Annotated in this window: 104 protein-coding genes and 1 pseudogene (2 of these 105 only partly in view); 51 read left to right on the top strand and 54 right to left on the bottom strand. The window is 59.8% G+C overall.

Annotation, left to right across the window (positions count from 1 at the left end; genetic code table 11):
• From GLX_RS01790 to GLX_RS01780, 4 genes are all read left to right on the top strand, one after another.
• Window positions 1-800 carry the 3' portion of an ABC transporter ATP-binding protein gene (locus tag GLX_RS01790; RefSeq protein ID WP_014104338.1) on the top strand. 202 nt of this gene lie to the left of the window's left edge, so the window shows 800 of its 1,002 coding nt (coding positions 203-1,002); its start codon lies beyond the left edge, outside the window; it ends in the stop codon at window positions 798-800.
• Window positions 801-873: 73 nt separating this feature from the next.
• Window positions 874-1,335, top strand: coding sequence for an NAD(P)-dependent oxidoreductase (locus GLX_RS01785; RefSeq protein ID WP_014104337.1), 462 nt, complete (start codon window positions 874-876; stop codon window positions 1,333-1,335).
• Between the two features lie 29 nt (window positions 1,336-1,364).
• Window positions 1,365-1,499 carry a hypothetical protein gene (locus GLX_RS19160; protein WP_269448785.1) on the top strand — a complete coding sequence of 45 codons (135 nt, stop codon included), beginning with the start codon at window positions 1,365-1,367 and terminating at the stop codon, window positions 1,497-1,499.
• 24 nt (window positions 1,500-1,523) lie between these two features.
• The gene (locus GLX_RS01780; protein WP_041247068.1) at window positions 1,524-1,748 is read left to right on the top strand and encodes a hypothetical protein; all 225 of its coding nucleotides are present in this window, start codon (window positions 1,524-1,526) and stop codon (window positions 1,746-1,748) included.
• A gap of 887 nt (window positions 1,749-2,635) precedes the next feature.
• Here GLX_RS01780 and GLX_RS01775 read toward each other — a convergent pair.
• Window positions 2,636-3,169, bottom strand: coding sequence for a DUF4142 domain-containing protein (locus tag GLX_RS01775; protein ID WP_014104336.1), 534 nt, complete (start codon window positions 3,167-3,169; stop codon window positions 2,636-2,638).
• A 119-nt stretch (window positions 3,170-3,288) separates the two neighbouring features.
• Window positions 3,289-3,555: a con-10 family general stress protein gene (locus tag GLX_RS01770; protein WP_014104335.1), complete on the bottom strand. Its 267-nt coding sequence runs from the start codon at window positions 3,553-3,555 to the stop codon at window positions 3,289-3,291.
• Between the two features lie 434 nt (window positions 3,556-3,989).
• Between GLX_RS01770 and GLX_RS01765 the strand changes: the two genes are divergently transcribed.
• Complete coding sequence (locus GLX_RS01765; protein WP_014104334.1) at window positions 3,990-4,268, top strand: hypothetical protein; 279 nt, start codon at window positions 3,990-3,992, stop codon at window positions 4,266-4,268.
• Window positions 4,269-4,328: 60 nt separating this feature from the next.
• Here GLX_RS01765 and GLX_RS01760 read toward each other — a convergent pair whose 3' ends face one another.
• Window positions 4,329-5,018 (bottom strand): YfdX family protein, encoded by a 690-nt coding sequence (locus tag GLX_RS01760; RefSeq protein ID WP_041247544.1) that lies wholly within the window; start codon window positions 5,016-5,018, stop codon window positions 4,329-4,331.
• A gap of 183 nt (window positions 5,019-5,201) precedes the next feature.
• Here GLX_RS01760 and GLX_RS01755 point away from each other — a divergent pair, with 183 nt between their 5' ends.
• From GLX_RS01755 to GLX_RS01745, 3 genes are all read left to right on the top strand, one after another.
• Window positions 5,202-5,585 (top strand): VOC family protein, encoded by a 384-nt coding sequence (locus GLX_RS01755; protein ID WP_041247543.1) that lies wholly within the window; start codon window positions 5,202-5,204, stop codon window positions 5,583-5,585.
• Window positions 5,558-5,818: an oxidoreductase C-terminal domain-containing protein gene (locus GLX_RS01750; protein WP_041247067.1), complete on the top strand. Its 261-nt coding sequence runs from the start codon at window positions 5,558-5,560 to the stop codon at window positions 5,816-5,818. The genes GLX_RS01755 and GLX_RS01750 overlap by 28 nt, the downstream gene beginning before the upstream one ends.
• Window positions 5,819-5,899: 81 nt before the next feature.
• The gene (locus GLX_RS01745) at window positions 5,900-6,391 is read left to right on the top strand and encodes a DUF3574 domain-containing protein (protein WP_014104331.1); all 492 of its coding nucleotides are present in this window, start codon (window positions 5,900-5,902) and stop codon (window positions 6,389-6,391) included.
• Between the two features lie 264 nt (window positions 6,392-6,655).
• Here GLX_RS01745 and GLX_RS01740 read toward each other — a convergent pair whose 3' ends face one another.
• The 3 genes from GLX_RS01740 to GLX_RS01725 form a co-directional block, all read right to left on the bottom strand.
• On the bottom strand, window positions 6,656-7,456 hold the full coding sequence (locus tag GLX_RS01740) for an SDR family NAD(P)-dependent oxidoreductase (protein ID WP_014104330.1): 801 nt from the start codon (window positions 7,454-7,456) through the stop codon (window positions 6,656-6,658).
• 316 nt (window positions 7,457-7,772) lie between these two features.
• Window positions 7,773-9,293, bottom strand: coding sequence for a peptide MFS transporter (locus GLX_RS01730; protein WP_014104329.1), 1,521 nt, complete (start codon window positions 9,291-9,293; stop codon window positions 7,773-7,775).
• An 8-nt stretch (window positions 9,294-9,301) separates the two neighbouring features.
• On the bottom strand, window positions 9,302-11,233 hold the full coding sequence (locus tag GLX_RS01725; RefSeq protein WP_014104328.1) for a CocE/NonD family hydrolase: 1,932 nt from the start codon (window positions 11,231-11,233) through the stop codon (window positions 9,302-9,304).
• 1,059 nt (window positions 11,234-12,292) lie between these two features.
• On the opposite strand from GLX_RS01725, the gene GLX_RS01720 reads away from it, so the two are divergent.
• Window positions 12,293-14,743: a TonB-dependent receptor domain-containing protein gene (locus GLX_RS01720; protein WP_148268613.1), complete on the top strand. Its 2,451-nt coding sequence runs from the start codon at window positions 12,293-12,295 to the stop codon at window positions 14,741-14,743.
• Between the two features lie 216 nt (window positions 14,744-14,959).
• Here GLX_RS01720 and GLX_RS01715 read toward each other — a convergent pair whose 3' ends face one another.
• Complete coding sequence (locus GLX_RS01715; protein ID WP_014104326.1) at window positions 14,960-16,246, bottom strand: Hsp70 family protein; 1,287 nt, start codon at window positions 16,244-16,246, stop codon at window positions 14,960-14,962.
• Window positions 16,247-16,460: 214 nt separating this feature from the next.
• Between GLX_RS01715 and GLX_RS01710 the strand changes: the two genes are divergently transcribed.
• Window positions 16,461-17,006, top strand: a complete 546-nt coding sequence (locus GLX_RS01710) for a thioredoxin family protein (RefSeq protein WP_228391518.1) — start codon at window positions 16,461-16,463, stop codon at window positions 17,004-17,006.
• Between the two features lie 15 nt (window positions 17,007-17,021).
• Here GLX_RS01710 and GLX_RS01705 read toward each other — a convergent pair whose 3' ends face one another.
• Together GLX_RS01705 and GLX_RS01700 are read right to left on the bottom strand one after the other, a co-directional pair.
• Window positions 17,022-17,249: a hypothetical protein gene (locus tag GLX_RS01705; RefSeq protein WP_014104324.1), complete on the bottom strand. Its 228-nt coding sequence runs from the start codon at window positions 17,247-17,249 to the stop codon at window positions 17,022-17,024.
• A 296-nt stretch (window positions 17,250-17,545) separates the two neighbouring features.
• Window positions 17,546-18,808 carry a cytochrome-c peroxidase gene (locus GLX_RS01700; protein WP_231850376.1) on the bottom strand — a complete coding sequence of 421 codons (1,263 nt, stop codon included), beginning with the start codon at window positions 18,806-18,808 and terminating at the stop codon, window positions 17,546-17,548.
• Between the two features lie 452 nt (window positions 18,809-19,260).
• Here GLX_RS01700 and GLX_RS01695 point away from each other — a divergent pair, with 452 nt between their 5' ends.
• Both GLX_RS01695 and GLX_RS01690 read left to right on the top strand, forming a co-directional pair.
• The gene (locus tag GLX_RS01695; protein ID WP_041247064.1) at window positions 19,261-20,046 is read left to right on the top strand and encodes a sulfite exporter TauE/SafE family protein; all 786 of its coding nucleotides are present in this window, start codon (window positions 19,261-19,263) and stop codon (window positions 20,044-20,046) included.
• A gap of 93 nt (window positions 20,047-20,139) precedes the next feature.
• Window positions 20,140-22,137, top strand: a complete 1,998-nt coding sequence (locus GLX_RS01690; RefSeq protein ID WP_014104321.1) for a M1 family metallopeptidase — start codon at window positions 20,140-20,142, stop codon at window positions 22,135-22,137.
• Window positions 22,138-22,328: 191 nt separating this feature from the next.
• Here GLX_RS01690 and GLX_RS01685 read toward each other — a convergent pair whose 3' ends face one another.
• From GLX_RS01685 to GLX_RS01665, 6 genes are all read right to left on the bottom strand, one after another.
• Complete coding sequence (locus GLX_RS01685) at window positions 22,329-22,832, bottom strand: Ros/MucR family transcriptional regulator (RefSeq protein WP_014104320.1); 504 nt, start codon at window positions 22,830-22,832, stop codon at window positions 22,329-22,331.
• Between the two features lie 40 nt (window positions 22,833-22,872).
• On the bottom strand, window positions 22,873-24,483 hold the full coding sequence (tnpC, locus tag GLX_RS01680; protein WP_007397838.1) for an IS66 family transposase: 1,611 nt from the start codon (window positions 24,481-24,483) through the stop codon (window positions 22,873-22,875).
• Window positions 24,484-24,546: 63 nt separating this feature from the next.
• Window positions 24,547-24,894 carry an IS66 family insertion sequence element accessory protein TnpB gene (tnpB, locus tag GLX_RS01675; RefSeq protein ID WP_010510701.1) on the bottom strand — a complete coding sequence of 116 codons (348 nt, stop codon included), beginning with the start codon at window positions 24,892-24,894 and terminating at the stop codon, window positions 24,547-24,549.
• A complete protein-coding gene (gene tnpA / locus GLX_RS01670; RefSeq protein ID WP_007400224.1) occupies window positions 24,891-25,250 on the bottom strand; it encodes an IS66-like element accessory protein TnpA in 360 nt (119 codons plus the stop codon). The genes tnpB and tnpA overlap by 4 nt, the downstream gene beginning before the upstream one ends.
• A gap of 1,130 nt (window positions 25,251-26,380) precedes the next feature.
• Window positions 26,381-26,512, bottom strand: a complete 132-nt coding sequence (locus tag GLX_RS19155) for a hypothetical protein (protein WP_269448784.1) — start codon at window positions 26,510-26,512, stop codon at window positions 26,381-26,383.
• 979 nt (window positions 26,513-27,491) lie between these two features.
• Window positions 27,492-28,034 carry an iron transporter gene (locus GLX_RS01665; RefSeq protein ID WP_041247539.1) on the bottom strand — a complete coding sequence of 181 codons (543 nt, stop codon included), beginning with the start codon at window positions 28,032-28,034 and terminating at the stop codon, window positions 27,492-27,494.
• A gap of 169 nt (window positions 28,035-28,203) precedes the next feature.
• Here GLX_RS01665 and GLX_RS01660 point away from each other — a divergent pair, with 169 nt between their 5' ends.
• Together GLX_RS01660 and GLX_RS01655 are read left to right on the top strand one after the other, a co-directional pair.
• Window positions 28,204-28,722 carry a hypothetical protein gene (locus GLX_RS01660; RefSeq protein WP_014104318.1) on the top strand — a complete coding sequence of 173 codons (519 nt, stop codon included), beginning with the start codon at window positions 28,204-28,206 and terminating at the stop codon, window positions 28,720-28,722.
• 379 nt (window positions 28,723-29,101) lie between these two features.
• Window positions 29,102-30,664 (top strand): carbohydrate porin, encoded by a 1,563-nt coding sequence (locus tag GLX_RS01655; protein ID WP_231850375.1) that lies wholly within the window; start codon window positions 29,102-29,104, stop codon window positions 30,662-30,664.
• 217 nt (window positions 30,665-30,881) lie between these two features.
• Here GLX_RS01655 and GLX_RS01650 read toward each other — a convergent pair whose 3' ends face one another.
• On the bottom strand, window positions 30,882-31,154 hold the full coding sequence (locus GLX_RS01650) for a hypothetical protein (protein WP_014104316.1): 273 nt from the start codon (window positions 31,152-31,154) through the stop codon (window positions 30,882-30,884).
• Window positions 31,155-31,524: 370 nt separating this feature from the next.
• Entirely contained in the window at window positions 31,525-31,821 is a 297-nt protein-coding gene (locus GLX_RS01645; RefSeq protein ID WP_041247062.1) for a hypothetical protein, read from the bottom strand.
• A 117-nt stretch (window positions 31,822-31,938) separates the two neighbouring features.
• Here GLX_RS01645 and GLX_RS01640 point away from each other — a divergent pair, with 117 nt between their 5' ends.
• From GLX_RS01640 to GLX_RS01625, 4 genes are all read left to right on the top strand, one after another.
• Window positions 31,939-33,939 (top strand): FUSC family protein, encoded by a 2,001-nt coding sequence (locus tag GLX_RS01640; protein ID WP_014104315.1) that lies wholly within the window; start codon window positions 31,939-31,941, stop codon window positions 33,937-33,939.
• 65 nt (window positions 33,940-34,004) lie between these two features.
• A complete protein-coding gene (locus GLX_RS01635; RefSeq protein ID WP_014104314.1) occupies window positions 34,005-34,361 on the top strand; it encodes a hypothetical protein in 357 nt (118 codons plus the stop codon).
• A gap of 176 nt (window positions 34,362-34,537) precedes the next feature.
• Window positions 34,538-34,774, top strand: a complete 237-nt coding sequence (locus GLX_RS01630) for a hypothetical protein (RefSeq protein WP_231850428.1) — start codon at window positions 34,538-34,540, stop codon at window positions 34,772-34,774.
• Window positions 34,775-35,176: 402 nt separating this feature from the next.
• Window positions 35,177-35,635 (top strand): c-type cytochrome, encoded by a 459-nt coding sequence (locus tag GLX_RS01625; RefSeq protein ID WP_014104312.1) that lies wholly within the window; start codon window positions 35,177-35,179, stop codon window positions 35,633-35,635.
• Between the two features lie 85 nt (window positions 35,636-35,720).
• Here GLX_RS01625 and GLX_RS19315 read toward each other — a convergent pair whose 3' ends face one another.
• Together GLX_RS19315 and GLX_RS16455 are read right to left on the bottom strand one after the other, a co-directional pair.
• On the bottom strand, window positions 35,721-35,849 hold the full coding sequence (locus GLX_RS19315; RefSeq protein WP_407927249.1) for a RidA family protein: 129 nt from the start codon (window positions 35,847-35,849) through the stop codon (window positions 35,721-35,723).
• A 27-nt stretch (window positions 35,850-35,876) separates the two neighbouring features.
• A pseudogene (locus tag GLX_RS16455) lies at window positions 35,877-36,281 on the bottom strand (NAD(P)-binding protein); the annotation flags it as partial.
• A 336-nt stretch (window positions 36,282-36,617) separates the two neighbouring features.
• On the opposite strand from GLX_RS16455, the gene GLX_RS01615 reads away from it, so the two are divergent.
• Window positions 36,618-37,247, top strand: a complete 630-nt coding sequence (locus tag GLX_RS01615) for an acetate uptake transporter (protein WP_014104310.1) — start codon at window positions 36,618-36,620, stop codon at window positions 37,245-37,247.
• Between the two features lie 54 nt (window positions 37,248-37,301).
• On the opposite strand, the gene GLX_RS01610 is transcribed toward GLX_RS01615, so the two are convergent.
• The 3 genes from GLX_RS01610 to GLX_RS01600 form a co-directional block, all read right to left on the bottom strand.
• Complete coding sequence (locus tag GLX_RS01610) at window positions 37,302-37,859, bottom strand: methylated-DNA--[protein]-cysteine S-methyltransferase (RefSeq protein ID WP_014104309.1); 558 nt, start codon at window positions 37,857-37,859, stop codon at window positions 37,302-37,304.
• A gap of 128 nt (window positions 37,860-37,987) precedes the next feature.
• Window positions 37,988-39,142 (bottom strand): YVTN family beta-propeller repeat protein, encoded by a 1,155-nt coding sequence (locus GLX_RS01605; protein ID WP_041247061.1) that lies wholly within the window; start codon window positions 39,140-39,142, stop codon window positions 37,988-37,990.
• 52 nt (window positions 39,143-39,194) lie between these two features.
• Entirely contained in the window at window positions 39,195-40,022 is an 828-nt protein-coding gene (locus tag GLX_RS01600; protein ID WP_041247534.1) for a creatininase family protein, read from the bottom strand.
• Window positions 40,023-40,210: 188 nt separating this feature from the next.
• Here GLX_RS01600 and GLX_RS01595 point away from each other — a divergent pair, with 188 nt between their 5' ends.
• The 4 genes from GLX_RS01595 to GLX_RS01580 all read left to right on the top strand — a co-directional run bounded on the left by GLX_RS01595 (window position 40,211) and on the right by GLX_RS01580 (window position 45,002).
• Entirely contained in the window at window positions 40,211-42,313 is a 2,103-nt protein-coding gene (locus tag GLX_RS01595) for a catalase (protein WP_041247060.1), read from the top strand.
• Between the two features lie 84 nt (window positions 42,314-42,397).
• On the top strand, window positions 42,398-42,712 hold the full coding sequence (locus GLX_RS01590) for an Rdx family protein (RefSeq protein WP_014104305.1): 315 nt from the start codon (window positions 42,398-42,400) through the stop codon (window positions 42,710-42,712).
• 64 nt (window positions 42,713-42,776) lie between these two features.
• Complete coding sequence (locus tag GLX_RS01585; RefSeq protein ID WP_070097771.1) at window positions 42,777-43,166, top strand: DUF4112 domain-containing protein; 390 nt, start codon at window positions 42,777-42,779, stop codon at window positions 43,164-43,166.
• Between the two features lie 231 nt (window positions 43,167-43,397).
• Window positions 43,398-45,002 (top strand): tetratricopeptide repeat protein, encoded by a 1,605-nt coding sequence (locus GLX_RS01580; RefSeq protein ID WP_014104303.1) that lies wholly within the window; start codon window positions 43,398-43,400, stop codon window positions 45,000-45,002.
• Between the two features lie 207 nt (window positions 45,003-45,209).
• On the opposite strand, the gene GLX_RS01575 is transcribed toward GLX_RS01580, so the two are convergent.
• The 6 genes from GLX_RS01575 to pstC all read right to left on the bottom strand — a co-directional run bounded on the left by GLX_RS01575 (window position 45,210) and on the right by pstC (window position 50,971).
• On the bottom strand, window positions 45,210-45,824 hold the full coding sequence (locus GLX_RS01575; RefSeq protein WP_041247059.1) for a nitroreductase family protein: 615 nt from the start codon (window positions 45,822-45,824) through the stop codon (window positions 45,210-45,212).
• 107 nt (window positions 45,825-45,931) lie between these two features.
• Window positions 45,932-47,353, bottom strand: coding sequence for an FAD-binding oxidoreductase (locus GLX_RS01570; RefSeq protein ID WP_041247532.1), 1,422 nt, complete (start codon window positions 47,351-47,353; stop codon window positions 45,932-45,934).
• 224 nt (window positions 47,354-47,577) lie between these two features.
• Window positions 47,578-48,273 (bottom strand): phosphate signaling complex protein PhoU, encoded by a 696-nt coding sequence (gene phoU, locus GLX_RS01565; RefSeq protein WP_193360665.1) that lies wholly within the window; start codon window positions 48,271-48,273, stop codon window positions 47,578-47,580.
• Window positions 48,274-48,290: 17 nt separating this feature from the next.
• Complete coding sequence (gene pstB / locus GLX_RS01560; protein WP_014104299.1) at window positions 48,291-49,088, bottom strand: phosphate ABC transporter ATP-binding protein PstB; 798 nt, start codon at window positions 49,086-49,088, stop codon at window positions 48,291-48,293.
• Window positions 49,085-49,981 (bottom strand): phosphate ABC transporter permease PstA, encoded by an 897-nt coding sequence (pstA, locus tag GLX_RS01555; RefSeq protein WP_014104298.1) that lies wholly within the window; start codon window positions 49,979-49,981, stop codon window positions 49,085-49,087. Before pstA ends, pstB begins: the two co-directional genes overlap by 4 nt.
• A gap of 12 nt (window positions 49,982-49,993) precedes the next feature.
• A complete protein-coding gene (gene pstC, locus GLX_RS01550) occupies window positions 49,994-50,971 on the bottom strand; it encodes a phosphate ABC transporter permease subunit PstC (RefSeq protein WP_014104297.1) in 978 nt (325 codons plus the stop codon).
• A gap of 261 nt (window positions 50,972-51,232) precedes the next feature.
• Between pstC and GLX_RS01545 the strand changes: the two genes are divergently transcribed.
• Together GLX_RS01545 and GLX_RS01540 are read left to right on the top strand one after the other, a co-directional pair.
• Complete coding sequence (locus GLX_RS01545) at window positions 51,233-51,460, top strand: hypothetical protein (protein WP_041247058.1); 228 nt, start codon at window positions 51,233-51,235, stop codon at window positions 51,458-51,460.
• A 127-nt stretch (window positions 51,461-51,587) separates the two neighbouring features.
• Window positions 51,588-52,943 (top strand): inorganic phosphate transporter, encoded by a 1,356-nt coding sequence (locus tag GLX_RS01540; RefSeq protein ID WP_014104295.1) that lies wholly within the window; start codon window positions 51,588-51,590, stop codon window positions 52,941-52,943.
• A 342-nt stretch (window positions 52,944-53,285) separates the two neighbouring features.
• On the opposite strand, the gene ppk2 is transcribed toward GLX_RS01540, so the two are convergent.
• The 3 genes from ppk2 to GLX_RS01530 all read right to left on the bottom strand — a co-directional run bounded on the left by ppk2 (window position 53,286) and on the right by GLX_RS01530 (window position 55,551).
• Window positions 53,286-54,197, bottom strand: a complete 912-nt coding sequence (gene ppk2 / locus GLX_RS01535) for a polyphosphate kinase 2 (RefSeq protein ID WP_050856079.1) — start codon at window positions 54,195-54,197, stop codon at window positions 53,286-53,288.
• Between the two features lie 49 nt (window positions 54,198-54,246).
• Window positions 54,247-54,411, bottom strand: a complete 165-nt coding sequence (locus GLX_RS18560) for a hypothetical protein (protein ID WP_167537191.1) — start codon at window positions 54,409-54,411, stop codon at window positions 54,247-54,249.
• Between the two features lie 201 nt (window positions 54,412-54,612).
• The gene (locus tag GLX_RS01530) at window positions 54,613-55,551 is read right to left on the bottom strand and encodes an AEC family transporter (RefSeq protein ID WP_014104293.1); all 939 of its coding nucleotides are present in this window, start codon (window positions 55,549-55,551) and stop codon (window positions 54,613-54,615) included.
• Between the two features lie 384 nt (window positions 55,552-55,935).
• Here GLX_RS01530 and bfr point away from each other — a divergent pair, with 384 nt between their 5' ends.
• From bfr to GLX_RS01515, 3 genes are all read left to right on the top strand, one after another.
• Window positions 55,936-56,424 carry a bacterioferritin gene (gene bfr, locus GLX_RS01525; protein WP_041247530.1) on the top strand — a complete coding sequence of 163 codons (489 nt, stop codon included), beginning with the start codon at window positions 55,936-55,938 and terminating at the stop codon, window positions 56,422-56,424.
• A gap of 215 nt (window positions 56,425-56,639) precedes the next feature.
• Window positions 56,640-57,065 carry a Fur family transcriptional regulator gene (locus tag GLX_RS01520; protein WP_014104291.1) on the top strand — a complete coding sequence of 142 codons (426 nt, stop codon included), beginning with the start codon at window positions 56,640-56,642 and terminating at the stop codon, window positions 57,063-57,065.
• Between the two features lie 314 nt (window positions 57,066-57,379).
• Window positions 57,380-58,027 (top strand): TetR/AcrR family transcriptional regulator, encoded by a 648-nt coding sequence (locus tag GLX_RS01515; protein ID WP_014104290.1) that lies wholly within the window; start codon window positions 57,380-57,382, stop codon window positions 58,025-58,027.
• A gap of 43 nt (window positions 58,028-58,070) precedes the next feature.
• Here the strand turns inward: GLX_RS01515 and GLX_RS01510 are convergent, their stop codons facing one another.
• Both GLX_RS01510 and GLX_RS01505 read right to left on the bottom strand, forming a co-directional pair.
• Window positions 58,071-58,265 carry a hypothetical protein gene (locus GLX_RS01510; RefSeq protein ID WP_041247057.1) on the bottom strand — a complete coding sequence of 65 codons (195 nt, stop codon included), beginning with the start codon at window positions 58,263-58,265 and terminating at the stop codon, window positions 58,071-58,073.
• A 16-nt stretch (window positions 58,266-58,281) separates the two neighbouring features.
• Entirely contained in the window at window positions 58,282-60,063 is a 1,782-nt protein-coding gene (locus GLX_RS01505) for an alginate export family protein (protein ID WP_014104289.1), read from the bottom strand.
• A gap of 414 nt (window positions 60,064-60,477) precedes the next feature.
• Between GLX_RS01505 and GLX_RS01500 the strand changes: the two genes are divergently transcribed.
• Genes GLX_RS01500 through GLX_RS01480 form a run of 5 tightly spaced genes read left to right on the top strand, consistent with a single transcriptional unit; the run spans window position 60,478 to window position 64,677 of the window.
• A complete protein-coding gene (locus GLX_RS01500) occupies window positions 60,478-61,503 on the top strand; it encodes a sulfate ABC transporter substrate-binding protein (RefSeq protein WP_014104288.1) in 1,026 nt (341 codons plus the stop codon).
• Window positions 61,500-62,366, top strand: coding sequence for a sulfate ABC transporter permease subunit CysT (gene cysT / locus GLX_RS01495; protein ID WP_014104287.1), 867 nt, complete (start codon window positions 61,500-61,502; stop codon window positions 62,364-62,366). Before GLX_RS01500 ends, cysT begins: the two co-directional genes overlap by 4 nt.
• 13 nt (window positions 62,367-62,379) lie before the next feature.
• Window positions 62,380-63,183, top strand: a complete 804-nt coding sequence (locus GLX_RS01490; RefSeq protein ID WP_014104286.1) for a sulfate ABC transporter permease — start codon at window positions 62,380-62,382, stop codon at window positions 63,181-63,183.
• The gene (locus GLX_RS01485) at window positions 63,180-64,262 is read left to right on the top strand and encodes a sulfate/molybdate ABC transporter ATP-binding protein (protein ID WP_014104285.1); all 1,083 of its coding nucleotides are present in this window, start codon (window positions 63,180-63,182) and stop codon (window positions 64,260-64,262) included. The genes GLX_RS01490 and GLX_RS01485 overlap by 4 nt, the downstream gene beginning before the upstream one ends.
• Window positions 64,255-64,677, top strand: a complete 423-nt coding sequence (locus GLX_RS01480) for an RrF2 family transcriptional regulator (RefSeq protein ID WP_014104284.1) — start codon at window positions 64,255-64,257, stop codon at window positions 64,675-64,677. The genes GLX_RS01485 and GLX_RS01480 overlap by 8 nt, the downstream gene beginning before the upstream one ends.
• Before the next feature lie 44 nt (window positions 64,678-64,721).
• Here the strand turns inward: GLX_RS01480 and GLX_RS01475 are convergent, their stop codons facing one another.
• Window positions 64,722-66,008, bottom strand: a complete 1,287-nt coding sequence (locus GLX_RS01475; protein WP_041247056.1) for an NAD(P)/FAD-dependent oxidoreductase — start codon at window positions 66,006-66,008, stop codon at window positions 64,722-64,724.
• Between the two features lie 388 nt (window positions 66,009-66,396).
• Between GLX_RS01475 and GLX_RS01470 the strand changes: the two genes are divergently transcribed.
• On the top strand, window positions 66,397-67,158 hold the full coding sequence (locus tag GLX_RS01470) for an SDR family NAD(P)-dependent oxidoreductase (protein WP_014104282.1): 762 nt from the start codon (window positions 66,397-66,399) through the stop codon (window positions 67,156-67,158).
• Between the two features lie 21 nt (window positions 67,159-67,179).
• Here the strand turns inward: GLX_RS01470 and GLX_RS01465 are convergent, their stop codons facing one another.
• From GLX_RS01465 to glpD, 5 genes are all read right to left on the bottom strand, one after another.
• Complete coding sequence (locus GLX_RS01465) at window positions 67,180-67,938, bottom strand: DeoR/GlpR family DNA-binding transcription regulator (protein ID WP_014104281.1); 759 nt, start codon at window positions 67,936-67,938, stop codon at window positions 67,180-67,182.
• Window positions 67,939-67,970: 32 nt separating this feature from the next.
• A complete protein-coding gene (gene fbaA, locus GLX_RS01460; protein WP_014104280.1) occupies window positions 67,971-69,077 on the bottom strand; it encodes a class II fructose-bisphosphate aldolase in 1,107 nt (368 codons plus the stop codon).
• A 48-nt stretch (window positions 69,078-69,125) separates the two neighbouring features.
• Window positions 69,126-70,112, bottom strand: a complete 987-nt coding sequence (glpX, locus tag GLX_RS01455) for a class II fructose-bisphosphatase (protein ID WP_014104279.1) — start codon at window positions 70,110-70,112, stop codon at window positions 69,126-69,128.
• 35 nt (window positions 70,113-70,147) lie between these two features.
• Window positions 70,148-71,647: a glycerol kinase GlpK gene (glpK, locus tag GLX_RS01450; RefSeq protein WP_014104278.1), complete on the bottom strand. Its 1,500-nt coding sequence runs from the start codon at window positions 71,645-71,647 to the stop codon at window positions 70,148-70,150.
• 89 nt (window positions 71,648-71,736) lie between these two features.
• A complete protein-coding gene (gene glpD / locus GLX_RS01445; RefSeq protein ID WP_014104277.1) occupies window positions 71,737-73,299 on the bottom strand; it encodes a glycerol-3-phosphate dehydrogenase in 1,563 nt (520 codons plus the stop codon).
• 444 nt (window positions 73,300-73,743) lie between these two features.
• On the opposite strand from glpD, the gene GLX_RS01440 reads away from it, so the two are divergent.
• Window positions 73,744-74,556 (top strand): MIP/aquaporin family protein, encoded by an 813-nt coding sequence (locus GLX_RS01440; protein ID WP_041247055.1) that lies wholly within the window; start codon window positions 73,744-73,746, stop codon window positions 74,554-74,556.
• A 108-nt stretch (window positions 74,557-74,664) separates the two neighbouring features.
• Here GLX_RS01440 and GLX_RS01435 read toward each other — a convergent pair whose 3' ends face one another.
• Entirely contained in the window at window positions 74,665-75,108 is a 444-nt protein-coding gene (locus GLX_RS01435) for an Lrp/AsnC family transcriptional regulator (protein ID WP_041247054.1), read from the bottom strand.
• Between the two features lie 142 nt (window positions 75,109-75,250).
• On the opposite strand from GLX_RS01435, the gene alr reads away from it, so the two are divergent.
• Both alr and GLX_RS01425 read left to right on the top strand, forming a co-directional pair.
• Window positions 75,251-76,396 carry an alanine racemase gene (alr, locus tag GLX_RS01430; protein ID WP_014104274.1) on the top strand — a complete coding sequence of 382 codons (1,146 nt, stop codon included), beginning with the start codon at window positions 75,251-75,253 and terminating at the stop codon, window positions 76,394-76,396.
• A gap of 34 nt (window positions 76,397-76,430) precedes the next feature.
• A complete protein-coding gene (locus GLX_RS01425; protein ID WP_014104273.1) occupies window positions 76,431-77,687 on the top strand; it encodes a D-amino acid dehydrogenase in 1,257 nt (418 codons plus the stop codon).
• Between the two features lie 199 nt (window positions 77,688-77,886).
• On the opposite strand, the gene GLX_RS01420 is transcribed toward GLX_RS01425, so the two are convergent.
• The 4 genes from GLX_RS01420 to GLX_RS01400 all read right to left on the bottom strand — a co-directional run bounded on the left by GLX_RS01420 (window position 77,887) and on the right by GLX_RS01400 (window position 82,414).
• Window positions 77,887-78,840 carry a LysR family transcriptional regulator gene (locus tag GLX_RS01420; protein ID WP_041247053.1) on the bottom strand — a complete coding sequence of 318 codons (954 nt, stop codon included), beginning with the start codon at window positions 78,838-78,840 and terminating at the stop codon, window positions 77,887-77,889.
• Window positions 78,841-78,945: 105 nt separating this feature from the next.
• Window positions 78,946-79,374: a hypothetical protein gene (locus tag GLX_RS18850; RefSeq protein ID WP_231850373.1), complete on the bottom strand. Its 429-nt coding sequence runs from the start codon at window positions 79,372-79,374 to the stop codon at window positions 78,946-78,948.
• A 503-nt stretch (window positions 79,375-79,877) separates the two neighbouring features.
• A complete protein-coding gene (locus tag GLX_RS01405; protein WP_041247050.1) occupies window positions 79,878-80,873 on the bottom strand; it encodes an isopenicillin N synthase family dioxygenase in 996 nt (331 codons plus the stop codon).
• A gap of 308 nt (window positions 80,874-81,181) precedes the next feature.
• Window positions 81,182-82,414: a sensor histidine kinase gene (locus GLX_RS01400; RefSeq protein ID WP_050856078.1), complete on the bottom strand. Its 1,233-nt coding sequence runs from the start codon at window positions 82,412-82,414 to the stop codon at window positions 81,182-81,184.
• Between the two features lie 317 nt (window positions 82,415-82,731).
• Here GLX_RS01400 and GLX_RS01395 point away from each other — a divergent pair, with 317 nt between their 5' ends.
• The 4 genes from GLX_RS01395 to GLX_RS01380 all read left to right on the top strand — a co-directional run bounded on the left by GLX_RS01395 (window position 82,732) and on the right by GLX_RS01380 (window position 88,306).
• Complete coding sequence (locus GLX_RS01395) at window positions 82,732-84,453, top strand: carbohydrate porin (RefSeq protein ID WP_014104268.1); 1,722 nt, start codon at window positions 82,732-82,734, stop codon at window positions 84,451-84,453.
• A gap of 211 nt (window positions 84,454-84,664) precedes the next feature.
• Window positions 84,665-87,091, top strand: a complete 2,427-nt coding sequence (locus GLX_RS01390; protein WP_014104267.1) for a TonB-dependent receptor — start codon at window positions 84,665-84,667, stop codon at window positions 87,089-87,091.
• 25 nt (window positions 87,092-87,116) lie between these two features.
• The gene (locus GLX_RS01385) at window positions 87,117-87,806 is read left to right on the top strand and encodes a Fe2+-dependent dioxygenase (RefSeq protein ID WP_014104266.1); all 690 of its coding nucleotides are present in this window, start codon (window positions 87,117-87,119) and stop codon (window positions 87,804-87,806) included.
• A gap of 293 nt (window positions 87,807-88,099) precedes the next feature.
• On the top strand, window positions 88,100-88,306 hold the full coding sequence (locus GLX_RS01380) for a cold-shock protein (protein ID WP_007398099.1): 207 nt from the start codon (window positions 88,100-88,102) through the stop codon (window positions 88,304-88,306).
• 108 nt (window positions 88,307-88,414) lie between these two features.
• Here the strand turns inward: GLX_RS01380 and GLX_RS01375 are convergent, their stop codons facing one another.
• The gene (locus GLX_RS01375) at window positions 88,415-89,317 is read right to left on the bottom strand and encodes a LysR family transcriptional regulator (RefSeq protein WP_014104264.1); all 903 of its coding nucleotides are present in this window, start codon (window positions 89,315-89,317) and stop codon (window positions 88,415-88,417) included.
• A 300-nt stretch (window positions 89,318-89,617) separates the two neighbouring features.
• Between GLX_RS01375 and GLX_RS01370 the strand changes: the two genes are divergently transcribed.
• From GLX_RS01370 to GLX_RS01360, 3 genes are read left to right on the top strand one after another with little or no spacing between them, the layout of a single operon-like run.
• Entirely contained in the window at window positions 89,618-91,087 is a 1,470-nt protein-coding gene (locus tag GLX_RS01370) for an NAD-dependent succinate-semialdehyde dehydrogenase (RefSeq protein ID WP_014104263.1), read from the top strand.
• 46 nt (window positions 91,088-91,133) lie between these two features.
• On the top strand, window positions 91,134-92,396 hold the full coding sequence (locus GLX_RS01365; RefSeq protein WP_081477914.1) for a metallophosphoesterase family protein: 1,263 nt from the start codon (window positions 91,134-91,136) through the stop codon (window positions 92,394-92,396).
• Window positions 92,383-95,889: a YhaN family protein gene (locus GLX_RS01360; protein WP_014104261.1), complete on the top strand. Its 3,507-nt coding sequence runs from the start codon at window positions 92,383-92,385 to the stop codon at window positions 95,887-95,889. Before GLX_RS01365 ends, GLX_RS01360 begins: the two co-directional genes overlap by 14 nt.
• A 69-nt stretch (window positions 95,890-95,958) precedes the next feature.
• Here GLX_RS01360 and GLX_RS16920 read toward each other — a convergent pair whose 3' ends face one another.
• The 7 genes from GLX_RS16920 to arsC form a co-directional block, all read right to left on the bottom strand.
• Window positions 95,959-96,423, bottom strand: a complete 465-nt coding sequence (locus GLX_RS16920; RefSeq protein WP_014104260.1) for a hypothetical protein — start codon at window positions 96,421-96,423, stop codon at window positions 95,959-95,961.
• A 39-nt stretch (window positions 96,424-96,462) separates the two neighbouring features.
• Complete coding sequence (gene nadC, locus GLX_RS01350) at window positions 96,463-97,317, bottom strand: carboxylating nicotinate-nucleotide diphosphorylase (RefSeq protein ID WP_014104259.1); 855 nt, start codon at window positions 97,315-97,317, stop codon at window positions 96,463-96,465.
• Window positions 97,314-98,882 (bottom strand): L-aspartate oxidase, encoded by a 1,569-nt coding sequence (locus GLX_RS01345; RefSeq protein ID WP_014104258.1) that lies wholly within the window; start codon window positions 98,880-98,882, stop codon window positions 97,314-97,316. Before GLX_RS01345 ends, nadC begins: the two co-directional genes overlap by 4 nt.
• Window positions 98,879-99,859, bottom strand: a complete 981-nt coding sequence (nadA, locus tag GLX_RS01340; protein WP_014104257.1) for a quinolinate synthase NadA — start codon at window positions 99,857-99,859, stop codon at window positions 98,879-98,881. The genes GLX_RS01345 and nadA overlap by 4 nt, the downstream gene beginning before the upstream one ends.
• A 143-nt stretch (window positions 99,860-100,002) precedes the next feature.
• Complete coding sequence (locus tag GLX_RS01335) at window positions 100,003-100,893, bottom strand: NUDIX hydrolase (RefSeq protein ID WP_041247049.1); 891 nt, start codon at window positions 100,891-100,893, stop codon at window positions 100,003-100,005.
• Between the two features lie 39 nt (window positions 100,894-100,932).
• A complete protein-coding gene (locus GLX_RS01330; protein WP_014104255.1) occupies window positions 100,933-101,874 on the bottom strand; it encodes a diacylglycerol/lipid kinase family protein in 942 nt (313 codons plus the stop codon).
• Window positions 101,875-101,876: 2 nt separating this feature from the next.
• Window positions 101,877-102,248 carry an arsenate reductase (glutaredoxin) gene (gene arsC / locus GLX_RS01325; RefSeq protein ID WP_014104254.1) on the bottom strand — a complete coding sequence of 124 codons (372 nt, stop codon included), beginning with the start codon at window positions 102,246-102,248 and terminating at the stop codon, window positions 101,877-101,879.
• 219 nt (window positions 102,249-102,467) lie between these two features.
• Here arsC and trhO point away from each other — a divergent pair, with 219 nt between their 5' ends.
• The 5 genes from trhO to GLX_RS01305 all read left to right on the top strand — a co-directional run bounded on the left by trhO (window position 102,468) and on the right by GLX_RS01305 (window position 106,226).
• The gene (gene trhO / locus GLX_RS01320; protein ID WP_014104253.1) at window positions 102,468-103,487 is read left to right on the top strand and encodes an oxygen-dependent tRNA uridine(34) hydroxylase TrhO; all 1,020 of its coding nucleotides are present in this window, start codon (window positions 102,468-102,470) and stop codon (window positions 103,485-103,487) included.
• 103 nt (window positions 103,488-103,590) lie between these two features.
• On the top strand, window positions 103,591-103,785 hold the full coding sequence (locus tag GLX_RS17955) for a hypothetical protein (RefSeq protein ID WP_014104252.1): 195 nt from the start codon (window positions 103,591-103,593) through the stop codon (window positions 103,783-103,785).
• 12 nt (window positions 103,786-103,797) lie between these two features.
• The gene (locus GLX_RS17950) at window positions 103,798-103,986 is read left to right on the top strand and encodes an autoinducer binding domain-containing protein (protein WP_158309209.1); all 189 of its coding nucleotides are present in this window, start codon (window positions 103,798-103,800) and stop codon (window positions 103,984-103,986) included.
• On the top strand, window positions 103,956-104,312 hold the full coding sequence (locus tag GLX_RS17945) for a response regulator transcription factor (RefSeq protein WP_014104251.1): 357 nt from the start codon (window positions 103,956-103,958) through the stop codon (window positions 104,310-104,312). Before GLX_RS17950 ends, GLX_RS17945 begins: the two co-directional genes overlap by 31 nt.
• Window positions 104,313-104,351: 39 nt before the next feature.
• The gene (locus GLX_RS01305; RefSeq protein ID WP_014104250.1) at window positions 104,352-106,226 is read left to right on the top strand and encodes an ABC transporter ATP-binding protein; all 1,875 of its coding nucleotides are present in this window, start codon (window positions 104,352-104,354) and stop codon (window positions 106,224-106,226) included.
• Between the two features lie 26 nt (window positions 106,227-106,252).
• Here GLX_RS01305 and GLX_RS01300 read toward each other — a convergent pair whose 3' ends face one another.
• A complete protein-coding gene (locus GLX_RS01300; RefSeq protein ID WP_014104249.1) occupies window positions 106,253-107,026 on the bottom strand; it encodes an SDR family oxidoreductase in 774 nt (257 codons plus the stop codon).
• A 143-nt stretch (window positions 107,027-107,169) separates the two neighbouring features.
• Between GLX_RS01300 and GLX_RS01295 the strand changes: the two genes are divergently transcribed.
• Window positions 107,170-108,069: a LysR family transcriptional regulator gene (locus GLX_RS01295; RefSeq protein ID WP_041247527.1), complete on the top strand. Its 900-nt coding sequence runs from the start codon at window positions 107,170-107,172 to the stop codon at window positions 108,067-108,069.
• Window positions 108,070-108,110: 41 nt separating this feature from the next.
• On the opposite strand, the gene GLX_RS01290 is transcribed toward GLX_RS01295, so the two are convergent.
• Entirely contained in the window at window positions 108,111-109,697 is a 1,587-nt protein-coding gene (locus tag GLX_RS01290; protein WP_014104247.1) for a cation:proton antiporter, read from the bottom strand.
• A 607-nt stretch (window positions 109,698-110,304) separates the two neighbouring features.
• On the opposite strand from GLX_RS01290, the gene GLX_RS01285 reads away from it, so the two are divergent.
• Window positions 110,305-115,343, top strand: partial view of a GH36-type glycosyl hydrolase domain-containing protein gene (locus GLX_RS01285; RefSeq protein ID WP_014104246.1) — the 5' portion only. 3,508 nt of this gene lie beyond the right edge of the window; only the first 5,039 of its 8,547 coding nucleotides appear in the window; its start codon is at window positions 110,305-110,307; the stop codon falls past the right edge of the window.

The raw sequence follows: 115,343 nt of genomic DNA, 5'->3' as shown, positions 1-115,343 counted from the left end.
CGGGGCGGATATTGTTTGAGGGGCGTGATATCACCACCCTGCCCGAACGCAGGCTGCGCGCGCTGCGGCCGCGCATGCAGATGGTGTTCCAGGACTCCAGTGCCGCGCTCAACCCCCGCCGCCGGATCGATGACCTGCTGGCCGAACCATTGCGGGTCCATCCCGGCGCGGACGGGCGCAAGCGCTCCACCGCCACGATTGCCGCCCGGCTGCATGAACTCATGGACCTGGTTGGCCTGCCCGCGCAAGCCCTGACGCGCTATCCGCACGAATTTTCGGGCGGGCAGCGCCAGCGCATCAACATAGCCCGCGCACTCGCGCTCTCGCCCCGACTGGTGGTGGCGGATGAACCGGTCTCGGCACTGGATGTGTCGGTACAGGCGCAGATCGTCAACCTGTTTGCCGACCTGCAACGCGAACTGGGGCTGACCTATGTATTCATCGCTCACGACCTGGCGGTGGTGCGGCAGATCTCCAACCGGGTGGCGGTCATGTACCTGGGTGCCATTGTGGAACTGGGGGAGACGGACGCTGTGCTACACCATCCCGCCCATCCCTATACCGCAGCCCTGACGGCCGCCGTGCCACAGGCTGTGGTGGGGAATACATACGCGCTGGCGCTGCGGGGCGATGCGCCAAGCCCCACCGCTCCGCGCATCGGCTGCCGCTTTCACGCGCGCTGCCCCCATGCACAGGCACGCTGCGCGCATGAAGACCCGGTGCTGCGCCCCTTGCATCCTGACCACGCGGTTGCCTGCCACTTCCCGCTCCCGCCTGGCCCGCAGCCCACACAGGGGTAACTGCGCCCGCATGGCTTCATCGTGCAAGCCATGACAACGTGCATGCCTTACTCCAAGCGGGAAACACTGCGTCATGCCCATGCCATCCAGCACCACCCTGACCGATTGCCGTTTCGTGCCTGATTTGGTGACGCTTGCGCGGGACAGTGACATTCTGGTTGTAGCCGCATCCGACGGGACGGGATCGCTGCATCTGGTCAATGCAGCGGTACTGGCTGCGCTGGGGCCGGATGGTTTCCTGGTCAATGTCGCACGTGGTTCGGTGGTGGATGAGGACGCGCTGGTCACGACACTGCAACAGGGCACGCTGGAGGGAGTGGGGCTGGATGTGTTCACCCATGAACCCGACGTGCTGCAGGCGCTGCGCGAGTCACCGCGCATGGTAATGCAGCCTCACCGGGCTAGCCCATGGGAGAGATACGGCTGGCCATGGGTAATCTGGTGGTGGACAACCTTGTCGCCCATTTTGCGGGCCGGCCCCTGCTCACCCCCGTTACCTGATACGCTGGCGCAGCATCGGAGAAGGAGCACATGACAACATAGGCTCCCATCCGCGCCGATGCGGTGGATACGATCATCCTGACACGCCACCAATACACCATCGTGATAGATTTCAAGGAAATTGGTGGCCTGAGCGGGATATGGGAGCATATGGACCGCGTGCGCGCCAACCCTGTCGCAACCCAGCCCGACCTATAGCTGGAGATTGAAACATACGAATATATGATGGCGGGACTGCTGCTGTACTACCGCACCACAACCGGGCCGGATGGCATGGCCACCTTTGACCTTGATAGTGTGCTACTTGTAATGGGCAGGTATGATGAAATCAGTACCATACCCGACTGGCTTGCACCCAAGCACACATTACCGCGCATCAATACTACAGCATGCGCAGGGAAGATGAAACGCATGCTGAACCCGTCACGTATGATTAAGGTCTGTTAGATATTGAAATTCTTCCCATATTGTAAAAATGGAAGAAAAAGACGGAACAGGTACCTTTACGGACGAGACATAGGCGATCTGGAAACCTATGATTGAGGCGTTTCGCCCAAAGGGCAAGACACCGCTCCATGATCTGCGGCACACGATAGCAGCGATTTTCTGGCTTCATGAGAATGGTGCGTAATGGCGGAGCATTCTCACTGAACTGGGTCCTGGTGATGGGCGCCGCAGCTTTTCATCCACTGGGCGAAACCGGGCGTGTGGGAACGACTGCTCGCACTGGTTCAGGATGCATGGGGCGACCTGCGCAGGTACGCCGGTCCTTATCATAACAGATGGTGGCACAGGGCAGGAGTGGCGCACCCATAGGGCCTGATCCACGCAGCCAAAACCATGCTCGCCATTGCGTGTGATGTATTGCACGATCCAAACCCCGTTAGAATGCGCCAGGACAGGCCATGCAGGCCAGTTGAGACGCGGGATCTATGTTCGGCGCCCATCCCCTGCATTTCCCTGCGCAACAGATGACCTGTCTGCACGGGCCTGCCCGTGTTGCATGACAGCGATCATCTGCCCGCAGGCGCATCATCTCAGAACCGCGGAAGTGGAATACGTGGGAAGTACAAACAGGCCATAACAATGAGCGTGACAAAGAACACGATCATGCCACCTACAATAACCACATGTCTTTTCTGCTGGTGTGTTGTAAGCGGGGGCGCACGCTCTGGTCTGAAGGAGGATGACGACGGATCCGTTTCAACTGGCCAGGATTTCATTGGAATGTTCCCTTCGTGTATTCAGCCGACCTGTGAGAAAGTACCCCTCATGGAACCTGCATCCGGTTATGGCGCAGGCCGGCCGCCTTATGATGAAAACACGTCATGCCTTCACTGTGGCAGTGCACGGGCCGCCTGCAGATGGCTTTCAAGCGTGGGCACGGTATTGCTGGCCCAGGTTTTCAGGCCCGCATTCTCCCCCCCTTCCCCATAGCGGCGGAACAGGGATACGGCATCCTGGTGGACCTCGATCTGATCACTGCGGTACTGCAGGGCAAAATCGCGACCGTGCAGGGTTTTGAGCTTGTCCAGCATATCCTGATGGCTTTCATCAAGCGCGGTGGGCGGGGCAAGTTGCACAGTGCCGCTACGCAACTGGTCCTTCAGCGCGGCAGATGTCTTTTTATGGTCCTCGATCATCTGTGTTGCGAAAGCCGTTAGTGCAGGATCGTGGTTCTGCAATGCCAGCTCGCTGGACTGTATTTCAAACATGTCGTTTATCGTTGCAATCTTGACGAAATCGGCCGTGCGCGGTGCCACCCCCATCAGGGAGTTGATTCCTGTCTTTTCCGGTACGGATTGCGCTATGGCTGGCACGGATATGCAGAGCGCCAGGCCCAGTATTGCCATTTTTCTTTTATTCATTGGACATTACTTTCCACACAAGGAGAAAAGCTTTGCCTGCACGGGAGTGTGCCATATCGCCCCTACCGTGCGGCATGAACAGTGGAAGGCGGAACCCTTTTGGGTTCCGCCAGGCAGGCTCAAGATTTTTCGTGGTCGTGGTCGTGGTCGTGGTCGTGGTCGTGACTGTGCTGGCTACCCTTGCGCCCGGCCCCGGTTGCGCGCTGGGGGCCTTCAGCAAAATTGCCCGAGTTGTGCTGACCTCCCTTGTGGCCTGCTTCGGATGCTTTCCGGCGGTCATTGGCGAAGTTGCCCGGATTGTGTTCTGTCCCCCCGCCACTGCGGCTGTCCACCGGTGTCAGAGAGACAATACTGGTGCGTTCGTGCTGGTTGAGGCGATAAACCATGATCGTTCACCTTTTGCAGATCACAGCGGCGACACGGGACCCTTGTTTTTCCCTGCTGCCCATAGCGGCTGACCAGGAAAGCAATCACCGGCAATACGCGCTGTGAAGACCAGAACGTGTTTTTTTGTCACCAGTTTCCTTACCATAAAAAATAAAAAAATGAATATTCACCACAGACGGAAATCAATTCATATCAATTTTATAATATAAAGATACGAATTCATATTTCTGCCATAGTATCAACCTCCCCGTTTTCGATCCGTCCGCTTGAAACGGGGGGAGAATGTCGCGCATGTGTGACAGTGCAGCGTAGCAGGAAAATATACGTTTCAGATCCTCTCACGCTCTGCCTATGCATACGACAACATCATGCTTATATTGCTGGTTCTGGCACTTCTTACTTTCGGGATGGTGGACCTGCTGGGCACGCTGGGATGATTTCGGTCGCGGTATTTAAAGTGGCCAAGTATTTTATCGAAAAGAAGATGAGCCAGACCAGCAGCAAAAAAAGCCTGGGCGAGGCCCGTGTCAGCCTGACCAAATTCATCACCATCATCATAGCCGTGTTCATAGAAAGGCTTATGGGTGTTTTCGAGACCAAGGTCAGTGACCCGACGGCTATCCTCTACCCTGCAGGTTTGGCTGGTGGTGGCCACACTGATCGTGCTCTCGCCGGAGGGGTTCCAGCGCATGGGCGTGGATGTCGAGCGTAAGAAAAAGCAAGCGAGCGGGGAGTGACCCGCCGAGGCGCAATGCTCCGGCGGATCGTAGCCTTACTTACCGTGCGAAGCGCTTTTGCCGCCGTGCGGCATGACCGTTTCGGCAAAATCTTCCGATACGAACACCAGTCCATCCAGCGCCTGCTGCAGGGCGGCCGAAGCTGCTTTCGGATTACGGGCTTCGGTAAACACGCTGGCGCGGTTGATCGCGCCCTGTGTCTGTTCAAGCGGTGCCAGCGCCATGATGAAGTCGGCATCTTCCCCTACAACCTGAAGGCTCTGGGCCGCCTGCTGGGTGTTGCCCGTCTTGAGCTGGGTATTGGCGGTAGCGATGGCAGCTTTCTTTTCCGGCGCAAGGGTCTCGCTGCCCACGATCTCGCCCCCCACGGGGATCCAGGTCACGGGTGTGGTGCCTGGTACGTGGGTGCTGGCAGCAGGATGCTGCGGGGCGGGATGCAGCGTGGTTTCGGCCGCCATGAACTTGGCATTGGCCTTGCCTGCCGCCGTCAGCCGTTTGGTTGCATCGTACAGCGCAGGTATGGCCTGCTCGGTCTGGCCTGAATCAAGCACCTGCTTTGCATTCAGGATATCGACCATCGCACGCTGGCCATCGGCCGAAAGATGATTGAAGGCGCGGGTGGCCTTGTATTTTTCCCAATCCGTATGCAGCGATGCCGCCTGAGCACCCAGAGGGGCGGCCATAGCCAGGCCGGTCACAACGGCCAGTGAAGCAATAAAACGCATGATTTCCCTTTTCAGTCTATGCGGCAGCAGCTCAGGACCAGCCATGACGGCGGTCATGACAGAATGTTGCAGACATCCGTCACCCGATCCATGCCCGTTCCCGGCCCGCGTGGCAAGACGGGCTGGGAACGGGGCAACCGCCGTGCCATGATCGGATTCCTTTACATCATACAGGAAGCATCCATGTTCAGCCATATTACCCTGGGTTCCAATGACATCGCGGCCTCCAAGAAATTCTATGATACAACCTTGGGCGCACTTGGCATTGCCCCATCGGGCATTAATGCCAAGGGGCGTCTGGTCTACACGACCGATCACGGGCGCCTGATCGTGACCCGCCCCGTCAACGGCCAGCCCGCCACAGCGGCCAACGGAGGCACCATCGGCTTTGTCGCCGGTTCCGAACAGGCGGTCGATGCCTGGCATGCAGCCGGCGTGGCCAATGGTGGCGTGCCCTGTGAAGACCCGCCGGGCATCCGTCACATGTCAACGGGCGACCTGTACCTGGCCTATCTGCGCGACCCGACCGGCAACAAGCTATGCGCGCTCTATCGCGTAACGGCCTGAAACCACGCCAGACCGCCTGGGCTGCCACCATTCCATGGTTCTGGACCCAGCAGTTTGGCCGCAAGCTGGAATATGCCAGCTATCAGGAACCTTTTGACCGGGTCACGATTGAAGAGGATCTGAACGGTTTCAGTTTTCCGGCCACACAGCGGCAGGGTGTGCGCCAAGTGGGCGTGGTGGCCGTAGGTCTGGCGCGGCAGATGGGTGAACTGGTCCTGCGCCATACGGTGTAAGCCTGCCGGGACTGGCACGAACCCGGCAAAGCCCATATTCTGCCGCGATCATCCACACTGGCAGGAAAAAAGGACAGGATCGTGACAACAGCAGGTACATCTTCTTCCCGCCCCATCCGGGCATGGCGGGGCCGGTTCCTTACCCTGCTGGCGCTGCTGGGCGGCCTTGCCACGCAGCCCGGGCTGGCATGGGCAACCGATACGGCCTTACCCACGCCTCCTGCACAATGCATGGGACTACAGGCAGAACCGCAACTGGAAATCACCCTCATGTTCGGCATGCGCCGTCCCAATGATGGCAGGCGTATCAACCGGCACGAATGGAACGCCTTCATGCGTGAAGTCGTGACCCCGCGCTTTCCCGCAGGCCTGACAGTGCTGCGCGGCGATGGCCAGTGGCAGAACCGTACAAGCGGCCAGATCGGGCGGGAGCCTTCACGCATCGTATGGATCGTGACCCCACCCGCACCAGACCTACAGACACGGCTTGAGACCATCCGACAGACCTACCGCACGCGCTTTGCCCAGCAATCCGTGGGGCTGGTGGTTACGGCAAGCTGCGCTGCCTTCTAACAGGCTGTTGGATTGGGAGCTAAAATGGATATTATTCATAACTTATGAAAACATATTTCTGTTCGCTGTGTTGAAAATTCTATGATTTCCATAATTCAAGCAATATTGTTGTGTAAAAAACCCCAACCCGGCAGTATGCCAGAACAGATCCTGTCTGAATGCGTGCATCCAGACAGGTGAAGATGCTCGTAAAAACAATAAATTAGAGCATCTTTACCGAACCGGTTTTCGATAGAAATGCTCTGGCCTACCGTACCCGCCCGGTCAGATCCCGCCGGAAATGGGTAGGTTTACACCGGTCATGTAGCTGGAATCCTCACCCAGTAGAAAGGCCACCACGCCCGGTATCTCATCAATATTGCCATAGCGGCGCATGGGAACGCTGCTGATCATCTGCTGTGCGACTTCCTTGGGGTCGGTGGAATAATACTGGCTGCCTGCCCTGGCCTGCAGTTCCACCTGCCGGTCCCACATGAAACCCGGCCCCATGAAGGCCGGGCTGATGGCGTTAACACGAATGTTGTGAGGTGCAAGATCCTTGGCCGCCACTTCGGTCAGGCCGACAATGGCAAACTTCGATGCCGCATATCCCGCCATGTTTGGCGGCCCCTGCACGCCCGCCATGCTTGCGGTATTAACGATTCGCCCGAACTTGCGCGTGATCATGTGCTGCGCCACGTAACGCAGCACATGGAAGGCACCACATACGTTGATGTTCATGACCCGGGCAAAATCATCATCTGGATAATCCTGCACGGGAGCGAAAGCACCCTGATAGCCCGCATTGTTGAACAGGAAATCGATCTGCCCCAGTTCACGCACCACGGTATCAACCGTTTGGCTGACCTGCCCACCATCCATCACATCACAGGTATAGATGTTGATGCGCACGTCATGGCCACCCAACCCCGTGCGCGCCTGCTCCAGTTTTTCATGATCAAGGTCCAGCAGTGCCAGATCAGCACCCATCGCAGCCAGATGTTCAGCGGTTGCAAGACCGATATTCCCGGCCGCACCGGTTACAAGCGCTACTTTTCCCGAAAACGGCAGATGTTCTGCAGACATGTATGCTTCCCTGGTTGTTGCGCACGTTCAGTGTAGGCTGAAAATGCCGGAATGCCTGTCCACTCCCGCGCGTGATTGTATGAAACGCTCATACATCTTCCCGGTTTCCCTGTTATGACACGACAGGGAAACGTAAAATACCCTCCCCTCATGTAGGTCTGTCTGGCCCCTATCCACCCTGATGGCGTAGCGGACCGGAACATTCTGAACCTGGCATTCATGGTCCTGCATGTCCTTGCCATAGGCATGCCACAACCCTGCGGGTCGGCTCCGCCATCAAACATGGCAAAGCCCTTCTGGCCACCGGGCAAGGCAGTTACCGTTCTGCCATGGCATTGGCCCCTTCCCACCGCCTGACCATGGGCAACAGCAAGGCAAACATAACCGTGGCCCCACCCGCCATGAAGGCAAGGGTACGGAACAGGCTGCCATAGATCACCAGCGTCCGCGCCGCGTCCAGACCTGCCGCGTTATCCACCGCCGCCATGTTGGCGACAATGCTGCCAACATACATGGCAAAGCCGACCAGGACATAATAGCACCCGGCCATGAACGCGCTGATCCGCACGGGTACATAGCGTGCAATGGCCGCAAGTCCGAGGCTGTTGATCATGAGTTCGCCTATGGAAAGCGGACCGTAACCGAACAGCATGACCCACGGCGAGACATGATCCGAAGATGACAGCACGGTACTGAGCCACCAGGCCAGGAACGAGAGCGTGACACAGAAAAAACCGATGACGAATTTGCCTGCGATGCTGATATCCGCATCCCGCCGCCCCAGCCAGTTATAGGCTGCAATCAGCATTGGCGTACCCAGCATGATCCATACCGGATTGAATACCTGGAACTGCCCGGCCGACATGGAAAAGAGATGCAAGCCCCACAGCGTAAAATCCTTGTTCACGTTGCGTAGTGCGAACAGGGTCAGGGAGGTGACCATCTGCTGGTAGAACACGAAATACAGCGCCACCTGAAAGGTCAGCAGGTACATGATCCGCAGCCCCGTCCGTTCGTGCACGGCCGCACGTGCATAAACGACCGCCCAGGCCAGGATGATCGTGATACCGGAGGCCACCACCAGCACCCCCTGAATGGAGGCAGAGGCAAAGACCAGCGCCATCAGCGCAGTCACGGCCACGGCACCGCCCGCCACCAGCAACCCGTGCCGCCATGGTACCGGCCTGAAATCGGATACTGTGCCAATGGCCGCCAGCCGACTGCGGCGGATGAAGTACCCCCCAACCCCCAGCAGCAGCCCCAGGCCGCAAAAGATGAATGCCGCCCCCCAGCCATAGGACTGCTGCACGAGAGGTACAAGGAAAAGCGAGAAGGTGGAGCCAATATTGACCGACATATAGTAGATCGTGAACGCCACATCCAGCTTCTGGTCCTGCCCACGATAGATGATGTTGACCATGTTGCATGAATTGGGTTTGAACAGGCCATTGCCAACCGCAATCACTGCCATGTTCACAAACAGGGCCTGGGTGGTGCCCACGAGCATGCCCAGCAGCAGGTAACCCGACGCCAGCACGATGCCCCCCACGACCATCGTACGGCGCGAGCCGAGAACCCGGTCCCCCAGCCAGCCACCTGCAACCGGGGCAGCATAGGTCATGGCGGCAAAGCTGCCCCACAGCATGTTGGCCTGCATGTCCTGCAGGCCCAGTTTCTGGATCATGTACAGCAGCAGGATGGCCTGCATGCCATAAAAACCAAATCGCTCCCATATCTCGATCGCCAGCACGACATGGAAGGCCGGCCCCCGGCTTTCGGGGCACAGGTCGGGCACGGGAAGCTCGCCCGTGCCCTTTTGACTAATATGGTCGTCCATCTCCGCGCTCAGGGCACCACCGGTAGCCATACCGCGCTGGCATGCGTGGGATCGCGATAGATGCTCTGGGTTGCCGGGATATAATCCTCCCTGCTGGCCTTGAGGATATTGGGCACGAATTTCTGCGGGTTACGGTCATACAGCGGGAACTGGCTGGACTGGATCTGGACCATGATCCGGTGACCGGGCTCAAACACATGGTTCACGGCAGGCAGCGTGAAGCGATACTGCGTGACTGCGCCGGGGGTTACAGCCATAGGCCTGTCAAAACCCTGCCGATAACGGCCACGGAAGATATCCATGGAAACCGCCAGTTCATATCCCCCCATCTCGGGCCGGTCGGCGGTAGTGGGGGGATTGACATCAATCACCTTGACCACCCAGTCCGCATCCGACCCGGTTGTTGCCGCATACAGGTCGGCCACCGGGACGCCACTTACCTTGACCGGGGCACTCAGCACCGGGCTTTCATAGGTCAGCACATCGGGGCGACTTTCGGCAAAGCGCTGATCCTGCACCAGCCATGTCTTCCAGCGGTCTGAATCGGTGGGGAAGGCAAACGGGCGTGGCAGGAAGGGTACCGGATGCGCCGGGTCGGATATGTACTGGTCCATCCCCTGGCCGCCCTGCATGGACTGAGTGGGTCTGCTGGTGGAAAGCCCATGGTCCGCCTGCACATAGAAAGCCTGTAGCGGATGGGTGCAGTGTGCCTCGCACGCGCTGGGCCAGTGGTCGATATGGTCCCAGTGGTTTTCACCGGTGTTATAGATGATGGCCTGTGGCAGGTGAACCGGAGCGGAACCAGGGCGCAGGTACTGGTCAAAGAATGGACGCAGCACCTCGTGGCGGAACTGCGATGCGGTATCGCCATTCCACTGCAGCGGTCCCAGCGTCGAGCCATTATAGTTCACCTGGCTGTGTCGCCACGGCCCCATGACCAGCACGTTGGGCACCGCAGGCTTTTCCGCCTGTAGCGCCTGCCAGGAATGGATGGCGCCCCACATGTCCTCCTGGTCCCACAGGCCCTGTTCCCACAGCATCGGCACGGTGGCCTTGCGCCGGGCCAGCAGGTGGTCGAGCGCCTGCTGCTGCCAGAATGCATCATAAGCGGGGTGCGCCAGCATACGCTGCCACCACGGGAACTGGTCCAGCCCCGCATCATGCGCAAACTGGGCTGCTGAACCGGCCGTCAGGAAATTGGTGTAGTCATCATGGTCGATGCGCGGAATGGTGTGGCCTTCCCCGCGCACGGTCATCTGGGCGGTAAAGTAGTCCAGCCCCCCCTGGCGGAAGGCGCCGTAATGGTACCAGTCATCACCCATCCAGCCATCAACCATGGGGCTTTCGGGGGCCGTGACCTTTAGCGCCGGATGCGGGTCAAGCAGCGCCATAACAACCGTGAACCCTTCATACGACGAACCCAGCATGCCGACGCGCCCGTTGCTCTGCGGCACGTTGTGGACCAGCCACTCGATCGTGTCCCATGCATCGGTTGTCTCGTCCGTTTTGCTGGGGTTGAGTGGACCACGGGGCGGACGGGTCATGACATAATCCCCCTCCGACCCGTATTTGCCACGGATATCCTGAAAGATGCGGATGTAGCCGGCTTCGACAAACGCATCATCACCCTGCGGCAGGATGGAACGGATGTCGGGTGCATCGGGAATGCGGTTTGCGCGTTCCGATGCATGGTAAGGCGTGCGGGTCAGTAGCATGGGCGCACCGGACGCATCTTTTGGAATGACAATGACCGTATGCAGTTTCACGCCATCGCGCATCGGGATCATCACGTCGCGCTTGATATAGTTGCGTGCGGTAGTGGGAAAGATGACCTGTGCGGGAATGTCGGACCCGGTCTGGACACTCAGGGACGACGTATCGGCACGGTCCGCCGGAGCCTGCGCCGCAAGCGGCCCCGAAGAGACACATGCAGCCATCATGACTGCCAGGGACGAAGGCAGATGCCGCCAGGAAAGCCGTTTCACTTCAGTATCACTCCACAATTTGTGACAAGGTATTATTTACGTTGCCGCAATCATACATGCTCCCCCCCTGTTCCCAAGTAGGAGAAACACACAAAAAACGGTACACGCCTCATGCTGGTCTGGCGGCATGTGCCGGACCGTGTTTGCCAGAGTGCTGCAACCGCGGCTTCGGAAGCAGTATCGTAACGTTTTTCGTCCCTGATCAGGACCACAAAAGTTTCGTTTTTATTTAACTTTACATAATTAGAAATAAAACCTGCATAGCCTTACCATGGGCGCAGGTGCATGCTGTAACGCGCCCCTATGCACGCATGCGTGAATTACCTATTCTGCTTCGTACTATTTTTTTCACACAACACGTTGACAAAAAACGCAATACCCCGCGTGTGGCATTGCGGTCACACACAGCATGACGGACAATACGCACGGGCATCGCTGCTGTTTTTTATGGAAAGATGTAGATTGCATTTTTTTTATGCCATCTGAACGTCCATTTTTATGTGTGTACTGTAATTACAAATGGCAGACCATTTTTATTACTGCATGAATCAAGAGCGCTATCGAATTTATATTGCGTCAAGTCTTTCAACAAAGATATAATATTAAATTCATAAAAGTGTTTTTTGTAATATATACAAAGATCTACCATTGCCAGATTCCCTGCATATCCCGCGAACGCGGCACATACTTTAGCCTAGACAAAAGTTAGGTTTTGAATAATGTATACTAAATGTTGCATTTCGAACACATTTGCCGACACGATGTGGTACGTTTTCTTTTCGGCATTGAATATTCTCCCTTCTGATACTGTAATGAAAGCCAATGGAAAGCACATTGCAGTAGTCGATATTCAAACAGACACGGCCACCAGGAAGGAAGAAGAATGAACAAGGCATTCATGTTTCCCAATTCCGCGCAATGTGAACATCAACAATATGACGGCATGAAGAAGCACGTAGCCTTACGTTTCATGCCGCCAGGTGCGATTGGGAAGTTCATCTGATGCCAAATACAATGCGACGGCAAAGACGACGGCTGGCTCGACGCCCCCTTCTGGCCGGGTCCACATTCGTGTGGCTTCTGTCTGTCGGGCCGGCCGCTATTGCTGCAGGTCAGACAAGTGACACGGCCGCCGCACCGCGTGCCCACCGGGGCAGTACAACCGCCACCCACGCACGCACGGCCACGCGGGCACCCGCCCACCATGATACGACCCCCGTCGCCGCATCATCCACACCTGAAAGCCTGAAGGTAAGCGTTGGCCGCGTGCGCACCCATAACGCGGTGCAGGCGGTAACCCGCGAGCAGATGGACCATTTTGTTGAAGGCACAAGCCCGAACCAGATCCTGGCGCTGACCACACCGGGGGCCAACTTTGCTTCAGATGATGCCTTCGGTCTCGATACGGTGGCGAACACGCTGTACGTGCGCGGCTTCAACCAGTCACAACTGGGTGCAACGCTCGATGGTATCCCCATGGGTGGGCAGGGTTTCCATAACTGGAACGGCCTGAGCGTGGACCAGATGGAAATTCAGGAAAACGTGTCGGGCATGACCATGTCCCAGGGTGCTGGCGCGCTGGATACGCCATCGGCCCAGACGCTGGGCGGCGCGCTGACCTATACCTCGTCCGACCCCAAGAACAAGGCGGGCGGCCGCATTAGCCAGACATTCGGCAGCTACAATGCCTTCCGTACCTTCGCGCGCGTGGATAGCGGCGTTCTGAATTCGACTGGCACCAAGTTCTATGCCTCCTTCGCCCGCACCGCCCAGGATCTGTGGAAGGGCTATGGCGACCAGCAGGAACTGCAGGCCAACTTCAAGCTGGTCCAGCCCGTGGGCGACCGCGGCAAGATTACCGCGATTTTCGATTATTCGGATTTTGACCAGTACAACTACATGGGTCTGACCAAGAACATGTGGCAGAAGATGGGGCGTGACACCACTTACCTCAAGCCCAATTATGCCCTTGCCAAAGAATACGCCTATTATGCCCAGAATGGCGGTGTACCCTCAAACCTGCAGGGCATTCTGAGCAATGACGAGATTGGTGACTACGCATACGACAGCACGCAGTCACAGCGTAACTATCTTTCCGCCATTACGGGTGAGTTTGAACTGTTCCATAACGTAACCTCCAAGACGGTGGGCTACGCACACGTCTCCAACGGTGACTATAACGGAACCAACCCCTTCCTGGTCTCCCCCACCAGTGGCGTTGACATGGCGTTGGAATCCGGCCACCCCGATGTTCGTCGTATCGGCTTTACCCAGAGCTTCAACATCAAGGTACATGACAACGACATCCAGACCGGCATCTGGTACGAAAATGATTCCTTCAACTACCCCATGCGCATGTATGAAGATGGCGTGGATACCGCCCACCCCTCGCTCGGTGGCTTCAAGTCATCGGAAGCAGCGACGTGGTACTCGGATTCATTCAACACCAATACGTTCCAGTTCTACCTGCAGGACACGTATCACATCATTCCAGGCATGACAGTCAGCGCCGGGTTCCGTTCACTGCTGCAATCAACACATGGCGGCACGAAGGTCGATAACACGGCACTATATTCCAACTGGAACACGTATTACAGCCATCCCGCATCGGGCAACATGACGGCGGCCAACGCCTTCCTGCCGCACTTCAATTTCGATTATCACTTCAGGGACCACCATGAAGTGTATTTCGATATCGCGGAGAACATGCGCGCCTATGATTACGGACAGCAGAGCAGCTCAGGCACAGTCTGGGGCGGGCTTGGTTCCTCTTCCATGTCCGCGCAGTCGGTATTCGATGCCAACAAGAACAGCCTGAAGCCGGAACGGACCTGGAACTATGTTGTGGGCTATCGCTACAATTCCCATCTGTTCACCGGCAGTGTCGATTTCTATCACACGGATTACTACAACCGCATTGCAACCGTGACCGAAGGCTCGACCGGCAATATTTTTGGGGCCGTAGCCAATGTCGGGCGTGAAACCATGAACGGTGCCGATGTGATGGGTGCGATCCGGCCAGTCAAGGGGCTGGAAATCTCCAACAGCTTCAGTTGGAACAATGCTGTTTACGAAGGCGGCATTTCCAATGGTGGAACCAATATCAGCCTGAAGGGCAAGCATCAGGTTTACTACCCCAAGTTCATGTACAAGGCGAACCTGACCTATAACTGGCACCGGGCCATGTTCAACTTTAACGTGACCTATACCAGCCGCCGGGCCATGACCTACACCAACGACCAGTACATCCCCGCGTACTGGACCTCCAACCTCAACGGCAGCTACAACTTCGGCAAGGTTGGCTTTGCCCAGAACATCAAGGCAACTTTCGGCATCACCAATCTGTTCAACAAGAACTACATCGGTGGTGTCTTTGGTGCCGCAAGTGTCAGCGGTGATGACAATGCAAACCTGTACGTAGCCGCACCGCGTGAATTCTTCGGTTCGGTTTCCGCACAGTTCTAACCGCGCAAGCGTGGCCCGCCAGCGGGCCACGCCATGCCGCAGATCACAAGGGGGCAGCGCGTTTACATGACACGCCGCCTTCTTGCGTTTCCAGGGGCGGAAAGTGGCCGGACCAGAACATTTTTACCGAAAGCTGGTTCGGTGAAAATGTTCTGATTTATTGCTTTTACGGGCATTTCCACCTGTTTGAATGCACGCATTCAAACAGCATCTGCCCTAGCGATTCATCAGGGCCAGCCCTTCGGCTACCGATACGAATTCGTTGCCTGTATCGACCCGCTCATGCCCGAACCGCCGGTCAAACAGGTCCCGCACGGCGGGCACGAAGGATGTGCCGCCGGTAAGGAACACACGGTCAATGGCGCTGGCGGGCAGGCTGGCGCGTTCCAGCGCCGTGCCGACCGCATCATCAAAACGCTGCAGGTCCGGGGCAATCCAGCCTTCAAATTCCGCACGGGTAATCTCGCGGCGGATCTTTACGTCGCGGTAGGTATAGTCCAGCATCGTGCGATCCGCACTGGACAGTTCACGTTTGGCCTCACCCACGGCACGGTACAGCGCCTGCCCCTGCTGGTTGTCGATAATATCCATCAGGGCGTGCAGCTTTTCTGGCTCGGACGCCGTACGGGCCACATCGGCAATATCGCGCAAGGTCTGCGGCGTACGCATGAGCGCCAGACGGTGCCAGCGCCCAAGGCTTGCATACCATTGCGCCGGAACCGGCAGCGGCTGGCCACCCATAACACGATAGGTACTGTTGCGCCCCAGTGCTGGCGCAATGACCCGGTCAATGATGCGGTAGTCAAACTGGTCGCCCGCAATGCCCACACCAGCATAGCCCAGCGGTTCGGCCTGGCGGGGTTTGGCGGGGTCAAAGCGCAGGATGGAAAAATCGCTCGTGCCGCCGCCAAAATCACCCACCAGCACCGTGGCGGGTGCGCGCAACCGCTGGGCGAAGTGCCAGCCCGCGGCCTCGGGCTCCAGCGCCACATTGATCTCGCCAAACCCTGCCAGTCGGAACCCTTCGCGCAGGCGCTGTTCCCCCAGCGCATCATCCGCCAGTTCGCCTGCAAAATGCACCGGCCGGCCAACGGTTACCTCCACATGGGCCGGGTCGATCCCGATCGTGCGCATGAGGCAGGACAGGAAACGGGCAATCAGCATTTCCAGCGTCATGACCTGACCCAGCAGCCGTGTCTGGCGGAAGGAGGCCTGTGCCAGATAGGACTTCATAGACATGACCAGACGGCTTTCCGCCGGGTCTTCCAGATAGGCGTCGATCGCGGCTGCCCCGATTGCCTCATGTATGACGGGGCGGCCCACACGCTCTTCCTCCTGCCACAGGCACAGGAGGGTACGGCAGGTTTCCGATACGGCATGATGAGGGAAGGAAAAGCGCGCGGAATGCGGCCTGCCCTGTTCATCAAGCAGGACCACGACCGTGTTGGTCGTGCCAAAATCCATGCCAAGCCGCACGGTACGGGGAGACGGGATAGGTGACATTGCGCCTCAATAATCGCGCACCTGCGTCGTGTCCATCTGCTGGTCCATATTTATCGGAACCTGCCTCATCGTATTTCCCGCAGATGGAACGGGGCGGGACGACAGGCACATGGCAATGACATTATTTTTAGTTATTTTTAAATATAACTATTTTAATTGATGTTTTTATCGGACCTGCATAATCTGGCAGCGACCATTAGCCGGAGCCATGCCCATGACGTATTCTTCCCTTTTCCACAAAACGGTTCTGGCAGCAGCCGCCTGCGCGCTCATGGCTCCCGCTGCCTACGCGGCACAGCCCGCGCCGGCTTTTGGTCCGGGACCGATCGTGCCGGTCAGCCATCCCTACGGCCCGGCACAGGACGCGCAGCAGTCGATTGATGCCGCGTTCCAGCAGGCGCGGCAGACGGGGCGGAAAGTGTTACTCGATTTCGGGGCCAACTGGTGCCCTGACTGCCGCATACTCGCAGGCGTGCTGGCACAACCTGCCATTGCTGCCTGGGTCAGCCAGACCTTTATTGTGGTTACGATCAATGTCGATCGTGCTGCGGGCCCAACAGTGGAAGGGGAACGCTTCAACACCAATGCCGATCTTGCGCAGCACTATGGCGTGACGATCAGCGCCATTCCCGCCCTGCTGGTCCTGACACCCGACGGGCAACTTGTGAACCGCGACGGGGCCATTGCCCTGGGCAATGCCCGCACCCTATCAGGGCAGGCTATGGTCGATCTGCTTAATGAATGGGCGCAGCATTCATGACAGGGTGCGCGCCCCCTATCTGTCCGATGATCGGCCCGTAAACAGCCACAGCACCAGCGGTGGCCCAAACACATAAAGCACCGCCCCGCCCAGCAGCCACGGCATGAGATAGGACAGATCGGCATGCAGCACAAAACGGCAGAACAGGTTGGCCAGCCCGAGCATGGCGACAACACACAGAAAAACGCCTGCGTTCATCAGCAGTGTCCGACCTTCGTTGATCTGCCGGATTATCTGTAACATTGCCCTGCCTTTTTCCCTGCCATGATCTTTTTACACATTCCACGCCACCTGATGTAGGCCAGATCCGGGTGCATCACAATAACGCCGAAGGCATGCAGCAGTGCGACCGCGATGGGACTGGACCCCCTCCATACCAGGCGGTCACGGTGTAACCCCCGATCACGCAGACGAAAGGCGCGCACCTGCCACAACTGGCCCTTCCGCATGAATGACCCACAGGAGGCAACTGGCCACCAGCCCACCCCTCCCCTGTCATGGCGACCTGACGCCTTATATTTCTGCCCCCTGCCCCGTCACTATGGAGCGCTGCCATGCGACCTATAGGTTCCAGGCGTGGCATAACCATCCGTCAGGGTTTTCAGGAAAGCGACGATAGCATCGATCTCATCATCGGACAGGACTGGCCGGTTACCCGGCTGAGGACCGAATGGCGGGTCCATATTGATGTTGGCATGGTAGCGCGCCGGCAGGTCATCATACTTGCGAACCGTTCCGTCCGGTGCTTTTGGGTACCACATCTGTGGCCGGATATCACGCAGCACATAGAACGCGACCGCCTGACGCAGGGAATGCATCATCCCGTTATGAAAAAATACACGCCGCGTCGCCACATTGCGTAGAGATGGGGTGCGGAACAACCCGCAATATTCCGGGTGGTTGGTCAGGTCCGTGCGATCGGGGCCGCACAGGCCCATGTCAAAGTAATTCGGGTCATGGTTGAGCGTAATCTGCATATTGCGGGGCACGCCAAGAGCGATCAGGCCATAATCCGTAAATTGCGGGGGCGTGCCATCATCCCCCGGTGCGCTAACATGGCAAGACGCGCAGTTGCCTTTGTCCGGCTGTTCAAACAGGCGCAGGCCCAGTGATTCACGCGCGGTCAGTTTAGCCCGGCCTGCCAGCACCGCATCGTATTTGCTGGTATAGGGATAAAAAAGCCGCTCTTCCTGTTGGTAGGTCGCAAGGGCTTCGGCAATCAGGGTAAAGCGTGTCTCCATATTGGGGGCAGAAAACAGCAGGGCATCAATGCGCTGGCCATACCCAGCCGCCAGCGCATGGCTGACAACGTCGGCCGGACTGGCATTGGCCATCTCATACGGGGCCAGCAGGGGAACCCGCGCCTGAGCCTGCGCCGTATCGACCCGCCCGTCCCATGTCAGGCCGCCGGTAGGGCCATTATCGATACTTTCATCGGCCTCATCATCGGAATCAAAAAAATGCTCGGTGAACTGGGGAACATCCTGCAGATATTTCAGTGATGGCACGGCCCGGTGCCCACCCGGCTGCACGGACAGAGCGTTGGCCTGGGCATAGGCCTGTCCATCCGCATGGCATGATGAACAGGCCATCTGTCCTGATGCCGAAAGGTGCCGGTCGTGAAACAGGTCCCGCCCCAGTGCGCTCAGCGCCATCGCACGCGCACGCGCTTGCGGGCGGGACAGGACAACCCCATCTATTGCATGTGCATGCCCTGGCAGTGCACGAGGCAGCATCATTGCAATGACCATGGCCAGCAGACCAGCACGGCGGGATATGACGCGGCTAGACAGTAAAGACACCCGTACCACACTCCGCAGCCTGGCGGGTCCGCGAGGCCGGGTCAAAAAGAATTCGGGCCATGATGTTACGATACTCTCGCAACTCGGTCAAAAAAATATGCTGGACTGGCCCTGTCCCCAAAAAGACACCCTTACGATACGGACCAGCAACGACAGTCCTGCCGCATGCACTTTATGGGAGCGTTATCTGAAAAACGCATAACGCCCCACTTATTTCCACACCAATCGTTGTTGTGGATTTTATTTTTACACATTTTTTTGTTAAAAAATACAGAAATCCCATTCACAAAGTCTCATATTTCCCATATTGATTTCACATAATATCCAAAAAAAATGGTATAAATTACTTTTTTAAATGTGTTTTAAGAGACCTCAATCCTGACTGGTCATCCACCTCACCATGCCGGTCAGGCAGCCGCCCATGTAATTCTCAAACCATGAAGCCCGCCACAATGTCCCTGCCTGAATCGATCAATCTGCTTTATGTCCTCTCCGGTCTTGGCGTCGGTTTCCTTGTGGGCATGACCGGTGTGGGGGGCGGGTCGCTCATGACACCGCTGCTGATCCTGCTGTTCAAGGTCCACCCACAGGCCGCTGTCGGGACCGACCTGCTTTATGCGGCACTGACCAAGACGGTCGGTACACTGGTCCATGGCCGCCGCCAGAGCGTGGAATGGCGTGTGGTCGGGCGGCTGGCCCTGGGTAGCATACCCGCTACCCTGCTCACGATTGCGATCCTGCACTGGGCGGGTAGTCCATCCGCACAGGTTACGCATGTCATTTCGGTAGCTCTGGGCATTGCGCTGCTCATTACGGCGCCAAGCGTGCTGTTCCGCCAGCGGCTGCAAGCCCTGTCAGGGCGCCGGGCGGGTCAACTCTCGCCTGCCATGACGGGTTATCTGACCACGCTGCTGGGTGGGATGCTGGGGGTTATGGTCACCCTGTCATCCGTTGGGGCAGGGGCGATCGGCATGGCAGCCCTGATTTTTCTTTATCCCGCCATCGAACTCCGTCGCCTGGTCGGCTCCGATATTGCCCACGCCGTGCCCCTTACCGCCATTGCGGGCATGGGACATTGGTGGATTGGCGATATCGACATGAACCTGCTCGCCTCGTTACTGTGCGGGTCCATTCCCGGCATTATTCTGGGTAGCCTGTGCGTGGGTATCGTACCTGACCGGGTACAGCGCGTCATACTGGCCGTGATCCTTGTAACCGTGGGCGTGAAGGTAATGTAAAAAACGGCATCAGGCCCTGCGACAGGCATTTGTGCTTTACGGACAACCCGCTACACTACCGTATCGTACCTGCAACAAATAAGAAGGCCCTGAATGATGTACCGAAGATTGGCCGCCATCGTGTGTCTGGCAGGCTGCAATACGGCCCATGCGGCACCAGCGCAAAACATGCAGGCCGGTTCAGCAATCATGCGCCGGGTATTCGATACGTTGCAACTGCCGGACGCGCCCAACCGCTATGTTTCCGGCTCCGGTCTGCCTGGGCCCGATTACTGGCAGAACCGCGCGGATTATGCGATCCATGCCCGCATCAACCCCGTCACCCATGTGCTGACAGGGGAAGAGGTACTGACCTACACCAACAATAGCCCCGACAGCCTGGATGAACTCTGGTTACAGCTTGACCAGAACATCTACCGCGCCCGCTCGCGCGCCAGCTTTGCCAACCCCGAACGCCATGCCCATACCACCGATGGCGCGGTGATTGAACTGGTCACCCTTATCCATGACGGCCATGAAACACCGCTTGAGCCGCATATCAATGATACCCGAATGCAGCTTGCGCTGCCCGGCAGCCCCCTGCCCCATGGGCATAAAGTGCAGATCCGCATCCGCTGGCACCATACGATTCCCGGCACCTGGGGCGGTCGCACGGCCGTAAGCAGCGTCAGGGACGGAGATATATTTGAAGTCGCGCAATGGTATCCGCGCATGAGCGTTTATGATGCGCGCAGGGGATGGGATACGTTGCCCTATCTGGGGCAGGAATTCTATCTGGATTACGGGGATTTTGACTATACAGTCACCGTTCCGTGGAACTTTACGGTTGTAGGGTCGGGCGCGTTGCTCAATCCTGCTGAAGTCTTGACCCCGACCGAGCGCGCGCGGCTGGCACTGGCCGCACGAAGCGATACGACGGTCAAAATCCGTACCGCGCAGGATGTGACCGACCCCGCAAGCCATGCCGCCCGAAGTGGGGAAAAGACATGGCACTTTCGCATGGAAAACACGCGCGATATCTCCTTTGCCGCCTCGCCTGCCTTCATATGGGATGCGGCAGGCATGAACCTGCCCCCGATCAAACCTGCTCCCGGCATGGCGCCAGTCCCCCGCCTGGCCATGTCCGTCTACCCGCGTGAGGGACAGGGCGCGCAGGCATGGGACCGATCAACGCAATACGTGAAGCATGCAATCGAGTATTTCTCCAGCCAATGGTATGCCTACCCCTGGCCCAACGCGGTCAATGTGGGTGGCCATGGTGCGGGTATGGAATATCCCGGCATTGTCTTTGATGGCTGGCAGGACCGTGATGCCATGCTGTTCTGGATTACAACACATGAACTGGGCCACGACTGGTTCCCCATGATCGTGGGCAGCAACGAGCGGCGTCATGCCTTCATGGATGAGGGATTCAATACCTTTATTGACGCTTATGCCTCACAACACTTCAATAATGGTGAATACGCCCCCAAGAAAGACCCGGAATTCGCACCACAGACCGGTCGGCCCGCCGATGACATCATACCACTTCTGACCGACCCGCAGGCGCCCCCGCTCATGCTGACATCAGAACTCGTGTCTGAGAAATACCGACATTCCGTTTCTTATTTCAAAAGCGCCTACGGCCTCATGCTGCTGCGTGAACAGATACTTGGGCCCGACCGCTTCGATGCCGCGTTCCGACGCTATATAAAAGTATGGGCTTATCGTCACCCGGCACCGTCGGATTTTTTCCGCTTCATGAACAGCGAAGCTGGCGAGGACCTTGGCTGGTTCTGGCGTGGCTGGTATTTCGAGAACTGGTGGCCCGATTATGCACTGACCGACGTCTCCCCCATCAATAACGACCCCCATCAGGGCATGCAGGTCGGTGTGCGGAGCAAGGGGCAGCTTATGCTACCGGTTGTATTGCGGCTGGACTATACGGATGGCACCCATGTGGACCAGGTGATTCCAACGGAAAGCTGGCACCTGACAGACCATATTACCGTAACCTTTCCCGGCGGCCCGACTGTACTCAGGGCTACGCTGGACCCCGATCATGCCCTCCCTGAGCCTGACCGGACCGATAACACCAGAACCATGCCCTGACATTACACAAAATACAGCTATGACCGGGACCGGCCACATGCGGGAATACACCAGCAGACCATGGGGCCGCGCCCTCTGCCTGCTGGCAAACCATAATGATACTGCCGCATAACCGAACAGGTTCCTACATAAGAAAACACCCAACCCACTGCCGGGGTTGGGTGTTTTCTTATCAGCCGTGCAGAATGCTTTTACACATCCAGTTCGACCGTGTCCTTCTTGCGGCGTGCGCGGGTCTTGCGCGCGGGCTTTGCGGGTTCTTCCACCACCGCTTCAGGCTCAGGCGCCGCAACAACCTTGCGGCCCAGGCCAATCTTTTGTGCCAGCGAGGAACGATGGGCCGCATAGTTCGGTGCGGTCATGGGATAATTGGCGGGCAGGCCCCACTTTTCACGATACTGTTCGGGTGTCATGCCATAAGCGGTCTGCAGATGGCGCTTGAGCATCTTCAGTTTCTTGCCGTCTTCAAGACAGACCACGTAATCGGGGAATACGGACTTCTTGATCGGCACGGCGGGCTGCAGCGGTGCGGGGTCAACCGTCTTTTCAGCACCAAGCCCCTTAAGTGAAGCATAGACTGTCTCAACGAGTAGCGGGATCTGGTCTATTGCAACGGTATTATGGTTGGTATGCGCTGCAACGATCTCTGTCGTCATTGATACCAGTTCGGAATGCGGAATGTCTTTATTATCCAATTTCGGTTCTTTCGTAACCGGCCGCTCTGGGCCGCCTTGATTATGCGGCCTGTCTGTGCAGTGTATTCACGGGTTTCCAGTTCCATGGCAACAGTTCGTGGAGCCGGTTGATCTTGTGCTCGTTGATACGGGCCAGGACGTCGGCGAGGTAATCGTGCGGATTAAGCCGGGAGAGTTTTGCGCTTTCGATAAGCGTCATGGCATCAGCGATGTTGTCGCCCCCGGTGTCGGATCCGGCAAAGAGATAATTTTTTCGCCCCACGCATACGGGCCGTATGGCGCGTTCGGCAGGATTGTTGTCGATGGCGACACGACCATCTTCGAGGAACAGGGTAAAGGCCTTCCACCGGTTGAGCGCATAACGGATCGCTTTTGCCAGTTCCCCCTTTCCAGGGATACGGGCAAGCTGTGTTTCGCACCATGCGTGGAATGCTGTGACACGGGGGCGGCTTTGTTCCTGTCGGACAGCCAGACGATACGGGGCCGGGTGTCCGGTGATCTGGCGCTCGATATCGTAGAGCTCTCCGATCTGTTCAAGTGCTTCCCTTGCGATTGTCGAATCACTGCCCTTCCAGACATCATGGAAGGCCCGGCGGAGATGAGCCCAGCAGGCCGCTTCGCGCACGTGCACGGTTCCTGTTGCGTCTGGTTTATACAGATCCCTGAACCCGGCGTAGGCGTCAGCCTGCAGAATGCCCCGGAACTGTGCCAGATGGGTCTGGGGATTGATCCCCTTGCGATCGGGAGAGAACCAGTAGGCCACGGCGGGCGGATCACTCCCTCCCCATGGGCGGGGATCGCGCAGATAGCTCCAGATCCGCCCTTCCTTCACGCCCCGGGGTTTGCCAGCCTGACGCAGACGGGGGTCAAGAACCTGGATGGGTGTATCATCAGCATGTAGCAGGTCTGCCTTTACGACATCCTGACGGATCAGATCTGTCAGAGGACGCAGAACGGCAACGGCCTGACCACACCAGTCGATCAGGGTTGAACGGGGAATGTCCACACCCTGACGGGCAAAGATCTCATTCTGACGATAAAGCGGAATGTGGTCATCGAATTTCGAGACCAGGATATGGGCTAAAAGCCCGGTGCCAGCCATCCCCCGTGGGACAGGGCGCGACGGTGCTTCAGGCTGCACCAGTGTTTCGCAGTGACGGCAGGATTTCTTCAGCCGTGCCGTTTCGACAACTTTCAGTTTTGCCGCAATAAAGTCCAGTATTTCGGTGACATCTTCGCCTACAAGACGCAGGGGACCGCCACAGGCAGGACAGGCCTCACCTGGGTCGAGAACAATACGCTCCCGTGGTGTCGTGTCAGAAACCTTTGGTTTGCCACGCTGCCGTGGGGGAGAGAGTGCATCATCGCTGACATCATGCTCCCTGATATCAGGAGAAGGATCGGCTGCCGCGATGGCGATTTTTACATCTTCAAGGAGCAGTTCGAGTTGTTCAATCTCACGGTCTATCTTTTCTGAACTGGCCCCGAATTTCTGTTTCTGAAGACGTGCGATCCGGATTTTGAGAGACTGGACAAGAGCTTCATACGCACGGGCTGACGCAGAAAGCCGAGCCACTTCGGTCTGCAGGGAAACAATCATTTCCCTCAGGGTATCCGGATCATCAGGCAGGACCGCAGGTGCAGACGTCATTATGAAAAAATAGCAGAAAACCTAAGAAAATTCAAAATGTTCTGCACTCTCACGCCATAAAAATCAGGCCACGCGAGACGGTGGTGCAGACCAGGAAGGGCGTCTCCACTCCATGCCTTCCCACAGCATGGCCATCTGTGCTGTCGTCAGGCGTGCAACGCCCTCTGCCGGAGACGGCCATGGAAAACGTCCCTTCTCAAGCACCTTGTAATAAAGACAGAACCCCTGACCGTCCCACATCAGAAGCTTGATCCTGTCCCCACGGCGACCACGAAAGGCAAAGAGCGCCCCTGATGTCGGGTTCTGACGCAGCACGTCCTGTGCCAGTGCTGCCAGACCCGATATGCCCTTGCGCATATCGGTCACCCCGCAGGCCAGATAGACACGCACGCCGTTGCCCACGCCAATCATGCCGTCTCCGCAATCCGGATGACCCGGGCCAGAAGATCTTCGGCAGGATGTCCCGTCACCCTGATACTACGGCCATTGCGCAGCACTATGGCCAGTTCGTCAGGATCACCGCCAGATGCCACAGCAGGTGTCGTCACTGAAGCAACAGGAACAAACGCCACAGACTGATCTGGGGAAGATAGTCTTTGACGGAATGACGTCCGCCATTGGTAAAGATGTTGGCGGGTCAGGTCATGTCGACGTGCCACATCCGATACACTTGCTCCATCCACACCAACTTCAGCCAGTATCGCCAGCTTCCGTTCATCCGACCAGCGGCGGCGGCGTTCAACGCCAATCAGGATTTCCTGGGTCATTCTTACCTCTCAAATGACGTCAATAACGACGTCGTTAACGACGTCGTTAACGACGGTAAGTTACCAGTCACAATCCTCAATCATAAGGCGGCCTCAAACGGCCGGTTACGTTCTTTCCTCTGTCGATTGCCATTAAGGGACTCATCTTCCCTATCAGTAATAATCATGGGTCTATTATGCAACCATAATAAAGCATTTTATCCGTATTTTTATGCCATACCAATTACAGGCAGACGGCGCATGTTTTCTAACATAGGTTGCAAGGCATTCTACCCGACATGTCTAGCTGGCATGAATAGGAACTAATATGCCAGCCAATAACGAATTTTTCCCTTATATGCAATTTTCGTTTACGACCATTGAACAAAAATAGATATTATTATCAAACCTTTTAATAAAATTAAAAAATTCTTATTATATCTATCGATAATTTTGTGCCTGATACAGGTCCAGTTCGGGCATCAAAAATAAATCCCGCATGTATCTCTGTACATGGCACGCAAAATTTCTGTATTATATATTTAAGACATATCGTCCCTTCCCTGATCATTCGACAATACCATTGTCCGTTGCAAAAAGCATCCGTCACCATTGCAGCATTCATGCGCAATTATGAAAATGACCCTGTGTTTTCATGATTATAACGAGCGTATAAATGCAGTAGCCGGATAAATTCAAATACTTCCCGTGATCAGATGTACTGCCTGTGTTCCATCATATAAAAGAGATCCCTTCCCCCAGGGCAGCCATCATGAAGAGTAGACAGACCCTTTAACCAATACGTCCAACGCATACCAGCCATATTACATCATGTCCCGTAACAGATATGGACCCTGACAGACATCACTGGACATGAACCGTGGCATAATCCGTGTGTGTCAATACACTGTGATCGGGCAGGTGCGGCGATATCGAATATTCCCACCTGCCCTTTCCGGGCATCATGCACTTTGAACAAATATAGTGGCATTCCTGAGCATAAAGACTTGCGAAAGCCGCGTTATAACGCCCGTCATTCTTGACGAACCCATGACAGCAGGTGTTCATGTGAAAAACCGTGCGACCCCCTGCCGCTCTGGTAGGTTATTTATCTTTATAACCGTCATTGACAATAAGTCAGTTCAGCACTTCTATGCCGCTGCATCCTGAATGGCGGCGGCAAGGCATCCGATCTCGGCGCGATCTGCCGATTGGCTGGCATCACACGCACGGTCAACAGATGGCCCGGCATGTCCATGGTCCCATTCAGCATCGATCCCCATTTGCGCCTGGTCCCATCGTAACCGGCAGGAGGCGAGCCCTCGGGTGTGGGCCGATATTATAGCTGTTGTGGCTTCCGGCAGGCAGCCGCAACCATATGCAGGAGCGCAGGCAGGTTGCACGCCTGCGTCCCGGCAACAAGATGCTGATGAACCGCCAACCACGGAAAGAGGTCGTCCGGCACGATACGCCACGCAATCCCGTAATGGATCACGTCACATAACCCATTGAGCAATGCGCGCAATGCTGACACGGCATGCCGTTGCTCCACATCATCACGTATCAGGACCAGATGCGGAACAATAGCAGGCCATATTTTATATGATATGTCAGGAGAATACAGTTTGCGCGCAGATGCTATCCTCCATTACCGCACCATTCCGGGACGACGTTATAACAATACCAACCAGAATCGGGTTACTGGCGGGAGAAACCCGTCAACAGTCTGCTTTAATATAAGAATATACTGACACACCATCAAAATCCGGTGCTGTCAGCCCTTCATTATCGAACAGGGGATGAATGCGTTTACTTGTGGTCCAGATAACCAGACACCAGATTTTCCGTGGTAATTGACGTTACCGGGGAACATCGTGAATGCAGGCGGCCGGCAGGACCGTAGCCTGAAGGGTCAAATGGTCGGGAAGGCAGGAAGCCGAAAAAACTAACCGCTTTCAGTTCACGATCCAGTGCTCTTTTTCATACCCATACGGGTTTTGCAGTATCTGCTTACATACGATCCATGGCCGGGCAACACCATGATGGCAGGATCAAGAAAGCAGGTAGGACATAGGTTCCAGCCTGCTTGTATCCGCCAGACCTTATGGCAGGGCCAGATAAAATACCCTGCTACAAAGACTGGGATTGCAGACCAACCGCCACCACCATCATGATGTGGCAGATATGCCGTCTGCGCCGCCACGTTGCGCCAGAAAAGCGTAACATGGCGGCACCCATGTCTTCATGCTCCGTGTCGGGAAATCACTTCTGCGGATAGGCGAAGTTGAACTTTTCGCTAAACGGCTGCCAGAAACCCGGCGTACCCGTCTCCTTGTCCACATGATGCAGAAAGCCATTCTGCTCAGGCGAGGAATAGGTCAGCACGACCGTATAACGGCCGGCTCCGTCCATTTTTACGTTATCGGCATAATGCGGGCCATCCTTGGCCGTCATGAAATGCATCTTGCCTTCAGCTTTCCACGGCGTGCCATCCTTGGTCAGTACATAACCGATATCAAGGTAGGGCACCCATGCCCCATCGGGGTAACCCCATACATTGTCTGCGGTGGCATGAACATCGGTTTCAAGATGGATGGTATCAGGTTTTGTATTGTCGATCATACCGGCAGGCATGGGCATGACCATGATATCCGTCAGGTAACTCGAAGCGATTTCCATATCATGGGCCTGAACGGGACCACCTATCGGGTATTCGCGCGCCTGGGCCGCCGTTACGCCAGCGGGTAGCGCCGCTGTCAGAAAAGCCAGAACGATATGCTTTTTATTCATATTGAATGTTTCCATATTTCTATGCGCCGGGGCCAGGGCATCCATTTTTATTTCTGTTTACAGTAACACCATGGCCTCGGTAACAGCTTCCCATCCGGCTGGTTCCGTTAAGCCTGTTAATGATAATTGTTATCATTGTCAACAGATGGTATGTCTCTGTCCGACGTAACGGAGACTGCCTGTCATGATCAGCCACCCCTTTGCCTTCATGCGACTGCCCTATGCCCTGCTTACCGCGATGGATAGTCGTATGCTGCATTTCTGGCTACAGCCGGTGCATTATCTTATCCGCATTGTCCATATCATCAGCATGGCTCTGTTTTTCGGCATGGATATGCTGTTTGATTTCGGTATCCTCAGCCGGCGCATGGCTGGCAAGCTTGCCCCCGCCGCCCAGCTTATGGTGCAACCGCTGCATATCAACCTGGCCATTGCCATGGTTACTGGCGTGATACTGTTCTTTTATGATCCGGTGCATATTGGCAGCCGGGCCTATCTTACCCCAAAGCTGCTACTGATCACACTGGCCATGCTCAATGCCTGGTGGTGCCATCGCTCGGTTTACCTGTCCGTATTGCGAGGTTGTAACACCCCCTCCTTGCATGGGCGGATCGGAGCCTGCCTCTCGCTCTGCCTGTGGACTGGCGTGATGGTAATGTCATGCCTAAACAGTGAAGGTGTGCCCAAGGTCTTCCTGCGCTGAATGGCAAAAGGGTGTGCATATGCTCGATATCCGGCATGCACACCCTGCGCGAGCCTTTCCAGCCTGTTTTCTGCCAGGAAAATCAAGATTTTTTAGGTATATACTTCTTATTATACAACCAAAAAGACATGCTTAAAACATTCTATTATATTGTATCAGGGTAGATATATAAGCATGGCAAGAATGATTGACGGGCTTCCGAAGCAGATGCAATTGAGAGTGATTATTAGTTACACTTTAATCACGGACGGATCTGATGCCTGACCTCATTTTCACAAAACGCATGTTGACCGGATCCAGTTTTTTCGTTCAACCCTGCCCATCTCCTCACACAGCACTGCATCGTCGCTGCCTGCGGGCCGCATACTGTGTGCTGGGCATGGGGCTGGTATTTCCAGCAACAGGCCTGGCCCAGACCCAGATCGAGGAAGACCGCGCCCGCCTTGGCAATTCCACACCGCTGATCCAGCAGATCGACCCCGCCACCGTGCGGGATTCCGAACGCGCGCAGGCTGATGCGCAGAAAGCACACGAAGCCGCCGCCGATGATGGCGACAGGCTGGACACCAGCGGCAACCTGCTGGGCAACATGTGGGGCGCGCGGCCATGGCTGTACAGGCATGGCATCAGTTTTGACATCCAGGAAGTCGATGAACTGTGGGGCAACGGCACTGGCGGTTCGGCTTCGGGTAATGATGGCGCGGCAGGCTCGGGTACCGGCCCGTCCTATGATGGCGTGACCATGCCAACACTTACCGTCGATACCGAAAAGCTGTTCGGGCTGAAGGGTGGCCTGTTCAATGTCAGCGCCCTGCAGATACACGGGCGCTCGATCTCGCAGGACCACCTGGCCAACTTCAACCCCATAAGTGGGTTCGAGGCCGACCACTCCACCCGCCTGTTCGAACTGTGGTACCAGCAGTCCTTCCTTGGCGGCAAGCTGGATGTAAAGGTGGGGCAGCAGGATCTCGATACCGAATTCCTGATCAGCGATTACGCCTCGCTTTACCTCAACGCCAATTTCGGCTGGCCCATGGCGCCATCGGTCAACCTGTATGGCGGCGGCCCGTCCTGGCCGCTGTCATCCCCCGCCATCCGTATCCGCTACCGGCCCAGCGAGAAGTTCACCTTCATGTTTGCGGCAGCGGACGACAACCCGCCGGGCAACCGTTACAATTCCACCCCCATCCAGCAGGCCACCGGGTCACTCAGCGGTTACAATTCCGACCCCACCAGCCAGACCTATGATGGCACCAACGGTACCAATTTCAACATGAACACCGGGGCGCTGCTGATGACCGAACTGCAATACGCGCTCAACCCCCAGCCTGCCGACATGTCCAACGTGACCAAGAACCCCGGCCTGCCGGGCGTGTACAAGCTGGGCGGGTTCTATGATACCGCGAAGTTCGCCGACTACCGCTACAACCGCAATGGTGGCTCACTGGGTGCGGCCTCGGTCAATCCCGCCAGCACCGAAAGCGACCTGACCCCGCGCTGGGACCGGGGTAACTGGATGGTCTACGGCATCATTGACCAGATGATCTGGCGGCCCTCGTTAACATCCGCCCGCTCGGTGGGTGTGTTCGTGCGCGCCACCGGTAATGGCGGCGATCGTAACCAGATCAGCTTCGCCATTGACGCAGGACTGAACCTGAAGGCGCCGTTCAGGGGGCGTAACAACGATACGATCGGTCTGGGCTGGGGCATCGGTCGCGCCAGTTCTGGCCTGCGGCAATTTGATCGAGACAGGCAGACGCTTGTGCAGGGCAATGAAAACCACCTGGAACTGACCTATCAGGCTCAGGTCACGCCGTGGATGGTGATGCAGCCTGACTTCCAGTACGTCTGGCACCCTTCGGGCGGAACGCCCGACTGGACCGGTCTGCGCCGTGTGGGTGACGAAGCGATCTTTGGCCTGCACAGCAATATAACATTCTAGCTGTTTGATCCCGTGCACCGGCAGGGCGTCCATTTCACGCAAGTGGAAGAAAGCCCTGTTCACCAGATACATCATGGCAGCGCCACGACCATGCATGCCATTCTCCCGCATCTGATACGCGCGGCATGGGACATATTACCTCTGCCTGACCTTGAGGGCGGCAGGGTGCCCCCATGCAGGCGCTATCGACTGGTTTGTATCATACGGTTAACAAGCTTTATTTTCCTTCTTCAGATGCCACCTGCCGCATGAACCGATGCGAGATGACCCTGTAATCGGGCAATACATGGATACTATCCGACAGCGCAGCAATAATATCATGTATGATACAGTCGGCTGTCATCAACCAGTAATGGATGGGAGCCCAGAACAGGTCACGGTCATTTACAATCGGACCGGGAATGTCAAAATCCAGTACCAGCGTGTTGGCCGTAGCTGCCGCAGCAGACAGTACGTAATGGTGGCAGGCCGCAACCATGCTGTCATACATACCCCCTGTGGGTTATGCTGGGTCGCCTGAACGGGGAGAAACCACAGGATGGGCAATGTCGTTTCTGGCACGGCATGGAGAACAAGGAACAGGTATTCCGCATAGCGGGGGCCGGCTCAACCCGTTCTGGCGGGGGCCGCATGTGCTCGGAGGGCCATGCGGCAAATGCCTGGTCAGCGCGTGCGCGGGTATAGAGACGATCATCCCCCACGAAATTCGTATAGCCATTCTCACCATAATAGGCATATCGCAAACCAAGCTGGAGCATGAATTCATTGGCTGCTTCCTACAGTGCATACAGGTTGGCCATATGCAGGTAGCCTACCCCACGGAGTGTCCTGATAGATCTACTCAGGCTAGGGCTTCCTGTTCAACGACACCATGATTGATCGATAGCCACCATCATAACCCTGGGGTCGGGATGATGGCGGACGAATTCCTGCAACAGTCGATACTGTTCATGGGGTTGAGCATTGTTCATGGTCATGTTGAGAAAATGTATCCCAAACGGGCCATCCAGCACGGCAGGCTGCATCAGGCAACTCGTGGATGTACCAAGCATAACCAAATCAAACCGGCTTTCGCGAGCCAGCATCGGCATGGTGAGGCGCGCGTTGCTGGTTACGGGCTGCCAGACAGCGCGTAACATATCCATCATAAACGCCATTTATCAACACATCATGACAAACGATTGGACCCCTGCACCATTCGCCCCCCATGGTGCGCGCATCTCTCGCCCGGTCGGGGGAAATGGAACCAGAATACGATACAGGGGCACAGGACAATGGGGGGACAGGGCGCAGCATTTCCCCTGCTCGGACAGCCCGCAACCGGCCTGCGGCACCTGGTTCGGCGGTTTTCATGGGTCTATTCGCCTTCCCTGCCCGATCTGGCATTTGCTCTCCGCACGTCACTGGCCGCCATCATCTCGCTCCTTATCGCCATGTGGATGGAACTGGACAGCCCGCAATGGGCGCCGCTTACGGTCTGGGTCGTGGCCCAGTCCTCACGCGGGGAAAGCCTGTCCAAGGCGCGGTGGCGGATCGTGGGCACGCTGGTGGGCGGCGTTGCGGCCATAACCCTTATGGCGGCCTTTCCGCAGGCACCGGGGCTGTTTTTCTGCGTTCTTGCCCTGTGGATCGGGCTGTGCTGCGCGCTAGCCACCCTTCTGGACCAGTACCGGGCCTACGGGCTTGTGCTTACGGGTTTTACTTCAGCCATCATCGCCACGGGCGCAATTACCCAGCCCGATGATGTCTTTGCCGTCAGCGTTGCCCGCAGCAGCTACATCATACTGGGTGTGCTGTGCGAGGCAGTGCTGGCTGTGGTGTTCATGCCGCGTATCGTGGAACATGCGCGCACAGCACTGCTGGCGCGCCTGGATGAGACCTTTCAGGCCACCTGCAACACCATCACCCATCAGTTGTGCACAGCGGCGGGAGCGGAACAGCAGGCGCTGACCAGCGCGTTACTCAGGCGGATCGTGGCCTTCAGCGGGCAGATCGAATTCAGCGCTCTGGAACTGGGACCGCGCAACCATGTGGGCGACCACGCGCGCCGGGCGCTGGCGGGCATGCTGGTCATGCTGGCGCATGCGCGTGCGCTCCAGATCCTTCGTCCTCCCATGCAGCTTCCATCCGGGCATGAAGAGCAGGTGCCTGGGCACGTGCTTGCGGCATGGCTTGAACACGATGCGATGCCGGACCCTGCGGGGGGGAAGGAATGGCAGCCCATCACCACTGCCCTGCTGGGCGAAATGCGGCTTGTCATGCGTGAAATGACGGCCTGCGCCACAGCGCCCCATGGCGACCGGTTCCGCTTCAGTCTGACATCACGCCGCCATGTGCGTGAAGCCCTGAACAACGGTATCCGCTCCGCCGCCGCCATAATGGGAGCATGGTGGCTGTGGGAAGTTACGGCGTGGCACCACGGGTCTGCCTTCATCTCGTTCGTGGCACTCATCTATGGCCTGATGGCCACACGCGAAAACCCGCTGGTAGCCACCACGCCCTTCCTCAAGGGCGGGTTATGGTGCGCGGCAACCGCCGCCGTGCTGGCATTGTGGGTCATACCGGCCATTACCGCGCCCGAGATCCTGCTCCTTGCCCTGATCATACCCATGACCGTGGGCGGCCTTGCCGCACGCAGGCCCGAACTGGCAGGCTATGCCTTTTCGTTCAACATGTTCCTGCCGGTGCTGATCGGGCCGATGAACATGGGTCGGTTTGATGAGGTCGGGTTCCTCAACAACACACTGGCGTTTCTGGGCAGCATCGTTTTTGTCCTGCTGACCTATCGGGTGGTGATTCCCTTTCGGCTGGACGTACATATACGCCGTACCATGGCATGGATTGGCCAGCGCCTGCGCAACCTTGCCCGCCCCCAGGCGCTTACGGATGCACCGGCATGGCTATCGGGCTGTGCGGCAAGCCTTGTGCGTATTCTCTTCCATGCGGCAGCCTTGCCCGCGCCAGTACTCAGCGCCTGTCTGACACAGCAGATTTCCGACATGACGGTGGGCATATACATCATCCGCCTGCGCGACCTGCTGCGCTCAGGCTCATTGCCACCGCGCACGCGGCGTGTCGTGGCCCTTTTCCTGGCGCGCTGGCATAAGGGACAGGCCACGCCCGCCGTAACACATGTACTGGCCTGGGCTCGCTATGAGCAGACCCGCCACCCCAGCGGGGCAGACCATGCGCTACTGAGCGAAGTTGTGGCCTGCCTGCGCATCATCGCGGTCAGCCAGCACGAAAAAACGGATACGGCGATCGCGGGAAGGTGACAAAGTATGTCCCATCGGATATTCCTTGAAACCTGACTTCATTTATCCGCAAAAGGAATGACCAGATGCGCAAGATAGCCCTGCTGGCGGCTGTAGCCTCCATCACCTGTGCAACCGCTGCCAGCGCCGAACCCGGTGGCTGCCTCAAATACGGTGCCGTGGGTGCCGTGGGCGGCCATGTTGCAGGCCAGCACACCATGCTTGGTGCCGCGGCAGGCTGTATTACCGGCATGTACAAACGCCACGAATACCGCAAGGAAGCCAAGGCCAAGGCCGCGCTGTATGATCAGGAGCACCCCGGCTCCAAGGGCACCTACATCCAGAAAGCAACCGCTTATGATGTCGAGCATTCCACAACGCCGGGCAAGATGACAGCCGATACCACAACGCCTGCGCAGGCCGCGCCCGCCGCTGCACAATAAGACCTGATGATGACCCACGGGCGCACAGGCTAACCCGCGGACAACACGCAGGCCCACCCTGCAGGCCAGCAGGGGCACGAATGTCCCTGCCTTCTGCAGGGTGCGAATACGCAATCCCCTTTACGTCAGGCAGTCATGCACGCGCCCTTTTTTTCCTGATACGATCGAGCGCCGTGATGACCTTATTATGTGCCATGGCATGGTGGCTGGCAGGTCCATTGTTCCACCAACCCGCGATCGGGATCAGTCTTGCGATCGAGGCCGTGATATTCCGGGTATGCGACCTGCTGTATACGGAAGACTATCCTCATCACATGGCAACCTTTGCAGGGATGACCATTGTACTGGGGCTTCTGAGCATCATGGTCATGCTGCCTTTTGTCCAGCGCCAGATCCTACTGCATGGTGCCTGACCCCATAGGGTGACAGTTTTTTTCGATTAATCCGATTTTAATAAAACTATTATCCACGGGTGGAGTTAATGGGATGTGGATCTCGTGACACCACAACGTCTCCCAATCCCTAAACTTGGCGTCCCGCCTGCTGGCGGGACGTTTTTTTATGTTCTGCACATACCTTACGGCAGAGAAAGCAGAAAAGGGACCGGTTCATGACCCCATTGCACGTTTCCGCCCGATCATGACACACTCTTCCCGGGAAAATTGATTGGTCGATCATGCCAACGGACCTATCCTTCCCCGCTCTGCACAGGGCATGCATAGACAGGGCCGGGGTATTTTCATGATGCATACTGCTGCTGGAAATGGCCAACGGCTTTCCAGCCTGCTAGAAAAGATATTGATGGGGAACGATTTATGAAGAAAATGCTTGCTGCCGTACTGTATGGCCTGCCGCTTTTTGCAACTCCGGCCCTGGCCGCAGATGGTCCGGCCCTGTTCCAGGCCAACTGCAGTGTATGCCACCAGGGCAATGCACAGGGCCTGCCGGGGCAGTTCCCGCCGCTGGCCGGGCGCATTGGCAAGATTGCCGCAACGCCCGAAGGCAGGAACTACGTGATTGCCGTGGCCCTGAACGGGCTCATGGGTTCCATCACCGCGCAGGGCAACAGCTATGCCGGGTTCATGCCCCCCTTCAAGACCCTGCCCGATGACCAGATTGCGGCGATCCTGAACCATGTGGCGGGCCTGCCCGCAGGGCCGGATGCCACCCTGTTTACCGCAGTCGATATCGCCGCTGGCCGCACAGAATCCCTTACCCCCACCACCGTGGCAGAAAAGCGCAAGGCGCTAGACGCCCAGCATCCGCTACCCTGAAAACAGAGGGCTACCCCCCTGCCATAACAGGATTACGGCACGGGGGACCTATTTGCCCGGCGCACGCGCGGCAATGATCTCGATTTCAACCAGCCACCACACCAAAGGCGGACCGGACCGACAGGTTGAGCTGCGTGGCCGTACCGTAAAACCGGGTATAGGTCTTCATCATCCAATCAAAGTCGATCTTGCCCAGTCTGGGGTCCAGTAGCATAAATCAATGCATCTGCACCACATCCCACAGGCCCTGATGGTGGTAGGGAATACGCCAGAGGCCGGGATTGATATAATTGTCGGGAGTGAAGCCCACCTTCTGCGTCGCTCCCCCCAGTTCGGTTACCGTATCACCGCCGCGCTGGCTGATGTTGCGGCCACTGCTGCGGTTCTGGAACTCCAGCACCTGTACCTGATAGCCTGCCTTGCGCAATTCATAGGCCGCCAGCATACCGGCAAGCCGCGCGTCAAGCACCAGCACACGGATACCGGGCCTTACGCCTGACAGCACTGATGGGGCCATGAAATCCGTACCCCGTGCATGACCCATAGCCGTCATCGCCTGATACAGGACGTCACTGCCAGCCAGCATGCCAATACGGGTCAGGATCTGCCTGCGCGTGTGTACCGTGCGTGGATGGGCGTTTTGCATTAATAAACCCCAAGAAATCAACAAAAACAGTTATCTACCTTAAGCGCAGTTGCCAGCTCCACCATATCCGTACCTGGTAATTCATCCTACTTGACATATTGTTTCTTTAATATAACATTAATTTCCTGCCTGCGTTGTATTGTGTAAAAATATATTATTTATTTTATTTAGTTTTTACTTAAAAAAATATAAAATAAATAATTCTTACAATTCCACATGCTGTCTGCACAAAGATGCAAACATTAAAGGCATACCCACCTACTGGTTGTAATTCTAAGCCAGATTTTAATAGATCCAGCATCCGTTCATGACATATTTTGACATAATAAACTTTCCATGAAACGGAATAACCGTATGGGTCACACGCTCGCCGCAGCCAATCCCGCCCCGCTGGGGCTTATGGGTTTTGGCATGACAACCGTATTGCTCAACCTGCACAACGCCCAGCTTGTCCCGATGGGGGCGGCCATTCTTGCCATGGGGCTTGTCTTTGGCGGCATGACCCAGTTTGTTGCGGGGCTGCTTGAATATGCCAACGGCAACACCTTCGGCATGACCGCCTTCATGGCCTATGGCGCATTCTGGATTTCACTGGTTGTGCTGCTGTTCCTGCCGCACTGGGGGCTTGCACCGGCTTCATCCCCTGCCCTGCTGGGCAGCTACCTATGGATGTGGGGGCTGTTTACTGCCATTATGGCGGCTGGTACTCTTGCTGCTTCACGCGCGCATCAGACGGTGTTTTTCAGCTTGATGTTGTTGTTTGCCCTGCTGGGTGGCGCAGAAATGTTCGCAATCCCCACGCTAAACGTGATTGCAGGTTACGAAGGGCTGTTCTGTGGCCTGAGTGCGATCTATCTGGCTGCGGCCGAAATTTTCGCCGAACAGTTCGGTCGTGCAATCCTGCCCATTGGCCTGCATCGGCCCGCGCCGCTTCACAGGGATGACCTGATGGTCCACATGTCCTGAATCCGCGCCGCCAGAACGGGGTCTGCGCTATAAAACGGTGGCAGGCCTCACCTGTCAGGTAGCAGAATCGCGCTCCAACCGGGCAACCTGTTCCATTTCCAGCAGACGCTGCTTGCGCTGCACCCCCCACCTGTAACCTGACAGGCTGCCATCACGGCCAATAACACGGTGGCAGGGAATGACAACCGCCAGCGGGTTCGCACCACAAGCCCCCGCAACGGCGCGGGCGGCAGCTGGCCTGCCGATATGAGCCGCAAGCCCGGCATAGGACATGGTGGTACCGTAGGGAATGGCCTGCAATGCCTGCCATACCTGTTGTTGGAAAGCCGTGCCATGCGGGTCAAGCGGCAGGCCGAAGGGCTGCCATGGCGCATCGATGCACGTTCGCACGGCATCCAGGCAGCGGTTCATTTCCACATCACCCTGGACCAGTCGGGCATCAGGCACGAGACGGGATGCCCCCTGCCGGAGCGATGGCGCATCATCATCCAGCATGACGGCGGCAAGCCCCCTGTCGGTCATGGCCACGAGCATGGCCCCAAGGCTGGACTGGCCAACGGCCACACGCATGGGGGCGTGAGCTGCGGCTTTACGTGGCGGCAACGCTTTCATGGCTCAGGTTTCCTCCTGTCCGTGGCGGCATCCTATCGCATGGCACGGGCATTACACAATCCTGTCATGGTCCGTTGCATGTCCCTTGCGCTGTCCCTGCCGGGCAGGCAGGGACACGCGGCCGCCCCTTAACGAAGGATACCGGTGTGGCCCACAGAGTACCGCCCCGGCTGTGGCCATACGGTCAGGCCATGCGGTTCCAGCCCCACAGGAATGATGCGGGTCGCACCCGTCTTGGTATCAATGGCGTAGACCACATCATCAAACCGGCCGGAAAGCCACAGCGTCCTGCCATCATTGCTGACATTGCCCATGTCCGGGCTGCCGCCACCGGGAATGGGCCAGTTGGCCACGACCTTGTCGGTTGCAAAGTCGATCACGCTCACGCCACCCGCCTTGCTGTGCGGGGTGCCATGGATCTTGTGCGAGCCACGGTTGGCAACGTACATCTTTGTGCCGTCACGGCTGGGGTACAGGCCGTGCGTACCGATGCCGGTGGGAATGAAGCCCGTCTCACGGAAGGTATCGCCATCAATCACGAACACACCATCGGCATGCATGTCGGCCACATAGAATTTGTGCCCGTCTGGCGCGGTCAGGATATCCTGTGGCATGCCGCCGCCTGACAGCTTGAGATACCCCATCACCTTACGGTTGACGGTATCAACCTTGGCCAGGTAGCCGCCGAATTCACAGGTGAAGATGGCATAACGCCCGTCGATGGAGAAATCGGCGTGGTTGACCCCCTTGCACTGCGGCACGGATACCGAACCCTGCATGTCCATGGTGTGCGGGTCACGGAAGTCCAGTCGCTGCCGCGCTTCGGCCACCGTGATGGCGGAGCGGCCATCGGGGGTGAAATACATGTTGTAAGGGTCATCTACTGCAACACTGGCCATCGGCTGGGTGGTGCGGGGATTGATGGGGGTAAGCGAACCGTCGGTCGTGCCTTCGGCATTATTGGTCACCCACAGCGTGCGCAGGTCCCATGACGGCACGACATGCTGCGGGCTCTTGCCCACCTTGAAGCGCGCGATGACGGTATAGGTCTGCGGGTCAATCACATACACATTGTTTGAACGCAGGTTGGGCACATAGATGCGTGCCGGGTCCTTCGCCACTTCCGGGTTGAGATGGTTTGCTCCCGTCTCGGAATAGATGTTGTGGGGGTCCACTACGGGCGGCATGCCGGGAATGGTGTCCACGCCCTGCGCCAGCGCGTTTCCACCCAGCGCAAGCAGCGCGCCCAGCCCCAGAAGCGACAGTTTTTTATTTTGTGTCATAGCGTGATCCTGTTTCTTGCCGCCCCTATAGCACGCCAAAAGAGCCATGTAATCAGGGCGTTTCCTGTCCTGTTGAGTCGTGTTGCATGGCCGCCACTGCTGCACTGACCTGCATGTTTGCCCCCACCTGCCCCAGAGCCGCATCCGCATGGCGCGGGTCGCCGCCATACACCCCCTGCGTGGCTGTGGGCAACGGGGCGGCAGCCAGTGCCTGCGCGCGCACGAGTGCCGGGTCCAGCGCCAGCATGAGCGATGTATCCGACAGGTCGGCATGCATGCCCACTTCCGCCGCGTGGCCGTGGTTGCGCAGCCATGTGGCATAGGCGCCGGGCACCACATCGTAATAGGCGGGAATGTAGAGCACATGCGCACCCTGCCCGCTCCAGCGGCGGTTCAGTTGCCCGGCCACCGCACGCAGGTCCTTCTGGTAGCCGCCATGGTCCCCGATCAGCACCACACGGCTGAAACCCTGCACGCGGAAACTCTCCGCCGCATCTTCCACCAGAGCCCGGAACGTGGCGGGCGTGATGCTGATGGTGCCGGGAAAACGCATGTGCGACGTGCGCGGCGATGTCCCGCCCTCCGGCACATAGGCCACGACGGGAGCCACCAGCGCATGCCCCGCCTGGCGGGCAATGCGGCGGGCCAGGATCATCGCGCGCACGTCATGCTTACCCACCGCGATGTAAGGGCCACTCTGTTCGGTGCCGCCTATAGGTATGATGATGGAGGTATCCCCCCTGCGGATGGCCTCACGGATTTCGGTCCATGTCAGCGCCGCGAAATCAACCGTGTCGGGTGTCGCGGCCCGGGCGGATGGCACGAGCACCGTGGCGCAGGCCAGCAGGGCTGCGGCCAGGAAACCTGAAAAACTGGGCATGAACGCGGGCATCCTTCGCATGGCATCTGATCGTGCCCTCCTGTGCACTGCCTGCGCGCGGGAGGCAACACCCCGCGCGCAGGTGGTGGCAAATGCATGAAACCATGCCCGTCCCGACCCGTTGGACAGTCACATCCCCCACAATTCCCGTCATCCTCCAACGATCCGCAGGAACACGCGAGCGCTTCATGACCAAAACCTCACATCCCTCCCACTCCCCGGCAACGCATATGGGCAAAGGCGGAGAAACCCACCAGAGCGCAGGCGGCGACATACCCGTCCTGACCACCCAGCAGGGTGTTGCCGTATCCGATGACCAGAATACCCTGCGCGTGGGGCCGGGCGGCCCGGCCCTGCTGGAAGATTTTCACTTCCGTGAAAAGATCTTCCATTTTGACCATGAACGCATACCCGAACGCGTGGTCCATGCCCGGGGCTACGGGGCACATGGCTATTTTGAACTGACCGACAGCCTGAGCGATGTGTGCAAGGCCGACCTGTTTGGCAAGGTGGGTGAACGCACGCCCACCTTTGTGCGGTTTTCTACCGTAGCGGGCAACAAGGGTTCGGCTGATGTGGTGCGCGACGTGCGCGGCTTTGCCGTCAAGTTCTATACCAGTCAGGGCAACTGGGACCTGGTGGGCAACAACATCCCCGTTTTCTTCATCCAAGATGCCATCAAGTTCCCCGATTTCGTGCATGCGGCCAAGCAGGAACCGGACCGCGACTTCCCGCAGGCGCAGACCGCGCATGACAATTTCTGGGATTTCGTCTCGCTCTCTCCCGAAGCTACGCATATGGTCTGCTGGGCCATGTCGGACCGCGCCATCCCCCGCTCCTTCCGCTTCATGGAAGGCTTTGGCGTGCATACCTTCCGCCTGATCAATGCCGAAGGGCGCTCGACTTATGTGAAATTCCACTGGAAGCCCAAGCTGGGGCTGCAGTCGGTGGTATGGAACGAGGCGCTCAAGATCAACGGTGCCGATCCCGACTTCCACCGCCGCGACCTGTGGCAGGCCATAACCGGCGGCAACTTTCCCGAATGGGAACTGGGCGTGCAGCTGTTCGATGACGAGTTTGCCGATAGCTTCCCCTTCGACATCCTCGACCCCACCAAGCTGATTCCCGAAGAACTGGTGCCCGTGCGCCGGGTGGGCCGGTTGGTGCTGGACCGCATGCCCGACAACTTTTTTGCCGAGACAGAACAGGTGGCATTCTGCACCCAGAACATCATACCCGGCATCGACTTTACCAATGACCCGCTGCTGCAGGGGCGTAATTTCTCGTATCTGGATACCCAGACCAAGCGCCTAGGCGGGCCGAACTTCACCCATATCCCCATAAACGCGCCCAAATGCCCGTTCCATAACTTCCAGCAAGATGGCCACATGGCCATGCACAACCCGAAGGGCCGGGCCAATTACGAACCCAATTCATGGTCCCAGCCCACCGGTGGCCCGCGTGAGAGCGCGGATGGCTACCGCTCCTTCGCACAGGAACAGTCCGGCCCCAAGCTGCGCCAGCGCTCCGAATCCTTTGCCGATCATTACAGTCAGGCCCGCCAGTTCTTCATCAGCCAGACGCCGGTGGAGCAGACCCATATGCGCGATGCCTTCGTGTTTGAACTGAGCAAGGTGGAAACCCCCGCCATCCGCGCACGCATGGTGAGCCACCTGCTGCATGTGGACCAGAAACTGGCCGAAGGGGTTGCCATGGGGCTGGGCCTTTCCCCCCTGCCCAGACCTGCCGTGGCGGCTCGCCCGGTCGTGACAGGGCTGCAACCCTCAGCAGCGCTCAGCATCCTCAAGAATGGCCCCGACAGTTTTGAGGGGCGCAAGCTGGGCATCGTGGTAACTAACGGGGTGGACAGCGCCCTGCTGTCCGGCCTGCGCAAAGCGGCGGAGGCCGTGGGAGCCACGGTCGAACTGATCGCCCCCACCGTGGCTGGCGTACATGACAGCGCGGGCAACGAACTGGTGGCGCAGCAGAAGATCAATGGCGGCCCGTCCGTGCTGTATGATGCGGTGGCCCTGCTCCCCACGGTGGAAGGCGCAAACCTGCTGCGCCATGAAGCCACGATGCGCGACTTCATTGCCGATGCCTTTGCCCATGCCAAGTTCATCGCCCATAACGACGCAGCTGAACTGCTGCTGGCGGCGGCAGGACTGCACCCCAAGGCGCGTGACGAAGGGGTCATTGCCATGGAAAGTGCCAGGGATGCCACGCTTTTTATCCAGACCTGCGCGGCCCTTCGCTTCTGGGCACGTGAAAGTCAGGTACACGCGGTCTGACCCCCTTGCACCCGGCTGCCCGCCATCGCCACAATAGGATAGCCGGGCAGGCCCCGGCCTGACACAAGAGCAAGAACTGCAACCATGACCGATACCTCTCATACCCGTCCGCATGTTTCCATTCTGTACTGCACGCGCTGTAACTGGCTGCTGCGGGCAGGATGGATGGCGCAGGAACTGCTGTCCACCTTTGGGGAAGAACTGGGCAGTGTCAGCCTCATTCCCGCCAGTGGCGGACGCTTCGAGATTACGGTGGACAGCAAACTGATCTGGGAGCGCAAGCGCGATGGCGGCTTTCCCGGTCCCAAGGTGCTCAAGCAGCGCGTGCGCGATGTCATCGCACCAGATCGTGACTTGGGCCACCTTGACCGCACTTCCCCCGCTGAAGATGAAGGCTGACGCACAGACACCCCGGAACGGGGACCGATTGCATCTGCCTTACGCCATCCCCATATCCCGTTTCATGAATGCTTTCGCCCCTTCCGCCGCAACGTCTGCCGCCCCTTCTGCCGACATTCGGCGGGAACTGGCGCGCCTGCGCAGTCTGGCAACACTGCTTGACGCCGCCTTCCGCATTCCCGGTACCCGGGCGCGGTGGGGGCTGGATACACTGATCGGCCTGCTGCCCGTGGGCGGGACCGTGCTTATGCTCATCCCCTCGCTTTATATTGTATGGAAGAGCTGGAAACTGGGGGCGCCTCCTGCCGTGCTGTCGCGCATGCTGGCCAATGTCCTCGTGGAGGGGGCCGCAGACCTGGTCCCGGTTCTGGGAGATGTGTTCGATACCGCCTTCAAAGCTGACCTGCGCAATGTGGCGTTGCTGGAACAGCATTTTGGCATGGTCACGCCCTAGACGTTACAGCCATAGCCGGTAAACTGCATGGTCGCCATACTTCCATGCAGAAGAAACACACCATGGCGCGTTTCCTCCGGCCGTAGGTCTTTGCAGCCCTTACCCCCTGTCGGAAAAACGGATCAACCATGGTAAAGGGTGGTGGCATGCGATCAGGCCTGCGCCTGACCTGCTTGAACATTTTCAACCCCGGCAGGCTGCTGCACCCTGCTCTGGACTGAACCACGCCCCATGTCCGTGCCTACCGATACAATTACCCATACCCTTGCCCAGGCGCTGGAACTGCTGCGTCAGGGCCGATTTGCCCATGCCCGCGCCATGCTGGAAGGGTGTCCGCCCTCGCCTCGGACGGAACTTCTGCTGGCCCATGCGCATGCGGGCTGCAACCGTGTACAGGAAGCCGCGCGCCTGCTGTGCCGTCAGGCTGTGGCCAATCCCGGCGCGCGCCACCCTGCACAGGATATGCTCGACCTGCTGCTGCCCCATGACCGGGCGGACGAGGCGGAGGCCGTGCTACGCGCCGTCCGCCAGCGTGCGGGTCAGGACATCCGTACTCATGACATGCTGGGCGAACTGTTATTACAGCGTGGCCACACGGCAGAAGCCCAGGCGGTGCTGGCCGATGGGCTGGCGCTGTCACCCGCACAGCTCAGCACTGGCAACCTCATGGCCGTATGCCTTATGGAACAGGGGGAGTTCGCCGCCGGGCGCGACCTGCTGCGCTATATTCTGCAACACCACCCCGACAGCGCCATGACCCACGCCAACCTGGCGCACCTGCTTGGGGCGTGGAACCATAATGATGAAGCTCTTCAGGCCCATGGCCGTGCGCTGGCCCTGCGCCCCGAAGATGCGCGCCTGCGGCTCAACCACGCACTGACCCTGCTCAAGACCGGGCGCATGGAACGGGGCTGGGCCGAGTATGAATGGCGCAGGCGTCTGCCGGGCCGCCAGCGCCTGCCCGAAGCGCGGATGCTGCCCGTGCTCGCGCCCGATGCGGACCTGCGCGGCAAAACCATCCTGATCACCCGTGAGGGGGGGCTGGGGGACATGCTGATGATGCTGCGCTTCGTGCCGGTGCTGGCCGCTATGGGCGCGCGCATAAGCGTGCAGGCCCCCGATACCCTGCACGGCCTGATCCGCCGCATGCCCGGCGTGCGCCGCGTGGTAGGCGAACGCAACATGCTCCCGGCGCATGACTGGCACTGTCCCTTCCTCAGCCTGCCGCATGTACTGCATCGGACGAAGGGCTGTGATGGCCTGCCCGTGCCCTACCTACAGGCCGATCCGGCACGGGTGCGCCAGTGGGCGCCTTTCCTGCCCGTTGGTACGGGCCTGCGCGTGGGGCTGGTATGGGGCGGGGCCAGCAGACCCGATGCACCGGCCGCATTTGCCATGGACCGCCGCCGCTCGCTCCCGCTGCGCAGGCTGGCGCCACTGGCGGGGATTGCAGGCATAAGCCTGGTCAGCCTGCAGATGGGCACCTACACCAAACAGATGCATGACATGCCCGCGGGCATGCGCCTGTACGACCCGATGGAAAGCGTGCACGACATGGACGACACGGCCGCCCTGATTGCGGGGCTGGATGTGGTTGTTTCGGTTGATACATCGGTCGCCCATCTGGCTGGGGCCATGGGGTGCCCGGTGCTGCTGCTGGACCGGTTCGACAACTGCTGGCGCTGGCTGTCGGAGCGGACCGACAGCCCGTGGTATCCGACCCTGCGCATCATCCGCCAGATCAGCGCCGGCCAGTGGGATAACGTGGTCCATCGCCTGTGCAGCATGCTGGCCCGGCGCGACCTGCCCCCCTCACGCCTGCCCCTGCGGGTTTAGCAACCGGCCTGAACGGCCAGCCCCCGGCAGTCACAAGGACGGTCTCTGGGAAAGCTTTTTCAATGCCCTGGCAGGCTGTCGGATTGGGAGCTGGATGGATATTATTCATAACTTATGAAAACATATTTCTGTTCTCTATGTCATAAATTCCATGATTTTTATACTTCAAGCAATGTTATTGCATAAAAATCCCAATCCGACAGTCTGTTAGGTCACGTTTCCATCCGGCGTATGGAGGAACCGGCCTTCAAACGCCACTTCCGCCAGCGGCCTGCGCGTGGACGGCACTTCACGCGCGCGCAGGTATTCCGGCAGGCTGTCCACCTCCCCCTGTCGGCCAATGACAATGGCGGCGTTCAGCGCATAATCCTCGGGCAGTTCCAGGCCGGCACGCGCCAGGTCATGGTCAAATCCGCTAACGGGATGGGCTGCCCATCCAGCACGACTCAGTTGCAGCATGACCAGCACCGCTGCCGCTCCGGCATCGAAGGCATGGGTAGGCGCGGGTACTGGTTCGGCCCTGTCACTGCCGGTTACGGTATGGGAGGCAACATAGACAATGGCCGAGGCATTCTGCGCCCAGCTATGGTTAAACGGGATGAGCCAGGACAGGAAGCGCTCCCACTCCGCCGTGCCGCGCCGGGCATAGATGAAACGCCACGGCTGCGCGTTATAAGCTGAAGGCGCCCAGCGCCCGGCATCAAGGAACGCCAGCAGCTCCGCATCCGTGATGGGCGCAGGCGTGAAAGCGCGGGGGGACCAGCGATCAAGGATAAACCGCTCGACCGGCGTATCGGACTGGCGTTGGGGTGCTTCTGTCATGGCGATTCCAGTTTGGGCAGGAAAGCAAAAGCGTACACGATAACGCAATACCACAATACGCCAAGGTCGCATCGCAACATCGCCGTGCCCCGCCTTCAGGCACGCTCTCAGCCCTGGTACAGCCGCCCCGGTGGCAGCAGTTTACCGGGATTGAGAATGTTGCGCGGGTCCATGGTATTTTTAAGCGCGCGCATGACAGCCAGCGTGCCATCACCATGCTCGGTTTCCAGAAATTCCAGCTTGCCCATGCCCACACCATGCTCCCCGCTGCATGACCCGCCCAGCGCCAGTGCCCGCGCCACGATCTTACGGTCCAGCGCCAATGCCAGCGCGCCCCCCGGTTCGGTATTGTCGGTAATGATCAGGGCATGGAAATTCCCGTCACCCACATGCCCCAGCAGGGGTACGCGCAGGCCGGAAGCGCTGATGTCATCCCGCACCCCCGCAATCAGTTCCCCCAGACGGGAGATGGGTACGATGCAATCCGTAGAGATCACACGTGCGCCGGGTTCGATGGCCTTCGCCGCCCAGAAAGCATCATGCCGGGCCTTCCATAGCCGCGTACGCTCTTCCGCCGTGTCAGCCCAGGCAAAACCCCTGCCATTATTGGACAGGGCAATAGCTTCAGTCGCGGCAACCTGTTCCTGTACTGCCGCGGGACCCCCCGCGAACTCGAAAAACAGGGTGGTCAACGGTTCATAACCCTCAAGGCCGGAATAGCGGATGGAAGCCGCCATCTGCACGCTATCCAGCAGTTCCACGCGGCTGACGGGAATGCCGCACTGGATGATCTCCATGGCAGTCTGCACCGCATCATCCAGATCGGCAAACTGGCATATGGCGGCGGAAACACTCTCGGGCCGACCATGCAGCCGCAACTGCACCTCGGTTATGATACCCAGCGTGCCTTCCGATCCGATGAACAGCGATGTCAGGTCATACCCGGTGGAGGATTTGCGCACACGGCCACCGGTACGGATGACCTCTCCCGTAGCCAGCACCACCGTAAGTCCCAGCACGTTTTCCTTCATGGTGCCATAGCGCACGGCGGCGGTGCCGGATGCACGGGTCGCACACATGCCGCCCAGCGTTGCCTCGCCTCCCGGATCAACCGGAAAGAACAGTCCCGTGTCACGGATCCGGGCATTGAGCGCCTGCCGGGTCAGACCGGCCTGTACGCGGCAGTCAAGGTCCTCCGCATTGACTTCCACAATGGCAGTCATGGCCGACAGGTCCAGGCTTATGGCATGCGGCGTGGGGGTTACGTGCCCTTCAACCGATGTGCCGGCCCCAAACGCCACCACCGGCACCCGGTTGGCATGGCAGGCGCGCAGTACGGCTGCAACCTGCTCCGTGCTTTCCGCCATGAACACGGCGCCGGGCAGGCAGGCGGCATCCATGGCCTCACCATGGCTATGGGTTTCCAGCACGGAAGGGGATGTGCTGACCTGGGCCGACAGTCCCTGTGCATCAAGGGAGGCAAGGGCTGCGGACAGGCGGGTGGCGGGTGAAGGCGCGCATTCGTTCATGATGGTATCCGGGCACAAAAGGTTTGCCTGCATTGTAACAACTCATGGGGATCATGGCCATCTTCCCGCGCGCCTGCTACCCCATGGCAGGATTGCGCCCTGCCCTTTTACGCACGAAGGGGGCATGCCACGCCACTGGTGACATGCCCCCTGTCGCACCCTGCATCAATCAGCAAGACGTAGTCTGCAAATCCACGTATCGGGGCACCCCTGAGCGGTGCCGGTCAATCAAAGGTGCCGCCACGCGGCCGCACGATGGGCAGCGTGTTGCCGGTAACGGCGTAATATACCCGTTCTGAAATATTGGTGGCGTGATCACCGATCCGCTCAAGGTTCTTGGCGATGAACAGCAGATGGGTGCACGGACCGATATTGCGCGGGTCCTCCATCATATATGTCACCAGTTCACGGAACATGGAGACATAAAGTTCATCCACCGCCGTATCGGACTGCCAGACGATACGCGCCAGTTCCGGGTCGCGCTGGTCCATGGCATCAATGGTACGGCGCAGGTTTTCCTGCACCAGCCGGCCCATGCTGCGCAGGCCGGTCAGCGAAATGGGGCATGACAGCAGTTCGTTGCGCATGGCACGCCGCGCGATGCTGGCCGCACAGTCCCCAATGCGTTCCAGATCACCCGATATCTTCAGCGCAACCACAACTTCGCGCAGGTCGCCCGCCATGGGGGCACGCAGGGCCAGCAGGCGGATGACCAGCGCCTCTGTCTCGCGTTCCAGTTCGTCAACATACGGGTCCATTTCCGGGGCATCACGCGCGGCGATCTCGTCGTGCTCGACAACAGCTGTGATGGCCTGCGCGACCTGGCGTTCAACCACGCCCCCCATCCTGTTGATGAACGAGCGTAGCTGTTCAAGTTCCTGCTCGTAACTCTGGACCGTGTGTACCGATTCATGGGGCATTGTCATGACTTTCGCACTCAGCCGAAGCGGCCGGTAATATAATCCTGGGTTCGCTTGGCGTGCGGTGCGGTAAACATCTTGTCTGCCGTATCGACCTCGACCAGTTCACCCATGTAGAAAAACGCGACACGGTCCGCGCAGCGCGCGGCCTGTTGCAGGTTGTGGGTCACAATCGCGATTGAGAATTCCTGCTTAAGTTCATCAAGCAGTTCCTCAATCCGGGCGGTGGAAATCGGGTCAAGCGCGCTGGTCGGCTCATCAAGCAGGATGATCTCGGGCCGGGTTGCAATGGTGCGCGCAATGCATAGGCGCTGCTGCTGCCCACCCGACAGCGCGGCGGCGGAAGCGCCAAGCCGGTCTTTCACCTCCGGCCATAGAGCGACGCGCCGCAGCACGCTTTCCACGCGCTGGTCCATCTCGGTACGCGACAGGCGTTCGTGCAGACGCACGCCAAAGGCGATGTTGTCGTAAATGGACATGGGGAACGGCGTCGGCTTCTGGAACACCATGCCAATGCGCGAGCGCAGCACGTTCACATCCAGTCCCGGCGCGAGAATGTTGCGCCCATCGAACAGCACCTGCCCCGTTGCACGCTGGCCGGGATAGAGGTCATACATCCGGTTAAGGCAGCGCAGCAGCGTTGACTTGCCACAACCCGAAGGCCCGATCATGCCCGTGACCTGCCGGGTCGGGAAATCAAGCGAAATGGATTTCAGGGCGTGGTTGGCACCATACCAGAAATCAAGCCCACGTATGGCCAGTGCCGGAACCGCCACATTCTGCCCTGTGCTGTTGTCCATGATGATCTTGTTCATTGTTGTGCAGATCCGTTACGCGTAAGCCACCAGCGGGCGAGGATGTTTGTTGCAAGAACCGCAACGGTAATGAGAAGGGCGCCCGTCCATGCCATCTGCACCCAGTCATCATAGGCCGAACCGGCGTACTGGTAGATCGTAACCGGTAGGCTGGCCATGGGCGCATTGAGGCTGGTGGACCAGTTGAGGTTGCCAAGCGAGGTAAAGAGCAGCGGCGCCGTTTCACCCGAGATGCGTGCCAACGCCAGCAGGATGCCGGTCATGATTCCGCCACGCGCGGAACGCAGGCATACACTCAGGATCACACGCCAGCCCGGTGCGCCCAGGGCATAGGCTGCCTCCCGCATGGCGCGGGGCACAAGTTGCAGCATGTCCTCGGTCGTGCGTACCACGATTGGGATAAACAGCACGGCAAGCGACAGTGTACCCGCCATGCCCGAAAAATGCCCGGCCGGTTCCACCACGATCAGGTAGATGAACAGGCCAACCAGGATGGAGGGCACCGACAGCAGCATGTCCGATACAAACCGGACAAGCTGGACAATCGGCCCGTCCTGCCCGAATTCGGACAGATAGATGCCCGTCATCATGCCAATCGGCGTGCCGATCAGGGCGGCTAGGCCAGTTTGCTCGCAACTGCCGACAATGGCGTTGGCCAGACCGCCGCCGCTGCCCGGTGCGCCGGTGCTGTGCAGGAAAGTGGAAAGCGACAGCCCCGCAGCACCACGCGTGACCAGTGTCCACAGGATGGAAAACAGCAGGAACAGCACGACAACCGTGGCAATGTTGCACAAAAGGCTGACAAGCCGTTCCACCAGCCTGCGCTGCACGGCCTGGGCACCGCCACGTTGCCACCCACTGCCGGTAACTGGCTGCGATTTCTGGGCCGACATAAGCGTGTTTCCTTAATTAACCTTGCCACGCTGCAAGAAAATGCGCGAGCAGGCCAGGGTAACGAACGAGATAATCATCAGGATTGCACCAAGTGCGAGCAGGGCCGAAAGCTTGAGGCTGCCTGCCGAACTTTCGGGAAATTCCAGCGCAATGAGCGAGGCAATGGTGTTGCCCGGCGCAAAAAGCGACCACCCGAGGCGGTTGCTATTGCCGATGACAAAGGTGACGGCCATGGTCTCACCCAATGCGCGCCCAGTTCCCAGCATGATACCCCCCATGACTGCCTGGCGCGACCATGGCAGGACCACCTGGTGCATGACCTCCCACCGCGTGGCTCCAAGGCCGAAGGCGCTTTCCTTCAATACGGCGGGAATGGAGACGAACACGTCCGTCATGACCGAACAGATGAATGGCGTAACCATGATGGCCAGAATGATCCCGCCCGTAAGCAGCCCGGTGCCATAGGGCGCGCCACGGAACAGCAGGCCGATGCCGGGTATGTGACCCAGGTAATGGGTGGCTGTCGGCTCCACATAATGCGCCATGAAGGGCACTACGATAAAAAATCCCCACATACCAAAAATGATTGATGGCACGGCGGCAAGCAGTTGGACGGCCGTTTCAATAAACCGCGCCAGTGCGGGCGGCGCCATTTCCACCAGCCAGAAAGCAACTCCGAACGCAAACGGCACGGCAAATAACAGGGCAACCGCCGTGGTGACCAGCGTACCGAAAATGGATGTCGCCGCGCCAAAGTTTTGTGAAATGGGATTCCAGGCCGTACTGGTCAGGAAGGTGGGACCAAACGTGAAGAACGCCTGCCGCCCGCCCCATACCAGCACAAGGATGATCCCGGTCATGACCATAAGGATGGACCACCCGGCCAGACGTGCGACCATGCCAAACACAACATCGCCCAACCGCCCGTGCGCGTTCCCGTCCACTACAGATCCGTCCTGGGCCGTAAGGGAAGATGGAAGTTCCATCATGCAGTTCCTGACATATATGACACAGCCGCAGGATTAAGCCGCGCGATTGATCCGTGGCAATAATTACTTATGGTATTTTATATGAAGTTTTTATGACGCGCCTGAAATTGTGTTATCCTGATGCAATCTGTTCTTTCCATGTCATATAAAGTTCATCTGTTTTGTGTTGCATAACTTCTGGTACCTGCTGCATAGCAACGCGCAGCGGGAGTGGCCGGGAGCGTGCCGTCTCTTCATGGGAACATGACAGGAAGCAGCCTTATGTTTGAATCCAGTATAATCGAAGTGGATGGCGTCTTTGTTGGCGTTGTCTTGCAGGACGGACCGCTTGAACCCTATCGGTTCCGCGCCATGCATGAACGCGTAACCCAGATGGATGGCGATACCCTGCCTACATTCGAGGCTGCCGTATCCAGGGTCCGCGCGCGTTTCCGCATGGGTTCGGGCAAGACCCCGCGCATGGCGGAACCCGTCCGTCGCCGGGCCTGAACGAACGGGTCCGCTGCCGCTACATTCCCAAAGTATGAATATTATATTAAAACTAAATACAGAACTTATATTCGTAATAGAAATAATTTAAGAGTAGCATAACAATAACTCACTGGTGTATTGTTTCATGCTTCATTTCGCACCTTATTCCACTTTCTCCATCCTTGCACTCGTCATATGCTTTGCGCTTGTGTGCGTGTTTGAATTCGTAAACGGTTTCCATGATACGGCCAATGCCGTGGCAACCGTCATCTATACCAATTCGCTCAAACCCCGCACGGCGGTCATCTGGTCCGGGCTCATGAACTTCGTGGGCGTGCTGCTTGGCGGTATCAGCGTGGCTTACGGCCTGGTTGAACTGCTGCCGGCCGATGTGCTCTCCCCCTCCAATGGCGACCCTGCCGTACCGATGCTGATTTCCCTGTTCGGCACGGCACTGGCGTGGAACCTGTTCACATGGTGGTTTGGCATTCCCAACTCCAGTTCACACTGCGTGATCGGTGCGCTGATCGGTATCGCCATTGGCGATGCGCTGCTGCATACCCGTAGCCTTGGCAACAGCGTTGACTGGTCCCAGATATGGAAAATCCTGCGCGCGCTGGCCATTTCCCCCCTGCTGGGCCTGATTGGCGCAGGCGGGCTGTATTTTGTGGTCAGGCACCTGATCAAGGACCCCGAACTCTACCAGCCCCCGCAGGGTGACCGGCCAACACGCGGCTGGGTGCGTGGCCTGCTCATCCTAACCTGCACCGGGGTCAGCTTTTCACACGGCAGCAATGACGGACAGAAGAGCATTGGTCTGATCATGCTGACCATTATCGGCATCCTGCCCGCAACCTTTGCACTGGCCCCTGACAGCGCAACCCAGATTTCCCAGATTTCGCACAATGCAACCATCGCCGCGCCGCTGATCACCCAGTACGATCATGATGGCCTGCACGATGAGGCCATTGCTTCGGTCACGCGCTTAACCCAGACCAACCCCGATACCGTTGTCGCCTCCGTCCTGCGCGCCGACATCTATGAAGTGGTGGCCGGGCTCAAAGCCGTTGCTGCCAATACGGAAGCCTCGGCCCATGACCGGGCCACCGCCAAGACCCTGAGCAACCAGATCCGCCCTGTTGTGGAATACGCACCATGGTGGGTACGCCTGCTCAGCGCGCTGTGCCTGGGTATCGGCACCATGATCGGCTACAAACGGATTGTTCTGACCCTGGGTGAGAAGATTGGCAACACCCATCTTACTCCCGCACAGGGCGCATCGGCGGAACTGGTTGGCGCGGGCCTGATTGCTACGGCCGGTTATACCGGGCTGCCGGTCAGCACGACCCATATCATTACCGCAGGTATTGCCGGGACCATGCTTGGTTCTGGTTCAGGCATCAATCGCGGTATGCTGGTCAAGATTGCCCTGGCATGGATCTGCACCCTGCCCGTTACCATTACCCTGGGCGCTGCATTGTTCTACGTCCTGAACATCTGAAGTCCATGAAACGGAAAGGCCGGGCGGGCACCATGTGTGCCCGCCCGGCCCTTTTTTTATGTCCATGCCCCATAACGGAACATGATGCATCACCTTACCGACCGGGCCATGTCCCATAATGGCAATATGGCATTCAGGAACAGGTCTGGAATTATTATTTATGAATGATAAATATTTTTGTTTTCATTATTGAAATATTTTTGAAAAAATTCACAAAAATTCTCTTTATACTTTTCAGTATATTTGAAACCCAGCCTTGACAATCCAAAATAAAAAAACCGGAAAGGCAATACCCTCCCGGTCCGCAACATTGGCATTCAAGCCATACCTGGGTGGAACGCCCTAGTATGTCTGGGGCACGATCATGTCATCCGCTACCGGCTGGCGCAGATAGTCTGGGCTGAATACGCGCTCGGGCAATCTGACTTCCGGCTTCTGTATTTCCTGATACGGCACCTGTGAAAGAAGATGGCTGATACAGTTCAGACGTGCCCTTTTCTTGTCATCGGCAGGAACGATCCACCATGGTGCTTCTTCTATATTGGAACGCTCCAGCATGATTTCCTTGGCCAGCGTATAGGACTCCCACCGCCTGCGGCTTTCAAGGTCCATCGGGCTGAGCTTCCACTGCTTGAGCGGGTCTTCCATACGGGCACGGAACCGCATTTCCTGCTCATCATCGGAAATGGAGAACCAGTACTTGATGATCTGGATACCACTGCGCGCCAGCATACGCTCGAACTCAGGAACAGAACGGAAAAATTCCTCGTATTCCGCATCCGTGCAAAAATTCATGACCCGTTCCACACCGGCACGGTTGTACCAACTGCGGTCAAACAGCACGATCTCCCCTGCTGCGGGAAGGTGACTGACATAGCGCTGGAAATACCATTGCGTACGCTCACGGTCATTAGGGGCAGGAAGAGCCGCCACACGACATATGCGCGGATTGAGCCGCTGGGTAATGCGTTTGATCACCCCCCCCTTGCCTGCTGCATCGCGCCCTTCACAGATGACGACAAGCCGGTGTCCAGTTTCCTTGATCCAGTCCTGCAACTTGACCAGTTCACCCTGCAGGCGCAGCAGTTCACGGAAATAGGTGCGCCGGGAATCCGGGGTGCCATGGTCCTTGTCCGATCCCAGCCGGCTGTCATCAAGTTCCAGTTCGATTTCTTCATCGATATCATCCAGAACTTCTTCGCGCAGGCGACTTCGTTCCCACAGTTCTCTGGTACGATCAATGCCTTCGGTCATGACGGGGGTGCATCTCCAATAGTTTCCAGGGGGCACAGTCAGGGATGTGTCAGAATTCGTCCTGAATGTACGTTTCATCATCTGCTGGCATATCGACTTCAGGCAGGGAAGCTTTCTGTTTTGCCGCCCCTCTTTTATCTTTCCAGATCAGAACCATCGCAGGCCGCCATTCTTCATGAATGGCGGGCGTATCGTATTCGCGATCCTTTTGCATGGCATGCCTATCCAATCCAGTTTCCCTATCCGATGCATAGGTTGACAACGGTATAGTGGCGCACACCCGATATTAATGTGAATATTTAATGAATTTAATGGAAACAATCCATTCGTAATGTCAAAAATTACGTTTTTGTTTTTATAAACAAATAATTTTTACATTTTTTTATTTTAATTTCCTGCGCTTTATCTCCTGCACTCAAACCGTGCAAGCAATGAAGAACGCCATTGTCAGTACCGATACAACAGCACTCAGAAACAAGGTGGATGCAGCTTCCTGCTCATCCGTACCAAAGCGGACCGCAAGAATGACAACAACTGTCCCGACCGGAATGGACAGCGCCAGAACAGCCGCCCGCATGGCATCGTGCGACAGGCCGGTCAGGCTCAGGCCCAGCCATGACAGGCCGGGCACCACGATATTGCGGACCGCAACCGTGACAAGAACAGGCACGGTAATGGACACCCGCTGTAGGAAAAGCACGATACCCGAAGCAAACAGGGCCACACCCGCCGCTGCATTGCCCAGAAGCGCAAACGCATTGAGCAGGGACGCAGGAAAGTGCACATTGCAGGCCACCAGCAGGGTTGCCGCGATCGGGGCCCATACAATCGGTTCGCGCAGCGAGACAATGACCTGGTGCCCCAGGCGCAATGGTGCCCCGTCTTCCCCTTCCTTTTCATTCCTGGCCAGCATGACCATGCAAAGCGGGGTCTGCACCAGTACCATGGCAAATACGGATGCGGAAATGACAACGGCCGTCGTGCTTTGCCCGATCAGCACAGGCAGCATGGCGGAACCGATAAAGGGCACGGAGGGTGCTGCCATGGCCAGTCCCTGCAGGGTTGCCGTGGCGGGAGTGCGACGAAAAACAAAGCGCGACAGACCGTAGCATACGACAAAACTCAGGCACATGATTCCAAAAATCGATGCTGCCAGCGGCAACTGGCCCGCCAGGATCGTACGCGGCATGCGGGCAATCCCTACAAACAGACTGAGCGGGAAAGCGTAGAGCATGACCATGCGATTAAGGATGGCCACCTGCCCACCGTTGAAATCACCACGCCACCCCGCCGCGTAACCCAGCACGAAAATCACGACAAGCGGCAGCATCGCGGCAATAATGGTCGAAAGCATGGGCCTTGATCCTGGGGCTTATGTTTGCTGGCAGGCCCGCGGCGCGGCGCGGCGACAGACCTGTAACATGCCGTGCATGAATGGCGGAGGCAAGGCACCGCTGATACGCAACTGTAACGTTGCACAGGCGCGGACCGGATGCAAAACGAAAGTCTGCTTCCATGCCTGGAAAATCTTGCCATCTCGCCACGAAGACGGCACGAGCCGGTCATGGCTACCCGAAAACCGTTTGATAACAAAGGGTCCCCAGTTGATATTCATTTTATTTGCGAATGATAATTATCATTATTAGTTCCTTGATATATAATGTTTTTCTGTTTGAAAAATGGTAAGGTTTATGATATACAGTCTAAACAATTCTCATCTATGAAAAAGAACAGCATCATGCCGATCAAAGACCCCAAGGTCATCGAATTCCTGAACACCCAGCTTACCAATGAGCTGACGGCCATCAACCAGTACTACCTGCATGCCCGTACCCTGCGCCACTGGGGCGTGACCCTGCTGGGCAAAAAGGAATACGAGGAATCCATCGAGGAAATGCGCCACGCCGACTGGCTGATCGAGCGTATCCTGTATCTGGGCGGCCTGCCCAACGTGCAGCGCTACAACCAGATCCTGGTCGGACAGGACGTGGAAGAAATCCTCAAATGCGACCTGAAGCTCGAGGAAAAGGCCATCGGCGACCTGCGTGAAGGCATCGCTTATTGCGAGAGCGTGCGTGATTTCGTCTCCCGTGACCTGCTACTCAAGATCCTGGTGAATGAAGAAGAACATGAGGACTTCCTTGATCGTCAGTTCGACCTGATCAAGCAGGTGGGCATCCAGCGCTACATCCAGCTCAACTCCGCTCCCGCCCCCGATCAGGAATAAGGGGGCAGCAGGCAGGTACGGCCCGTCCGGCGCACAAAGTGCCAGACGGGCCAGCCTGTCCAATACAGGTTTACCCCTGATGCAGGCATGGCTGGACCTGGATCTAAATTTACGCATTACATTAATACAAATACCAGAAATTGTTATTTGCACACCTGTATGGTTGTGTACATGCAACGATTTTTTCCTGCCTCGTATCCCAGTCAGAGCCCGCCATGCCACAAGATGATATTCCCCCGTCACCCATTGCTGATCTGTGCCGTGACAAGGGACTTAAACTGACTGATCAACGCCGCGTTATTGCCCATGTCCTGTCGGAATCCGATGACCACCCGGATGTGGAGGAACTCTATCGTCGCGCCCTTGCGATCGACCCACGCATTTCCATTGCAACCGTCTACCGCACCGTCCGGCTGTTTGAAGAAAAAGGTATTCTTCTCCGGCGCGATTTTGGCGGCAACCGTGCCCGGTATGAAAAAACGGACCACGGCAACCATTATCACCTGATTGACGCCAAGACAGGCTCCGTCATCGAATTTGAAGATGAAGTACTGGAAGTCATGCTCCGCCAGATCGCGCAGCGCATGGGTTTCGACCTTGTAACGACACGACTTGAACTGTTTGGCAGGAAACTGAAATAAGAACAGCATTACGCTGCCTTGATGGGCATACTATTCTTACCCCGCAGGAATAAATCCAAGTTATGGCCAGTGCGCCATATGAAAATATGTAAGAAGATATTTATTCAATAAAGTGTGAGGCTTCATTCCCTGCTGTCACGCCACGATTATCCGGGCAGGCATGTCTGATGCTCCATGTGGCAGAATGCTTTATCTTTCAATAATATTGGCATTATGTATAAATAAGGCTGTTTTTGGCGTGAGCCCCCGCTTTCTCGCGTCTTGAAGGTCCATCCTGCCCTGCAGTACCAAGGACCGACACGAGAGGATACTGAATGAAGCCTACTGCCGCCCTGGATGCCCCTATTCCCCGCCCCGGATTGCGTGAACGCAAGCAAGCCCGCGTGCGTGATACCCTGATTGCCGAGGCCATGCGCCTGTTTTCCGCCCAGGGGTATGACCAGACCACGGTTGATGAAATTGCGGATGCCGCCGAGGTTTCACGCCGCACCCTGTTCCGCATGTTTGCCACCAAGGCCGATATCGTACTGGCCTGGACGCGGGGCATGACACAGGCCCTGACTGAAGCACTGGCCGACTGCCCGGCGGACATGCCCCCTGCCGAGGCGATGATGCATGCCTTTACGGCCCTTGTCCCTCACATTGCCGCCAACCGGCACGATACCTATGCGTTTGTCTACCTGATCGAGAAGACCCCTTCGCTACAAAGCGTAAGCCTGCAAAAATATGGCAAATGGGAAGACTGTCTGGCCGAAGGGCTGACAAAGCACATAACCGAACGCAAAAACCGCAAAACCGCAGCACGCCTGATGGCACGCGGCGGTATCGCGATTTTCCGCACGGCGCTGGATGAATGGATCAGGCTGCGGGGGCGACCTGCACTTGTGCCGCTTTTACAGAAAACCTATGCATTACAGGCAATACTATGGTCACAACCCGATCAGGCCAACCCTGACGACTGACGCGCCGCGCCCCTGTTGCCCGGTGCATGTGGCTGCGCTGTGTTCAGTACCTGAAGATGGATGACGTACCGTCCGACAGATCCGCCCATGATAGGCCACCATGCATCATGCAGGTAAGGGCAAACAGGACAACCAGCACCACTGCTGCTGGTCCGTTTGCCTGAAGGCGCAACCTGCCAGCCATGGCCGTGGTTTCCCCCTGCTTGGATATGTTATTATCGGACCTGTCCGTTTTCATCTGCGCGCTACCTTATTCAGAACCGGAACACGAAGTTCGACTGGTAATAGGTCCCACTTGAACCACCAGCCTCGTTCAGCGCGCGCGATGTCATGAAGCGCGAGACATACTGTGTCCACGACACATGAGTATTAATCTGCCACGCCACGGAAGCCTGCGGCGCCATACCAATAAATTTGCCACGGAAGTTACCCGCAAATTTGTAAAAACCGGATGATTTGTAAACCGGGTCATTCACGCTATCGCGCCAGAACAGTGGATACTTGATCTGTATGCTGACCGACTTGAACGGCGTGATACGCACCAGCGGCGCGAAGCTGATCAGGTTCGAGGCCGTCATGTAGGTCGTGGTATCGAGATAGTTGGTCTGCGGATTGAACGGCGAGACATAGGTGCCGATCGTCCCGTTCCGGTCCGAGGCATTGCCGCCGGAATACACATCCGTCTGGATGCCGACAAAGGTATTGAGCGAGTTTTTGGGCAGGCGCGCGCCCAGGGTCGAGTTGATGGCATACGCACTGACGTTGCGCGCCATGTTGTTGCTAGCTTGGCGGAAGACCCCGCCTTGCCAGATACCGCCAACCGAGAACTCGATCGGCCCCGCCACGCCGTGCCAGCGCATGCCGAAGTTGTTGCGCGTGTTGGAGCCCTTTACCGACGTACCGCCCGGCCCGGCAATAGCACCAGTGGACCCACTGAGCTTGTAACCAATATAGAACGCATCAAGAAAAGAGTATCCTTTCTGCCCCATGAAGGTGAAATCTGGCGGCGCCCAGGTGGTATTGAAACCATACAGGCGCGTGGCATAATTCTCCGTATCGTGAAACATCTTGTTTTCACTGTCATATGTCTGCACGAAATCCCAGCCATCGATACGGATGCGCTTCCAGACCATGTAAGCGCGGAACCCGTCCCATGAAAGCGGCACGTTGGGGGTCTCGCGATTGTACAGCATGTAGGATGGCGCATCGAGAAACTGCTGGCGGCCGAAAATGAAACCGCTTTTGGCGCCCAGCATGTTCCAGCGCGTTTCTACAAAAGCCTGCTGCGCATCAAGCCGCTTGCGGTAGGTCGAGCCGTAGCCATACCCCCCCCAACCTGCGGCATCAGCATTGACCAACTGCCCGAAAAAACGCAGGTGCGAACCGATATGCAGGTCGGCGCCATACAGGTTACGTACGCCAAAGCGACCGGAATCATTAGGCTTTTGCGTGCCCAGTTGCGGCCTGCTTTCAAACCAGTTCCGCAGCCGTGTCTCCCCTGAGAAACTGATCCAGACATTACCGCTTCTGGTCAGGGGAATATATTTCAGCACATCGAACGGATCACTGGATTTTCGACCGGTGCGCAGCCGGCTCCAGTCTTCTGCCCACGGGGCCACGCCATAGACGCCAACAGGGCCGAACCCTGCGGCTTCGCCATTGCCGCGATTGAAAACTCCCCAGTCATACTGGTGGCCATTTTTACGGTTCTCCGCGCCGCTCATGCGCAGCGGCTGGCCTACGGGGTTGGCGTGCGGATAGGTCTGGATGGGTGGTCGGGGCTGGATATGGACAACCACGTTTTCAGGATGTGACGCAGTCCGGGTACCGGCATGATCGGCCTGACCAGGCGGCACGGCCTGAAGGTCGGCCGCATATGCCCCGTGCCCCAGCATTGCAACGCCGGAAGGCAGACTGAGCAGCATAGCCAGAACGGGGAACTCAGCCGCCTTCCTGCTGGTGCGCACGACATGGGCGCACAGGACAAACCTGCGGGAATACCGATGGTTCAGGGTCGTGGCCGGGGAAGGCAGCATAGTGACGTACCAGTTCGTTATATACGGATTCAATCCGCTGTCTAAACACCGAACATTTCGTATTATACGAATAATGTTGCGTCAATTATATATTCACATCTTATTTAGAAAATAATTTCAAAAAACACCAAAAATATAAACAATTTCATCTATCTTACTGATTTTATTAGAAATTAATTCATATTTTTCAACGAAATCATATGCTATTTCCAATTACAGAAATTTTTTTGACGATTTAAAACGTGTTATTGACAGAGTCACCAAGCCATCATACAGAATATATATCTCGTTTTGATAGTGGTTTTTTTATAAAACAGACTGCCGCCATAAAACACGGTGATACACGCCCGGACCACCTGTCATAACCTGCGCCATAGTCTCCATACTTCCTTATATAAACAAGGAATATAAAAAATGACCAAAATGCCATTCCTACCCCGGCGCAGCCTGTTGCAGGCCACCTTCGCGGTGGCCACGACCCTTGCCTTCCGCCCCCTGCAGGCACGGGCGGCAACCGGGATTCTGAACGTATCATACGATCCAACTCGTGAATTATATCAGGATATCGATGCCGGCTTTACCCGCCAGTGGGCACAGCAGCATGGCGGGGTGCCTGTGCAGGTCCGCACTTCCCATGGCGGGTCTGGCGCGCAGACACGCTCGGTTCTGGAAGGCGCACCGGCGGATATCGTTACCCTGGCTCTGGCCCATGATATTGATGTGCTGGCGCACAGCGGCCTACTGGCCACCAACTGGCAGGGCCGCCTGCCCCATAATTCCACACCCTATACCAGCACCATCGTGTTCCTTGTGCGCAAGGGCAACCCCAAGGGCATCCATGACTGGCCGGACCTGATCCGCGAAGGCGTGCAGGTCATTACCCCCAACCCCAAGACCTCGGGCGGCGCGCGGTGGAACTATCTTGCCGCATGGGGCTGGGCGCTGCGCCAACCCGGTGGCACGCCCGAGACCGCACGGGCCTATCTCAAGGCGCTGTTCTCCCACGTTCCGGTGCTGGATACCGGCGCGCGCGGTGCCACCAATAGCTTTGTCCAACGCGGGCTGGGTGACGTGCTTGTAGCATGGGAAGCCGAAGCCCTGCTGGCCACGCGCGAGATCGGGCCGGACCAGTTCGATATGGTCGTCCCTCCCGTAACCATCCTGGCCGAACCGCCCGTGGCCGTGGTGGACCGCAATGCAAAAGCCCATGGCACGATGGAACTTGCCCAAGCCTATGTGGAATACCTGTTCAGTGACGCGGGCCAGAAAACGGGTGCAAAACATTATTTCCGCCCCGTCGATCCCGCCATTCTTGCGCAGAACCGGGAGCGCTTTGCCGCCACTTCCACCTTTGATATTGCAAGCCTTGGCGGCTGGAACACGGTGCAGGCCACGCATTTTGCCGATGGCGGCATCTTTGATGCCATCTACACAAAATGAAAGCCTCGCGCCGCGCCCTTTTTCCCGCCCTGCACCGGCAGCCTGACCCGCTGCCCGGCTTCGGGCTGGGGCTGGGCATGACAATGTTCTGGCTGGGGGCGATCGTTATCGTGCCCATGGCCGCACTGGTCGCCCGGCCCTGGGGTGAAGGGCTGCACAGCGGGTTGCACGCCTTTGCCCACGCAGCGCATGACGGGCGCATGCAGGCCGCCCTGTGGGTCAGTTTTACATCAGCACTTTTCGCGGCGGTGGCCGACCTCGTGCCTGGTGTGCTGATTGCGTGGGCACTGGTCCGCAGTGACATTCCGGGCCGCCGGATCATCGACATGCTGGTGGAACTACCCTTTGCCCTGCCCACGGCGGTGGTCGGCATTACCATGGCGACACTCTACGGCCCCAATGGCTGGATTGGTGGCCCGCTGGCACGGCATGGGGTGCATGTCGCCTTCACGCAATCGGGTATCGTACTGGCGCTGATGTTCATCGGCCTGCCCTTTGTGGTGCGCACCATCGCACCCGTCCTGCGCCACCTGCCGCGCGATGTGGAGGAAGCGGCCGCAATACTGGGGGCCAGCCGCATGCAGGTCATTGCGCGCGTCGTCGTGCCAGCCCTTTATCCCGCACTTGTCACGGCGGCAGGCATGGTCTTTGCACGCAGCATCGGGGAATACGGGTCGGTCATCTTCATTGCTGGCAACCAGCCTTTCCATACCGAGATCGCGCCGCTGCTGGTTGTGATCCGCCTGCAGGAATACGACACCCAGGGGGCGTCCCTGATCGGGTTCGTGCTGGTGGTGGTCTCGCTGCTGTCGCTGGGGGCCATAAGCCTGCTGCGCCGCCGTCTTTCCTACGGCATGGACTAAGGGAGAAAGCACAATGCCCCGCCTCTTGTTTACCACCGTGATCTACCTGCTGGTTGGCTTTATGGTCGTGCTGCCCCCGGTGCTGGTGTTTGCCACGGCTCTTTCCCACGGACTGGGGACAGCACTCGCCACATTAACAGACCCTGACGGCCTGTCTGCCATCCGCCTGACACTGGCCGTCACAGTGATGAGCGTGCTCATCAACACCATATTCGGCACCATGGCGGCGTGGACACTGGCGCATTTCCGCTTTCCCGGGCGCAACCTGCTGGTTGTGCTGATCGAACTGCCGCTCAGTGTCTCACCCGTGGTAGGGGGGCTGGTCTGGCTGCTGGTCTTTGGCACGCAGGGCTGGTGGGGGGCAGCACTGGAACGCTGGAGTCACCCCATCGTGTTTGCCCAGCCCGGCATTGTGCTGGCAACCGTCTTCGTCACCTTCCCCTATATCACGCGCACGCTCATGCCCATGCTGACCCATAACGGACGCGAGGCAGAGGAAGCCGCCGTGATGCTGGGTGCGAACCTGTGGCAGGTGCTGTGGCATGTCACCCTGCCTGGCGCGCGCCTGGCCCTGCTTTCGGGCGTGCTGCTGACTACGGCACGGGCGATGGGAGAATTTGGCGCGGTCTCGGTTGTATCGGGACATATTCCCGGCCTGACCGAGACCATGCCGCTGCATATCGAGACCCTGTACAACGGCTACCAGACGGTCGCCGCCTTTACCATGGCAGCCCTGCTTGCCCTTATGGCGATGGGTGTGGTCCTGGCCCGCAGCCTGACCGAACGCCGTCATGGCCAGACGGAAGAAAGAGCATGAGCGTTCAACTGGAACAGATCACTCGCCTCAACCCCAGCAACGGGCGGCCCATTGTCGATGGCGCTTCGCTTGCGGTAGCTGATGGCAGCTTTACCGCCCTTGTCGGCCCGTCGGGCGCGGGCAAGACATCGCTGTTGCGCATCATCGCGGGGCTGGACCCGCATAACTCCGGCCATGTCCTGATTGACGGGACGCGAATGGATGGCGTGGGGGCTGCAGCGCGCAATATCGGTTTTGTCTTCCAGCACTATGCGCTGTTTGCGCATATGAGTGTGGCGGCCAATATCGGTTTCGGCCTGTCCATCCGCCCGCGTGGCAGCCGTCCGCGCCGTGATGCAATCGCCCGGCGGGTGGAAGACCTGCTCGACCTGATGCAGCTTTCCGGGTTGGGCGGGCGCTACCCGCATGAACTCTCGGGCGGGCAGCGCCAGCGTGTGGCCCTGGCGCGCACGCTGGCCACCGGCCCGCGCGTGCTGCTGCTGGATGAACCGTTTGGCGCGCTGGACCCGCTGGTCCGCAGGCAGATCCGCAGTTGGCTACGCGACGTGCATGAAAAGCTGGGCCTGACCACCATCCTTGTCACCCACGACCGGCAGGAAGCAAGCGAACTGGCCGATATGGTGGTCCTGATGCACCACGGCCGCATCGTGCAGGCCGGCACGCCTCAGGCACTGGAAGACACACCGGCCGATCCTTTCACCATGGCGTTTACCGGCGATGTGGTGCGTCTGGACGGCAGGGTGGAGAACAGCATTTTCACCCCCGACCTGCCTGACATCCTGCCCGTTGCCGCCCCGGTTGCCGCAGGGCCAGCCGAACTGCTGGTCCGGCCCATCGATATCCGCCTGCGTCCCGGCTACGGTCAGGCCACGGCCACGTTGCGCCAGGCACGCGGCCCGCTGGGCCTGTACACTATCCATCTGGGCACACAGACCCTTCAGGTAGAGACGCTTATCCCACCCGATGCCGCACCCGTGGCGCATTGCGCGCTGGATGTCTCGGCCGGGCGTCTGGCGCGTGGTGCGGCATGGGCCACGGTCACCTCCCTCCCCCCATCAGGAGAAAGCGTTCATGCATAGCATCCGTGAACGAACCGCCATCGCCCTTGTCATCATGCTGGATGTGGCATTCCACGGCGCTATGGAGCGCCCCGTCAGCACGATCGAGATTGCCGGGCGCTCCAGCCTCGCCCGCCGGGGACTTGAACCGATATTACAGAGCCTGGCGCGCGCAGGCCTGCTGCAGGGGGTGCGCGGACCGCATGGCGGCTACCGGCTTGCCATACCCGCGCGTGAGATCCTGCTGGCCGATATCTTCCGCATTGCCATGCACGACAGCCCACATGCGGTGGACCGGCGGCAGGGCGCGCTGTTCAATACCGTGATCCGCCCCTTTCTGGACCAGATGGACGGGCTGCTGGTTCATGAATACAGCAAGCTGACCTTGCAGGATTTTGTAAGGCAGGCCGAAATGCGCGGCCTTGACCGCCCGTAGACGGGCCACTTTCCCAAGCCTCGGACTGAAGGCAGACGCTGCCCTTAGTCCAGCCTTACGGAGGGGCGTACAAATACATCCAGCCAGTCCACCAGACACGAAATCGTACCCCGCACCGGTCCGTACAGTTCGAACTGGTGCTGGCGGTACAGCATGAGATGGACCAGACGCGCCGACAGGCCATGCAGCCAGCCACCCCCGAACACCGTGCCACCGGGGAAGGTACCCCAGCCATTATAGTCACCCAAGGCTACGACCGCACCCTTGTTGTGAAAGGCGAAGGCCGGCAGCGGATTGCCACTCTTTATCCACCCCGGCAACACGCGCGCCAGATGATGCGCCTGCTGCCGGGCTGCCTGGGCTGTGGGGGCCACGGGTTTTTCGGCAATGAAGGCACAGTCGCCCATGGCGAAGATGTTGTCATCCTCCATCACCTGCAGGCTTGGCCTGACCTCAAGCTGACCGGAGCGCGACAGCTTGAGGTTACCGAATTTGCTGGTCACGTCGGGCGCCTTCACCCCGGCGGCCCACACCCGCAGCGTGGCAGGCACCCGACTGCCATCCTTGAGCAGAAAACCGTTTTCATCCGCGCCACTGACCATCGCACCGACGCGCACGCTGACCCCGATTGCCTCCAGTTGCTTGACTGCCGCCGCCGAAACCGCCTCGGGAAAGGCGGGAAGGATACGCGGGCCTGCCTCAAGCAGAGTAATGCGCAGCCTGGGGGGCTGGCGGCCAAAGCTGTAGAGCGAGGCGAGGTCGAGCGCCTTGTGCAGTTCGGCCGCAAGCTGCGTGCCGGTAGCCCCCCCGCCCACAATGGCAATATCGAGTTCCTGTCCGTTGGCGAAAGCCCGCAGCAGTTCCATGCGAAAACGGTCGTTAAAGCCGTTTGCATCCACAAGGTTGTCAATGAACAGGCAGTGCTCGGCCACACCCGGCGTACCAAAATCATTGGCGCGGCTGCCGATCGACAGCACGACCGCATCGTAATCAAGCGTGCGGGCATCGACTACCACTTCCCCACTCATCTGGTCGCGGATGGGGGCAAGGGAAATTGTCTTGGCGGTACGGTCAAGTGCTGTGATCTCACCGGGCCAGAATTCAAAATGATGGCGGCTGGCCTGCGACATGAAGCTGATGCGGTCGTTTTCGTTGGCGGCCGTACCGGCGGCAAAGCAGTGCAGCATCGGCTTCCATACATGGGCAAAGCTTTTATCCACCAGCGTAATCTCCGCCTGCCCCGACCGCCCGACCGAATTGCCCAGCCGCGTGGCCAGGGCAAGCCCGGCCACGCCACCGCCTACAATCACGATCCGAAACTTCTGTGCCATCTCGATAATGCTCCAAACCCGCTTACCGGCACACCAGTCCCATAAAAAAGGGAACCGGGAATGCCCCATCCATACAGACTATTCCGGGCGAGCATAGGCCATCCCCCCCCTGCCCGAAACATGCAAGGCCGCGTTTTCATGCACGAATATGTAATGCGGCGGCGACGCAATCTCCCTTTTCGTGCTACGGGGCGCAGAAAACCCGGTCCCGTGGCGGCATGATCAAAAGAACCCGATCAACCCTGCCTCTCTGCCCGCAATTGCCATGCCGGGGCGTGAGCGGGCAACATCCATGTCCCTATGGCGTTAGCCCGCATGATGCGGCAAAACCGCAAGCCCCGCATGCAGTGGGGTTGATACCCGGCATTGACCCGTAACAGGAGACACCATGACCGCCACCCATACCGGACGTATCCAGGACAGGATTGCCGTCATTACCGGTGCCGCCAGCGGTATTGGCCGGGCCACGGCCGAGCGCTTTGCCGCAGAAGGCGCAAAACTTGTCCTGACCGACCTTAACACCGACGCGCTTGATGAACTGGTCAGCCAGCTCAAGAAAAATAACGTAGCCGTCATTGCGGTGCCTGCCGATGTCACGAGCGAGGCGGATGTACAGCGCGTAATGCATGAGGCCATGAAGCATTTTGGCCGGATCGACATCCTTGTAGCCAATGCGGGCGTGATCCCCGAGGCCGATCTGGCATCCGCCACGGCGGAACTGTGGGACCACACCATGGCGGTTGATGCGCGTGGCATGTTCCTGTCATGCAAATACGCCGCAGCCGAGATGGTCCATGCCGGACAGGGGGCGATCGTGTGCCTGTCCTCCATTTCCGCCTTTGCGGGGCAGAAGGGACAGGCGGTTTACGGGCCGGCCAAATTCGTGGCATCGGGCCTGACCAAGCATCTTGCCATTGACCTGGCCGACAAGGGAGTGCGCGTCAATGCCGTGGCACCCGGCACGATCGACACACCCGCCGTGGCCGGAATGGATGCGGAAGGAATACGCAAGGTGGTGGACATGCACCCGATGGGCCGCATGGGCAGACCTGCCGAAGTTGCCAGCGCCATCTTGTTCCTTGCATCAGATGATGCCTCCTTCATCACCGGCGCGGTGTTGCCGGTCGATGGTGGCTATCTGGCCCAGTAAAGCCCCGGACCCGACCGCCCTTCAGGCGATATGCACTTCCACATCGTGTTCACGCAGCATCGCGGAAATACGCTCGGAGGGCTGGCGGTCGGTAAAGAAGCCATGCACATGCGACAGGTGACCTAACCTGCCCATTGGCCTGCGGCCAAATTTGGTCTGGTCGGCCAGAAGGTAGACACGCCGGGCATTGCGCATCATGGCCTGCGCAACACTGATCTCGTCGGCATCGAAATCGAGCAGCGTGCCGTCCTCCTCGATCCCGCTTATGCCGATCACGGCAAAATCGGTCCGGTACTGTTCGATAAAGGAACTGGCGGTGGAGCCGGTAATGCCACCATCGTAAAAGCGCACCTGCCCCCCCGTCACGATGACCTGGAAGTCGGTCTGTGCCGAAAGCGGGGTGGCGACATGCAGGTTGTTGGTAATGATCCGCAGCGCCTTATGCCGCCGCAGCGCCTTGGCAAAGGCTTCCGTGGTGGTACCAATGCTGACGAACAGAGATGAGTTGTCGGGGATCTGCCGGGCGGCAAGATGGCCAATCGCCTCCTTGGCACGGCGATTGAGTACCTGACGCTCGGAATAGGCAATGTTCTCCACCGACGAAGCCAGTCCCGCCCCCCCGTGATGCCGCGCCACCAGCCCACGCCGGGCCAGATGGTTGACATCACGCCGTATGGTCTGGACGGCAACGTTCAGCCTCTGGGCCAGTTCCTCGTTCGAGACATAACCCTGCGTACGCACCAGTGCGGTAATTTCGTGGTGACGCTCTTCTGCCGACACGTTGCCTTTTCCTCCCTTACGCCTGGTGCTGCTCAGACCATGCGGGCCACAGTACGTCCGGTGGCACCCAGATCGGCAAAGGACTGTTCCAGCCGCTCCACAATCCCCATCTCGCCCACGCGCAGCCACTTGCGCGGGTCATACAGCTTCTTGGTCGGCTTGCCGGTGCTGGGCGCGATCTGGTGGCTGAAGGCTTCGGCATGCTCCTGCACGTAGCGGCCAACGCTGCTGGCGAAGGCGAACTGGATGTCGGTATCGATATTCATCTTGAACACGCCGTAGGACACGGCCTCGGTAATCTTGGCCTGCTCGGACCCCGAACCACCATGGAAGACCAGCGCCAGCGGCCTCTCGCCCCGTCCCGTGGCCGCAGCCACGACCGCCTGCGAATTATGCAGGATTTCGGGCCGCAGCTTGACATTACCCGGCGCATAAACGCCGTGCACATTGCCAAAGGAGGCGGCAATGGTCACAAAACCCAGCGGGGAAAGTTCTTCATAAGCCTTCAGCACATCCTCTGGCTGGGTGTACAGGTGCGCGTTGTCCGCACCGTCATCCAGATCGTGGCCAATGCCGTCTTCCTCGCCGCCGGTCACACCCAGTTCGATCTCGAGGCCGATGCCAAGCGGGGCCATGCGGCGCAGGAAGCGCGCGCATTCGGCAATGTTGTCTTCCAGCGGTTCAGCCGAAAGGTCGATCATGTGAGAGGAGAACAGCGGGCGGCCGGTCTCCTTCACCGCTTCCTCACTGGCATCGATCAGGCCGGATATCCATGGCAGGAGCTTACGGTCGGCATGATCGGTATGCAGGATCACGCACACGCCGTAAGCCGCCGCCACGGTATGGACATGACGGGCTGCGGCCACCGCACCCAGCACGCGGGCCTGTGCGGCATCCTTCATACCTTCACCCGCATAGAACCGCGCGCCACCGTTGGAAAGCTGGATGATCACATCCGCCCGGTTGCGCGCCGCCGCTTCCAGCACGGCATTGATGCTGTCGGTGCCCACCACATTTACCGCCGGCAGGGCATAGCCCTCATCGCGGCAGGTTTCCACCAGGCGGCGATAGTCAGCACCCGTCACCACGCCGGGCCTAAGGCCGAGGCGGGCGGAAGCAGTGGTCGCTGTTTCAGTCATGTCGTTCCTCTATTGCCTGTTATTGTTATTATGCAATCGATGAAATGTTCACCAGTTCTTAGTCTGGTAATCGTGATGGCCTTCGACAAACCGGATCGTGCCAGACTTGGAGCGCATGACCAGCGAATGCGTGACCGTACGCACGCCCGAACGCCGGATGCCGCGCAGCAACTCGCCCCCGGTCACACCTGTAGCGGAAAAAAGTACATCGCCACGCGCCATGTCTTCCAGCGCCAGCTTGCGTGACGGGTCGGCGCCGGGGTTCATCTTGCGTGCCCGCTCGACCTGGCCGTCATCCTCGAACATGAGGCGGCCCTGCATCTGCCCATGCACGCAGCGCACGGCGGCGGCAGCCAGAACCCCTTCCGGCGCGCCACCGGAGCCGACGTAAAGGTCAATCTCGCTATCATCAAGGCAGGCAGCAATGGCGGCCGCGACGTCACCATCGCTCAGCAGCGTCACGCGCGCGCCAACCGCACGGGCGCGGGCGATCAGTTCCTCATGGCGCTCACGGTCAAGCGTGCAGACCATGAGTTCGGACACATCGCGTTTCTTGGCCTTTGCCAGCGACTTCAGGTTGGCCTCAATCGTGCTGTCCAGATCAACCACACCTTCGGGCAGGTACGGGCCGACCACGATCTTGTCCATGTAGATGTCGGGCGCGTGCAGGAAGTTGCCGCTTTCCGCCAGCGCCACGACAGTCAGGGCATTGGGCAGGTTCTTGGCGCACAGGTTGGTGCCTTCCAGCGGGTCCACGGCAATGTCCATGCCGGGGCCGCCTGCGCCCACCTTCTCCCCGATGAACAGCATCGGGGCTTCATCCATTTCGCCCTCACCGATGACGACGGTACCGTCGATGGCGACCGTATCGAAGGCGCGTCGCATGGCCTCCACCGCCGCGCCATCGGCCTCATTCTTCAGGCCGCGGCCCGTCCAGGCGGACGCAGCGACCGCTGCCGCTTCCGTCACGCGGACAAGTTCAAGCGCAAGATTGCGATCCGTAACCTGATAGGGATTATGCCGTGTGGAGGTCATGAAACACTCTTTTCCTGTGTTCTGGTATTCGTTGGTCAGGCGGCTACGGTGGAACTGAGGGTGCGGCGCACCGCCAGACGCCAGCCCGCAACCATACTATCGCGCTGCTCCTTGTCCATCGTCGGGCGGAACAGGCGCCCGCGTGTCCAGGTGCCCTCCAGTTCGGAAATGCTGCCCCACACACCCGTGGCCAGTCCCGCCAGGAAGGCAGCGCCCAGCGCGGTCGTCTCGACCTGCTGGGGGCGTTCCACCGGGGTCTGGAGCATATCGGCCAGGAACTGGCAAAACCAGTCATTGACAGACATGCCGCCATCAACACGCAGTGCGTTCAGCCTGCCACCGCCATCCTCGCGCATGGCTTCCATCAGGTCCAGCGTCTGGTAGGCCACCGACTCCAACGCCGCGCGGGCAATATGCGCGGCAGTTGAACCAAGTGTCATGCCACAGATCAGGCCACGGGCATCGGGGTCCCAGTGCGGCGCGCCCAGCCCCACAAAGCCGGGGACCATGTACACGCCATGGCTATGCGGCACGCGGGTCGCCATGTCATCAGTCTGGGAGGCATGGGTAATCAGGCCCAGCCCGTCGCGCAGCCAGCGGATGGCGGCACCAGCCACGAAGATCGAGCCTTCCAGTGCATAGACCGTCTCCTTACCAATACGATAGGCGATGGTCGTCAGCATGCGGTTTTCTGACTTGACGGGTGTAGTGCCGGTATTGAGCAGGGCAAAGCAGCCCGTGCCATAGGTGGCCTTGGCGGTGCCGGGCTTGAAACAGGCCTGGCCGACCATGGCGGCGTTCTGGTCGCCTGCCATGCCGGCCACTTTCAGCGGTTCGCCAAACAGGTCGGCTTCCGTCTCGCCAAAGATCTCGCTGTTGGTACGGACTTCGGGGAGGATAGCGCGCGGCACGTTGAACAGGGCGAGCAGTTCATCATCCCACATGCAGGTATGGATGTTGAACAGAAGCGTGCGTGATGCGTTGGTCATATCGGTTGCATGCACGCGGCCACCCGTCAGCCGCCATAGCAGGAAACTGTCGATGGTGCCGCAAGCCAGTTCGCCCCGTTCGGCGCGCGCACGCGCGCCGTCCACATTATCCAGAATCCAGGCAATTTTGGTGGCGGAAAAATAGGGATCGAGCAGCAGCCCGGTGCGCTCGCGCACCAGGGGTTCATGCCCCTGCTCATGCATGCGCATGCAGACCGGCGTGGTGCGGCGATCCTGCCATACGATGGCGCGATGAATGGGCTTGCCGGTCTTGCGGTCCCATACGACAATGGTCTCGCGCTGATTGGTAATGCCAATACCGGCGATGGTGGCAGGCCCCCCAACCTTTTCAATGGCTTCGCGTGCCGTGGAGAGCACATTGGACCAGATTTCCTCCGGGTCGTGCTCTACCCAGCCCTGATTGGGATAATGCTGGGCAAATTCAACACGGGCAACAGACAGGGCCGCGATATCGCGGTCAAACACGATGCTGCGGGTGGAGGTTGTTCCCTGATCAATAGCGAGAATTCTGTTCTTCTTGTTCATTGTCTTCTCCTGCCCTTACGGGCGGATGCTGGTTTGGGCCGCAGGCGGTAGCATGCTGCCAGCGGCCTGAATACTGCCGGAACCGCCCGTTACGAGGCAGCCTTCGCCGCAACTGGCTGGCGGCCACGCAGATAGGTGTCCAGACGGCCCGCATCTTCATCCGTAACGTGCAGGCCAAGACGGGAGCGCCGCCACAGAATGTCCTCGGTGGTCTGGGCCCATTCATGCGCGATCAGGTATTCTACCTCACGCGCGGTCAGGCCGCCGCCAAACTGTTCGCCCATGTCTTCCATACTGCGGGCATCGCCTACGATCACATCGGCGCGCGAGCCGTAATTACGCACAAGCCGCCAGCACAACTGCTGGTCAAGGAAGGGGGCTTTCGCCGCCAGGCGGCCCATTGCCCCTTCAAACCCGCCCTCACCCAGATCACCGCCGGGCAGCACCTTGTCCGCCGTCCAGCCGGGTGCGGACAGCACCGGCAGGAAGGGCTGGAGCTTCTCGATCGCATGTTCGGCCAGGCGGCGGAAGGTCGTGATCTTGCCGCCAAAGATGGAGAGCATCGGCGCCTGGTTGCCCTGCGTGTCCACATCCAGCACGTAATCACGCGTCACGGCAGAGGCATTCTTGGCCGCGTCATCATAGAGCGGGCGCACGCCAGCATAGCTCCACACCACATCCGCAGGGGTTACGGGCTTGGTAAAGTAGCGGCTCACGCTTTCGCACAGGTAGCTGATTTCGTCAGGCGAGATCTCGACCCGGCCGGGGGCCTGCGTCCAGGGCACGTCGGTCGTGCCGATCAGGGTGAATTTCTGCTCATAGGGAATGGCGAAGACAATGCGCTTGTCCGGGTTCTGCAGGATATAGGCCTGCGGCCCGTCAAACAGACGTGGCACCACGATGTGACTGCCCTTGACCAGACGTACGTTCTTGGTGGTCTCCACCTGCGCACGCTCGCGTAGCACTTCGCTCACCCACGGACCACCGGCATTGACCACAATCTTCGCCCGCACGGTCTGCTGGCTGCCATCGCGTGTGTTCTCGATCACCGCTTCCCACAGCCCATCAACGCGGCGGGCCTGCACCAGGCGGGTGCGCGTGCGGATATCGGCCCCGCGCGCCTTGGCATCCATGGCATTGAGCACGACCAGGCGGCTATCTTGCACCCAGCCATCGGAATAGGCGAAGCCACGCGCCAGCTTGCCATTGAGTGGCTTGCCCGCTGAACTGGTGCGAAAGTCGAGCGATTTGCACTTGGGCAAGGTCATGTTGGGCGCTAGGTGATCATACAGGAACAGGCCAAGGCGCAGCATCCACGCGGGACGTGCCTGCGGGGTATAAGGCAGCACGAAGCGCATGGGCCAGATGATGTGCGGGGCGATGCGCAGCAGCCGTTCGCGTTCGATCAGTGCCTCACGCACCAGACGGAATTCGTAATATTCCAGGTAGCGCAGGCCACCATGGATCAGCTTGGTGCTGGCAGATGAAGTGTAGCTGGCCAGATCATCCTGCTCGACCAGCAGGACGGATGCGCCGCGCCCTGCGGCATCACGCGCGATACCTGTACCGTTGACGCCCCCGCCCACGACCAGCAGGTCGAATGGGCTGTCCTGCACGGGGGGGGGGCTGAGTGTTTCGTCCATGGACACCATAGTGGATGCTCCTCCTGATAAAATGTTCGTAAACGAACATGGAGCGCGCTTCAAGAGAGAAAGCGCACATGCCTCCTGCCGTTTCCTAAAATATTTTCTATTCTGTTTATTAATAACTCAGCCATAAATTCGCCATTACCTGCATTCCATATGGATCTGTATTTTTGTGCATGTGCGAAATCGCGCATGCGTCACCCTTATTATGCCCCTATCGATGGGCCTGTGCATACAGGTCAGGCCGCCACCCGAAATCCGTAAGGTTGGAGAGGTTTAATGAAATATATTGAAATAAATAAAAAAAGGAGTCTCTCTTACCCTACCAACCGTACCAGCCTCTTCCCCCACCCACCATGTTCGTTTAAGAACATGGTGGAGCTGGAAAAAGACCAGAAGGTCCGCAGCCCATTCCCATCAAATGATAATAAAAGAATAAAGTGGGCCAATATGTTGAAAGACAGACAATTCCTGGGGGAACTGATCGCGGAGTGTATCGCGGTCCTGATCATTGTGCTGCTCGGTGATTCCGTGGCCGCCATGTACACGCTGTATGACCCGAGCCCCTACAAGCTCGCCTATTGGGGTGTATGTATTGTATGGGGGCTGTCGGTCACCATTGCCATCTACATAACCGGCAGCGTGTCGGGCACGCATGCCAACCCGGCCGTATCGATCTCACTGGCGCTGTATCGCGGTTTTCCGTGGCGCAAGGTGCCGGCCTACTGCGCGGCACAGGTTCTGGGGGGCGTAATCGGGGCGGCCCTGGTCTATACGCTCTACCAACCTGTGATTGACCACTACAACCAGCTGCATGCCATAACCCGTGCCGATGGCGGGGCCGCAGGTGTGTTCTTTACCCATCCGGGTGAGTTCATCACCCCGTTCCACGCCTTCGTGGATGAGATAATCCTGACCGGTTTGCTGGTATTCGGCATCTTCGCCATCACATGCGAATATAACACCATGGCCCCGCAGGCGAATTCCAGCGCGCTGATCATCGGACTGCTGGTCGCCAGCATCGGGGCGTGCTCGGGCTATCTGGAAGCCTGGGCCATCAATCCCGCGCGTGACTTCGGGCCGCGCCTGTTCTGCTTCCTGGCCGGATGGGGAGACGCAGCCCTGCCCGGACCGGATCATTTCTGGTGGGTACCTGTTGCTGGGCCGGTGCTGGGGGGTGTGCTGGGAGCGGGCTGCTACCAGTTTCTCATCCGGCCCTTCATTCCCCGCCATGCAGGCCAGGCCGTTCCCCCCATATCTTGAAGCACTCCCTGCCCCCTGCTGCCGGACCATGCCGGCAGCAGTACAGGCTTGCGGACAAGCCCATCTGGCGGGACCTGCCTCTAGCGGGGGCAGGTTACGCGGGCCCTGTCAGCGCTGGACCACGGTGCGGATGGCGAAATTGCTCTGGATCCGCGCTACACCTGGCATGCGGGAGAGTTCTTCCTTGTGGATGCGTTCATAATCCGCCGCATCGCGGGCTTCCACGCGCACAAGATAGTCGGCATCCCCTGTCATCAGGTAGCATTCGCGCACATCGGCGCATTCGCGCACGCGCGCCTCGAAGCGGCGCAGGCATTCTTCGGTCTGGCGCTCAAGCGTAATCTGCACGATCACGGTCGTCATGCCATGGATCGAGCGTTCATCCACAAGGGCACGGTAGCCGCGGATCACGCCTTCCTGTTCAAGCATGCGCACGCGCCTGAGGCATGCCGATGGCGACAGACCCACCCGCTGCGCAAGCTCTGCGTTGCTCATCCGCCCGTCATGGCGAAGGTTACGCAATATGGCATCGGTCATCCGATCGAATGGCATGGTGAATTTTCCACTCATTGTCGTATATAATTGTGTAACAAATGCTATTAATTGCATAATATTGTGTTGAACGACAGGACATTTCATTAACCAACGCATACGATCAGTTCTGTTCCACCCTGCCCGCTGGAGTTCGCCGCGCATGACCAACCTGCCTTTTCCCACGCCCGCCACCGGGTGGGCAGCACCCGGCGCCGGGGCCATGCTGGAAATCAGCCTTGGTGCCATCGCGGCCAATTACCGGCTACTCAATGCACGCGCCGGACAGGCGACCTGCGCCGCCGTAGTCAAGGCCGATGCTTACGGTCTGGGGGCGCACAAGGTGGCCCCGGTGCTGGAACAGGCGGGGGCGAAGGTCTTTTTCGTCGCCCATCTGGAAGAAGGTATCCGCCTGCGCGCCCATGTCAGCCCTGCGGCGGAAATTTTTGTCCTCCATGGTCCCATGCCCGGTACGGAGCAGGAATTCACCCGCCATGCCCTGTTGCCCGTGCTCAACAGCATGGAGCAGATTGCGGGCTGGCATGCACATGCGACACAGACCCAGCAGGCCCTGCCCGCAGCCATACAGGTTGATACCGGCATGTCGCGCTTTGGCCTGTCGGAAGCGGATGTGGCGATACTGGCCGCCACCCCTGCCCTGCTGGAGGGCATTGATACCCGTCTGGTCATGAGCCACCTTGCCTGCGCTGATACACCTGACAACCCCGCCAATGCCATGCAGCGCGACCGGTTGCGCGCCATGGCGGCCCTGCTGCCAGCGGCCCCGCTGGCACTTTCGGCCTCATCGGGCATCTTTCTGGGGCCGGATTACCATTTTGACCTGGTGCGGCCGGGCGCAGCCCTTTACGGCCTTGCCCCCAACGCCGACGCTCCCAACCCGCTCCACCCCACCGTGCGGTTGCAGGCACGGATCGTGCAGCGCCGCACCATCGGCGCGGGCAATGGCGTGGGTTATGGCCTGACATGGCGCGCCAGCGGACCAAAACGCATTGCCACGCTGGGCATAGGCTATGCCGATGGCTTCCTGCGCCAGGGTGCCAATAATGGCGGCTGTGCATGGCTGGACAGCTACCGCCTACCGATTTTGGGCCGGATTTCCATGGATTCCACGACCATTGACGTAAGCGACGTACCCGAAAGCGTGCTGGACCAGATAACCCATGTGGACATGATCGGCCCCCACCGCAGCGTGGATGACGTGGCCCATTCCGCAGGCACCATCGGCTATGAAGTGCTGACGGCACTCGGCTCGCGTTTCCATCGCGCCTACCTGCCACAGGTAGCGTGATCCGTTTCCCCCTGCCAGAAGAGGCACGTTTGTAATGAAGATCATCGTTCTGGGTAGCGGTGTCGTTGGTGTGACATCGGCATGGTATCTTGCACAGGCTGGCCATGAGGTTACAGTCGTTGACCGCCAGCCGGAAGCTGGGCTTGAAACCAGCTTCGCCAATGCGGGGCAGGTCTCGCCGGGGTATTCCTCGCCATGGGCGGGGCCGGGCGTTCCGTTCAAGGCCGTTAAGTGGCTGATGATGAAATACCGCCCCTTCGTGTTCTGGCCCATGCCTGACCCGCATCTGTGGAAGTGGCTGGTGCAGATGCTGGAGAACTGCAACACCTCCGCCTATGACCGCAACAAGGGCCGCATGGTCCGCATTGCCGAATACAGCCGCGATGTGATGCGCGACCTGCGCGCGAGCACCGGCATCACCTATGATGACCGCCAGCAGGGCACACTGCAATTATTCCGTACGCAAAAGCAGATGGACGGCATTGCGGGCGATATCCGCGTGCTGGAACAGTATGGCGTGCCCTACGAACTGCTTGACCGTGGGGAATGCGTAAAGGCTGAACCGGGACTTGGCGCTTCAGCGCACAAGATCGTGGGCGGCCTGCGCCTGCCCGGTGACGAGACGGGGGATGCCTTCCTGTTCACCCAGCGCCTTGCGGCCAAGGCGGCGGAGGCGGGCGTTACCTTCCATTATGACACCAGCATCCGCACCATGACGGCCGAAGGCGGCCGCATTACCGGCATCGAGACCAGCCGCGGCCAGATGGTGGCGGATTCCTATGTGGTTTCACTGGGCAGCTATTCACCGGCCATGGTGCGCAAACTGGGGCTGGACCTGCCCATCTACCCGGTGAAGGGCTATTCGCTCACTGCCGACATCATCAACGAAAAGCAGGCCCCCGTCTCCACCATCATGGACGAGACCTTCAAGATCGGGATCACCCGTCTGGGCAACCGCATCCGCATTGGCGGCACGGCGGAGCTTGCAGGCTTCAGCACCACGCTGCGCGCACCCCGTCGCGAGACGCTGGAGCATTCCGTGACCGACCTGTTCCCTGGCGGGGGCGACATTGCAGGGGCAAAGTTCTGGACCGGCCTACGCCCCATGACACCGGATGGCACACCCATCATCGGCCGCACGCGTTATGACAACCTGTTCCTCAACACCGGTCATGGCACGCTGGGGTGGACCATGGCGTGCGGGTCAGGCAAGGTGCTGGCCGATATCATGTCCGGTCGTATGCCCGACATCGCGCATGAAGATCTGGGCGTTGTGCGCTACGGCCAGTAAAAGCCTGTTGCAGAGTATCTTGTCAGAACAGATGAAGATGCTCGTGAAAATAATAAACTGGAGCATTTCCACTGAACCGGGTTTTAGTGGAAATGCTCTGGTAAAAAAATCTTCGGATGCCGCCCTTTATTCCAAAGAGACGGCATTCTTTGAAGTTTTTTAGAAAAACTTCATCAAAAACTTCTGCATAATTTTGCAGCTATGGCCCAGCCGGAGTGGGGGAGAAACCTTCTGGCGGTCCCTCGCCACGCTGGCGCACCACACGATAGACCGTATTACGCAGCCAGCGGTGCACGGGATCGCTGTCACGCCTTGGGTGCCATGCCTGGAATGGATGCACGGATGGCAGGTCGAAGGGAAATTCGAACGCGGCCAGGTACATGGAACGGATGGGCAGGTAATCGATGGCAATTCCCGGCAGCGGCAGGATCATGTCCGTCATGCGCAGGGTCTCGACCATGGCATAATAAGTGGGCACGACCATCACCACACGCCGCTTCAGGCCAAAGCGTTCTTTCAGCACCGTATCAATCGGACCATGCAGGCGCCCCCGGCGCGATACACTTATGTGCTCATACCGCGCTATTGAAGCAGGGGTTATGCCTTCACTCAAAATAGGGTGGTCGGCGCGCACCAGCGCACGGAATGATGTGGGGAACAGGCTCTGGCGACGGATTTCTGGGCGCATATCGTCGGTTGCCCCCAGATACAGGTCAACACGGCCTTCACGCAGGTCATCGCTGGGTTCCTCATCCGTCTCAGGGGCAAAGGTGATGGCGCAGCCGGGGCACTCCAACCGCAGCGCGGTCAGGATTGCCGCGCCAAACGCACCAACAATGAGATCATTGGCTCGCAGGGTAAAATGCGGCGCAAGCCCGGCCAGGTCTGGCGCTTCCTGCTCTTCCAGCAGGGCATCCGCGCCATTGACCAGCGCCTGCACCCGCTCACGCAGCCCCAGCGCGAAGGATGTGGCGACCATCCGACGACCTGATGCCACCAGGATCGGATCACCAAACACCACGCGCAGCTTGGCCAAGCTGCGGCTCATGGCGGCCTCGCTTATATGCAGCCTGCGCGCGGCGTGGGAGACCCCTTCCTCCTCGATCAGTGCCTGAAGGCTGCGCAGCAGGTCGAGGTCATAACCTTTTCTCATGCCCTGCGTCTTTAATCCCCTATCTACCGGTGCAGGCCTGGTCCGGCACACGTAAACAAAACAGCGGGCCACTTTCTGCCCGATCATAGTGCTTTCCCTGCCCTATCATGAGGCCACGCCACTGCCTACCATCATGCCCGGCACGGCGTGGGAGCATGCAACAGATAAATGTGAATACCGCACTCCATGTCCCGAACGGCAGGCGGGGTATTCTACTCCTGCTTCCATGACCGTGATGCAGACCGTGGCCGTGCGGCCAATACCATCATGGCAGGCCAGCACTTCCAGCAGGCACCCGTTGCCGGGGTCGGCCCGTACCACGGCAATGCCGCGTAGGCTTGCCGGTCGGTAGTGCGCCAGTGCACGCAGTAGCGCGGTTATGACCGATGACGCTGCATCCCGCCGCTGCCGCTTGAGTTGGCGCAAAAGCAGGATATTCAGCCCGATGGAGAAAAGCATGAGCCGGATGCCGCCCGCTGCCGTATGGTCCCCCGCCTGCGCCGCGTGGCGCACCACGCTCCCGATCCGGTCCACGCTGGTCCCGATCCACCATTGGGGTGAAGCGGATAGCGGCACAGGACACAGCCGCCGCGCTTCACCACGAATGTGCAGGCCAAATCACAGCCGCTCATCACGCGCGCGGAAGGGCAGCACAAGGCGGAACACCAGTACGCTCAGCCCCACCGCCAGCACCATATGCAGGCAGGGCGCTGTTGAGGAACATCCCTTCATCCACCCGGCTCTGGTTACCCGGCATCAGCAGAGCAAGCATCCGCCCCCGCCATCCGGCAGCGAAGTGGTGCATGACTGGGCGGTAAACGAGCAAGACATTGCACCGAAGGTGCCGTGGGACATTGCCGATGACCCGAAATGCGGCAGGCTGATCGAATATCTGAGCGCCGATGCGTAGATGGGGGTGACGCTACATCCCGTCTATCCCTCCCGCATGCATATCCGCCGCGCACACGTTATCTTCCTGAACTTCGTGCGCAGGGGAGGACTGCGCCGCAATTATTTGGGCACCTGCCCCTGCGCGATCAGGCGCGGGGGGTATAGTTGGCACGAATGCGTTCATTCAGGTAATCGCTTGCGGTGATGGGCGCGTATTTCTTCAGTGGCCCCTGAATCACCGCATCACGGTTGGCCTGACAGAAGAACGGCAACGACAGCCGTGGTCCCAGATATTCATCGCGTCGGGGCATGCGCACCCGGTGCAAAGTGGAGCGCAGGCGGTCATCGCTCCAGCGCATCAGCATGTCACCGATATTGCAGGTCACCGCCCCGCGCAGCGGGGGCACATCGGTCCAGGCAGGCGCATCCGCCTCCATGCCAGGGCAGACCTGCAGGCCACCCTGCCCCGGTCGCTGGTGCAGCAGGGTCAGGCAGTCAAAATCGGAATGCGCGCCCGCGCGCCACAGGTCGAAATCCGCATCCGTAGCAGCTTCCATGCTCATGTAATGGATCAGGCGCAGCGTGCTCTGGTAATAAGGCGATGCCGGATCATGGTTATGGGTGAAGAAATCCGCATCGAAGCCCAGCCGGATTGCAAAACAGGACAGGATCTTCATACCCAGTTCCCAGTTCTGTCGCTCGAAACGGCACATCCGTTCCTTAAAGCCGGGCAGTTCCGTGGCGGTGGGCCACAGGCCCGCCATGTCCGGCAAGGTAATCTGGTAGGATTCCTTGTTATCTGGTGTGCCGGTGGAAGGACGGACCTGCGCGCGGTATTCCCAGCCCGCGTTCGAGTCTGGCCTGCGGGCATGGCGTTCCTTTTCCGCCATGGACAGGTCAAAGAATTCGCCTGCGGTGGCAAAGGCTGCGTCAATGTCCTCTTCGGGAATGCCGTGATTAAACACCTGGAAAAAGCCGACCTGAGTTGCGGCTTCCCATAGCGCATCGGCAATGGCTTCCTTGCGGTGCGCATAATCCGAAATGTCGATGCGGGGAATTTCACGCGCAACACAGATGCCAGCGCCCCCGATCCGGGTTTCACGCTCAAGTTCGGCCAGTTTGTATTCAGAGTGAGCAGACATGCCGTATTCTCCGGGTAGGATGTTCATTCCTGCGGACGGGTGTTGCAGATGCACGACAACATCATACCGGCGGCCTTGCGCTGACCATTTACGGCGTGCCTGGATATCAGGAAATATGTGTGCATTTCAGCGGCCCACTAATCAGGAAAAGATTGGTGCGGAGCAATGCCCAGGACAGAGATCCCGACCGCTTCTACTCTCCCGCTTACTACATCATGCACGTCTGGCTGCCGTCAAGCGCGAAACACGGTCTGAACCAGACTACACACAGAACTAGAGCCATATTAAAAACATTACGTTTGATAATATCAATCCGTATGAATGCCACTGCCATCGCCCTCACCCGCTGCAAGCGGCTGACCAGGCAGCCAGACGGTGCAGCACGTTCCCTCCCCCGGTACACTGGTTATGTCCAGCCGCCCACCATGGCGGTCCACGATATGGCGCACGATGGCAAGGCCCAGCCCCGTGCCCTGATCGCCCGTATTGCGCCCGGCGGGCTGGGTTATACGGTAGAAACGCTCGGTCAGGCGCGGCAGGTGCTGTGCCTCGATCCCCGGCCCGTTATCACGCACGGACAGAAGCAGCCCGCCCGTTTCCAGCCATTGCGTCCCGATTTCGATACGCGGCACCGCCGGTGACTGCGGCCGACCATAGCGCAGCGCGTTCTCACACAGATTGACCAGCACCTGCAGGATCTGGTCCGCATCGCCGCGTAGGCTGCCCGGCGGGGCAGCATGGACAACCAGCGCCGCCCGTTCCTCGGCGGGTTTACCCTGCAACTCATCACGCAGGCGGCCCATCAGGTCGGTCAACAACACCTGCCCCTGCGGGCGTTGGTGCTCAAGCATCTGCACCCGTGACAGGTAGAGCAGTCGGTCAATCAAGCGCTGCATGCGACTGGCCTGACGCGCCATGATACCAAGAAATTTCTGCCGTGCGGCCCCATCATTTGCAGCAGGCCCCTGTAACGTCTCGATAAAGCCGATCAGGGCGGCAAGCGGCGTACGCAGTTCATGACTGGCATGGGCCACAAAATCACTGCGCGCACGATCCAGCGCATCACGTGCGGTCGCATCAAGCAGCACCACCACGCAGGCAGGATGCCCGTGCCACAACGCCGCCTTTACAAAACCCTGTACCACCCGGCGCACCGGCACGTCCGCCTCAATCCGGACTTCGGTCACGCTGCCGGGCTGCAACTCGCTTACGGCGCGCTGCAGGGCGGGATGGCGGATCATGGCGCCCAGCCCTTCGGCAAATTCACCCTGCGCGCGGGCCCCGGCATGCAGCAGACGACCATTGCGCCCCAGCACCAGCAGGGCCACAGGCAGGTCATCCACCGCGATCGTGTCCTCATCCACACCATGCACGGGATCCACCGCCACGCGCATGGCGGGATAATAGGGCAGTCGCTCGGCCACGGCATGCCGGTTCAGAACAAACCACACCCCCAGGGCACCCACAATCAGGCCAACCACCAGCAGAACAAGCGCCGCCACACCATTCCCCCATTCCCGACCTGCCCCATGGGCTGACATGGGCGATACCATGATGTGTAAACAACTAAAAGCAGAATGATTTTTGAAATAAAGTTATAATTTGTGCAATGCAAAATTAATATAGTTATAAATAATTTGGCGTTTTGATAATTTTATCCTATACTGTTCCGACCATAAAAAATAATAACAAATGGTCAGACACATCATGATTGATCCGGTTCATCCCACTTGGGTACCTGTTGTCCCCGCCCGCCTTGCCGCCCTCCGGTCGCACGGCTGAGCGTACCCCACCCGGCATCCTCGCCGCGTATCCATGCCCCGTCGCTGCTGACCGGGCCACGAGAAAACCGACAGACATGACAAAACAGATCCGGCATGCCCGCAACGGGCGTGCACGCCATCCGTTTTTCCGTACCCGTACATGGCTGCTAGCCATGGGCACGGCCACCACGGCGCTGCCCGCAGCGCATGCGCAGGTCGCCCCAGCGGGGGGCGTGCCCTCGCTTGTTTCCGTCAATGCGGTACCGGCCGTTCCCGCAACATCTGCCCCACAGGCCAGCCAGATCAGGCTCAACATGATTGATGCCGAACGCCTTGGCCCCACGCCCCAGGCCATTCGCCGGCCGCCCAACACGCCCATCCCGCCAAGCGGGGTGCCGCTGTACCCTTCGGCCGGGCTTGCAACCATCAGCGTGGCCCCCGTCAGCAGCCCCGGTGACTCCAAGGCCTTCCACAAGATAGAACTTGATGCCCTGACACACCACGAGGGTCCATCGGGCTTCCTGCCCGCCTGGGTGGATGCACAGCATGATTCCGACCTGGAAGACCCATATTATGTGCCCACAGCAGGCAGCGGACACCTGGTGCCGCAACTCAGCCCGCTACGGAACAGGCTGCGCGACCATGGCGTGAGCTTTGCCTTCACCTACAAGGGTGAGGCCATGGGCGTGATCAATGGCGGGGTGAAGCGTGGCATGAGCTATGTGCACGAACTGACCGCGCAGGTGAACTTCGACCTGGAAAAGATGGCTGGCATAAAAGGCTGGTCCGTTCACACACTGGTGATGGAACGCGCGGGTCGCGCCGTAAGCCACGACCGGGTGGGGGAATATTACGTCAATTTACAGGAAGTCTATGGCCTGTCGGGCAACGTGGTGGCCCATCTGGTTGATTTCTATGCCGAGAAGAAACTGCTCGACAACCGGCTGGATGTAACCTTTGGCCGCATGGCACTGACGCATGTGTTCGCAACGTCGCCACTGCTGTGCTCGTTCATGGTTACATGCTCAGCCCCCGTCGCGCTCAAGCTCGATCCTGGCTTTAGCGTGTATCCCAAAGCCACATGGGGCAGCCGCATCCGCATGCGCCCCACGCGTGACACCGCCATCCAGCTTGGTGCTTACTCGGTCAACGCTTTGTCCGACAACCCCAGCGGGTGGGCATGGGGGTCAGAAAAGGCCACCGGACTGATGCTGCCCGTCGAATTTACATGGCAGCCGTTCCTGACCCGCAACCGCCTGCCGGGGCATTACGTGCTGGGCTACGCGCATGACACCACGCGCTACCCCGACCAGGTCGGGATCGGTCTGCCCGCGGCCCTGCGCACCGCGGCAGGTCATCAGCGTTCAGCGCCTATGGACATGTTCTGGTTTGAAGGCGATCAGATGGTCTACCGTCGTGGCGGGCGCAACCAGATGGCGGGTGGTTACCTGATGGCGGGCTATATCCATAACACGCCCCATGTTACCTCAATTTCGGATCAGGCCTATGGCGGCCTGTCCTTTGCGGGTGTCATCCCGTCGCGCGTGACGGACAGGCTGGGCATCATGTATTCGTGGTACCATGTCAGCCACCGCAAGGAGGAAGGGCAGATCCTGCGTTATGAAGCCGGTTATTCACTCGGCACCTCGGTGCGCGCGCCGCAGACAAATTCCCATATCATCGAAGCCTATTACGCGATCGATGCGGTGCCCGGCATTCTGGTGCAACCCGAATTCGAATACATGATCCGTCCGGGCGAAACCAAGCACATCCCCAATGCGGCGCTGGTGGGGCTGAAGGTCATTGCGAACCTCTAACTGCATCCACCTCCCCTGGAGGTATTGCATAATACGCATATCGGCCCTGCATAAATCATATGCAGGGCTTTTTTTTGCTTTGTTCCTCATTTTAAGAATGAGAATTTGTTGCATTTAGGTGACAGGGCCCTCTTATCTGTCTTTGATGATATTGCGAATAACTATCAAAAAATGTATCGCAGCCTTCTGCAATTAAGAGGCTGTTGCAATTATGACAGACAAGACCCCCCATCCCGTTATCCGCCCCAGACTGCGGCCTTTCTCTCTGCTTACAGCCAGTATGGCCCTTGCCTGTGCCACAGGCGGTGCGCAGGCCGCCACCGACCCGGCAGCCAACACTCCCAAGACCAGTGACACGGCCAAAACAGCCAGCGCACCGGACAAGGCCCCCACCATGCAGGATCTGTATAACCACACATCCGATACCTCGCATGACCTGACCCACGTCACGGCCTCACCGATGAACGTGCTGCATGAACCCATCGGCCTGAGCCGCATGCCGCAAGATGCCATGCACACGCCACAGAACGTAAACGTGGTGCCGCAGATCCTGATGCAACAGCAGAATGTCAAATCCCTTGATGAGGCACTGAAGAACGTACCCGGCATTACCGCCTCGGTTGGCGAGGGTGAAGGCGGCATGGCAGGTGATCAGTTCCTGATCCGCGGCTTTGCCGCCCAGAACGATATTTATGAAAATGGCCTGCGTGATTTTGGCGTCTACACACGCGACAGCTTCTATTACGACCATGTCTCGGTCATCAAAGGGCCTTCATCGGAAGTATTCGGCAACGGCACCACGGGTGGCGCGATCAACATCGTGACCAAGACCCCACATCTGGGCAACAGCTACCAGGCCAGTTTTTCGGGCGGCAGTGGGTCCTATTACCGGGGCACGATGGATGTGAACTACCAGTTGAACAGTTCCACCGCCTTCCGTCTGACCGCCATGGGCAACGAGAACAACGTGGTGGGACGTGATGCGCTTTATTCCCATCGCTGGGGGATCGCGCCCTCCATCGCCTTTGGGCTGGGCAAAAAAGTATCGTTCGTGCTGGAATATTTCCACCAGAACGACAACCGCATTCCCGATTACGGCGTGCCGGTGGTCTATTCATCCGCCAACGCCATTGGCCGCCCGGTTACCGAATACGGCGTCAAGCGCACCAACTGGTACGGCACCAGCTATGATCAGGATGATTCCAGCACGGACATGATCACTGGTCGGCTTACAGCCAAGGTCAGCCCGATCCTGACACTATATAACGACATGCGCGGCGGTATTTTTCACCGCTATTTCTCCGCATCGCAGGAAGCGTGCTCAAACTTCAGCAGCGGCGCGGTCCTGAAAAACAACACGTTCGGTGGCGTCTCCCCCTCCTCCACCTGCCAGTCCGATTTCTTCTCATCCAACCCTGCCGCGGCACAGGTGGCGCGTAATGGCGGCGTGGGTGGGCCGGAGCCCTACCGGCAGAGCGACTGGTCGATCCAGGATGTGTTCTCCGGCGTGGCGCACCTTAAAACGGGACATATCCGCCACGAGATCATCGGCGGGTTTGACATGGAATACGTGACTGATCACCGCCAGAACTATGCCTATGGCTCTAACCGCCCCGGCACCAGCCTGCTTGACCCCTCGCCTGCCGTACCCGGCCTGCTGCTGGGAGACTGCGCGCAGTACCCCAACCGCCTGGTCAATATCGGTAACGGTGTGGGCCGCAAATGCTACAAGGACAGCGATGCGTTGGACGTTGGCTTCTTCCTGTCAGACCAAGTGTGGCTGACGGATTACCTGTCGGTCAAGGCAGGCTTCCGGTGGGACAACTGGAACAGCCATTACAGCGCCACCGGCGGCAGCACCGCCACACCGGACGTGCATTACGGGCAGAACGAGACCACCATCAACCCCTCCGTCAGCATCATGTACACCCCGCGCAGCAACCTGATGGTTTATTTCAACTGGTCGGAATCCACTACGCCGCTCAGCCTGTATGTCACCAACAGTTCAGAACCCATGACGGCCAAAAGCGCAACGGCATCACCCGAGCGCAGCAGGCTGTATGAGGTCGGTGCCAAATACAGCGCCTTCCACGACCGGATCGGCTTTACCGCCGCCCTGTTCCGGCTGGAAAAAAATAATGCTGTCCAGACCGACCCCTCCACCGGCGACGTGAGTGCGACCAGCGATCAGGAGCGCAACCAGGGGCTTGAACTCAGCGTATCGGGCACATTGCTGCGCAACTGGATGTTCTATGGCACCTATGCGCTGTATGACCCGACCATAACCAAGACCGGTTCCCCCACATCAAAGCTGGGCGGCCAGATCCAGTACGTGCCCCACAACCAGGCCACGGCATGGACCAGCTATGAAATCGCCCCGCGCAAGCCGTGGAACATGGCCATAGGCGGCGGCATTACGTGGCGGCAGGGCGTATGGCTGGACCAGGCCAACACAGCGCGCGTGCCCGCCACGGTCGAGTTCGATGCCATGGTTTCGCACCATTTCGACAACCACTGGAAAGTGGCCATGAACGCCTATAACCTTGATAACCGGCTGAACTACGGCAGCCTGTTCTCCAACCGCGTCACACCGTCCATCGGGCGGTCGTTCCTGTTCAATATTTCGGCACAGTACTGATCTGTCCTACGCCCAAGGTTCCGCCATGCTGCTGCACATCCCTGCCCTGCTGAATGTCGATGAACTGGCCTATTGCCGTGAAACGCTGAAAAACGCGCAATGGACCGATGGCCGCGAGACGGCGGGCGTGCAGTCGGCCAAGGCCAAGAATAACCTCCAGCTTGGGCGTGACACCCCGGCCTGCCGCGAACTGGGCGAGATCGTGCTGCGCGCACTGGGTCGCAATACCCTGTTCAACAGCGCGGTGCTGCCCTACCGGGTCAGCCCCCCGCTGTTCAACCGCTACGAGAACGGCATGCAGTTCGGCGCGCATGTGGATAATGCCATAAGGGGCATTCTGGCAGGTGGCATCCACACGCGCATCCGCACCGATGTGTCCTCCACCCTGTTCTTTTCCGACCCCGATGAATACGAGGGCGGGGAGTTGACCATGCACGCCAATGGCAATGAGCAGGCGATCAGGCTACCGGCGGGTGACATGGTCCTCTACCCCACTACCGTGCTGCACAGTGTAACACCCGTGACCCGCGGTAGCAGGCTTGCTGCATTTTTCTGGTCACAGTCCATGATTGCGGAGGAGAGCCGCAGGCAGATCATGTTCGATCTGGACATGCAGGTGACCAGCCTGCGCGAACGTCTGGGGGATGGCGACCCGGCCGTGCTGTCGCTGACCAACATCTATCACAACATGATGCGCCAGTGGTGCATCCTGTAAAAAGCGATTCCCTGATCAGTATTTCGCGGAATTACACAGTTTTTTCGGTAACGGAGCAGTGGTTTCGGCACCCGGGCTGCGTGCCTTACGGAAAATATTTTCATTATTTTCAATATTTCCCGTGCTATTTGCGCGCGGCTTCTGTAGAAGGGTCCGCACGGCTGGACTTTTCAGCTACGGACAAGATTTCAAATGCAGCCACGCTACGCGGCCTTCTGGCATCCCCGATAAAACGAAAAGTCTCGATTCCGCGCATGTTCGCGTGGGTGCCGGTTACGCAAGGAGGCCAACACATGGCCGCAGGAACAGTTAAATGGTTCAATGCCCAGAAGGGCTTTGGATTTATCCAGCCTGATGATGGAAGCGCTGACGCTTTCGTTCACATCTCCGCAGTCGAGCAGGCTGGCCAGCAGACCCTGAACGAAGGCCAGGCCGTGACGTATGACCTCGAAAGAGGTCGTAACGGCAAGTCTTCTGCAGTCAATCTGAAGATTGGCTGATAATTTCGGCAGGAACCTCGGTTCCTGCCGTTTTTATATCTACCCCGCGTCAATGCGGGTTATGGGCCGCCTCTGCCGCTTCCGGCATTGATGGCGCCTCATGCGCCATCAGCCAATTGCAAAGACATCACGCATCTCCAGCGTGGCCGCGATTTCCCACACCCGGGTTGCCAGCGTCGTAGGCTGGGTCGGGGCCAGTCGCACCAGCCCTACTTCGGGCACGGCACAGGCACCAAGCGGGCGTATCTGCAAGCGATTCCGACCGGTATGGGTGGGAAGCGCTGCAACTGGCAGGATACTGGCCAGACGGCCACCCAGCACTTCACCATACAGGATTTCGAGCGAATTCGTCTCCAGCATGATCGTTGGGGTTACGCCTGCCTGTCCAAAGGCCGCATCCACGATCTGCCGTGTGCGCATTTCGGGGCTGAGCAGGCATAGCGGCAGGTCCGCAAGGCAGGACCAGTCCTGCCGCCCGGCCGGAAGCTCAAGTGGTTCCGCCGCCACCAGCACATGCTGTTCGGTATAGAGGGACCGGGTTTCAAAAGGCCCATCGGGCGGAATCTGGTCAAGATAGACCAGCCCCAGATCCAACTGCTGCTGGCGCAGGCCATGGATGGTATCCGTGCTTGACCCCAACCTGACCTGAAGGTGCAGGCCGGGTATGGCGGTACGAAAACTTTCCATCAGCAGGGGCATGGCCTGCAGGCTCGGTGGCATGACGCCAATGGACAGCGTGCCGCCGGCCACCTGCTGGGCAAAGGCCGCTTCCTGCCGCAGGCCATCCAGCGCCGCCAGAGTCTGGCGTGCCCAGTCAAGCACCCGCCTGCCCTCATCCGTCAGGCCGTTGAATCGGCGCGTACGGCGGATGATGGTAATGCCCAGTTCGGATTCAAGCTGGCGGATCGCCGCCGAAAGCGCGGGTTGCGACACACCGCAGCTTTCCGCCGCGCGTGAAAAATGCCGGTAGTGATCAAGCGCTATAAGATATGTCAACTGTCTCAGGAACACGCCATCTCCTCCGGCCACAACCTGCCCTCTTCCATATCCGACAGCCACCAGAAGGGCCAGAGCACACCACCAGCAAAGGGTTATCCATCCCGGTCAGGATACCATGCCGCCAATGATATTCTTGAAGAACATGGCAGCCCCCGTATCAGGCACAACCATTCCATCGTTTACCATTGACGGCCACGGATATGATCATTGATGAAGGGATCACCATCATCATCCAGCGGGCGCAGGCGTAAGCTGCGGCCTGAACCCCGCAGGCACCGCCTGCACCCCCCTGTGCCCAGACCGGAGACCGCCATGGCCCTGAAGCTCGCCAATTCATCCCTTTTCCGCCAGAACGCGCTGATTGACGGTACGTGGCGCCCGGCAGCGGATGGCGCGCGACGCGGCGTACACAACCCGGCCACCGGCGCGCTGGTGGCACAGGTGGCCGAATGCGGCGCACAGGACGTAACGCACGCCATTGCCGCCGCCGTAACCGCTCAGGCCGAATGGCGCAACCGCACCGGCGCCCAGCGACAGGTGATCCTGACACGCTGGCACGATCTGGTCATGGACAGCCTGGATGACCTGACCACCCTGATCGTGACCGAACAGGGCAAGCCCCGTGCGGAAGCAGCGGGCGAGATACGCTACGCCGCAAGCTTCCTGCAATGGTTCGCAGCCGAGGCCATGCGCGCCTATGGCGATATCATTCCCCCCACCAACCCGGCCACGCGGCTCAGCGTCATCCGCCAGCCTGTGGGCGTATGTGCCGCGATTACGCCGTGGAACTTCCCCGCCGCCATGATCACGCGCAAGGCTGGCCCCGCGCTGGCGGCGGGCTGCGCCATGATCGTCAAGCCATCGGAACAGACACCGCTGACCGCGCTCGCCCTGGCTGAACTGGCCCAGCAGGCCGGCGTGCCGGCAGGGTTGCTGCAGGTCCTGCCCGGCGATGGCGTAATACTGGGCAAGGCCCTGTGCGCCAGCCCTGAAATCCGCAAGCTGTCGTTTACCGGCTCCACGCAGGTCGGGCGCATCCTCATGGCGCAGTCGGCACCCACGCTCAAGCGCCTGTCACTGGAACTGGGCGGCAATGCCCCCCTGATCGTGTTTGACGACGCCCATATCAAACAGGCGATCAAAAGCGCCATTGCCGCAAAATACCGCAATGCCGGACAGACCTGTGTCTGCGCCAACCGCATTCTGGTGCAGGATGGCATTTATGACGACTTCGCCACCCGCTTCGCCCGCGTGGTGGCAAAACTGCGCGTGGGACCAGGCAGCGACCCTGATTCCGTCATCGGGCCACTGATCAGCACAGGGGCGCTGGAAAAGGTGGAAGAGCATGTCCATGACGCGGTGGCCCATGGCGCGACCGTCATGTGCGGCGGCGCGCGCGCCACGGCGGGCGACCTGTTCTACCAGCCCACCGTACTACGCGACGCCACTCCCGCCATGCGCATCGCGCGCGAGGAAACCTTCGGCCCCGTGGCCCCGCTATTCCGCTTCCATACCGAGGCCGAAGCCATAGCCATGGCCAATGATACGCAATACGGCCTAGCCGCCTATTTCTTCACCCGCGACCATGCTCGCGCCCACCGCGTGGCCGAAGCGCTGGAATATGGCATGGTCGGGCACAATACCGGCCTGATCTCCAACGAGGTCGCCCCCTTTGGCGGCATCAAACAGTCCGGCATGGGGCGCGAGGGATCGCGCTACGGCATGGATGAATACATGGAAATGAAATACATCTGCACCGACATCACCGATCCCGCAGCCTGACCGGGCCTGCATTTACATCCATCCGCAATGCATTACGATGGCGGGCATGGACGAATTCCGCTTCCTTCATGCCGCCGACCTGCACCTTGACAGCCCGCTGCTTGGCCTTACGGAAAAATCAGGCGATTACGCCCGCCTTGTAGCCGATGCCTCCCGCCGCGCCTTCAATGACATGGTCAGCCTTGCCATTGAAAGTAAATGCCGCTTCGTGGTGCTGGCGGGCGACGTGTTTGATGGCGACCTGCGCGACACCCAATGCGGGCTGTTCTTCATCAACGGCATGGCCCGCCTGCAGGCAGCGGGCATCCGCGTCTTCATGATCCTGGGCAACCATGATGCGGAAAACCGCTTTGCAAGGCACCTGCATATTACGGACAATGTCCACCTGTTCGCCACGACAGGGGCCGAGACCTGCCTGATGGAGGATCTGGGCGTTGCCGTGCACGGCCACAGCTTTGCGCGGCGCGATGTGCGCGATAACATTGCCCGCCAGTACCCGCCACCAGTGCCGGGACTGTTCAACATCGGCATCCTCCACACTGCCTGTCAGGGGCGCGAAGGACACGAGACCTACGCACCATGCACGCTGGAACAACTGATCAACCACGGCTACCAGTACTGGGCGCTGGGCCATATCCATACGCATGAAATCCTGCATAGGGATCCGTATGTGGTCTATGCGGGCAACCTGCAGGGGCGCCACGCGCGGGAGGCCGGGCCAAAAGGGGCCTCGCTGGTCACGGTGCGTGACGGCAAGGTTGCGGACGTGGAACCCAAGGTGCTCGATGCCGTGCGCTGGGCATGCGAGAGGGTAGACCTGACGAACACCATAACCCACGAGGAAATGGGCACCCGCATCCGCAGCACGATGCGCGACGTGGTCGCGCAGGCACAGGGCCGCCCCGTGGCGCTACGCCTGGAACTGGTGGGGGCCACGGCACTGCATGCCGACCTGCTGCGCGACAGGCGTGAACTTAAACTGGAAATCGAGGCCATACTGGCCAGCGTGTCGGACCAGATATGGCTTGAGCGCCTGAAGGTTGAAACCAGCGCCCCCGTGCGCCCCGCCATGCTGGACCCGTCCACCGGTGGGCGGATCGCGGCCGACATCCGCGCCGCCGCAACCCCCGATGCCCTGCTGGCGGAACTGGACACCATCATCACCACCATACTCGAGCGCCTACCGCCGCTCCCCGACCGCAAGGAAGAAATACGCGCCAGCATCCTGCACGATGTCCCGGCCCGCGCGCGTGATCTGGCCCTCTCGCTGGTGGAAAACCCCGAAGGGGCCGACAATGCGGATCAGTGAGCTCAGGATCGCCCGCTATGGCGCGATCGCCAGCCTGAACCTTGATTTTGGCGACGGGCGCGGCCTGCATGTCATCCACGGCCCGAACGAGGCAGGCAAGAGCACCTGCCTTGCCGCCATAGAGGATTTCCTGTTCGGCATTCCCGCCCGCTCGGAAGCCGGTGGAGTGTTTGGCAAGGACAAGATGCGCCTTGGCGCGCGCGTGCTGCTGGAAGACGGGGAAGAATTCGACCTCGTCCGGCGCAAGGGCAATAAAAACACCCTTGCCACCCCCGATGGTAGCCCGGTGCCCGACAGCGTGCTGGCCCGCGCGCTTGGTGGCATGACGCGCGCGCGCTTTGCCGCCCTTTTTGGCCTCAATGACGAGACATTACGGACCGGGGGCGCCGAACTGCTCAGCGCCAACGGTGATATCGGCCGCCTGATCGTGGAAGCCGGCGGGGGCCTACGTGCCCTCACGATACGGCTGGAACAGATCGATGCAAAGCGCGACAGCCTGTACTCGCAACGCCGGGCGGCCGGACGGGCGTTCTACCCTGCACTCGATGCCCTGACCACAGCGCAGACAAGCCTCAACGCCGCATCCCTTGAGCATGATGCCTATACCCGTCATTGCCGCGACCGTGATGCGGCCCGCAGGCGCAAGGCCGACATCAGCACCGAACAGACCGAACTGCGCCGCCAGCACAGTCATTACGAACAGCTGGAAAAAGCTCTGCCACAACTGCATGAGATTGCACGCCTGGCGCAGGCACTGGCGGCACAGGCCGATCTCGCCCCGCTGCCCCCCGGCATGGGGGCCACCATAACCACCGCGCTGGCAACCGAAGCAACTGCCAGTACCCGTCATGCCGAAGCCGTGGCTCACGCTACCGAACTGGCTCGGCAGACCGTAGTTCCTCTCATCGAGACCACACTGGACAGCCTGCGCGAACCCATGAGCCAGACCCGTGCACTGGGAGAGGTCGTACGCCAGCACCGTGCCCACAGGGTAGAATACGCCCAGAAGCAACGCAGCATAGATGAAAGCCTGGCCAGCCTGCGCCAGCGACTGGGCCGGGGAGCGGATGCGGACCTGAACCAGTCCAGGCCCGGCCGCGAAACGCTGGATGCCATACGCACGCTGGCCGATGCACAAGCCGACTGGCAGGGGCGACACGCCACACTGGCCCAGCAGACCGGCCAGACCGACATGGACATTGCCCGCAGGCAGCAACGGCTGGCCAGCCTGCGGACACTTGGCCATGATACGGCCCTGCATGTGGACCCGGCCCCCTTTGCCAGCCTTGTGGGGGAGAGGAAGCGGCTGGAACTGCGCGCGGCGGCCCTTGCCCACCGGCAGACAGCCCTTACGGCCCGACTGCACGCGCTGGGTGTCGATACGCTAGCGCAGTTGCACGCCCTGCCCTGCCCGCCCATGGAGGGTGTGCGCCAGGAGGCTGAACGCCAGTCGAGCCTGCGCGCCGAACAGGACCGGCTGGGCGCAGCCCTTGCGGCGGAACATGAACGGCACACGAAACTGGCCGCCCAGTTGGCCCGGCTGGAACAGACCGGTAGCCCGCTTGCGCCCGGAATGCTGCACGCGGCCCGAGCCCGCCGTGATACGCTGTGGCACGAGATCCGCGCAACCTACCTCAACCCCGAAACCCCACCGGCAGACCCATCCGCCGCCACCCGCCACGCCCAGGTCAGCGCACTGGAAGCCGCGATGGAACAGGTCGATGCCCTGTCGGCCCAACTCCTGGATCAGGCCGAGCGCATGGCACGCATGGAAGGGCTGCGGCACGACATGACGCACTGCGCGGACACAATCGACCTGCATGAACGCACACTGGCGGCCATGCAGACCCGGATGGCCCGGCACTGGCAGGACTTTACCGCACCCTTCCGCATTCCTGCCCCCCATGCCAGTACGCCCGAAGCCCTGCATGCCTTCGTGCTGGCACGCTCGCAGCTATTATCCGATGCAGGCCAGATCGCCACTGAACAGGCCTTGCTGGCTGAAGAACGCATCAAACCCGATACGCTGCATGAAAGCCTGCGGCGACTGGCCGAACGCCTTGGTGTCGCATCTGATCTTGAACTGGGGCCATGCGTGGAAGCGGTAACCGCCGCCATGCGCCAGCACACTTCAGCTCACGAGGAATATACACGGCTCCACCGCGAACTGGACGACCTGCTGCCCGTGCAGGCCCAACTGCACCAGCAGGCCCACACCATGCAGGCACAGGCACAGGAATGGAAGCAGCAATGGGCCACCGCCATGCACGAAATCGGGCTGGAAGCCAACGCCCTGCCGCCCGTAGCCTGCGCGCTTGCAACGGAATGGGCCGCAGCCCCCGCGCAGCTGGAGCGCCTGAGCGAACTGCATGAAGCCTGCGTGCAGGCCGACCAGGCCGAGTGTAAGCTGACGCAGGTAATTGATGAAATCCGCCCCCATCTACCCATGTCCCTGTCTGCCGATGGTGTGGAAGCGGCACAGGAACTGGACCAGCTGTGGCAGGATACCCGGAAAGGCCGGCACCAGCGTGAGGCCCTGCTGCCCACGCTGGCCAAGGCGCAGCAGGATATGGAAGCCCATGAAGCCAGCCTGTCGCGCGCCCGGTCCTCGGTCGGGCAGTTGCTGGAGCGCACGCATGCCGCAGGCCCAGAAGCCCTTGGGCAGCTTGCCACCCGCCTGGCCCTGCGTGACCGGCTAGCGCAGGAACATGCTCAGGCACTGCATGCACTCTCCTGCCTGACGGGGGGGCAATCCCCGGCTGATCTAGAACGCGCCATTGATGGCCGCACCCTGCCCGAACTTCAGGCCGAGACCGCGCGTATCCATGACCGGCTGAAGGATCTTGACCTGCAGCGTGATAACGCCGTACGCGCCGAGCAGGATGAAGAAACGGCCCTGCGCGCGTTCGAACACAATACCGACGCACCTGAGGCTGCAGCACGGCGTGAGGCCGCAATTGCCAGCCTTCACCAGATTGTGGAGGAATATGCGGAACTGACACTGGCGCGTAACCTGATCGCCAATGCCATTGACCGCGTGCGCGCGACAGAGCAGGACCCGCTGGTCACGCGCGCAGGGCAGTTCTTCTCCCTTGCCACACTGGGCGGGTTTGGCGCCATCCGCACGGAACTGGACCAAAAAGGTGCCCCGGTCGTGCTGGGGCTACGCCATGATGGCAGCCATGTGCCGGTCAGCGCGATGAGTGCGGGCACGCGTGACCAGCTTTTCCTTGCCTTCCGGCTGGCAAGTGTCGAGACCTACTGCCGCGCTACCGAGCCACTGCCCTTTGTGGCCGATGACCTGCTGGTGCAGTTTGATGACGTGCGTAGCGCGCGCACGTTACGGGTACTGGCGGATTTTTCCCGCACCACGCAGGTGCTGCTGTTTACTCACCATGACAGCATACGCGAGATGGCCCGTACCCTGCAGGCCGAAGGCACGGCGGTCAACCTTGTGGAACTGCCCCGCATCCCTGCCGCCGTGGGTGCCTGAGCACGAGGCGGCCACGGCTATACCGGGGTAGCAAACCCCCTGCCAGAAGCCATGGGAGCAGGTCATGTCTTACCAGTTCTGCTGATAGGACATCCCCTGGCCAAACTGCTGCATCTGCTCTTGCTGGTTCATCTGCATGCGCTGTTGGCGCATCTGTTCGTCCTGCTGGGAAAACTGCTGGCGCATCTGCTGCATCTGCTGGGCCTGCTGCTGGCGCATCTGCTCGCGCTGACGCTTGATCTGCTCGCGGCCGCCGGGCTGGTTGACCATCTGGCGGGCCTGCTGGTCAAGCTGCATCTGCTGCTGGTCGAACTGCTGGTGCATCTGCTGCATCTGCTGGTCACGCTGCATGTACATCTGCTCCTGCTGCTGGCGAAACTGCATCTGCTGCTGCTGGAACTGCTGCTGCATCTGCTGGGCGCGCTGGGCCGCCTGCTGCATGTCCGGCTGGGCCCGCGCGCCGCCTGCCACAGCCAGTGTGCATGACAGGATGGCAGCAAGGCAGCCCGCATGTCTGGTAATGACATGCACCATAATGGTTCTCCCTGTAATAGTTATGCCTGTATTACAGGGTCATGGTACGTAATCCAGCCCGATATCCATGACGCGCACGGTATGGGTGAGCCAGCCAAGTGAGATCAGGTCCACCCCCGTCTGTGCCACTGCTGTTACGGTCTGTGGGGTTATGCCGCCAGAAGCCTCGGTTACCGCGCGACCATCCACCAGCCTGACCGCCTCGCGCAGCGTATCGGGCGGCATGTTATCAAGCAGGAAGACATCCACTCCCCCGGTCTCCAGCCCTTCGCGCAGTTGTGCCAGCGTATCCACCTCCAGCTCGATCCGTACCAGATGGCCAGCCGCCGCCCGCGCGCGTTCAACCGCAGGGGTAATGCCTCCGGCAAAAGCGATGTGGTTGTCCTTGATCAGGATCGCATCATCAAGCCCAAAGCGGTGGTTGCTACCACCGCCCGCGCGCACGGCGTATTTCTGGATGGCCCGCAGGCCGGGCATTGTCTTGCGGGTACAGGTAATGGCGGCCTTGTAGGGACGCACCAGTTCCACCAGCTGTGCTGTGGCGGTGGCAATGCCGCTCAGGTGCGAGACGAAGTTCAGTCCCACCCGCTCGCCTGACAGGATACCACGTGCGGGACCCCGCACGGTGGCAAGACGGGTGCCCTTCGTTATCACATCGCCATCACGCACATGGGGCTGGAATTCAATGCGTGCATCCATAAGCGCAAAGGACAGGCGCACCATGTCCAGCCCGGCAATGACCCCATCCTGCCGTGCTGCGAATACGGCACGGACGGGTGTGTCACGATCCACGATCACCGCATCGGTCGTAAGGTCGCCCGCACGACCCAGATCCTCCAGCAGGCCAGCGCGCACAAGCGGTTCAAGCATGATGTCCGGCAGGGGATGGATCATGTGGGCATACTTTCATTCATCGGTGAAGATACGGACAGGGCGGATAACGCACTTCCCTCCATGACACTGGCAACGCCTGCATGCAGGTCGGCCAGGCCCAGACGGGAAGGCGTGCCAACAATGCCAGTCGCGGGAAAGTCACTGCGGAAATGCCCCCCACGGCTTTCGCACCGCAATAGGGCCGCCTGCACGATCGCGGCGCAGACAAGCCCGGCATCCGTATGCAGGCTGCCCGCCAACTGCCGCAGGCCCGCACGCAGCCCCTCGTCCGTGCGGATGACACCAGCATGGTGGCTCATGACCTGCCGCAGTGAAAGCGGGGGCAACGGGTCTGGCTGTTGCACGGCACTTTCATGCACGGTACCGTGCCGTTCCATGGTCAGGCCATCGAGTTCATGGCCGATCCCCGTGCCGCACACCACGGCTTCAAGCAGAGAATTGCTGGCCAGCCTGTTGGCCCCATGCAGGCCGGTGCAGGCGACCTCCCCCACTGCCCACAGGCCGGGCACCCCGGTCTGGCCATCGCGGTCCACCATAATACCACCCATATGGTAATGCGCGGCCGGGCGCACGGGAATCGGCTGCGTTACGGGGTCTATGCCATGAGCCGCGCACAGGGCGGATATGGCGGGGAAATGGCAGGGAAAATCCGCCCCCACGCTGGCGCGTGCATCCAGATACACCCTGTGCCCCGCCAGCATGTGCCGCCAGACCGCGCGCGATACGCTATCGCGTGTGGCCAGTTCTTCGGTAAAGCGTGCGCCGGTTTCATCCACCAGCACCGCGCCTTCGCCGCGCACCGCCTCGCTGACCAGGCACAGGCGCTGGCCCCGCTGGCCTGCCGAAAGGGCAGTGGGATGAAACTGCACGAACTCCATATTGCCCAGCACGGCCCCGGCCCGCACCGCCATGGCAAGTCCGCTGCCGGTTGCAGCCCATGGGTTGGTGGTATCGGCAAACAGGCCACCCACGCCCCCCGTGGCCAGGACCACGGCGGTGGTGGGTAGTGTCACAGCCTGCCCCGCAACGTCCAGCACCATACCCGCAACCGCGCCATCACGCAGCACAAGGTCGCGCGCACAGACGTGTTCCACCACCGTTATGCGCGCGGTGCGGCGTACGCGGGCGGCAAGCGCGCGCATGATGGTGGCGCCCGTGGCATCTTCCCCCGCATGGACAATGCGACGGCGGCCATGGGCGGCTTCCAGACCCAGTTGCAGGCTGCCATCGGCATGCCGGTCCCATGCTACGCCAAGCCCTGTCAGACGCGCGATCACAGCGGGGCCATTGGCCGTAATGGCAGCAACGACCTGCGGATCACACAGCCCTGCCCCCGCCGCCAGCGTATCGGCCGCGTGCAGGGCCGGGGTATCATCCGCGCCCATCGCCGCGGCCATACCGCCCTGTGCCAGCATACTGGCGGCGGTGGGCGAACGCATGGCCTCCAGCGTGCCGGCACAGGCCAGCACGCAAGGCCGGGTGGTGGACAGCGCCGCCATGACTCCCGCCAGCCCCGCCCCCACAATAACCGGCTGCCCGGCAGGTAGCGCGGGGTGCATGATCATATCGCCAGCATGCGCTCGACAGCCCGGCGGCCACGACTGGCCAGTTCGGGGTCCAGCATGACCTCATACGTCATGGTTTCCAGCGCGTGGCGGATATTGGACAGGGTGATACGCTTCATGTGCGGGCACATGTTGCATGGGCGCACGAATTCGGTCTGCGGATACTGCACGGCCAGGTTGTCGCTCATGGAACATTCGGTCACCAGCAGGATGCGCTCATCGGTATGCCCGCGCACGAAATCACCCATCATGGCGGTAGAGCCGCTGAAATCCGATGCCGCCACCACTTCGGGCGGGCATTCCGGGTGAGCCAGCACCACAAGGCCGGGATTGTCGGCGCGCATGCGGCCGATTTCCTCTGGTGTAAAGCGTTCGTGCACCTCGCAGTGACCAGGCCATGTGATCATTCTGATACCTGTCTCGGCCTCGATATTGCGGGCCAGGTATTCATCGGGGATCATGATGACACTGTCGGTGCCAAGGCTTTCCACCACCCGTTTCGCATTGCCCGAGGTGCAGCAGATGTCGCTCTCCGCCTTCACTTCAGCAGAGGTATTGACATAGGTGACCACCGGCACGCCGGGGTGGCGGGCACGCAGGGCGCGCACGTCAGCTCCCGTTATGGAATCCGCCAACGAGCAGCCAGCCTTCATGTCCGGGATCAGGACAGTACTGTGCGGGTTGAGCATCTTGGCGGTCTCCGCCATGAAATGCACCCCGGCCATGACGATCACGTCCGCATCCGTCTCCTGTGCCTCTCGCGCAAGGGCCAGGCTGTCGCCCCGGATGTCGGCCACACAGTGGAAGATTTCCGGTGTCTGGTAATTATGCGCAAGGATCACGGCGTTGCGCTCGCGCTTGAGGGTCTCTATCGCCCGGATATCGGTCAGGAAGGTTTCCCATTCCATTTCCGGGACCAGATGGCGCACCCGTTCATACAGTGCGTCCGTTTCGCCATGTGGCGTAATCTGGTTCATGCCTGCTCTCCCTTCGCCGGTCCTGCCACGTCCTTTATGCTCATATTGAGCATAAGCCAAGTGGCGTGAACCGGTCGAATAATTGCACGGGGAAACGGGGCTGGTGTCAATCCGGTTTTCAACCGATGCGGACAGATGCTGCCCTAGGGCTGGACCAGGGGAATATTGGTACCTGCCAGTTGCCGCGCCTGCCGCACCTCGCCAGAGAAACGGTAGAGCCGCGCAGGGCGGCCACCGGTCTGTTCATCAATTTCCCCTGTTTCCTCAACCAGTTGCTGCTGCATGATCAGGCGGCGGAAATTCTGTTTGTGTATATGCATGCCCGACAGGCTTTCCATCACGCGCTGCAGTTGCAGCAGGGTGAAAGATGCGGGCATGAGTTCAAACACCACCGGCCGGTAACGTATCTTTGCGCGCAGCCGGGCCATGGCGGTTGCCAGGATGCGCCTGTGGTCATGGTCCATCGCCTGCCCCGGCACGGCGTGTTCGGGCGGGCAGCCGGCTTCGGTCACCAGTCCGGCCTCATACAACAGTTCATAGCGCTGGAGGACCAGTTCGTCATTCCACACCCCCATGTCCCCTATGGCAAACAGGGTAACGCAGCGCTGCCACTGCCGCACGCGGGTAGCCGCATCCGCCATGGCCGCAACCCAACTGCACAGGCGGCGCTCGATCTGGGCCAGACTGGCGCGGCCTTCCTCCGTCTTTCCGTCTTCCCAGGGGAAATAGTCGTACCAGTCCCGCCACCCGGTCTCGCCCGCATGGCTGCGGGTCAGGGCAAGGTAGGAGATGGCGATCATCCGCTCCTGCGCGCTGGACAGGATACGGTCATGGTCGGCAAAAGTGTACAACTGCTCGACATGGCCAATGGGGTGGCCGGTCTGGCGCTCGACCCAGGCACGCACGCCGGCCTGTAGGGAGCGGTGGGTGTTCTCCAGCGGGCCGGAAGGCAGCAACCTGCCATGCCCGATGGTCATGACCTGAGGCACCTCATCCCTTACCGCCGTCAGGACGGCGATCAGTTCGATCATCATCTGCGTTGTCATGTCGGGCAAGCATGTATCACGCAAACGCTATGACGGGGAGGCTTTTCCCGGTGTAACGGCCACGAAACCTGCCACGCGCAGCGGGCGGCCGGGCAGGTCCACATGCAGGGGGGTCAAGCCGCATGCATCACCATCCCCCTGCACGGGCAGGCCGGTGGGCGTGATGACCTCGATTGTACGGGCGTTCAGGATCGTGACATCCGGCTGCCTGTCCAGCATGCCGCACAGCAGGGCCATGCTGTAGCGCAGGCTGGCCCACGCCCCCGCCGTGCCAAAAAGTACGACCGAAAAACCGGCATGTTCATGCATGGAGCGAGGTGTCAGCACATATCGGCCACCGTAAAACCGCCCCTTGGATATGATGACCGAGACCGCCGGGCGGGCCACCCCATCCACCACCACGGTCATGGAATGGAACGGATAGGCCCATAATGCGCGCAGGGTATGCAGCACGTAGGCCATGCGCCCGAGCGCTTTTTTCATCCGGACCGACACCGCATGGACCACATGCGCATCAAACCCCACCCCCACCATCTGCACAAAAAGCCACTCTCCCGTGCTGGAACGCAGCCGGCCGGGCCAGATGACCGTATCCTCTCCCGCCGCAATGGCGCGGGCATTCCGGGCCGGGTCGGGCGGGATGCCAAGCTCACTGGCAAGCACGTTGGCTGTGCCGACGGGCAGGATCCCCAGCACGATGTCCGAACCCGCCATGCCATCAGCCACTTCGGCCACCGTGCCATCACCGCCTGCCGCCACGATATGGGTGCATGCCCCTGCCTGCACGGCCTCACGCGCCAGCACGCGTGCATGGCCCCGGTGTGCCGTATGCAGCACGACCGGCCGCATGCCTTCATGGCGCAAGCAGCGCGCAAAGCGTGCCACGCAGCCATTTTCACCGCTTCCCCCGCCACCACCCCCAGCTGTGGGGTTAGCGATAATGATGACGGTCCTGTCCTGCACGGGCATGTTTACGGCGTGACGATACGAACCTGGGGCAGGATTTCGTAAAGGGTTTCTTTGGGGCGACAGGGACGCGCCGCCTGATCGGTCATGACCACAGGGCGGTTGAGCAGGATGGGGTGGACGGCAATGGCATCAAGGAGCTGCCCGTCAGTCAGCGTCGGGTCATCCAGCCCCAGTTCCGCATAGGGCGTGCCCCGCACGCGCAGCAGGTCGCGCACCGGCACCACCAGCCGCGCCGCCAGCACGTCAAGTTCGGCGCGGGTAGGCGGGGTCTTGAGATAATTCACCACCACCGGCTCGATTCCGGCAGCAAGGATCATGGCCAGCACGTTGCGTGACGTACCGCAGGCGGGGTTATGGTAAAGTGTGACGGTCACCGGTTGTGCTCCCTGCTGCCGGGGTGGATACCGGGCGGATATAAACACGTCCCGCCAACAAATGCATTACCCTGCGCGGCAGCGATGCCGGGCCGCGTGCAATTCGCCCCGGATGCCATTATGGTTACCCTGATGCCTGCCCTGCCCGGCGGGCCTGCCCCATCCACCCCCCACACCGGGCGCGCCGCCGGGTGTGGCGTGCGGTCCTGAATTATTTGCATGGTTGCCATTGTGACAGATCTCCCTTCTCCCCCCCCCGGCGGCGCGCTGCCCATCCGTGTCGCGGCTCTCTATCATTTCACGCCATTTGCGGACTGCGCGGCCCTGCGTGCCCAATTGCTTGAAGCCTGCCACAAACTTGGCATACGCGGCATCCTGCTTGTGGCGCATGAAGGCATAAATGGCACCATTGCCGGCACGGACGAGGCGATCGGGCAGATACTGGACATCATCCGTGCGCTGCCCGGCTGCGCGGACCTGGAGGTCAAGTTCTCCCGCGCGCCTGCCCTGCCTTTCCACCGCATGAAGGTCCGCATCAAGCGCGAGATCGTGACCATGGGCGTGCCGGGACTGGACCCGCGCCGTGACGTGGGCCACTACGTGCCCCCGGCACAATGGAACACCCTGATTTCCGACCCCGATACCATCGTAATCGATACCCGCAATGATTATGAGGTGGCGATCGGCACCTTCCGGGGCGCCATTGATCCCGGCACACGCAGCTTCCGTGAATTCCCGCAATGGTTCCGTGACCAGCGCGCCGCACTGGAAGCAAGGGGTCGCAGGCCGAAAATCGCGATGTTCTGCACCGGCGGCATCAGGTGCGAGAAGGCCACCGCCTTCGTTCGCGCCGAAGGGGTGGAAGATGTGTTCCACCTGCAAGGCGGCATCCTGAAATATCTGGAAACCGTGCCCGAACCCGAAAGCCTGTGGGATGGCGAATGCTTTGTATTTGACCAGCGCGTAAGCGTAGGCCACGGGCTGAAGCCGGGCACGTTGGACATATGCCACGCCTGCCGCACGCCGCTTAGCGCGGCTGACCGCGCAACCCCCGAATACGAGGAAGGCATAAGCTGCCCCCATTGCAAGGGCGCGCGGACCGAGGCCCAGCGCAGGCGCTATGCCGAACGCGAGCGCCAGATTCAGCTGGCCGACCGCAGGGGCACGCACCACCTGGGCCTGCCGCTGCCCACAGCAGCCCGACAGGCGCATCCCTGTGGCGAAGATACGGATCAGTAGGCCAGCAGACCGCCCGCCTTCCCCATGCCACGGCTCCCATCTTCCCATACGGAAAGCAGATGTCCGCTCCGCACGCCCCTTTCCCTGCCGGAATGCACCAGCCATGATAGCGCGACTTTACACCGATATCTTTGACCTGGCGGCAGACATACGCACAGCCCCGGACCAACACGGCCTTGTGGGCGCGTTTGGCGCGCTGATCGCCCGCCTTGGGCCCCATGCCTACAGCATAGGCACGATCCACAGGACGGACCTTGTACAACGCCACCTGATCGGCACCACGTACCCCGATGCGTAGATGACCCATTACGTGACACAACATTACCATCACATAGACCCGGTCATCGACCCCGTGCGCCATGGCCTGTGCCTGCACCCCTATGACTGGAAGGATGCCCGGATCACGACCCCACAACAGCAGACCCTGCTGCACGAATTTGGGGAAATGGGTTCAGGAGCGGCCACGCCGTGCCCCTCCAGGTCACGACCGGAACAGTGATGCTGGTCAGCATCGCATCGACCGAACAGCAGATCGACACCCGCCAGCAGATGGCCATCCAGCTTGCCGCCAGCCAGTTCCATTACCGTTACTGCCAGCTTGGGCTGGACCGGTCACAGGTGGCCGGGACAGTACTAAGCCCACGGGAACGGGAATGCCTGTCATGGGCGGCACAGGGCCGGGATACGACGGAAATCGGTGATATCCTTGCCATCAGCGACAACACCATAAAATTCCACCCCAAGAACGTCCTGCACAAGCTGGGCTGCCACAACCGCGTGCAGGCGGCGGTAAAGGCAACCTGTATGGGGCTGATCCATCCCTGACACCCCACGGCACGCAATGCAGACCACAGTGGAGACTACGTGACACAGGCCAGCCCGCCCCCTGCCCGGCCGCCATGGCGCACGCGCCTTGCCCGACGTTTCGGGGTCTATGCGCATGTGCCGCGCATGTTCCGCCAGATATGGCGGTGCAGCCCGACGCTGACCGTAGGTAGCATGGCCCTGCGGCTGGTGCAGGCGGTCCAGCCTTCGCTTGCGCTTTATGTGGGCAAGCTGATTGTGGATGAGGTCATTCACCTGAGCAGCCTGCACATGCCCCCCACAACCCTGCTGGCATGGGGGCTGCATGGACCTGCGATGCGGCTGGAAGGCTGGGTTGCGCTGGAGTTCGCACTCATCATCCTGTCCGACCTGACGGCGCGCGCCACGGTACTGGTCGATGGCCTGCTGAACGAGCGCTACGTAAATGACGTAAGCCTGTCCCTGATGGAACATGCCGCGACACTGGACCTGCAACAGTTTGAATCGAGCGAACTGCAGGACCTGCTTGAGCGCGCGCGCCGCCAGGCTTCGGGTCGCAACAACCTGCTGGTGCAACTGTTCAACATCGCCAAGGTCGCCCTGACCGCCATCACACTGGCTGCGGGTGTCATGGCATTCGCACCTTGGATGGTGGTAGTACTGCTACTGGCCCTGCTGCCCGCCACAGCGGGTGAAGCCCATTTCAATGCTGAAGGCTACCGCCTGCAACGCGCCAAGACAGCCGAGCGCCGGGAGATGGACTACCTGCGCCACATCGGTTCCAGTGCGGAACACGCCAAGGAACTCAAGCTGTTCGGGCTGGGCGATTTCCTGGTCGGGCGGTTCCGTGCGGCGGCCACAACGCTTATGGCACAGAACCGCAGGCTGGCGCTGCGCCGCTTTGTGTGGAGCGGGCTGTTTGGCATGATCGGGTCGGTGGCCTATTACACGATCTATATCGTCATTGTATGGGATACGGTGCAGGGGCGGTTTTCGGTTGGTGACCTGACCTTCCTGTCAGGCTCGTTCGTGCGCCTGCACACCATCCTGTCCAGCCTGTTGCTAGGTGTGACCCAGACTGCCAGTCAGGCGCAGTACCTTGATGATTTCTTTGCTTTCCTTGACCTGCGCCCGGTCATTGTCCCGGCCTCCGCCGCCACGCGGCCCTTCCCCTCCCCCATCCGCCACAGCATCCGTTTTGAAAACGTGGGCTTCCGTTACCCCGGCACAGACCGCTGGGCGATACGCAATCTTGACCTGAACATCGGCGCTGGCGAGACGGTGGCGCTGGTGGGGGAAAACGGGGCGGGCAAAACGACCATCGTCAAGCTGCTGACCCGGCTGTACGAACCCGATGAAGGACGGATCACGGTTGATGGCGTATCCCTGCGCGACATGGACCTTGCAGACCTGCGCGCCCATATTGGCGTGATCTTTCAGGATTTTGTCCGCTACAGCCTGACAGCCGCGGAAAATATTGCCATAGGTCGGATCGACGCCCTGTCAGACACCGCGCGCATCCGGGCAGCGGCACGCGAAGGGCTGGCGGATGAGGTGGTGGGCAGGCTCCCCCATGGCTATGACCAGCCACTGGGCAAGCAGCTTGCGCGCGGGCGTGAACTTTCAGGGGGAGAGTGGCAGAAGATTGCCATATCGCGCGCCTACATGCGCGATGCCGACCTGCTGATACTCGATGAGCCGACATCCGCTCTTGACGCCAGGGCGGAAGCGGATGTGTTCGAACGCCTGCGCGCGCTGCGCCACGGCAAGGCAGCGCTGGTGATCTCGCACCGCTTCTCCACCGTGCGGACTGCGGAACGGATCGTGGTGCTAGAGCACGGCAGGGTACTCGAACAGGGCACCCACGCCCAGCTTCTGGCCCATGGCGGGCGCTATGCGGAACTGTTTGCCCTGCAGGCGGCAGGCTACCGGTAAAGTGGCGCGCCGCCTGTCTGCGCTGCTTACTTGGTAGTGTAGCCGCCATTGACCAGAATGGTCTGCCCCGTCATCCACCACCCTTCCGACACCACGAAGCGGACATAGGGCGCGATATCGGCTATATCCGTCAGTCCCGTCTTGCTGAAAGCGGAAAGTGCTGCGGCTGATTTGTGATAGGCCACGGCATCGGGCTGCTCCTGACCGTAGAAGAACGGCGTATCCATCGGGCCGGGGCCAATGGCGTTGACCGATATGCCGCGTGCGCCAAACTCCTTCGAGGCCGCGCGCGTAAAATGCTCCACCGCCGCCTTTGAGCCGGCATAGGTGGAATAGAACGGCGTATAGGCACCGAGCAGCGAGGTCACGATGGTGACCAGCTTGCCGTTATCATTAAGGTGCTTGCCTGCTTCCTTGATAAAGAAATACGCAACACGGGTATTGATGGCGAACATGGAATCATATTCCGCCTCGCTCGTCTCGGCGATGGGCTTCTTGAGCACTTTGCCTACCGTATTGATTGCAATATCGGGGCGGCCGATCCGGGCCACCACATCGGCAAACAACTGCGCCATCGCGCCATCGCGCGTAAGGTCGGCCTGAAGCGCAACGGCATTGACACCGGCAGCCTTCAGGTCGGCCAGCGTCTTGTCCGCATCAGGCCGTGTTGCCTCGCTGTTGTAATGGATGGCGATGGCCTTTGCGCCATGCGCTGCAAGATCACGCGCGATCAGGCCACCAAGGTTCTTGGCGCCGCCTGCGATCAGAACCGTCTTACCCTTTATGCCATGGTCTGCCATGGATTGCCTCCATCCCTTGTGTGCAAGCGCATGCAACGCTTTTCATGGCGCCAGGTTATCAGGCATAATACAGGCATAAAGTGTTATTTACTGACAACATATGTCAGGAATTTCGAACAAACCCGTACCGCATGGAAAGTACCATGGACCGCATCGACCTGTTCCGCATCTTCGCCCGCGTGGTGGAAAGCGCCAGCTTTACCCGTGCGGCAGATACGCTCGGGATGCCGCGCTCCTCCGTTTCCGCCGCCATACAGGAACTGGAGAACCGGCTGGGCACGCGCCTGCTGGCCCGTACCACGCGTTCCGTCGCCCCCACGCCTGATGGCACGGTCTTCTACACGCACTGCCTGCGCCTGATTGCCGATGTGGAGGAAGCCGAGGCGCTGTTCCGCCCCGACCGCGCTGGCCCACGCGGCCTGTTGCGCGTGAACATGCCCGGTCGGATTGCACGCTTGCTGGTCGCTCCTGCCCTGCCTGCCTTTATACAGCGCCATCCGGAAATCAATATTGAACTGGGCGCGACCGACAGAGCGGTCAACCTGGTGGAAGACGGCATTGACTGCGTGCTGCGTGTCGGCCCGCTTGAAGACTCCGGCCTTGTCGCCCGCACAATGGGAGAGCTTGCCCTCATCAACGTGGCAAGCCCTGCCTATCTTGCCCGTCGGGGCACGCCATGCCACCCTGCCGACCTGGCGGGCCATGAGGCCGTGGGCTATGCCTCCCCCACTACCGGCAGGGTGGAAGAATGGGAATGGATGGAAGATGGCAGACGGCACACGCGCGACCTGTCGTGGCGGGTCAGCGTAAACAGTGCCGAAACCCTGGTGGCCTGCTGTCTTGCCGGCCTTGGGCTGATACAGGTGCCCGCCTATGATGTCCGCCACCATATCCGGGCTGGCGAACTGGTGGAGGTCATGCCGTGCTGGCGGGCTGAACCGCTGCCCATGGCGCTGCTCTACCCGCACCGCAGGCACCTCTCGCGCCGCCTTCAGGTCTTTGCCGACTGGCTGGCACAGCTCATGGCAGCAGCCGTGATGTAGGCATTGCAGGCCGGCTGGTGAGACAGTTCCGATCACGCGCGTCAGATCAGGCCACCTTCAGCCGTCATCTGTTGCAGGTCCAGTTCATGTTCAAGCTGGTGCAGCACGGCATCATGGATTTCACCACCACGGTGCAGGCGTAGCAGTTCGGCCCGCCCGGCCTGTATGGTGAGCAGCAATGCATGGTAATGGGCATCCTGCCTGCCCTGAAGCGCCTGCTGTTGGTGGCTGAACCGTTCGGCCAGTTCCGCACGATAGGCATACTGTTCCAGCAGGCGGCCATGCACCAGTTGTCCCTGGGCATCATAAGCCTGCTGGCGCATGGCCTGTTCCTGTGCATGCGCAACAAGGGCACGGGCCTGCGAGACGGACAGATGATGGTACTGCTGCCCACGCCCGCTCTCTCCACCCACCGCGCGGATGAGCCAGCCGATGGTGGTGCCCTGTCCCAGCACGGTCACAAGAATGACCACGAAGGTCGTGATCTGCATCACGTCGCGCTCCGGCATGGCAGCAGGCAGGGCCAGCACGATGGCCAGGCTGACCACGCCCCGCATGCCGCACCACCCCATTATGACACCAAACGTGAAAAAACCCCGCAGACCGGGCCGGGCCTGCGGTGGCAGCCAGGCCACGCGCAGCCCCTCGGTCAAGAACATCCACACAAAGCGTGAGACCAGAACGGCGGTGACAATGCCCGCCACGGGACGGAACACATCCTGCGCCACCCAGGCCGTGCCCATGTGGCGCAGCACGATCGCGTGCAGTGAAAGACCGATCAGCACAAACACCAGGGATTCCAGCACGAATACCAGCACTTCCCATACCGCGGCCCAACGCAGGCGTTCATCGGCGCTGAAAACATCATGTTGCCGCCACCCCAGCACCAAACCCGCCACAACGGTGGTGATGACGCCCGATGCCCCCACCATCTCGCCGCCGATATAGGCAACCCATGGCAGCAGCAAGGTCATGGTAATGCTGAGTATACGATCCCGCACGCGCTCCAGCAGCCTGATCCACAGCCATCCCAGCCCGCCCCCCACAACAAGCCCGCCCAGCGCCAGCAGGCCGAACGTCATGCCCGCCTGGACGGGACTGAATTCCCCGGTCAGCACCGCGAGGCTTGCAAAGCGGTAGATGACAAGGCTTGCCGCATCATCAAGCAGGCTTTCGCCTTCCAGCAGCGTCGTGATCCGCTCGGGCAGGTGCACATGCTTAAGCACGGCCTTGGCCGCCACCGCATCGGGCGGGGCCACGATCGCACCCAGCACCAGGCATCCCGCCCATGGCAGGTCACCAATGAGCCAGTGCGCAACCACCCCCACGACAAAGGTGGTGAACGCGACCCCACCCACCGCAAGTTGAAGGATCCCCCCCAGATGGGCGCGAAACGCATGCCAGACGGAGAAATAGGCCCCCGCCAGTAGCAGCGGCGGCAGGAACACGATCAGCACCAGATCGGGATCTATGCCGATCACCGGCACGCCCGGCACAAGGGCAATGGCAATACCCCCCAGCACAAGGGCGGCGGCAGGCGGCAGGCGCAGTTTGCGCGCCGCCAGTTCCAGTCCCACGATCAGGACAATCAGAAGCAGGATGAACTCAAAACGCCCTACATTGGACATGCGGACCCTACCTGTCACATAAACCGGCAGGCATGCTCGGCCTGTCATGCCCCAACGCGCCATGACAGGTCCGGTGGCATCGGCACGATGTGACCATCCAATATAATAAAACATGACACCCTGATTGCCGCCCGCAAGGGTAGCGCCAGCGCAGACATAATACCGCCATGTAGAAATATTTGGCGAGTATTCGTGGCTGTCGGACAAAATACATGCCTACCCGTGCAACGTGCCCCCATACGCCTGCGTTCATGCAGCACTGGAGCGCCACGCACCCGCTGCGCGGACGTGCGACGCCCCTTACCCGAAATACCATCATCAACGCCGTTCCCACAGTCCCCGCGCAAGGAGAACAGAGGATGAGTGCACCCCGACAACCGGCAATATCCGGGCAGCAGACGCTCCATCCCGCCCCCTCCACGGGGCGGGAGCGGGCAGGATCGCCAGCCATACCGGCAACCCGCCCCCCGCAACACACAAACCGACCCGCAACCGGCCTACTGGACCGACTGCTCTGCCCATCCCCCCCACCCCGGACAAGCCTGTTCCGCAAATAAAAACCCTGCCGGACAGACGTGCCCCCGCGCGCAAGCCACTGGAGCCATGAATGGACGGGACGCCCTTACCCCCTTCGCAACCCGGTCCAGCCTTCATGCCACCACGGCGTTCGTGGCTGGCACGACTGATGGGACAGCCACACCGTATGGCATGGGAAAATGACACCACACCGCTGAAAAGCGAGATATTTGGCCCCGAACGGCTCGAAGCCCATGCCAAAAGCCTGGCGGCGGTCCAGAACATATCACCCCGCACAAGGGGATACGGGCACCCCCTGTCCCGTCGCCTGGCAGAAAACGGGGCCTTCCTGCGCACTGCCGACATACGGATAGCCGAAGCCATACGGGCCGGAAAACAACTGACCCCCGCCGCACAGTGGCTGGCGGATAATTACGCCCTTGTGGACATGCAGATACGCGAGACCGACCTTGACCTGCCACCCGGCTATTACGCCCGCCTGCCCAAGCTGGCTGACGGGCCGTTTGCCGGCCTGCCACGGGTGTTCGGCGTGGCATGGGCGCTGGTGGCGCATACCGACAGCAGCTTCACTCCCGATACGCTGTACGCCTACCTTTTGGCCTACCAGAGTGTCACGCCACTGACGATTGGTGAATTATGGGCCGTTCCCATCACGCTGCGCATCGTGTTGATCGAAAACCTGCGCCGTGTGGTGGCCGCGATAATGGACAACAACACCAACAGACGCGAAGCCGATGCATTGGCCGATCGGCTGGAGGCGTATCGCAAGGGCACACCCGCAGCTCTGTCCAGATTCCTGGCCATGATAGACCCCTGTGTCCTGACCCGTGCGTTCACTGCCCAGTTGGCCCACCGCTCACGTGGGCTGGACCCTGAAAAGGACCCCGCCCTTGTCTGGCTGGAACAGCGCCTGGCGGACCGCGGCACCACGGTGGAAGACGCGGTGCGCGACGACCTGCACGAACAGGGCGCCTTTAACGCTACCATCCGCAACGTCATCACCAGCCTGCGGCTTATCGCGGGGCTGGACTGGACGGAAGCTTTTGACTGCGTCTGCCTGATCAACGGCCTTTTTGCCCAATATGACAGCTTTACCCAGGCTGACTTTGCCAGCCGCGACCTGTACCGCAAGGCCGTGGAAGAACTGGCGCGCGGCAGCACGCTGAGTGAAATGGACATTGCCCGCCGCGCGATAGCCATGGCGCAGGCCGCACACGGGCCCGACCCGCGCCATGCCGATCCCGGGTACTACCTGCTTATGTCCGGACGGCCCGCGCTGGAGGCAGCCATCGGCTTCCGCCTCCCCCTGTGCCGCATGCTGGTGCGGCATTTCTGCAGCCATGGAATCACGGCCTACAGCAGCCTTGTCATAGTGCTGACCATGATGTTCCTAGCCCTGCCGCTGTGGCTGGCCCAATACGGGGGCATCGGCTGGGCATGGCTACTGCCGGTCATGGCGTTCATTCCGGTATCGGAGGCAGCCGTCGCCTGCGTAAACCGTCTGGCGCTGGGCATGGTCCATGTCACAAGCCTGCCGGGGCTGGAATTCCGTGGCGGCATTCCCGCCCACCTGCGGACCATGGTGGTGGTGCCCGCCCTGCTGGTGACGGAAGATACGGTCACTGAACTGCTGGCACGTATCGAAGTGCATTACCTGGCCACGCGTGACCCATCGGTCTGCTTTGCGCTTCTGAGCGACTGGACCGACCATGACGGCCCCCACGCCCCTGCCGATGAGCCGCTTGTGGCATTGGCACAGCGGGGGATAGACCAGCTTAACGCCAAATATGACGCACCACCCGGCGCCGTGCACTTCCATCTCTTCCACCGCAGGCGGGTATGGAGCAAAAGCGAGCGGGTCTGGATGGGCTGGGAACGCAAGCGTGGCAAGCTGCACGAACTCAACCGCCTGCTGCGCGGCGCGACCGACACAACTTTCCTTCCCCCCGCCTGCGCCCTGCCCGTGGATGTGAAATACATCATAACGCTTGATGCCGACACGCGCCTGCCACTTGAGACAGTCCGCCGCCTGATCGGCAAGATCGCGCATCCACTCAACGTCGCACGCTTCGATCCCGTATCGGGGCGGGTGCGCGAGGGATACGCCATCTTGCAGCCACGGGTTACGCCGTCGCTTCCCGTGGGGCATGAAAGCACACTGTTCCAGCGCATATTCGCCTCCGCCAGCGGGATAGACGCCTATTCCGCCGCCGTGTCCGACCTGTACCAGGACATGTTTGGCGAAGGGTCATACGCGGGCAAGGGTATTTATGACATCGACGCCTTCGAAGCCGCACTGGCAGACCGCGTGCCGGAGTCCACCCTGCTCAGCCATGACCTGTTCGAGGGGATATTCGCCCGTGCGGGCCTGGTAAGCGATGTGGAAGTGGTGGAGGAGTTTCCCACCGACTACCTTGTCGCTGCCCAGAGGCTGCACCGCTGGACACGGGGCGACTGGCAACTGCTGCCATGGATCATACCCAGCCTTTCTTACCGCCGGCTACCCCCGCACAGGCGGCTGTCGGGCCTCGCGCTGTGGAAAATGCTCGACAACCTGCGGCGTACGCTGTGCACACCGCTTGTGCTGCTCAGCCTTGCGGCGTGCTGGTTCCTGCCATTCCATGCCGCCCTTGTATGGACGGCATTCATACTGGCCGCCGTGGCGCTGCCCGCTTTCCTGCCGATGCTGCCCGCCCTTGTGCCCCGGCGGGAATGGATCACACTGCGCAGTTACCTGAGCGTCCTGGGCCATGCCAGCGCCGAAGCGGCGGTAATGACCTTCCTCAACATCGCCTTCCTAGCCCATCTTTCCTTCCTCATGACGGATGCAATCATGCGCACGCTGGCGCGCGTGTTCCTCACACGGCGGCACATGCTGCAATGGGTGCCTGCCGCCCAGATTGCAGGGCTGCTGCGTTCGGGGCTTGCCGGGTATTACGGGCGTATGGTCCCGGCCCCCATGCTGGCGGGCGTGATCGCGCTGGCCGTCAGCCTGTGGGCACCGTGGAACCTGTTCCTAGCCTTACCGTTTGCCGTGCTGTGGTGCCTGTCCCCCGCCATTGCCATGTGGGCCAGCCGCACGCCGGTCATTGCCGCGCGCACGCGCCCCTCACGCACCGATATCCGCACCCTGCGCATGACCGCACGGCGCACATGGCGTTTTTTCGAGACCTTCACCACACCAGACGACAACATGCTGCCGCCCGACAATTTTCAGGAAGACCCCACAGCCGTGGTGGCACGGCGCACATCGCCCACCAATATCGGCCTGTACCTGCTCTGCACCGCCAGCGCACGCGATTATGGCTGGTGCGGCCTGGCTGATACGGTTGCGCGCCTTGAGGCGACCCTTGCAACATTGGAACGCATGCCGCGCTACCGGGGCCATTTCTACAACTGGTATGCGACCGCCGATCTCCAGCCGCTGGAGCCTGTCTATATCTCCAGCGTGGATAGCGGCAACCTGGCTGGTCACCTTATTGCACTGGCCAGCACCTGCCAGCACTGGCAGGAAAACGAGCCGCAGACCGACCCGTGGCGCGAAGGCACGATCGACGGGCTGAATATCGCCATTGCCGACATGACTTTCCGTGATGGCACGCGACTCAGCCACGGCGTGGCTGAGCGTAAGATGCTGCGGCAACTGGCCGCCTTCAAGAACAGCGTGCAGTCAGCCCCCGCACGTGCCCTGACCGACTTTTCAGCCCTGTGCGAACAGGCCGAGACGCTGGTGCGGCAGGCAGACCATCTGCCCGCCATGGCCGATGCCACCGCCACGGCCGACCGTACGTTCTGGATCGCGGCAGCACGGCGCACGCTGGAGAGTCACCTGCGCGACATGGACACGGACCTGTACGCCACTCTTGGTGCACGTCTGGGCGTGATCGCACACACGGCGCGCCGCCTGGCGCAGGAGATGGATTTCAGGTTTCTGTGCAACCCCACGCGCAAGATGCTGTCCATCGGCTACCTTGTTGCGCAAGACACGCAGGATACCAACTGTTACGACCTGCTGGCATCGGAAGCGCGGCTGGCGGTGTTCTTCGCCATAGCCAAGGGAGACATGCCCGCGCAGGACTGGTTCCGTCTGGGCCGACCGATCACGCCGGTGGGTAACGGGGCCGCGCTGGTTTCGTGGTCGGGGTCGATGTTCGAATATCTCATGCCCTCCCTTGTCATGCGCGCGCCCATGGGCAGCCTGCTCGCGCAGACCAATACCCTGATCGTACAGCGCCAGATCGCCTATGGGCAGGCACGCGGCATACCGTGGGGCATATCGGAATCCGCCTATAACGTGCGGGATCTGGACTATACCTACCAGTATTCCAACTTCGGCATTCCGGGCCTTGGCCTCAAGCGCGGGCTGGGACTGGATACGGTGGTCGCACCCTATGCCACCATGCTGGGGGCGATGGTGGATTCCAAAAAGGCGGTGGCCAACCTTTACGCATTGGAAAAAGCAGGCGCGCTGGGCCGTTTCGGGCTGTATGAATCGCTTGATTACACGCCCGGGCGCATTCCCGATGGCAGTACGGTTGCGATCATCCGCGCCTATATGGCCCACCATCAGGGCATGTCCATCCTTGCTGTGGCGGACGCGATAATGAACGGAATCATGCGCGCGCGCTTTCATGATGACCCGGTCATCGCTTCGGCCGAACTGCTGCTGCAAGAACGCGCACCACGCACCGGCGCGGTGGCACGACCGCTGCCCACAGAAGATGCGGCACCAGCGCCGGTACATGCCATAAATGCCCCTTCAGGGCGCTATATGGAACAGGCCGATACACTCTCCCCTGTCACGCACCTTCTCTCTAACGGGCGGTATGTGGTCATGCTGACCGCGGCAGGATCGGGCTACAGCCGCTGGCAGGGCCAGGCCATCACGCGTTGGCGCGAGGATGCGACCTGTGATGATTACGGACAGTACATCTACATCAAGAACCGCCGTAGCGGGCAGGTCTGGAGTGCGGGCCTGCAACCCGGCGGCGTGCGGCCCGATGAATACGGCGTCGGCTTTCACGAGGACCGCGCCGAGTTCGCCCGCCGTGACGGCACCATCACGACAACGCTGGAGATCCGCATCTCGGCCGAGACCGATGCAGAAAT

Origin of the sequence: Komagataeibacter medellinensis NBRC 3288 (assembly GCF_000182745.2) — a bacterium.
In the GTDB taxonomy this organism is placed as follows: domain Bacteria; phylum Pseudomonadota; class Alphaproteobacteria; order Acetobacterales; family Acetobacteraceae; genus Komagataeibacter; species Komagataeibacter medellinensis.
This window is presented reverse-complemented; position numbering and strand designations above follow the sequence as displayed.

Excerpts from the sequence above, each read along its gene's own strand:
- GLX_RS01785 (WP_014104337.1), top strand. The coding sequence starts at position 874 with ATGCCCATGCCATCCAGCACCACCCTGACCGATTGCCGTTTCGTGCCT.
- GLX_RS01780 (WP_041247068.1), top strand. The coding sequence starts at position 1,524 with ATGATGGCGGGACTGCTGCTGTACTACCGCACCACAACCGGGCCGGAT.
- GLX_RS01775 (WP_014104336.1), bottom strand. The coding sequence starts at position 3,169 with ATGAATAAAAGAAAAATGGCAATACTGGGCCTGGCGCTCTGCATATCC.
- GLX_RS01770 (WP_014104335.1), bottom strand. The coding sequence starts at position 3,555 with ATGGTTTATCGCCTCAACCAGCACGAACGCACCAGTATTGTCTCTCTG.
- GLX_RS01765 (WP_014104334.1), top strand. The coding sequence starts at position 3,990 with ATGATTTCGGTCGCGGTATTTAAAGTGGCCAAGTATTTTATCGAAAAG.
- GLX_RS01760 (WP_041247544.1), bottom strand. The coding sequence starts at position 5,018 with ATGCGTTTTATTGCTTCACTGGCCGTTGTGACCGGCCTGGCTATGGCC.
- GLX_RS01755 (WP_041247543.1), top strand. The coding sequence starts at position 5,202 with ATGTTCAGCCATATTACCCTGGGTTCCAATGACATCGCGGCCTCCAAG.
- GLX_RS01750 (WP_041247067.1), top strand. The coding sequence starts at position 5,558 with ATGCGCGCTCTATCGCGTAACGGCCTGAAACCACGCCAGACCGCCTGG.
- GLX_RS01740 (WP_014104330.1), bottom strand. The coding sequence starts at position 7,456 with ATGTCTGCAGAACATCTGCCGTTTTCGGGAAAAGTAGCGCTTGTAACC.
- GLX_RS01730 (WP_014104329.1), bottom strand. The coding sequence starts at position 9,293 with ATGGACGACCATATTAGTCAAAAGGGCACGGGCGAGCTTCCCGTGCCC.
- GLX_RS01725 (WP_014104328.1), bottom strand. The coding sequence starts at position 11,233 with ATGATGGCTGCATGTGTCTCTTCGGGGCCGCTTGCGGCGCAGGCTCCG.
- GLX_RS01720 (WP_148268613.1), top strand. The coding sequence starts at position 12,293 with ATGCGACGGCAAAGACGACGGCTGGCTCGACGCCCCCTTCTGGCCGGG.
- GLX_RS01715 (WP_014104326.1), bottom strand. The coding sequence starts at position 16,246 with ATGTCACCTATCCCGTCTCCCCGTACCGTGCGGCTTGGCATGGATTTT.
- GLX_RS01710 (WP_228391518.1), top strand. The coding sequence starts at position 16,461 with ATGACGTATTCTTCCCTTTTCCACAAAACGGTTCTGGCAGCAGCCGCC.
- GLX_RS01705 (WP_014104324.1), bottom strand. The coding sequence starts at position 17,249 with ATGTTACAGATAATCCGGCAGATCAACGAAGGTCGGACACTGCTGATG.
- GLX_RS01695 (WP_041247064.1), top strand. The coding sequence starts at position 19,261 with ATGTCCCTGCCTGAATCGATCAATCTGCTTTATGTCCTCTCCGGTCTT.
- GLX_RS01690 (WP_014104321.1), top strand. The coding sequence starts at position 20,140 with ATGATGTACCGAAGATTGGCCGCCATCGTGTGTCTGGCAGGCTGCAAT.
- tnpC (WP_007397838.1), bottom strand. The coding sequence starts at position 24,483 with ATGACGTCTGCACCTGCGGTCCTGCCTGATGATCCGGATACCCTGAGG.
- tnpB (WP_010510701.1), bottom strand. The coding sequence starts at position 24,894 with ATGATTGGCGTGGGCAACGGCGTGCGTGTCTATCTGGCCTGCGGGGTG.
- tnpA (WP_007400224.1), bottom strand. The coding sequence starts at position 25,250 with ATGACCCAGGAAATCCTGATTGGCGTTGAACGCCGCCGCCGCTGGTCG.
- GLX_RS19155 (WP_269448784.1), bottom strand. The coding sequence starts at position 26,512 with ATGGGGATCGATGCTGAATGGGACCATGGACATGCCGGGCCATCTGTT.
- GLX_RS01665 (WP_041247539.1), bottom strand. The coding sequence starts at position 28,034 with ATGGAAACATTCAATATGAATAAAAAGCATATCGTTCTGGCTTTTCTG.
- GLX_RS01660 (WP_014104318.1), top strand. The coding sequence starts at position 28,204 with ATGATCAGCCACCCCTTTGCCTTCATGCGACTGCCCTATGCCCTGCTT.
- GLX_RS01655 (WP_231850375.1), top strand. The coding sequence starts at position 29,102 with ATGGGGCTGGTATTTCCAGCAACAGGCCTGGCCCAGACCCAGATCGAG.
- GLX_RS01650 (WP_014104316.1), bottom strand. The coding sequence starts at position 31,154 with ATGTATGACAGCATGGTTGCGGCCTGCCACCATTACGTACTGTCTGCT.
- GLX_RS01645 (WP_041247062.1), bottom strand. The coding sequence starts at position 31,821 with ATGGCGTTTATGATGGATATGTTACGCGCTGTCTGGCAGCCCGTAACC.
- GLX_RS01640 (WP_014104315.1), top strand. The coding sequence starts at position 31,939 with ATGGGGGGACAGGGCGCAGCATTTCCCCTGCTCGGACAGCCCGCAACC.
- GLX_RS01635 (WP_014104314.1), top strand. The coding sequence starts at position 34,005 with ATGCGCAAGATAGCCCTGCTGGCGGCTGTAGCCTCCATCACCTGTGCA.
- GLX_RS01630 (WP_231850428.1), top strand. The coding sequence starts at position 34,538 with ATGACCTTATTATGTGCCATGGCATGGTGGCTGGCAGGTCCATTGTTC.
- GLX_RS01625 (WP_014104312.1), top strand. The coding sequence starts at position 35,177 with ATGAAGAAAATGCTTGCTGCCGTACTGTATGGCCTGCCGCTTTTTGCA.
- GLX_RS19315 (WP_407927249.1), bottom strand. The coding sequence starts at position 35,849 with ATGCTACTGGACCCCAGACTGGGCAAGATCGACTTTGATTGGATGATG.
- GLX_RS01615 (WP_014104310.1), top strand. The coding sequence starts at position 36,618 with ATGAAACGGAATAACCGTATGGGTCACACGCTCGCCGCAGCCAATCCC.
- GLX_RS01610 (WP_014104309.1), bottom strand. The coding sequence starts at position 37,859 with ATGAAAGCGTTGCCGCCACGTAAAGCCGCAGCTCACGCCCCCATGCGT.
- GLX_RS01605 (WP_041247061.1), bottom strand. The coding sequence starts at position 39,142 with ATGACACAAAATAAAAAACTGTCGCTTCTGGGGCTGGGCGCGCTGCTT.
- GLX_RS01600 (WP_041247534.1), bottom strand. The coding sequence starts at position 40,022 with ATGCCCAGTTTTTCAGGTTTCCTGGCCGCAGCCCTGCTGGCCTGCGCC.
- GLX_RS01595 (WP_041247060.1), top strand. The coding sequence starts at position 40,211 with ATGACCAAAACCTCACATCCCTCCCACTCCCCGGCAACGCATATGGGC.
- GLX_RS01590 (WP_014104305.1), top strand. The coding sequence starts at position 42,398 with ATGACCGATACCTCTCATACCCGTCCGCATGTTTCCATTCTGTACTGC.
- GLX_RS01585 (WP_070097771.1), top strand. The coding sequence starts at position 42,777 with ATGAATGCTTTCGCCCCTTCCGCCGCAACGTCTGCCGCCCCTTCTGCC.
- GLX_RS01580 (WP_014104303.1), top strand. The coding sequence starts at position 43,398 with ATGTCCGTGCCTACCGATACAATTACCCATACCCTTGCCCAGGCGCTG.
- GLX_RS01575 (WP_041247059.1), bottom strand. The coding sequence starts at position 45,824 with ATGACAGAAGCACCCCAACGCCAGTCCGATACGCCGGTCGAGCGGTTT.
- GLX_RS01570 (WP_041247532.1), bottom strand. The coding sequence starts at position 47,353 with ATGAACGAATGCGCGCCTTCACCCGCCACCCGCCTGTCCGCAGCCCTT.
- phoU (WP_193360665.1), bottom strand. The coding sequence starts at position 48,273 with ATGCCCCATGAATCGGTACACACGGTCCAGAGTTACGAGCAGGAACTT.
- pstB (WP_014104299.1), bottom strand. The coding sequence starts at position 49,088 with ATGAACAAGATCATCATGGACAACAGCACAGGGCAGAATGTGGCGGTT.
- pstA (WP_014104298.1), bottom strand. The coding sequence starts at position 49,981 with ATGTCGGCCCAGAAATCGCAGCCAGTTACCGGCAGTGGGTGGCAACGT.
- pstC (WP_014104297.1), bottom strand. The coding sequence starts at position 50,971 with ATGATGGAACTTCCATCTTCCCTTACGGCCCAGGACGGATCTGTAGTG.
- GLX_RS01545 (WP_041247058.1), top strand. The coding sequence starts at position 51,233 with ATGTTTGAATCCAGTATAATCGAAGTGGATGGCGTCTTTGTTGGCGTT.
- GLX_RS01540 (WP_014104295.1), top strand. The coding sequence starts at position 51,588 with ATGCTTCATTTCGCACCTTATTCCACTTTCTCCATCCTTGCACTCGTC.
- ppk2 (WP_050856079.1), bottom strand. The coding sequence starts at position 54,197 with ATGACCGAAGGCATTGATCGTACCAGAGAACTGTGGGAACGAAGTCGC.
- GLX_RS18560 (WP_167537191.1), bottom strand. The coding sequence starts at position 54,411 with ATGCAAAAGGATCGCGAATACGATACGCCCGCCATTCATGAAGAATGG.
- GLX_RS01530 (WP_014104293.1), bottom strand. The coding sequence starts at position 55,551 with ATGCTTTCGACCATTATTGCCGCGATGCTGCCGCTTGTCGTGATTTTC.
- bfr (WP_041247530.1), top strand. The coding sequence starts at position 55,936 with ATGCCGATCAAAGACCCCAAGGTCATCGAATTCCTGAACACCCAGCTT.
- GLX_RS01520 (WP_014104291.1), top strand. The coding sequence starts at position 56,640 with ATGCCACAAGATGATATTCCCCCGTCACCCATTGCTGATCTGTGCCGT.
- GLX_RS01515 (WP_014104290.1), top strand. The coding sequence starts at position 57,380 with ATGAAGCCTACTGCCGCCCTGGATGCCCCTATTCCCCGCCCCGGATTG.
- GLX_RS01510 (WP_041247057.1), bottom strand. The coding sequence starts at position 58,265 with ATGAAAACGGACAGGTCCGATAATAACATATCCAAGCAGGGGGAAACC.
- GLX_RS01505 (WP_014104289.1), bottom strand. The coding sequence starts at position 60,063 with ATGCTGCCTTCCCCGGCCACGACCCTGAACCATCGGTATTCCCGCAGG.
- GLX_RS01500 (WP_014104288.1), top strand. The coding sequence starts at position 60,478 with ATGACCAAAATGCCATTCCTACCCCGGCGCAGCCTGTTGCAGGCCACC.
- cysT (WP_014104287.1), top strand. The coding sequence starts at position 61,500 with ATGAAAGCCTCGCGCCGCGCCCTTTTTCCCGCCCTGCACCGGCAGCCT.
- GLX_RS01490 (WP_014104286.1), top strand. The coding sequence starts at position 62,380 with ATGCCCCGCCTCTTGTTTACCACCGTGATCTACCTGCTGGTTGGCTTT.
- GLX_RS01485 (WP_014104285.1), top strand. The coding sequence starts at position 63,180 with ATGAGCGTTCAACTGGAACAGATCACTCGCCTCAACCCCAGCAACGGG.
- GLX_RS01480 (WP_014104284.1), top strand. The coding sequence starts at position 64,255 with ATGCATAGCATCCGTGAACGAACCGCCATCGCCCTTGTCATCATGCTG.
- GLX_RS01475 (WP_041247056.1), bottom strand. The coding sequence starts at position 66,008 with ATGGCACAGAAGTTTCGGATCGTGATTGTAGGCGGTGGCGTGGCCGGG.
- GLX_RS01470 (WP_014104282.1), top strand. The coding sequence starts at position 66,397 with ATGACCGCCACCCATACCGGACGTATCCAGGACAGGATTGCCGTCATT.
- fbaA (WP_014104280.1), bottom strand. The coding sequence starts at position 69,077 with ATGACTGAAACAGCGACCACTGCTTCCGCCCGCCTCGGCCTTAGGCCC.
- glpX (WP_014104279.1), bottom strand. The coding sequence starts at position 70,112 with ATGACCTCCACACGGCATAATCCCTATCAGGTTACGGATCGCAATCTT.
- glpK (WP_014104278.1), bottom strand. The coding sequence starts at position 71,647 with ATGAACAAGAAGAACAGAATTCTCGCTATTGATCAGGGAACAACCTCC.
- glpD (WP_014104277.1), bottom strand. The coding sequence starts at position 73,299 with ATGGTGTCCATGGACGAAACACTCAGCCCCCCCCCCGTGCAGGACAGC.
- GLX_RS01440 (WP_041247055.1), top strand. The coding sequence starts at position 73,744 with ATGTTGAAAGACAGACAATTCCTGGGGGAACTGATCGCGGAGTGTATC.
- GLX_RS01435 (WP_041247054.1), bottom strand. The coding sequence starts at position 75,108 with ATGCCATTCGATCGGATGACCGATGCCATATTGCGTAACCTTCGCCAT.
- alr (WP_014104274.1), top strand. The coding sequence starts at position 75,251 with ATGACCAACCTGCCTTTTCCCACGCCCGCCACCGGGTGGGCAGCACCC.
- GLX_RS01425 (WP_014104273.1), top strand. The coding sequence starts at position 76,431 with ATGAAGATCATCGTTCTGGGTAGCGGTGTCGTTGGTGTGACATCGGCA.
- GLX_RS01420 (WP_041247053.1), bottom strand. The coding sequence starts at position 78,840 with ATGAGAAAAGGTTATGACCTCGACCTGCTGCGCAGCCTTCAGGCACTG.
- GLX_RS01405 (WP_041247050.1), bottom strand. The coding sequence starts at position 80,873 with ATGTCTGCTCACTCTGAATACAAACTGGCCGAACTTGAGCGTGAAACC.
- GLX_RS01400 (WP_050856078.1), bottom strand. The coding sequence starts at position 82,414 with ATGTCAGCCCATGGGGCAGGTCGGGAATGGGGGAATGGTGTGGCGGCG.
- GLX_RS01395 (WP_014104268.1), top strand. The coding sequence starts at position 82,732 with ATGACAAAACAGATCCGGCATGCCCGCAACGGGCGTGCACGCCATCCG.
- GLX_RS01390 (WP_014104267.1), top strand. The coding sequence starts at position 84,665 with ATGACAGACAAGACCCCCCATCCCGTTATCCGCCCCAGACTGCGGCCT.
- GLX_RS01385 (WP_014104266.1), top strand. The coding sequence starts at position 87,117 with ATGCTGCTGCACATCCCTGCCCTGCTGAATGTCGATGAACTGGCCTAT.
- GLX_RS01380 (WP_007398099.1), top strand. The coding sequence starts at position 88,100 with ATGGCCGCAGGAACAGTTAAATGGTTCAATGCCCAGAAGGGCTTTGGA.
- GLX_RS01370 (WP_014104263.1), top strand. The coding sequence starts at position 89,618 with ATGGCCCTGAAGCTCGCCAATTCATCCCTTTTCCGCCAGAACGCGCTG.
- GLX_RS01365 (WP_081477914.1), top strand. The coding sequence starts at position 91,134 with ATGGACGAATTCCGCTTCCTTCATGCCGCCGACCTGCACCTTGACAGC.
- GLX_RS01360 (WP_014104261.1), top strand. The coding sequence starts at position 92,383 with ATGCGGATCAGTGAGCTCAGGATCGCCCGCTATGGCGCGATCGCCAGC.
- GLX_RS16920 (WP_014104260.1), bottom strand. The coding sequence starts at position 96,423 with ATGGTGCATGTCATTACCAGACATGCGGGCTGCCTTGCTGCCATCCTG.
- nadC (WP_014104259.1), bottom strand. The coding sequence starts at position 97,317 with ATGATCCATCCCCTGCCGGACATCATGCTTGAACCGCTTGTGCGCGCT.
- GLX_RS01345 (WP_014104258.1), bottom strand. The coding sequence starts at position 98,882 with ATGATCATGCACCCCGCGCTACCTGCCGGGCAGCCGGTTATTGTGGGG.
- nadA (WP_014104257.1), bottom strand. The coding sequence starts at position 99,859 with ATGAACCAGATTACGCCACATGGCGAAACGGACGCACTGTATGAACGG.
- GLX_RS01335 (WP_041247049.1), bottom strand. The coding sequence starts at position 100,893 with ATGATGATCGAACTGATCGCCGTCCTGACGGCGGTAAGGGATGAGGTG.
- GLX_RS01330 (WP_014104255.1), bottom strand. The coding sequence starts at position 101,874 with ATGCCCGTGCAGGACAGGACCGTCATCATTATCGCTAACCCCACAGCT.
- trhO (WP_014104253.1), top strand. The coding sequence starts at position 102,468 with ATGGTTGCCATTGTGACAGATCTCCCTTCTCCCCCCCCCGGCGGCGCG.
- GLX_RS17955 (WP_014104252.1), top strand. The coding sequence starts at position 103,591 with ATGATAGCGCGACTTTACACCGATATCTTTGACCTGGCGGCAGACATA.
- GLX_RS01300 (WP_014104249.1), bottom strand. The coding sequence starts at position 107,026 with ATGGCAGACCATGGCATAAAGGGTAAGACGGTTCTGATCGCAGGCGGC.
- GLX_RS01295 (WP_041247527.1), top strand. The coding sequence starts at position 107,170 with ATGGACCGCATCGACCTGTTCCGCATCTTCGCCCGCGTGGTGGAAAGC.
- GLX_RS01290 (WP_014104247.1), bottom strand. The coding sequence starts at position 109,697 with ATGTCCAATGTAGGGCGTTTTGAGTTCATCCTGCTTCTGATTGTCCTG.